We start from the raw sequence: 108,015 nt of genomic DNA, 5'->3' as shown, positions 1-108,015 counted from the left end.
ATCCTGATCGCCTCTCTGGCGCTGGTTCCGAGCACGCCGTCGCTGGTCGCGCAGTCGTCCGACAATCTCCGCTACGCCGCCATCGTGGTCGACGCCGAGAGCGGCGAGGTGCTGTTCGCCCGCCACGCCGACAGCCGGCGCTATCCGGCCTCGATCACCAAGGTGATGACCCTCTACCTCGCCTTCGAGGCCTTGGCCGAGGGTCGGGTCAAGCCGGACGACGTCATCACCGTGTCGCCCCACGCGGCGAGCCAGCCGCCGTCGAAGCTCGGCCTCGCGGCGGGCCAGACCATCACCCTCGACGACGCCATGAAGGCGACCGCCGTGCGCAGCGCCAACGACATGGCGGTGGCCATCGCCGAGCACGTCGGCGGCTCGCAGGAGCGCTTCGCCGCGCAGATGACGCTGAAGGCCCGGGAGCTGGGGATGACCCAGACCCGCTACGTCAACCCGAATGGCCTTCCCGACGCGCGACAGCTGACCTCGGCGCGCGACCTGGCCATTCTCGCGCGGGCGGTGATGCGCGACTATCCCCAGTACTACCGCTATTTCGGCATGCACGACTGGGTCTACCAGGGTCGCGAGTACCGCAACACCAACGGCCTGCTGCGCACCGGGCTCGGCTACGACGGGATGAAGACCGGCTACACCAATGCGTCCGGCTACAACCTCGCGGCCTCGGCCGTGCGCGACGGCAAGCGGCTGATCACCATCGTCCTCGGCGGCCGCACCACCGCCAGCCGCAACGCCCACGTGGCGGAACTGATGAACACCGGCTTCGAGGTCGAGCGGGCCCGCGCCAACGGCCAGCTCATCCGCGTCGCCCAGACGTATTTCGAGGAGCGCGGCTTCGGCATCGGTTCCGACAACGGCGGCCCTGTGCAGTACGCCTCGCTCGAGCGCGAAGAGTCGGACCGGAGCACCGTGACCTACGCCTCGCTGCCCTCGACTCCGGCGACGCCGGCGCCCGCTCCGGCCGAGACCCGCACCGTGGCCGCCCTGTTGCGCGCCGACGCCGCCGCCTCGGACGTCACCGCCGCGCTGAACGGCGCCCCGGCGGCCCCGACCCGGACGACGCGCCCGGCCCCGCGCCAGACCGACGACGGCTGGATGGTCCAGGTGGGCGCCTTCCGCGACGAGGCTGTGGCGCGCGACTGGCTGACCGAGGTCAACCGCCGCTTCCGCGGCCAGTTCGCCAACGCCGAGCGCACCGTGCAGAACGCCTCCGGCTGGTACCGGTCCCGTTTCACCGGCATGACCGAAGCCACCGCCCAGGCCGCCTGCGCTGCGCTCGCCGAACGTCGGGTGACCTGCATGGTGGTGCGGCCGGAGTAATCCCGCCGCCCGCCTTGCCCGCCGCCGGCTTTTCCCCTATACGCCGCCGCTTTCCAGGGCTTCGGTCCCGGCGCGGAACGCCAAAGGGTGCGGACAACCGGTCCGGCCGCCGCTTCGGGAACCATCGTGGAACGGACTGAACCCGGTCCGCCCGCGCCGACGCCCACAAGGGAGAACTGCCGCATGGCTCTTTACGAGCACACGGTCATGACGCGCCAGGACATCTCGGCGCAGCAGGCCGAAGCGCTGAACGACACCATCAAGGCTCTGATCGAGGAGAACGGCGGCGCCGTCGCCAAGATCGAGTACTGGGGTCTGCGCAACCTGACCTACCGGGTCAAGAAGAACCGCAAGGCGCACTACTCGCTCCTCGCCGTCGACTGCCCGCCGGCCGCCATGGCCGAAGTCGAGCGCCAGCTGTCGATCAACGAGGACGTGCTGCGCTGGCTGACCGTCCGCGTCGAGGAACTCGACCTCGAGCTGTCGCCGCTGCTCGCCCGCCGCGAGCGTGAACGTGAACGCGAGCGTGAGCGCGGTCCGCGCGACGACGCCGCCGAAGCCGCCTGAGGAACCGGATCATGACCGATACCACCGCCCCGACCCCGGGCGCGCCGGCCGGCTCCGGCCCGGCCCGCCGCCCGTTCTTCCGCCGCCGCAAGGTGTGCCCGTTCTCCGGCCCGAACGCGCCGAAGATCGACTACAAGGACGTCAAGCTCCTGCAGCGCTACATCTCCGAGCGCGGCAAGATCGTCCCGTCGCGCATCACGGCCGTTTCCCAGAAGAAGCAGCGCGAACTGGCCAAGGCCATCAAGCGCGCCCGCTATCTGGCCCTCCTGCCCTACGTGGTGAAGTAAGATGAAGGTCGTTCTGCTGGAACGCGTCGAGCACCTCGGCGCCATCGGCGACGTCGTCACTGTCAAGGACGGCTTCGCCCGCAACTTCCTTCTGCCGCGCGACAAGGCCCGCCGGGCCACCGCCGCGAACCTGAAGGCCTTCGAGGTCGAGCGCGCCGCCATCGAGGCGCGTAACGAGAAGAACAAGGCCGACGCGCAGAAGATCGCCGACAAGATCGACGGCCAGACCTACGTCATGATCCGCCAGGCGGGCGAGACCGGTCAGCTGTACGGTTCGGTCGCCGGTCGCGACGTCGCCGAAACGGTCCAGGCCGAGGGCGGCAAGATCGAGCGTTCGCAGGTCGTGCTGCACACGCCGATCAAGACGCTGGGCGTCCACGACGTGCTGGTTCGCCTGCACGCCGAGGTGCTGGCCACCGTCAAGGTCAACGTCGCCCGTTCGGCCGACGAGGCCGAGCGCCAGGCGCGCGGCGAGGACGTCATCCGCTCGCAGTTCGACGACGAGCGCCTGGCCGCCGAACAGGCCGCCCAGGACATGATCGCCGGCGGCGCCGGTCAGCAGGAGAACCTGGGCCAGGAAGCCTGATCGGCTTCAGGTCGAAGGATCAGGAGGCGCGGTCTTCGGACCGCGCCTCTTTTTTTGCTCGCCAACCCGCGTTCAGCGAGCGTCCGGCGGCAATTTCGGCCATAGTCCCCGACAGCGTGGCAAGGACGCAGGGGAGACTCATGATCCGCACCATCAGCCTCGGGGCGGCGATCGCCCTTTTCGCCGCCTCGGCGCCCGACCTCGCGCAGGCGCAGACGCGGACGCTCGACGCCTTTGTCGCCGAGGCCAATCGCGTCCCGAGGAACGCGACGGCCGCCTTCCGCCCGAGCGCGAGGCGGCTGTTGAACGAGGGCGGGACCGCCATGCGCGAAGTCATCGAAGAGGCCCGGGCGGCCCGCGCGGCCGGTCGCCCGACGGCAGCCTGTCCGCCCGAGCGGGTCGAGGTGGACGCAGGCCAGCTGCTCGGCTTCTTCAACGCCATCCCCCCGTCGCGCCGTGCGCGGATGAGCGTGCGCGACGGCTTCCGCGAATGGCTCGCCTCCCGCCACCCGTGTCGCTGACCCGGCCGGGCTGATCCGTCTGCGGAATTCCGGACTGCCCACAACGACCCCCCGACTGTCCCCGGCCAACCTTGCGTCCGCGCATGTCGTATCGCGCCTGTAGGGGTAAGACATGACCCCGATGAACGCTCTCGCCCCCCTGCCCTTCCCGACGTCCGCGGATCCTTCGTCGATCCCGTCGCTCCCCCACAACCTCGAGGCCGAGCAGGCGTTGCTCGGCGCGCTGATGTTCGACAACGCCGTGTTCGAGCGGCTCAGCGACCGGCTGCGCGGCAGCCACTTCTACGAGCCCTTTCACCAGCGGCTCTACGACGCCATTGAGGATCACATCCGCCAGGGCATGCTGGCCGAGCCGACCATCCTGATGGAGCGGTTCAAGCAGGATCCGGCCTTCCAGGAGTTCGGCGGCCTGCGCTACCTCGCCGACCTGGTCGACCGCGCTCCGCCGGCGGCCAACGCCCCTGACTACGCCCGCGTCGTCTACGACCTCGCCCTGCGCCGCGACCTGATCCGCATCGGCGGCGAGATCATCAAGGAGGCTCCGGCCCCCGAAACGCCGGCCATCGACCAGATCGAGAGCGCCGAGCAGCAGCTCTACACCCTGGCCGAGACCGGCAAGCCGTCCTCGGGCTTCGTCAGCTTCTCGCACGCGCTGTCGGGCGCCGTGCAGATGGCCGCCGAGGCCTACCAGCGCGACGGCAAGCTGGCGGGGCTGGCCACCCACCTCGACGATCTCGACCAGAAGCTGGGCGGGCTGCATCCGTCCGACCTGCTGATCCTCGCCGGCCGCCCGTCGATGGGCAAGACGGCGCTGGCCACCAACATCGCCTTCAACGTCGCTCGCAACTACCGCTGGGAGCCGACGCCGGAGGGCCGCAAGACCGTCAACGGCGGCGTCGTCGCCTTCTATTCGCTGGAAATGTCGGCCGAACAGCTGGCCATGCGTATCCTCGCCGACGCCTCGGGCGTCTCCTCGGACAAGCTGCGCAAGGGCGAGATCGACGCCGCCGACTTCGGACGCATCCGCGACGCCGCCGTCGAGATCGGCGAAAGCCCGCTCTACATTGACGCCACCGGCGGCCTGTCGATCTCCAAGCTGGCCGCCCGCGCCCGCCGCCTGAAGCGGATGGAGCACGGCCTCGACCTGATCATCGTCGACTACCTGCAGCTGGTCACCACCGGCGAGGGAAACAGCCAGAAGAACCGGGTGCAGGAGGTCTCCGAGATCACCGGCGGCCTGAAGGCCCTGGCCAAGGAGCTCTCGGTGCCGATCATCGCCCTGTCGCAGCTGTCGCGTCAGGTCGAGCAGCGCGAGGACAAGCGGCCCCAGCTGTCCGACCTGCGCGAATCCGGCTCGATCGAGCAGGACGCCGACTGCGTCATGTTCGTCTACCGCGAGAGCTACTACCTCGGCCGCGCCGAGCCGCGCGAGGGCACCGAGGAGCACCTCAAGTGGCAGGAGGACATGGACCGGCTGCGCAACCAGGCCGAGGTCGTCATCGGCAAGCAGCGTCACGGCCCCATCGGCATCGTCAAGCTGAGCTTCGACGCCGACACCACCAAGTTCGGCAACCTGGCCCACGGCCAGCGCTACGACAGCTACGGGGACTGAGACCCTACCAGTAGCGCGGATAGTCGCCGTAGCGGGGGACCCGCTGATAGCCGTAGCGGCCATCGGTATTGTAGCCGCCGAACCCGTAGCCGCAGGGGTCGTCCTCGGCCGACAGCTGGTGGCCGAGCAGGGCGCCGGCCGCCGCGCCGATGGCGGCTCCCTTCTCCCGGTCGTCGTCGCCGGCCACCGCGGCGCCGATGGCTCCGCCCAGCACCGCGCCGGCGGCCATGGCGCGATTGCGGTTCTCGGCATAGTCCCGTTCGCAGGCCGAGGCGTAACGGTCCGTGGTGGCGCAGCCGGCCAGCACAGCCGCGGCGGAGGCCGTGGCGGCGAGGATCAGGAAACGTGTCATCGGTCTCTCCTCCTCCCCCGCAAGCCCAACACCGTCGCCGCGGCACAGGTTCCGGCCGGTTCAGCCCTTGACGCTGCCGGCCAGCATGCCGCGGATGTAGTAGCGCTGCAGGGCGAGGAAGAGGATCAGCACCGGCGCCACCGTGATCACCGCACCGGCCATCATCATCTCGATGTCCTGCACATGCTCGCGCGACAGGGCCGCCAGCGCCACCGGCAGGGTGTAGTTCGACTGGTCGGTGAGGATGATCAGCGGCCACAGGAAGTCGTTCCAGCTGCCGAGGAAGACGAACAGGGCCAGCGTCACCACGATCGGCTTCAGGCTGGGCAGGACGATGCGCCGGAATATCTGCCCTTCCGAGGCGCCGTCCACCCGCGCCGCCTCCAGCATTTCGTCGGGGATCGACAGGGCGTACTGGCGGACGAGGAACAGACCGAAGATCGAGGCCAGCCACGGGACCAGCGCCCCGGCGTAGGTGTTCACCAGTCCCATGCCCTTCAGCATCAGGAACAGCGGCAGGGTGCCGATCTGCGCCGGCACCACCAGCGCCGCCACCAGCAGCTGGAACAGCCGTTCGCGACCGCGGAAGCGAAGCTTGGCGAAAGCGTAGCCGGCCGGGACCGTGAACAGCAGGGCGAGGATCGTGGCCAGGGTCGCGAGCACGACGCTGTTCAGCAGGTACCGTCCCATGCCCTGGGTCACGAACAGCTCGCGATAGTGCTCGAGCGTCCACGTGGACGGCAGCAAGGGCGGCGGGAAGTTGGCGGCCTCGCCCGTGGACATGAAGCTGACCGACACCATCCACGCCAGCGGGAACAGCACGACCAGCGCGATCACGGCGACGGCGAGGTTCAGCAGGAGGGCGCGGGGCTTCATTCGTAGGCCCCCACCCGCTTCGCCACCCACAGCTGCACCAGGGTGACGGCGAGGATGCACAGGAACAGGATGAAGGCCACGGCGCTGGCGGAGCCGAGGTTCCACCATTTGAAGCCCTCCTCGTACATGAAGTAGAGCACCGTCACCGTGGACTGGGCCGGCCCGCCCTGGGTCATGACGTAGGGCTCGGCGAACAGCTGGAAAAAGCTGGCCACCGAGATGATCGAGACCAGCAGCACGGTCGGCGCGATGGCCGGCAGGGTGACATGCCGGAAACGGCTCCACGGCCCGGCCCCGTCGATCCGCGCCGCCTCATACAGATCGTCCGGCACCGTCTGAAGAACCGCCAGGAAGATCAGCATGTTGTAGCCGAAGATCTTCCACACCACGAACATCAGGATGGCCGGGATCGAGGTCGAGGGGTCGCCCAGCCAGTCCACCGCCGGCAGGCCGACCGAGGTGATCGCCCAGTTGATGACGCCGTAACGGGTGTGCAGCAGGTAGTTCCACAGCACCGCGGTGGCGACCAGGGTGGTGACGAAGGGGGCGAAGAAGATCACCCGCCACACCGGCCGCCACTTCACCGTCCGGTCGTTCAGGATCACCGCCGCCAGCAGCGAGGCCGCGATCGACAGGGGCACGCCGAACAGGGCGAACAGGCCCGTGTTCCTCATCGCCCCCCAGAACAGGGGATTGGCGAACAGCCGCTCGTAGTTCTGCAGCCCGACGAAACGGAGGTTGGCGAGGTCGGCGAGCGCGTAGATGTCGAAGTCGGTCAGGCTGAGCAGCAGCGCCGCGGCCACCGGAATGCAGAAGAACAGGCCGATGGCGATCAGCGCCGGCGCGAGGAAACCCCACGCCGCCCGCTCCCGGGCGCGGAACTGCGACGGTCGCCGTGACGGCCGGCCCGCCGCCTCCGCCTCGACCTTCGCCGCGTTCAGGCGGATGTCGGTCATGCCCGCCCCCGCTCCAGCATCCAGCGGCGCTTCTCCAGCAGCCGGTCGGCCCGGCGGTCGATCTCGGCCCCGGCCTGTTCAGGCGTGAACTCGCCGCGCACCATGCGCTCGGCGACGATCTGCATCTCGGTGACGATGCGCTCCCACTCGGGCACCTTGGGCACGGCCTCGGCTCGCGCCAGCTGCCCCTCGAAGGCGGCAATGTAGGGATCGTTCGCCACCGTCGGCGTCTCCCAGGCGCTGCGCCGCGCCGGCAGGTCGCCGGTGATCTCGTTGAACCGCGCCTGCACCGCCGGATCGGACAGGAACCGCACCAGTTTCCACGCCGCCTCCTGACGGGGCGACGAGCGGAACACCACCAGCGACGAGCCGCCGGGGGCCGAGGCGCCGGGTCCGTCCGGACCGGGCACGCCCGAGGTCATCCACTGCGTCCCGGGACTCAGCCGGTTGCGGAAGTCGCCGATGGTCCAGGGGCCGGAGAAGTAGAAGCTGAACCAGCCGCGCTCGAACTCGGTCCAGACGTTGGAGATCTGCGCCGCCGAGGCCACCGGGGCCAGGTCCTCGTCGAACAGGCTCCTGTAGAAGGCCAGCGCGGCCACGAAAGACGGGCTCGAGAAGTTGCCCCGCGTCCCCTCCTCCCGCAGCAACGGCTCGTCGCCCTGCAGGCCGAAGGTCAGCAGTTGCTCGAACTCGTTGAGCGGCAGCAGCACCGCGTACTTGTCGGGACCCACCACCCGCTTCACCGCGTGCATCGCCTGTTTCCAGCCCGCCCAGGTCGGGGGCACAGCGGGGTACCCCGCTTCGGCCAACAGGTCGCTGCGATAGAAGATCAGCCGGGTGTCGACGTACCACGGCGTCGCCACCGGACGGCCGTCGATGCGGTTGGTCTCCAGCACCGCGGGGAACTGGTCGGTCAGCAGATCCGAGGCGAAGGCCGGCAAGGGGCTGATCGCGCCGATCGCCTCCATCTCCGACACCCAGGTGTTGCCCACCTGGCTGACGTCCGGCAACGAGTCGCCGGCGTAGGCGGTCAGCAGTTTCTGATGCGCTGCGGTCCACGGCAGGGCCTGGACGTCGACCCGGATGCCCGGGTTCAGCCGCTCGAACTCAGGCAGGATCTGCGGGACGTGGGTCGCCTCGTTGCCCATGGCCCAGAAACGAAGCCGCACCCCCCCGCCGTCGCCCGCCCCGCACCCGGCCAGCCCCGACGCGGCGGCCCCGGCCATCAGGCCGAGCGTCGCGCGCCGGTCCGGCCGGAACGGGATCATGCGCGATCCAGCCAGCCGCCGGTGAAGCCGGCGACCCTGAGTCCGCGGGTGATGTTCGGTTCGCCGCGCATCCGCCGCCACACGGCGTCGGTGCGATGGTTCTCGATCTGGATCACGATCGGGCCCTGGTCGATGCCCAGGTAGTCGCCGTCGACCCATCCCACACCCGGCACGATCCGGCCATGCCGCAGCTCGCGGTCGGTCGCGGCCAGGGTCGGGTTGAACGAGTCGAGGAAGCCGTACTCGGTGTAGATCGCCGCCCCGTAGCGCGTCTTCATCGCATGGAAGCAGGCGGTGACCTCGGCCGGCGCGAACGGCATGGAGCCGAGCGCCGCGGTCGGCGCCAGGGTCCCGTCGTCGCGCTCGCCGGGTCCGCGCGCGGAGTAGCTGAAGAACTGCCGTTCGCGCCCGTCGATGACCTGCCGGAAGTCCCCCGGCCCGTCACAGGCGGTCAGGCCCCAGACGTCGGCCGAATAGCCGGCCCAGCCCATCGGGTTGCGGATCGCGTAGTTCCGTTGCGCCGCCACCGCGCGGACGCTGTTCTGGAAGTAGTCGAAGCCCGGAATCTCGGCCTGCTTCGACCGCATGAATTCGTCGTGGATGCCGCGGAAGTCCACGAAGATGTGGCTGTACTGGTGGCCGAACAGCGGCGCGAAATGCAGGTGCGCCGGACCGTACTCGTCGGTCCAGCTGCGGTCGTAGACGCCGCACCATTCGTCCCACACCGCCTTCGGCAGCGGATGGGTGGGACTGCCCATGGCCAGCAGCAGCACCAGCATGCCCTCGTTGTAGACGTTCCAGTCGGCCTCGATGAAGCCGCGCTCGGGCCGCCAGCCCATGGTGATGCGGTTCGGGCGGATCTCGGTCCAGTCCCACTCGACCCGCTCGTAGATGGCCTGGGCCAGCCGCCGGATCTCGGCCTCGTCGGCATGGTCGCCGTCGAACCAGCGCGCCGCGAACAGCATGCCGCCCAGCAGCAGGGTGGTGTCGACCGTCGACAGCTCGGTGTCTCGGTAGCGGTGGCCCGTCTCCATGTCGAGGAAGTGGTAGAAGAAGCCCTTGTGGCCGGTCACGCCGGTCGCCTGCGGCCCCTGCGGCGCCTCGTGGAAGAAGCGCAGGGTGATCAGGGTCCGCTCGCGCGCCTCCTCGCGCGTCATCCAGCCCCGCTCCACGCCGATCGGCCAGCAGGTCAGGGCGAAGCCGACGGCGGCGATGGAGGCGAACGACCGTCGCGGCCACCGGTCGGGGGTCAGGCCGTTGTCGCGGTTCGTGACGTGCACGAACCAGTCGAAGGTCCGGCGCTGCAGTTCGTCGATCCCCGGGTCGACGGTCGGAGAACGCCCGGGTCCCTGGGCGAAGGGCGTGGCGCACCCGGCCGCGGCCATGGCCGCAGCCGCCATCGTGGATCCCATCAGGAAGTTGCGACGATCCATGCCGGTCACCCTACTCCAAACGCATACTGAGGAAAAAAAATCGGCCGCCCTCGCCGGAGCGAAGGCGGCCGTCAGGCTCAGGAGACGATCACCAGGCGTAGCGCATGCCCACCTGGAAGGTCCGGGTCGGGAACAGCACCGCGCTCGGCTGGCCGAAGTTCGGGTTCGGATTGGCCGCCGACCCCGTGCCGCCGTCGAAGCCGGTGTAGTTCCGGAAGTTGAAGACGTTGATGGCGTCCACGAAGAGCTCGAGCTCCGACCCGTTGCCGATCTCGAAGTTCTTGGTCAGGCGCAGGTCCAGGTTCCGGTAGGCGAAGGCGTTCGGAATGATGAAGCTGTGCTGCTCCGGACGACCGGCGTAGGGCCGGTAGTAGAACTGCGAGCCGGTGCCGTCGAAGACGTTGAACGGCGTCCCCGACCCAAGGGTCAGGATCCCCGACAGCTGGAAGTCCAGCGGCAGGTCGACGATGCCGTTGGCGACGATGCGATGCCTCTCGTCATTGGCGGACGAGCGCATCGGCGAGGTCTCGACCGAGAAGCAGTCGAAGCAGAAGTTGTCGTTGCCGCCGTTCTGCAGCGACTCCGAGAGGGTGTAGGCGAGGTTGAAGCCCCAGCCGGAGGCGGCCGTGTAGGGCTTGTCGGCCTTCAGATAGAGGGCCGTGAACTCGCGCTCCTTGTTGTGATCGGAGACGAAGTAGCCGCGATAGGGGTTCGTCCCGCTCGGCCCGCAGAAGCCGCCGTTGTCGCCGAACCCGTCGCCGTCGTTCGGACGGTTCGGCTCGCGGCAGCGGGTGAGGTACTGCCAGGTGAATTCGTTGTCGGTCTTGCCATAGGCGACCGTGAGTTCCGTCTGCCAGTCGCCGAAGCGCTGGCGAACGCCGAGGTTGAACTGGTCCGTGCGCGGCGGCTCGAAATCGTTGTCGAGGAGGAAGACCTCCCCGCGTCCGGGGAAGGTGTCGAGCACGGAGTCGAGACCCGCCACGGTGCGGTAGGATTCCTGCCACAGGATCGGGTCGCCCGCGTCACCCGGCGTATCGACGCCCGGGCCCGGATCGCGATCTTGGCCGAGCGGACGCCCGGTCGTCGAGAAGAACACCTCCTGACGGAAGTCGAACGGCTTGACGATCTCGTCGAACGAGAAGTTGAACTGGACGCGGTCATAGTACCGGCCGGCGCCGCCGAAGATCACCGTCGAGCGATCGCCGAACAGATCATAGGAGAAGCCGATCCGCGGCTGGAAAGCGCCGGCGAACGGATCGCGGTTGTCGCCCGTCGAGATGTAGTCGTCGCGATTGAACCAGCTCGGCGCATAGCCCGCGGGCTTCCCGCCGTCCGTCGAAGCGATCCACTGGTCGAGGCCGTCGATCACCGACTGCGGGGTGACGTAGTCGTTGTTGTTGGCGTTGTCCTCGTAGTCCCAACGGATGCCGAGGTTCAGCTCCAGCCTGTCGGTGATCTGCCAGTCGTCCTGGATGTACAGGCCGATGACGTTGTTGGTCAGGTCGACCGAGGGGAAGGCGTTGCCCAGTTCGACCCGGTACGGGACGGTGGTGCTGCCGCTCAGCTCAGGCCGCCCGTCGACGTCGTAGTAGAACAGCGGGTTCCGTCCGAACTCCTTGGTGACCTGGTAGTTCTGGCGCGAGAACTTGCCGCCCAGCTTGATCGTGTGGAAGCCGTTCCACTCGATGTCGTTGAAGGTCAGGTCGTTGCGGAAGGTCAGGACCTCGTCGACGATGTCCTGGCGGCTGTCGGCTCCGCCAAGATTCAGGATCGCGCTGCCGCCCCTCGGGTTCACGGGCTGCGCAGGGTCGAAGTAGCGATAGGTCTCGCCGACGTCGCTGAAGTTCACCGCCTGCGGGTTGTAGTTGTACTCGCGGTAATTGACGGCGAACTCGTTCAGGAAGGCGTCGGTCGTCCACTGGTGGCGGCCGTTGACGTTCAGGGTGGTCTGGTTCAGCTGCGAGGCGCGCTCGACCGAGTTGGCGCCGCCGATGCCGCGGGTGTCGAACTCGTCGCGCCAGGTGACGCTCAGGTCCAGCAGATGGCCGTCCATCGGCTGCCAGCTCAGCTTGCCGAAGTACAGGTCTTCCTCGAACGGCACGCCGAAGGTGCCGATGTAGTCGGCGAACTGCGTCTGGAAGCGCGGCTCCTGGCGGCCCAGGTTCACGGTCGCGGCGCGGCCCTCTTCCTTGCGCTCGTAGGTGCCGAAGAAGTGCAGCCGGTCCTGGATGATCGGCCCGCCGAGGGCGAAGCCGTACTGCTGCACCTCCAGCGGCGGCTGCTCGTCGCCGCGGCGCTCGGAGAACACGTCCTGGGTGATGAACTCCTGGTCGCGGTAGGTGCCGAACACCTCGCCGTGGAACTCGTTGGTGCCCGAGCGGGTGACGGCGGTGATGATCGCCGACGACGCCTGCTCGTACTCGGCCTTGAAGTTCTGGCTGACGACCCGGAACTCCTGGATGCCGGCCTGCGGGAAGGGGTTGCCGCGGCTGTCATCCTGGCCGGCGATGCCGCCGTCGATGATGTTCGACTTCAGGCTGGCGCCGTCGATGAAGGCGTTGACCGACTCGGCGCGCTGGCCGCCGGCGGTGATGGTCTGCTCCTGCTCGTTCACCGACACCCGGACGCCCGGCGCCAGGGCGGCGAAGTTCAGGAAGTTGCGGTTGATCTGCGGCAGGGTCTGGATCTGCTGGGTGGTGACGTTGGTCGCCACCTCCGGGGTGCGGACCTCGGCCAGACGCCGGCCGGTGACCACGACTTCGCCGAGGGTGGTGGTGTCGGTCTCCGACACGACCGTCGTTCCGCCGCCGATCGCCAGATCCAGCTCGCCCACCTGGCCGACGCCGATGGTGACGACCTCGCTGGCGGTCTCGCCGTCGGTGGTGGTCACGGTGATCTCGTAGGTGCCCGGCCGCAGGCCCGACAGCACGTAGCCGCCGCTGCTGTTGGCGGTGGTCCGGGAGGTGAAGCCGGTCGCGACGTCGCGGGCCACGACCTGGGCGCCGGCCTCGGCGACGGCGCCCTCGGTCACACTGCCGCGGATCGTGGAAGTCGCGACCTGCGCGGCGGCGCCGCCGGCGGCCGACAGCGAGATCGCCATGGCGAGGGCGGAAGCCGCCCCGAAATAGAGTCTGGATTTGCGGGTCATTACGGGTTCTCCCCCTCTGGAAGCGGAACGGCGGCCGCCGCGCTGGCGCGGCTTGCCCGGGTCGGGTTCTGGGTCGCCGGATTGGTGGAAGGCCGAACGACCAGTTGGGGTCGCACGACTTCGCAGGCGGCGTCGGCGTCGGCCGCGCCTGCGGATTGGATGAGCTTCACCAGCCGTTCGAGGGCGCTGCGGCCCATCTCGGCGATGTTGATCCTGAGCGTGGTCAGGCCGGGGTGGACCAGGCCTGCGAGCGGAACGTCGTCGAAACCGACCACGGCCAGATCCTCGGGCACGCGCACCCCCGCCTCCTGGAGCGCCAGCATGGCGCCGATCGCCATGTTGTCGTTGGCGGCGAAGACGCCGTCGGGTCGCGTCGCCATGGCGGCCAGCTGCACCCCGGCCTCATGGCCCGACGCCTTGGTGAAGGCGCCGTCGACCACCGTCGTGGGCAGGCCGGCCGCGGCCATGGCTTCCAGATAGCCCGCCAGACGCGCTTCGGCCTCGAGGTTGCCCGTCGGCCCGGCGATGTGGGCGATCCGGCGGCGTCCGGTGGCGATCAGGTGCTCGACCGCGGCGACCGCCCCGCCATGGTTGTCGACCACGATCGACGGCCGTCCGGCGTCGGCTCCGGCGTTCATCAGCAACACCGGCAGGCGTCCGGCGAGACTGCCGGCGAGGTTGGCCGCGCCGAGGTGCGGCGACAGCACGATCAGTCCGTCGACCCGCCCGCGCATCGAACGGATCGCGGCCGACGCCTCCTCGGCGTCGTCATGCGACGACGAGACGATCAGGTGATAGCCCAGCGCCCGGGCCGCGAGGTCCATGCCCCGGATCAGCTCCGAGAAGTATTCGCCGTACAGGTCGGGCAGGATCACCCCGACCGTGCTGGTCTTGCTGGTCGACAGGCTGCGCGCGCCCGAATGCGGCACGTACTGCAGCGCCTCGACCGCTTCCATCACCCGTTTCCGGGTCGCGTCGGTCACCGGCCCGGCGCCCGTCAGGACGCGCGAGACCGAGGCCACGGACACGTCCGCGCGGCGCGCGACATCGCGAATCGTGGCGGGCTTCATGCCTCGCCGCCCGCGCCGGTGGACTGCGTCCTCATCTGTGGCAAAGGATCCGCTCCCTGGAAGGTCCGGTCCCGGCCCGCTTGCCGCGGGTCCGTCCGTAAGTTTCCTTGTAACCGATTACATGACACACTGGTCATGCCCCCCGCAAGTGCCCTAGTTTGGCCACACCGCGGTTGTGGTCAGCCGGACACAGGCGTACCCACAGCCCGCGAAATCCGCTTCCGCGTTCTGCTTCCAGTTGTCGAGATTCTCATCCATGTCCTCAGAAACCACCCGCAGCTATCGCTTTCCTGAGGGTTTTCTGTGGGGAGCCGCGACGGCCGCCTATCAGATTGAAGGCTCCTCGATGGCCGACGGCGCAGGGGAGTCGATCTGGGACCGGTTCAGCCACACCCCGGGCAACATGAAGGACGGCGACACCGGAGACGTGGCCTGCGACCACTACAACCGGTGGCGCGAGGATATCGAACTGATGAAGCGCCTGAACCTCCAGGCCTACCGATTCTCGGTCAGCTGGAGCCGGGTGATTCCCGAGGGCCGCGGCGCCATCAATGCAAAGGGCCTCGACTTCTACGACCGCCTCGTCGACGGCCTGCTCGAGGCGGGCATCGAGCCGCTGGCCACCCTCTATCACTGGGATCTGCCGGCGGCGCTGGATGACCGCGGCGGCTGGCTGAACCCGGACATCGCCGACTGGTTCGCCGACTACGGCCAGGTGCTGTTCGAGACGTTCAAGGGCCGGGTGAAGACCTGGGGCACCATCAACGAGCCCTGGGTCATCGTCGACGGCGGCTACCTGCACGGCGCCCTCGCCCCGGGCCACCGCTCGGCCTTCGAGGCGGTGATCGCCGGCCACAACGTCCTCCGCGCCCACGGCGCCGCGGTGAAGCGCTTCCGTGAAGTGGGCGAGGGCCGGATCGGCATCGTCCTCAACATCGAGCCGAAGTACCCCGCTTCCGACAAGCCGGAGGACGAGGCCGCCCGCAAACGCGCCGAGGCCCAGATGAACCGCTGGTTCCTCGATCCCCTGATGGGGCGCGGCTACCCCGAGGAGCTGAAGGACGTCTACGGCGAGGCCTGGCGCGAGTTCCCGCGGGAGGACTTCGAGCTCATCGCCGAGCCGACCGACTGGATGGGGCTGAACTGGTACACCCGCGCCGTTCCCGAGAACGCCCCTGACGCCTGGCCGGTCCGCGCCCGTCCGGTGAAACAGGTCCAGCACGCCCACACCGAGACCGGCTGGGAGGTCTACCCCCCCGCTTTCACCGACACCCTCGTCTGGCTCTCCGAACAGACGGGCGGCAAGCTGCCGCTGATGGTCACCGAGAACGGCTCGGCCTGGTACGACCCCCCCCACGCCATCGAAGGCCGCATCCACGACCCGATGCGGGTCCACTATCTGCAGACCCATCTGAAGGCGATGCACGACGCCATCGGCAAGGGCGTGCCCCTGCGCGGCTACATGGCCTGGTCGCTGCTCGACAACCTCGAATGGTCGCTGGGCTACTCCAAGCGCTTCGGCATCACCCACGTCAACTTCGCCACCCAGGAGCGGACCATCAAGGACTCGGGCCTGCTCTACGCCGAGGTGATCAGGAGCCACGGCGAAGTGCTGGACACCCTCTGAGCTTCACCGCACCCGCGCGTAATAAGCCTCGATCAGGTCCAGCCGCTCCGCGAACGGCACGGCCTTCGCCACCGGCCCCTCGTTGGTGAACTCCAGCAGCCGGTCCGGCTCGGCCCCGAACTCGGGCCAGGCCTGGCGCATCCCGCCGTTGGGATCGCCGGCGCGGGCGAAGGTGGTCCAGTAGGCGGCCATCTGGTCCGCCTGCCGCTGGTCCATCTCGGCGGTCGGCCACGGCGAGGCTGTCAGGTTGTCGAAGACGTACTGCCGCTCCGAAGCGTGGGTCGCGCCCTCATGCGGCTCCGGCATGGCCGCCGACACCACGTCGAAGCGATACAGGTACGTCGGGTGGCCGTTCCGCGCATGCAGCCGGGCGAGATGGCGCGCCGGCTCGTTGAACACCAGGTCGCTGAGCACGTGGGCGTCATAGCCCGCCTGCCCGCCGTAGGCCCGCAGGAAGTCCGATCGCTCCCCGGGCGTCATGGCGTCGTCCAGCGCGCCGTAGGGACTGAGATCCGACGGCTTCATCCACCAGAACTCGGCGCTGTTGGTCCCGATGATCAAGGGTACAGGCGCTTCGCGACCGGCGGCGAATGCGGCCTCGACATCCTCCGTCACATAGGTCCCGTCGCGCACCAGCAGATCGCCGCCGTAGAAGTTCGGCGCCGGCCGCAGGAAGGCCTCCGCCGGAAGGGCGCGCAAGGCATCGGCCGTGGTCGCGCCATGCGCCGCCGCGAACGCCTGTCCCCTTGCTTGCAGGGACGGGCCGCCGTCGCGCCGCGGGCCATCCAGCGGCGTGCCCTCGTCCCGTCCCAGGCCGGACTGCACCACCGCCCGGTGGAACAGCCCTCGCGCCTCGGGCGAGATCATCAGCCGCGTCGTCAGCGCGCCGCCGGCTGATTCGCCGAAGATGGTCACATTGCCCGGGTCGCCGCCGAAGGCGGCCGCGTTGTCCCTGACCCACCGCAGGGCCGCGACCACGTCCATCATCCCGTAGTTGGCCGCCGGCTCCTCCGGCTCCCGCTCCGCCGCCAGCGCCGGATGATCGAAGAATCCCAGCCGCCCCAGCCGGTAGTTCAGGGTCACCACCACCACGCCCCGCCTCGCCAGTCGGGTTCCGTCGTACAGCGCCGCCGTGCCGGAACCGTTGTTCAGTCCGCCCCCATGGATCCAGACCATGACGGGAACCGGCTCCGCCCGCTCGACGGGCGCCCAGACGTTCACCGTCAGGCAGTCCTCGCTCATCGGCAGCGGCCCGACGCCGTTGTCGCCATTCGCCGGCGGTTGGATGCAGATGGCCCCGAGGCGCGAGGCGTCGCGCGGCCCGGTCCACGGTTGCGCCGGATGCGGCGGCCGCCAGCGCTGGTTCCCCACCGGCGGCGCCGCATAGGGAAGCCCCTTGAACGAGGCGACGCCGTCCGCCTCGCGACCCACCACCAGTCCCTCCGCGACGCGCACTTCCGCCGGTCGGACATCTGCGGCGGCGGGCGGCGTGACACTCATCAGGGCGACGATCAGACTGGTCAGAAACATGCGGCCACGATAACCACTTCTCCGCTCAAGCCAATTTGCGACAGGGGAGAACCGGACGGCGGTTTTCGCGTTAGCGTGGCTGTAGGGGCGGGGCCGCACTTGAAAGAACTGGCGATAACCGGAGCGATCGATGCGGACCTCGCGGCCGCGTTCGAAGCCTCTCCGAACCCCTACATGCTGCTGACGCCCGAGCTGCGCTACGCCGGCATGAACTCCGCCTATCTGGCCGCCGTCGGCGCGCGGCGCGAAGACCTGCTGGGGCGCCCCTTGTTCGAGGTGTTCGACGCCGGTCCGACCGATCAGGGTCGCGAGAACGCCCGCCAGTTGCGCGCCTCCTTCGAGCGGGTGCTGAGGGAGAACCGTAGGGATCATCTCGCCCTGATCCGCTACGCCCTCCCCGCCACCGGTCCGGACGGCGAGACCACCTTCGAGGAGCGCTTCTGGTCGGCGACCCACACGCCGATCCACGACGCCGACGGGCGCATCGCCTACATCCTTCAGCACACCACCGACATCACCGAGCTGGAGCAGCTCCGCCGGCGGGTCGCGGGCGCCGATCGCAAGCGCGCCATCAACGCCATTCTCAGCGGCAACGTGCTGCAGCGCGCCGAGCACGTGCAGGAGGCCAACCGTCAGCTGGAGACCGAACGGAACCGGCTGCTCGACATGTTCATGCAGGCCCCCGGGTTCGTGGCGGTGCTGTCCGGCCCCGACCATGTCTTCCAGATGCACAACGCCGCCTATGCCCAGCTGATCGGCCACCGCGACATCGCCGGCAAGCCGGTGCGCGAAGCCCTGCCGGAGGTGGTGGGTCAGGCCTACATCGAGCTGCTGGACTCGGTCTACGCCACCGGCGAACCGCACGAGGGCCGCGCCAGCCGGGTCGAGCTGCAGCGGTCCCCGGACGCTCCGCTCGAGACGGTCTGGCTGGACTTCATCTACCAGCCGATCCGCGACGATTCAGGCGGCGTGATCGGCATCTTCGTCCAGGGCCACGACGTTACCGGCACCGTCCTCGCCGCCGAACGCCAGAAGCTGATGATCGACGAGCTGAACCATCGGGTGAAGAACACCCTGGCGACGGTGCAGTCGATCGCCATGCAGACCGCCCGCTCGCACGAGGATCCCCGGAGCTTCGCCGAGAGCTTCCAGGCCCGGCTGCTCGCCCTCTCGCACACTCACGACCTGCTCACCCGCAGCCACTGGGAGGGCGCGGATCTGCGCGCCATCCTCGAGCACGAGACCGCGGCCCACGGCCCCCACCGGATCAGTCTGGTCGGGCCGCCGGTGGCCCTGGAGCCCTCGCCCGCCCTGTCGTTCGGCATGATCTTCCACGAACTGGCCACCAACGCCGCGAAGTACGGCGCCCTGTCGGCGCCGGACGGGCAGGTGTTCGTCGACTGGGCTGTTTCCGACCTGACGAAGCCGGTGCTGCACCTGACTTGGCGTGAGCGCGGCGGCCCGCCCGCGGCGACGCCGACGCGCAAGGGGTTCGGCAGCCGACTGATCGAACGCAATGTCCGCCACGATCTGGCGGGCACGGTCGAACTGGACTACGCAGACGCCGGTTTCTGTGCGGAATTTTCGGTCCCCCTGGACCGCGGGAGGGTGTCATGAGCGAGGCGTTGGCGGGTCGTCGCATTCTGGTCGTGGAGGACGAATCCCTCGTCGCCATGCTGCTGGAGACCATTCTCGAGGATATGGGCTGCACCCCGGTCGGGCCGGCCGCCACGGTCGACGACGGGCTCGCCCTCGCCACCGATGGCGAGCGCCTCGACGCCGCCCTGCTGGACGTCAACGTGGCCGGCCGGCAGGTGTTTCCAGTGGCCGAGATCCTGCAGCGCAACGGCGTGCCCTTCGTCTTCTCGACCGGCTACGGCGAAGGCGGTCTGCCCGACCAGTGGCGCGGCCATCCGACGATCCAGAAGCCCTTCACCGAGGCGGCCGTGCGGGACGCGCTGATGAAGGCGATGGGCGTGGCGGAAGTCTAGCGGCGCGAGCCCAGATCCTTCAGCACCGCCCGCGCCGCATTGTGGCCCGGGGCGCCCGTCACGCCCCCGCCCGGATGCGCGCCCGAACCGCACAGGTACAGCCCTGGAACCGGCATGCGATGGTCGGCGTGGCCCAGCACCGGCCGGGCGCTGAACAGCTGATCCAGCGTCAGCCGGCCATGGAAGATGTCGCCCCCGACCAGGCCGAAGCGCCGCTCCAGATCGCGCGGCCCCAGCGCCAGCCGACCGACCACCGAGGCCTTGAACCCCGGCGCATGGGCGTCGACCGTCTCGATCATCAGGTCCGCCACCGTCTCGCGGTGCTCGTCGCCCATGGTGGGATCGACATGCTGGCAGAACAGGCTGGCCACATGCTGTCCCGGCGGCGCCAGGCTGTCATCCAGCGTCGAGGGGATCAGCATCTCCACGATCGGCTCGTCTGACCATCCCTTCAGCCGCGCCGAGGCGTGCGCGCGGTCCATGTAGGCGAGGCTCGGCGCAACGATGATCCCGGCTGTCAGATGGTCACCCTGTCCCGGCAAGGCGGTGAAGTTCGGCAGCTCTGCCAGGGCGACGTTCATCCGGAACGTCCCCGACCCTGACTGATAGTTCCCGATCCGCTCGCGGAAGTCGGCCGGGACCACAGCGTCGTCCACCAGCCGCTCGAACAGCAGCCGCGGATGCAGGCTCGAGACCACCGCCCGCGCTCGCACCACGTCGCCGGCCTCGGTCACGGCCCCGACCGCCCGGCCCTTCTCCGTCAGCACCTCGGCGACGGGCGCCTCAAGCCGCACATCGACCCCGGCCTCGGCGCAGGCCTTGGCCATGGCCTGGGTGATCGCCCCCATGCCGCCGAGGGCGTGGCCCCAGACGCCCTTGCGGCCGTTCACCTCGCCGAACACGTGGTGCAGCAGCACATAGGCCGAGCCCGGCGTGTAGGGGCTGGCGTAGTTGCCGACCACGCTGTCGAAGCCGAACAGCGCCTTGATCGGATCGCTCTCGAACCAGCCGTCCAGCCAGTCGCCGGCCGACTTGGCGAACAGGTCCAGCAGGTCGCGCCGCCCCTCGACGTCCAGCCCCGCCGCCCGCCGGCCCAGCGATCCGGCCTTGAGCAGCTCCGGCAGCATGGCCATCCAGCCGCCCTCGACCACATTGGGCGGCGCCTTCAGGATCCAGTCGCGCAGGATCGCCGCCACGACCTCCAGCCGGCGCTCGTATTCCGGCAGCCGCTCCGCGTCCCGCGCCGAGAATTTCGCCACCTCCGCCTGGGTCCGCCCCTCCCCGGCCAGCAGATGCCGGCCGTCCGGCAGCGGGAGGAAGTTCGAGACCTTGCGCTCGACCACGGTCAGCCCGTGCCGGGCCAGCTCCATGTCGGCGATCACCTTCGGATTGAGCAGGCTGACCGTGTAGCTGGCGGTGGAGTTGCGGAAGCCCGGATGGAACTCCTCGGTCACCGCCGCCCCGCCGACCACGTGCCGCCGCTCCAGCACGGTCACCTTCAGCCCGGCCTTCGCCAGGTAGAAGGCGCAGACAAGGCCGTTGTGGCCGGCTCCGAGGATGACGACGTCGGTCATGGACATGGTTCTAGGTTCTAGGGACTAGGTGCTAGGGAAGAACGGCGACGCTGGCTCTCCCTCCCCTAGCACCTAGTCCCTAGGCCCTAGAACCTCCTCTTCGGGCCGGTGCACCAGCGACACCAGCACGACCGAGACGATCATCAGAAGGAACCAGCTGCCCAGCTTCTCGAACCCCACCATCTCCCAGCCGTCCGCCTGGCCCGGATAGGCCCAGGCCCGGCCGAAGGTCGCCAGATTCTCGGCGATCCAGATGAACAGGGCGACGAGGAGGTAGCCGAGCAGCAGCGGCATGGACCGCCGCCTTCGGTCCGCCGTGAAGTGGAACCACCCGCGCCCGAACAGCAGCGCCGTCGCCGCGAACAGCGCCAGCCGCACGTCCGGCAGCCAGTGGTGGGCGAAGAAGTTGACATAGACCGCCACCGCCAGCAGCCATGTCGTCCACAGGGGCGGATAGCGCGTCACCCGGATGTGGAAGATGCGCTGCACCCGGGCGATGTAGCTGCCGACCGCCGCATACATGAAGCCCGAGAACAGCGGCACCGCCCCGATGCGCAGGATGCTGTCCTCCGGATAGACCCACGAGCCGTGGTGGGTCTTGAACAGCTCCATCACCGTCCCGGCGAGGTGGAACAGGAAGATGACCCGCGCCTCTTCCCAACTCTCCAGCCGGAAGGCCAGCATCGCCGCCTGGATCGCCACCGCTCCGACCACCAGGAAATCGTAGCGCGAGACCGGCGCTCCTTCCGGCCACCACAGGAAGGTGGCCACGATCAGCGCCAGCATGGCCCCGCCGAACAGGCAGGCCCACCCCTGCTTCAGCCCGAACCACAGAAACTCGAAGGCATGGCCGCGCCAGCGCGAGCGGTCGGCCCACGCCTGGGCGTCGGTCAGGAGGCGGCGGCCCCAGGCTTCGACAGGCAGGCGGTGTGCGTCGGTCATGCGCCGACGCTAGCCGGAGCGGCGGGCGCTTCTCATGAGAGGATCATGAGGAATTTCCGCGCGGACGGCTCCTCACCCCCGCCCGCGATACGTCGGCACGCCCTGATCCGGCAGCCACAGCCCCTCCGGCGCCGGCCCGGTCTGCCAGAAGACGTCGATCGGTATGCCGCCGCGCGGATACCAGTAGCCGCCGATGCGCAGCCACTTCGGGTGCAGCAGATCGACCAGCCGCTTGCCAATGGCGACGGTGCAGTCCTCGTGGAAGGCGCCGTGGTTGCGGAACGAGGTGAGGTAGAGCTTCAGCGACTTGGACTCCACCAGCCAGTCGCCGGGCGCATAGTCGATGACGATGTGGGCGAAGTCCGGCTGGCCCGTCACCGGGCACAGGCTGGTGAACTCCGGGGCGGTGAACCGCGCAAGGTAAAGCGTGTCGGCGTGCGGGTTCGGGACCCGCTCCAGCACCGCGGTTTCCGGACTGGTCGGCGCGGGAGTCATCTGGCCCAGCTGGTGCAGGCCGGAAGTGTCGGTGGTCATCCGGCCGATGTAGGCCTTCGCCGCGCCGCCGTCACCGGGCTGCGACCATTTTTGACGCACGCGCGTGCCAGACTTGCTGGCTGAACGGCGGGAGGCCGTGAAAGCGAACGGAGTGCACTTTCCGGACGATAGAAAACTGCGCGATATCAAAGGTGGAACGCCGAAATGTGCACTATGTGCACTCAGAAAAATTTTGGACGAATCCCACCTTGTTGCCTTCCCCTGGGACAGGCCGCTATCCGTAGTCAAAGACAACGCGGGGGTTCGCCATGGCCATTCCGGCTTCGCTGCAATCGGGACTGACGCTGCCGGTCGTCGCAGCGCCGATGTTCCTCGTCTCCGGGCCCGACCTCGTCGTCGAGGCCTGCAACGCCGGCGTGATCGGCACCTTCCCGTCGCTGAACCAGCGCACCACCGAGGGCTATCGGGAGTGGCTGCGGGACATCAAGGCGCGCCGCAACCCCGACGCCGCCGCCTTCGGGGTCAACCACATCGTCCACCCGACCAATCCTCGCCTGCTGGCCGACATGCAGGTGACGGTCGAGGAACAGGTGCCGCTGGTCATCACCTCGCTGGGCGCGGTCCGCGACGTGGTCGAGGCGGTGCACGGCTATGGCGGCGTGGTCTTCCACGACATCGCCAACGTGCGCCATGCGAGGAAGGCCGCCCAGGCGGGAGTCGACGGCCTGATCCTCGTCGCCAACGGCGCCGGCGGCCACGCCGGGGTCGTCAATCCCTTCGCCCTCGTCGAGGAGGTGCGCGGCTTCTTCGACGGGACCATCATCCTGTCCGGCTGCCTGTCCACCGGCCGCGACGTCGCCGCCGCCCTGATGATGGGCGCCGACTTCGCCTACATGGGCACCCGCTTCATCGCCACGACCGAAAGCCAGGCCCAGCCGCACTACAAGGACATGATCGTCGAGGCCGGCTCGATGGACATCACCTACACGCCCGCCGTGTCCGGCATCCCGGCCAACTTCCTCACCCCGTCGCTGGTCGAGAACGGCATCGATCCCAAGTCCCTGCCCGAGCACAAGCTCGACATGGGCGAGGAAGCGAAGGCCTGGAAGACCGTCTGGTCGGCCGGCCAGGGCGCCGGGGCGGTCCACGACATCCTTCCCGTCCGCGACCTGGTGGGCCGTCTGCGGGACGAATATTCGCAAGCCTGTGATGAATTCGACAAGAAGCGCCTCTAGAGCGGCCTCGTCCAAGCACGAGGCCGATTCATGCTCCGCACCCTGACGACCGTCGCCGCCGCCGCGACCGCCCTCCTCGCCTTCGCGCCGGGCGCCGCCGCCCAGGATGCGGACAATTGGTCCTTCGCCTTCGGCGCGGCCACCGACAACCGCTCCAAGGACACCTCCAAGACCAATGGCGACCCGGTCGTCTGGGCCGAGGCGGAATGGGAAAGCGACAGCGGTCTGTTCTACGCCGGCCCGTCGATCGAGACGGTCGACAGCTCCGGCTCGAACGCCGAAGCCGGCCTGGTCGGCGGCGTGCGCCCCCAATTCGCCGGCTTCGATTTCGACTTCAGCGCCAAGCACAAGTGGCTGATCGACGCCAACCCGGGGACCGACGACGACGCCTGGGAGTTCACGGCCGACATGAAGCGGTCGATCGGCCCGGCCAGCGCCCGCCTGCGCGTCCAGCACTCGCCGGACAACCTCGGCTCCAGCGAAGGCTGGATGTGGTACGAGGCCCAGGTCGGCTGGGACTTCACCAACAAGCTCTCCGGCTCGGCCGCCATCGGCCGCCGCGAGCAGGAGACCAGCGTGGACTACACCGGCTACAACGTCGGCGTCGCCTACGCCCTGACCCGCGACATCGAGCTCGACCTCCGCTGGTACGGCACCGACGCCGAAGTTCCGGGCGAGACCTACGCCGACGCCCTCGTCGCCGGGATCAGCTTCGCCTTCTGACCCTCGCAATCGGCCGCGCCCCGACCTATCTTGGGGCAATGTCCAATCTACGCCCCACAACCCTTGAGCGCGCCTACGAACTGGCGCGCGAGGGCCGCTGCCGCACCGTGTCCGACATCAAGCAGGCGCTCTCCTCCGAGGGCTACGACCGGATCCAGGACGCCCTCTACGGCCCGTCCCTGACCGCCGACCTGCGCAAGCTGTGCCAGCAGCACTACATGCCGCCCACGGGGGCGCATCCCGCGGATTGAGCGACGCGCCTTGCTTCGGCCGCACGAGCCGTGCACAAGGGCCCACGTCGATCTCTCTGCGAAACGCCACCCCTCTGCTTTCGCCCGAGGTCCAGCCGCTCCCATTCAGACCCGACAGGCCGATCAGGGGCTGTTCCCTGCGGCCAACGCCAGAAGGAGGTCTCTAATGGCTACCGGCACCGTGAAATGGTTCAACTCCACCAAGGGCTACGGCTTCATCCAGCCGGACGACGGCGGCAAGGACGTCTTCGTCCACATCTCGGCCGTCGAAGGCGCGGGCCTGCGCGGCCTCGATGAAAACCAGAAGATCTCCTACGAGATCGAGCGCGACCGTCGCTCGGGCAAGGAATCGGCTGGCCAGCTCAAGGTCGAGGGCTAAGCCCCTCGCGCCCGCCCCGGCGGGCGCACCGAATGTCCGCGGCGGCGGGGGCGAAAGCCTCCGCCGCCGTTTTCGTTTCGCTCCGGGACTTGCGCAGCGCCCTCCCCGTCCCCATCTCCCCTCTGTCGATCTCACTGCGAAACGCTGCTGCCCTTTGCATCGCGCACCGAGGTCCAAAGCCGATCCCATTCAGACCCGACAGGCCGACCCGGAACCTCTTCCGGCGGTCAACTGCTAGCGGAGGTCCTGAAAATGGCTACCGGCACTGTGAAATGGTACAATTCCACCAAGGGCTATGGCTTCATCGCCCCTGACGACGGCGGCAAGGACGTGTTCGTCCACGCCTCGGCCGTCGAAACGTCCGACCTGGGCATGCTCAGCGAGAACCAGAAGATTTCCTACGAAGTCGAGCGCGACGCTCGCTCGGGCAAGGAATCGGCGGGCCGTCTGCGCAACGCCGACTGATCCGGTGACCGCCCCCGGCCCGCTTCCGTCCAGCGACTCCCGCGCCATCGCCTTCGACGGCGAGATCGTGAGCCTGCTGCCGCTCGGTCTGCGCCGGGTGCGGCTCGACAACGGCCACATGGTGACGGTCCTGCCGTCCTTCGGCCGGGCCACCGAGGTGCCCCTCGTGGGGGACCGGGTGGTCGTCGAGATCGCCTTCAATCAGCTGAAGGGCTGGCGCCTCGCGCGCCGGCCCTGAAGCCTGCCCCCTTCCCCGGAGACGACCATGACCCCCCTCGCCGAAATGGTGCCAGCCATGAGCGACGCCGACCTCAAGGCCCTGCGCGCCAACGCCGAACGCCTGTCGACGGACGCCTCGACGGTCAAGGCCGCCGCCGCCGCCGAGATCATCCCGATCATCGACGCCGAGACCACCCGCCGCGCCGCCCTCGCCCCCGTGGCCGTCCCGAAGAAGCGCGCCCCGGCGAAGAAGAAGGTGGTCCCCGTCACCGGCCACCAGACGGCCCTGCAAGCGAAGACCGCCGCCTAGCCCAGCGCCCGGTCGAGGTCGGCGATCAGGTCATCGAGGTCCTCGACCCCCACCGACAGCCGGATCAGGCTGTCGGTCACCCCGCCGGCCTCGCGCACCTCCTTCGGCACGCTGGCGTGGGTCATGATGGCCGGGTGATTGACCAGGCTCTCCACCCCGCCCAGCGACTCGGCGAGGGTGAACACCTGCACCCGTTCCAGCACCTGCCTGGTGCGCGCCAGGTCGCCGTCGATGATCGCCGTCACCATGCCGCCGAAGCGGCCGTTCATCTGCCGCGCCGCCAGCTCATGCTGCGGATGGCTGATCAGGCCGGGATAGATCACCTTCGCTATCCCCTTGCGGGTCTCCAGCCAGCGGGCGACGGCGAGGGCGTTCTCGTTGTGCGCCTTCATCCGCAGCCCCAGCGTCTTCAGCCCGCGGTTGGCGAGGAAGGCGTCGAACGGCCCCATCACGCCGCCGACCGAATTCTGAAGGAACTTCAGCTCCTTCGCCAGCTCCGGGTCGCCCGTCACCAGCGCACCGCCGATGATGTCGGAGTGGCCGTTCAGGTACTTCGTCGCCGAGTGCATGACGATGTCGGCGCCCAGCGACAGGGGCTGCTGGCTCCACGGCGTCGCGAAGGTGTTGTCGACCACCAGCTTCAGCCCCCGCGCCTTTGCGATCCGCGACAGCCCCTCGATGTCGGCCAGCTTCATCAGCGGATTGGTCGGGGTCTCGGCCCAGATCATCCGCGTCTTCGGCGTGATCGCCGCCTCGACCGCATCGAGGTCCGACAGGTCGACATAGGCGAAGTCCAGCCCCATCGAGCGCCGCCGCACGCGCTCGAACAGCCGCCAGCTGCCGCCGTACAGGTCGTCGCCGGTGACGATGTGCGAGCCGGCGTCCAGCAGCTCCAGCGCCGTCGCCGTCGCCGCCATGCCCGAGGCGAAGGCGAAGCCCTGCACCCCGCCCTCGAGATCGGCCAGGCAGGCCTCGAACGCCTCCCGCGTCGGGTTCTTGCCGCGCGCGTACTCGTAGCCCTTGTTCACGCCCGGGCTTTCCTGGGCGTAGGTCGAGGTGGCGTAGATCGGGGTCATCACCGCCCCGGTCGTCGGGTCCGGTCGCTGGCCGGCGTGGATGGCGCGGGTGGAGAAGCCCTGGCTGTTTTTCAGCGTACTCATCATCAATCCTCGGGACGGCCGATGTTGCCGGCGTAGAAGGCCGCGGAGCGGGCGAAGACCTCGGCCCATTCCGGCGGCGTGAACAGGTGTCCGGCACCGTCTATCACCTCCACGCTCGCGGGCACCTCGTGATCGCGCAGGAAATCGACCCAGGCGGCGGTGTTGCGGGGCAGCACGTGGGTGTCGCTCCCGGCCCGGATGATCAGCACCGGTATGCGGCGGCGGGGACGGCGCGGCGTATACACGTCGACGCCGCCGGCCACGCCGATCGCTGCGGCCGCCCGGCTGTCGCCCAACGCCCCGTCGACCGCCACATGGGAGCCCAGCGAATAGCCGAACACGCCCGCCCGCCGCCGGTCGACGCCCCGGGCGATGAACCAGTCGACCGCGTGCTCCCCGACGTCCCGCCAGGCCTCCATCATGCGCGGCGGACGCACCCCGTCGTCGGCGAAGGCGTCGGTGTAGAGCGGGGTCAGCACCTCGTAACCGTCCCCGGCGAAGCGCATCGCCAGCTCGTGCCACGGCCCGGCGTTGCGGATGCGCCCTCCCGAGCCGTGCATCATGACGATCGCCGCCCTCCGGCCCTCACCGACCGGTCGGTAGTGGATCGCGCGGATCGGCCTCCCGTGGCTGCTGAAGGTCAGCCCTTCGTAGGTCGGCTCCGGCTCTTGCCGCCAGGCGACGGGCGATGCCGCCAGCGCCGCGCAAGCGCCGGCGATCACCTGCCGCCGATCCGCCGGAACGTCGGCCTCCCGCACGGATCTACCGGTTCAGGCTGAGATGGTTGATCAGGTCGGTCCGGGTGATCAGGCCGATGAACCGCTCTCCATCCAGCACGATCGCCACCCGGTCCCGGTCGAACAGCGGAATCAGGGCGTCGAGCGACTCGCCGACCTGCACCGTATCCAGGTCGCGGGTCATCGCCGACGACACCGGCTTGGCGAAACGCTCCCTGCGGGTGATCTCATCGGTGTCCATGACATGAACGATGTCGCTCTCGTCGAGAATGCCGACCAGCCGGCCGTCCCGGATCACCGGCAGTTGCGACACGTCCGCGCCCTTCATCCGCTTGAAGGCTGTGTCGAGGGTATCCTCCGGCCCGATGACGACCACGTCGCCGTTCTCGTACTTGCGCGTGATCAGGTCCGACAGGTCGCCGTGCAGCTCGCGTTCGGTCAGGCCGTGGTCGGCCAGCCAGGCGTCGTTGTAGACCTTCGACAGGTACTTGGCGCCGGTGTCGCAGACGAAGGTGACCACCCGCTTCGGCTCGGTCTGCTCCCGGCACCAGCGCAGGGCCGCCGCGATCAGCGTCCCCGAAGACGAGCCCGCCAGGACCCCCTCCTTCAGCAACAGCTCCCGCACGGTCGCCACCGCCTCGGCGTCGGGAATCGAATAGGCCTTGTCGATCAGGTCCATGTCCGCCGTATCAGGCACGAAGTTCTGTCCGATGCCCTCGACCGTGTAGCTGCCCTCCGGTCCGGGCACCCCCTCGTTGACCAGTCCGGCCAGGGTGGAGCCCACGGGGTCGGCCAGGATGATTTGAGCGTTCGAGCCCTTGGACTTCAGGTACCGCGCGATGCCGGTGATGGTCCCGCCGGAGCCGATGCCGGCCACGAAGGCGTCGATGTCGCCGCCCATCTGCTCCCAGATCTCGGGTCCGGTGGAGCGGAAGTGGGCCTCGGAGTTGGCGTCGTTGGCGAACTGGTTCACGTAGAAGCCGCCGGGAATCTGCTGCGCCAGCCGCTCGGCCATGTCGGTGTAGTATTCGGGATGTCCGTGCGGCACGTCCGAACGCGTCAGGCGAACATCTGCCCCCATCGCACGGATATGCTGGATCTTTTCCTTCGACATCTTGTCCGGGATGACCAGCAGGACCTTGTAGCCCTTGGCCTGGCCGACCAGCGTCAGGGCCAGGCCCGTGTTGCCCGCCGTGGCCTCGACGATCGTCCCGCCCGCCTTCAGGAAGCCCTCCTTCTCGGCCGCCTCGATCATCGACAGCGCGATGCGGTCCTTGATCGACCCGCCGGGGTTCTGGCTCTCCAGCTTGAGAAACAGCCGGCACGGCCCCGTGTCGATCTTGGTCACCTCCACCATCGGCGTCTTCCCGATCAGATCCAGCAGGGATCCGGTCGGGCCGGTCAGGACCGGGGCGGGGGCGAGAGACATTCAGGAGACTCCTTGGTCGTGAGCGGCGGAGGCTAGGCGCGGCCCGCCCCGCGGACAACCCGAGTGGCGCCGACAGGATTTATGGCTATATTTATGGCCAGAACAGGAGGTAATCGATGGCCAACTACGGTGTCGCGGAAGCGAAGAACAAATTCACCCACCTGCTGGATCGGGTCGAGGAGGGTGAGCGCGTGGTGATCACCCGCCATGGGAAGCCCGTTGCGGAACTGCGCCCTGTGCAGTCGCTTGGCTGGGAGGAGCGCAAGGCCCGAATGCTGGAGATCTCGGCGCGCGCGGCGCAACACCCTCCCATCGGCATCACGGCCGTGGACCTGATCAACCTCGATCGTGACGGGGCCGAGTGACCGACTACTTCGATGCCAGCGCCCTGGCCGCCGTCCTGCTCGACGAACCGGCCCGACAGCAGGTGAACGATCACCTCGCTGCGGCCGACTCCGCGCCGGTGGTCAGCGATTTCGCCGTGGCCGAGGTTTCGGCGGCCATCTCGCGCCTGATCCGCATGGAGCTGAGAACGCCGGCGGAGGCCGGGATGCTGATCGAGGGCCTCGACCAATGGGTCGGCGAGACCGGGGGGCCGGTCTCCCTTGACGTCCTCGACGCGCGGGAAGCCACCCTGCTGGTGCGCCGCTTCGATCTCAAGCTTCGCGCACCCGATGCGCTTCACCTGGCCATATGCCGCCGGCTTGAGGCCCGGCTGGTGACGCTGGACAACACCCTGACGGCAGCCGCACGCGCACTGGACGTCCCCTGCATCAACCCCGCCGACGCTTCCGCGTTGTGAAAGACTGAATGACCAGATCTCCCAAGCGGCCGCCCGCCGGCCTCCCCGACCGCGAAACCCTCCTCGCCTTCCTGCGCGACGCCGGATCGGCCGAGAAGGGCGACATCGCCCGCCATTTCGGCCTCAAGGGCGGCGACCGACGGGCCCTGCGCGAGATGATCCGCGATCTCGAGGCCGAAGGCGCGCTCGGCAAGCGCGGCCGCAAGGGCTTCAGCGAGGCCGGCGGCCTGCCCCCGGTCGGCGTGGCCGACGTGGTCGAGCGCGACGTCGACGGCGAGATCTACGTCCGTCTGGTCGAGGCCTCCGATGACGCGCCGCGGGCCCTGCTCGTCCCTGACCGCGGCGGCCGCGCCGGCCCCGCGCCCGGCATGGGCGACCGCCTGCTGTGCAAGTTCCAGCGCGGCGAGGAGGGCTGGGAGGCGCGGCTGATCAAGCGGCTCGACGCCGGGACCAACCGGGTCCTCGGCGTGATCCGCAAGTCGAACCGCGAGGTCCGGGTTGAACCCGTCGACCGGCGCTCGAAGGACGTCCTGCTGGTCCCTCACGCCCAAGCCGGGGACCTGAAGGACGGCGACCTCGTGCTGGCCGCCATCGAGAAGGGCGAGCAGCGCTACGGGCCGAAGCGCGGCAAGATCCTCGAGACCATCGGCCGCGAGGACGATCCCCGCGCCGCCTCCCTGATCGCCATCCACGCCCACGGCGTCCCGACCGGCTTCTCCGAGGCGGTCGAGGCCGAGGCGCAGGACCAGGAGCTGCCCTCGCTCAAGGGCCGCGAGGACCTGCGCGACCTGCCGCTGATCACCATCGACCCGGCCGACGCCCGCGACCACGACGACGCCGTCCACGCCCACCGTGACGATGACCCGAAGAACGAGGGCGGCTGGGTGGTCTGGGTGGCCATCGCCGACGTCTCCGCCTACGTCCGCGTCGGCACGGCGCTGGACCGGGAGGCCCGCGCCAAGGGCAACTCCACCTACTTCGCCGACCGCGTCGAACCGATGCTGCCGGAGGTGCTGTCGAACGGCCTGTGCAGCCTCAAGGAGGGCGAGAACCGCGCCTGCCTGGCCGTGCGCATGGTGTTCGACAAGGACGGCCGAAAGCTGTCGCACCGCTTCGTGCGCGGCCTGATGCGTTCGCACGCCAGCCTCAGCTACGAGCAGGCCCAAGGCGCCATCGACGGCCAGCCGGACGACGTCACCGGTCCGATCATGGACCGTATCCTCTATCCGCTGTGGAACGCCTACCACGCCATGCTCAAGGGCCGGCTGAAGCGCAGCCCGCTGCTGATCGAAAGCGCGGAGCGCAAGGTGCTGATGGACCCGGGCGGCGGCATCGGCGCCATTGAGCCCCGCAAGTCGCTGGAGGCCCACCGGCTCATCGAGGAGATGATGATCCAGGCCAACGTCTGCGCCGCCGAGACCCTGGAGCAGAAGCGCACGCCCCTGATCTACCGGGTGCACGAGGCGCCCAGCCAGGAGAAGATCTTCAACCTCGCCGACTTCCTGCAGACCATCGGCAAACCCTGGGCCAAGGGCGAGCTGGCCACCACCAAACGCTTCAACCGCCTGCTCGACGAGACCCGCGACGGGCCGCACGCCGAGGTGGTCAACGAGGTCGTCCTGCGCACCCAGATGCAGGCCATCTACAGCCCCGAGAACATCGGCCACTTCGGCCTCAACCTCGACCGCTACGCCCACTTCACCTCACCGATCCGCCGCTACTCCGACCTGATCGTCCACCGCGGCCTGATCCGGGCGCTGAACCTCGGCAAGGACGGCCTCACCGACCGCGAGATCGCCGAGCTGGCGACCATCGCCGAACAAGTCACCCAGACCGAGCGCCGCTCCATGGCGGCCGAGCGCGACGCCATGGACCGCTACATCGCCGCCTTCCTCGAGGATCGCGTCGGCGCGACCTTCCCGGGCCGCATCACCGGCGTGACCCGCTTCGGCCTGTTCGTGCGGCTTGAGGAGACCGGCGCCGACGGCCTCGTGCCCGTCTCGACGCTCGGCGACGAATACTTCACCCACGACGACCGCACCCACGCCCTCGTCGGCGAGCGCACCGGCCGGCGCTGGACGCTGGGCCGGTCGGTCGAGGTGCGGCTCGTCGAGGCCACGCCGGTCACCGGCGGCCTGCTGTTCGAGATGCTCTCGGAACCCCAGCCGCGCGATCCGAACGCCCCCTCCCCTCGCCTCGGCATGCGCGCCCGCGGCCCGAAGGGCGGCCGCTACCCCAAACGCGGCGGCCCGCGCCCCCGCGACGGCGCCAAGCCCTCGGGCGGGCTGAAGGGGGTGCGGAAGGGCAAGCGGCGGTGAACCAGCCGTTTGACGCCGCACAGGATCTCGCCGACGCCCCCCGCACCGGGGAGCGCCAGCGCCCGAAGGACGCCGCCACCCTGATCCTGACCCGCTCCCGTCGCAGCCGGCCGGAGGTGCTGATGGGCCGCCGGGCTCCCGGGCACGTGTTCATGGCCTCCAAGTGGGTCTTCCCCGGCGGACGCATCGAGCGCGGCGACTTCAGCGCGGCCGCGGCCAGCGAGCTGCCCGCCGGCGACCTCGCCCGCCTCGTCCGCGAGGCGCCGGTCCGCCGCGCCCGCGCTCTCGCCCTCGCCGCCGTGCGCGAGACCTTCGAGGAGACCGGCCTGCTGCTGGCCGAGCCGGCCCCGCCGGCCTCGGTGGCCGGGCCGTGGCGCGCCTTCCGGGCCGAAGGGGCGCTGCCCGACCTCGCCGCCCTGTCCTACGTCGCCCGCGCCGTCACCCCGCCGGGCCGCACGCGGCGCTTCGACGCCCGCTTCTTCATGGCCGGGGCCGCCGCCCTGCTGCGCCCGGAGCCGACCGCCGGCTGCGGCGAGCTGGACGAGATCGCGTGGATTCCGCTGGACGAGACGACCGCCCTCGATCTGCCGGCCATTACCCGCTTCGTCCTTGGCGAGGTCCGCGCCCGGCTGGAGGAGCCGAACCGTCCCCTCCCCTTCGTGCGCATGGTCCGCGGCAGCCACCGGATCGACTACGACGACCAGCCGGCCTGACCGTCCCTGACGACCTCTCCATCGGCGGTTGTGTCGATTCTCCGCCCGGGTTCTACTGGAACCGCACTGGAGGGACACGGCATGCGCAAACTGCTCCTCGGCTTCGCGGCCCTCGCCAGCCTTCTGGCCGCCGGCCCCCCGGCCGCCGCGCAGGAGCCGCCCCCGGACCGGATCGAGGTCGTCTACCATCCGGACTCGATGTTCTGGTCGATCGAGGACGGCGGGACCGGCCGCTTCCGCACCAGCGAGCGCGAGGACTACACCTTTTCCGTCACCCGGGAAGACTACCGGCGCATCGCCCGGCTGATGCGCCCCTACCGCGAGGAGGGGCTGCGCTGCGACGATCCCGACTACCTGGGGAGCAACGGTTATCTCGTCTTTCGCGAGGACGGGGTCGAAAACCGCCGACCGCACGAGGGCCTGTGCTACACCGACGCCGCCCGCGCCGCCGGGCGGTCCCTGAGCCGCGCCTACTACGCCATGGAGGAGATGGGCGAGGCCCGTCACGTCCCGCCGCCCCTGCCGGTGCTGCCCGATCCCGACCGCCTCACCTTCACCAGCCTGTACTGGGGCCGGACCGTACAGGAATGGTCCATCCCCCGCGGCGGCGAGGGCCGCTGGTCGCAGGCTGACGGCAGGAGCGAGGTGTTCGCCGTCTCCGAGGCGGAGTTCGACCGCCTGCGCGAGCTGTTCCGCCCCTACGAAGGCGTGCCGTTCGAGTGCGAGCGGGTCATCGCCGACGGACCTTACGGCACGGTCACCTGGTCGCAGGAGGGGCACGAAGACCAGCAGCTGCGCTGGGACGCCGGCTGCGTCACCGGCGACGCCGCCGATGTCTTCCGGCGGTGGGACGAGGCCGAGGCGATGCTGAAGGAGCTGCGCGACCGCTGATTATTCGGCGACCGGCCCCGTCAGATCGAACTCGACCCGGAAGAACCGCCCCGACGGCCGGCGCAGCTCATAGGCGAACATCTCGCCCGGATGGACCTCCATGGCCCAGACGTTGGTGGTCGAGACCTCGGCCCCGCCGGCGCGGAACTGGGCGATCGATTCGGCGTCGACCGGGAACTCCTGCCGCGTCGCCGTGCCCGGTCCGGCGGTGTCGCCGCCGTACATGTGATAGCCGTGGATCTCGCCCTGCGGATCGCGGTGGTCGTGCTTGAGCCGCAGCCCCGCGCCCGTCCGCGTCACCACCCAGCGGCGCGAGCGATCCTCGCCCACCGCGAACGGGATGCCCACCTCGTCGGGCGCGCAGTCGCGAACGTGCATGACCAGCCGCTGGCCCCGGAAGTCGGCGTCGGCCTCGTCGGTGGAGACTACCCGCCCTTCGAAGCGCTGCCCGCACAGGGCCTGCAGCCGCGCCATGAAGGCGTCCGGCGGATGCACCGGCTCCGGCGCCGTGGCGCAGGCGGACAGGGTCAGGGCCAGGGCGGCCGCAGCCGCGATCGTCGGGGTTTTCATGCCGCGACAGTGGACCGCGCGGCGGCGACGCTCAAGGCGACCATCCGCCCGTTGACTTCGGGCCGCGCCTGAGTATGTTCCGCGCCTCTTATTTCAGCGGCTTTCGCCGTCGCAAAGGTAATTCCCGATGGCCAAACCGGCATCCATCAAGATCCGCCTCAACTCCACGGCGGACACCGGCTTCTTCTACGTCACCAAGAAGAACGCCCGCACCATGACCGAGAAGATGGTCGTCAAGAAGTACGACCCGGTGGTCAAGAAGCACGTCGAGTTCAAGGAAGGCAAGATCAAGTAAGCGCTTGATCGCCTGACGGCTTTTCAAACGCCCGGTCGGAAACGGCCGGGCGTTTTTCGTTGAGCTCTGCTCGCCTCGCGTTCATGCTCCTCCAATGGCGCCGGAACTACACCAACCCGGGGCAGCGAAGCCCGGCCTGGTCGAGACGAGCGTGATGCTCCTGAAATTCGCGGTGCAGTGCGCCATTGGCTTCGCCGCCTTCGCCGCGATCGTTTGGCTCGGGCTGATCATGCTGCTTGCGGCTGCGGCTCCCTGACCGACGCTTAGGCCGCCCGCGCGATCACCTGGTTTCGGCCGCGGCTCTTGGCCTCGTACACACCCTCGTCGGCCCGCTTGAGCAGGGCGTCGGGCGTGTCGCCGCCGGTCCCGTCGCTCCACGCCACCCCGATCGACACGGTGATCGACAGGCTCTCGGCCCCGCCCATGATCGGGAAGGGCGTCTCGGCCACGTCGCGGCGGATGCGCTCGGCGACCCGGTGGGCCGCCTCGAGCGGAGCCCCCGGCATGACCACGACGAACTCCTCGCCCCCCAGCCGGCACGGCAGGTCGATGGCCCGTACATTGGTCGCCAGCCGCACCGCGAACTCGCGCAGCACCTCGTCGCCGGCGTCATGGCCGAAGCCGTCGTTGACCGCCTTGAAGTGGTCGATGTCCATGACCAGCACCGCCACCTGGTCGCCGCCCTGCCCGGCCCGGCCCACCAGCGCCTGCAACTGCCCGGCCATGTAGCGGCGATTGTGCAGCCCCGTCAGCGCGTCCGTGACCGCCATCTCCAGGCTGTAGTCGAGCTTCTGGCGCAGGAAGTCGGCGTAGCGCTTGCGCCGGATCTGCGTCCGCGCTCGCGCCTCCAGCTCCTCGGTGTCCACCGGCCGGGGCAGGATGTCGTTGACGCCCAGCTCCAGCGCCTTGACCAGCCGCGGCCGGTCGGCGGGATCGACCACCCCGAGGATCGGCGTCCGCCGGGTGGCCTCGGTCGAGCGGATCTGGGCGACGAACCTCAGACCGTCGAACTCGCCGCTGGACACGTTGACGATGATCAGGTCGACCGGCCCGCGGGCGGCGACCAGCGCCGCCGTCGGATCGGGCTCGGCCACGGGCCGGTGCTCGGCCGCCAGCTGGCTGACGATCTTGTCGGCCTGTCGCGCGTTGTCGTCGACCACCAGCACCCGGCCGCCGGAGGCGCGCAGCCGCCCGGCCCCGTCGGTGTCGACGCCGAAACGGCGCCCGCTCTCCTCGCGCTCGCGCAGCTCGTCCATCACCGCCTTCAGCCGCACCAGCGACTTCACCCGGGCGAACAGGATCACGTCGTCGATCGGCTTGGTGACGAAGTCGTCGGCTCCGGCCTCGAGGCCCTTCATCTTGTCCTCGCGCCCGTCCAGCGCGGTGACCAGCACCACCGGAATGTGGCGGGTGACCGGATCGGCCTTCAGCCGGCGGCAGGTCTCGAAGCCGTCCATGCCGGGCATCATCACGTCGAGCAGGATCAGGTCGGGCCGCTCCGCGGCGGCCACCTGCAGCGCCGTCGCCCCGTCCTGGGCGGTCAGCACCTCGTAGTATTCGAGGGTCAGCTTGGCCTCGAGCAGCCGGACGTTCGGCTCCACGTCGTCGACGACGAGGATGCGCGCCGTCACGCGCCGGCTCCGAGGTGCTTTCTCACCGTCTCGAGGAAGTGGGCCACCGAGATGGGCTTGGAGATGTAGGCCTCGCAACCGCCCTGGCGGATGCGCTCCTCGTCGCCCTTCATGGCGAAGGCGGTGACCGCGACGACGGGGATTTGGTTCAGCTCCTCGTCGTCCTTCAGCCATTTGGTGACCTCCAGCCCGGAAATCTCCGGCAGCTGGATGTCCATCAGGATCAGGTCCGGTCGGTGCTGGCGCGCCAGGGCGAGCGCCTGAAGCCCCTCACGGGTCTGCAGCGTCTCGTAGCCCTGGGAATCGAGCAGATCATGAAAGAGCTTCATGTTCAGCTCGTTATCCTCGACGATGAGGACTTTCTTCGACATCGACACCCGGCCCGTCCGCCCCTCTGTGCGCGGCCGCGCGGGAGGCTTCCTTGTTCCGATGCAGTCTGGCCGACGGTCTCTTAAGTTGGCGTGAAGCCATGGAGGCCGGCGCAGGTGGCCGACATCGCTGGTTCATCACGAAGAACACGAAGGGGGCACGAAGAGCCCGAAGAGAACGAGACCGTCCCCTGCGCCCGCGGGCGCAGGCCCCCAATCAATTCGAAGGCGTCGCCCTTCGGGCGCCACAGAAGGTGTCGGCCCCTTCGTGTCCTTTGTGAATCCTTCGTGTTCTTCGCGATGAACCAGCTGCCTCGGCCGCATCGTGGCGGACGGGAACCGGCCACGATTCTGCTCCCCACCCGCCGCCCCATCGGGCACAATCCGCCCGCGATGAAATCCATCTGCCGCGACTGCCTCCGCACCGACGACCGCATCGTCGCCCGCTGCCCGGCTTGCGGCTCGCGCCGCGTCCTCGCGCACGACGAGCTCGCGGCCCTGACCATCGCCCACCTCGACTGCGACGCCTTCTACGCCTCGGTGGAGAAGCGCGACCGGCCCGAGCTGCGCGACCTCCCCGTCATCGTCGGCGGCGGCAAGCGCGGCGTGGTCACCACCGCCTGCTATATCGCCCGCCTCTACGGCGTGGGCTCGGCCCAGCCGATGTTCAAGGCGCTCAAGGCCTGTCCCGACGCCGTGGTCGTCAAGCCCGACTTCGCGAAATACAAGGCCGCCAGCGCGCAGATCTTCGGCGCCGTCCGCGAGCTGACCCCGCTGGTCCAGACCCTGTCGCTGGACGAGGCCTGGATCGACCTGTCCGGCACCGAGCGCCTCAACGGCGGCCCGCCGGTCCTGCAGCTGGTCCGGCTGCAGCAACGCATCGAGCGCGACACCGGGCTGACAGTCTCCATCGGCCTGGCCGGCAACCGCTTCCTCGCCAAGATCGCCTCCGAGCTCGACAAGCCGCGCGGCTTCTCGGTCATCGGCTCCGAGGCCCCGCCCCTGCTGGCCCCGAAGTCCGTCCGCGTCCTGCCCGGCGTCGGTCCTGTGTTCGGCAAGACCCTGCAGAGCGACGGCTACGCCACCGTCGGCGATCTTGCCGCCGCCGACGTCCGCGACCTGGTGCGGCGCTACGGCGAGCACGGCCTGCGCCTGCACGAGCTCGCCCACGGGCGCGACGCCCGCAGCGTCGATCCCGGCCACGAGCGCAAGGGGATGAGCGCCGAGACCACCTTCAACGACGACCTGACCGCCGCCGCCGATCTCGAGGCCGAGCTCTGGCCCCTGTGCGAGAAGCTGGCCGCCAAGGCGCGCCGCGACGGCGTCGCCAGCCGGGTGGTCGTGCTCAAGCTGCGCCGCGCCGACTTCCGCATCGTCACCCGGCGGATCACCCTGTCCGAGCCGGTCCAGACCGCCCGCGCCCTGTTCGCCGCCGGCCGCGACCTGCTCCGCCCCGAACTGGGCCGCCCCTACCGCCTGATCGGCATCGGCATGGCCGAGGTGGGGGAGGCGGTGGACGCCCCCTCCGCCCTGTTCGAATCCCCCGAGGCGCGCGTCCTGAAGACGGAAACCGCCATCGATGCCCTCCGCGCCAAATTCGGCGCCGCCGCCGTCGTCGCCGGCCGCGCCCTCAAGGGCGGCGGCTGAGACACGACCTCGACGACGGCGGGCTGTGGTCGAGCGATGAAGCCGGGGTGGAGGAGAGTCCCGGGGTCCTCGTGGACGTCGAGTGGATGGCGTCCCTTGCTCGCCGCGCGCCCGACCAGGCGGGGTCGATGCGGACATGATCCGGAAAGTCCCGCCTCCCGGCGACGCCGCAAGGCCGAACCGGCGAGCCTTCAAGGCCCGAACAGGGCCGCCAGTCGGCGGGGTGAACGGAAAACGACCACGCGGGGCGCAGGCTTCCGCCGAATACGGTCACTCTCAATGCACAGACCGGGCGAAGGCCCGGCGCCCCGCCCCCTTCCCAGCCTGCGACGCGACCGCGCCGGAGGACGCTCAGCCATGTCCGGAGGCGCCGATGATGAAAGTCAGGCCCGGCCTAGGCCGCGAACCGACCGCCCTTGGTGGCGTAGGCCTGGGTGCCGCGGGTGAAGACCCGGTCGGTCGGCAGGATGGCGTCGATCGGGATCGGCTCGGCGTCCTGCAGCCGCCCGTAGATCGGCCCGAAGTCCTGCAGGGTGTCGCGCTTCAGCTGGTCGAGGGACTCGATGACGAAATAGACCTGCTGGAAGTCGTCGATCCGGTAGAGGGTCTTCATCACCCGCTCGAGGTCGAAGCCCAGCCGGTTCGGCGACGGATCCTCCAGGGCGAAGACGCTTTCGGTCGCCGAGGACACGATGCCCGCGCCGTAGATGCGCAGCTCCCCGGCGTCCTGCATCAGGCCGAACTCGACCGTGTACCAGTACAGCCGGGCCAGATTCGGCAGCATGCCCAGCTTCGCCGCGCGCTGGCCGCCCTTGCCATAGGCCTCCATATAGGCGGCGAAGTCCGGATCGGTCAGCATCGGCACGTGGCCGAAGACGTCGTGGAAGATGTCCGGCTCCTGCAGGTAGTCGAGCTGGTCCGGCTTGCGGATGAACTGGCCCGACGGGAAACGGCGGTTGGCGAGGTGGTCGAAAAACACCTCGTCCGGCACCAGCCCCGGCACGCAGACCACGGTCCAGCCGGTCAGCGCCTCCAGCCTGGGATTCATCAGCGCGAAGTCGGGAATGCCGCCGGTGTTCAGGTCCAGCGCCTCCAGCCCCCGGAAGAAGACGTCGGCGGCCCGGCCGGGCAGGATCTTCATCTGCCGCGCGTACAGGGTGTCCCAGGTCCGGTGCTCGGTCTCGGTGTAGGCCCGCCAGTCCTGGGGGATGGTCCAGTCGGCGGCGGCGCCTTCCGGCGGGCTCTCGAAGACGTGCTCGAAATCGGACATGGGCGCTCCTCGTCAGGCTCTGTCGGCCTTTTCCGGCAATCTAGGCCCCCGGCGGCGGCCGCGCCACCCATGCTAATGGATGGCGTGGGTCCGCGGCGCGTGCCGGCCGCGCGCGTCGACGGTGAAGAAGCGCCTTTCATCGACCTGCGACAGGCCCTTGATCTCCGGGTCCGGCTCCAGCGCGTCCTCGGGGGCGTAGGCGATGAAGCCGCCGCCCTCGCCCAGCGCCAGCACCTGGTAGAAGGGCTGATCCGGCGAGATGTCGCCGGTCTCGCCCGGCTGTCCGGCGAAGCTCGGGTCGACGTCGACCACCACGCCGCGGAAGGCGGCGTCGCGGTGGCGGACGACATGGCCGAGGGCGAAGCGGGCGGAGGTCTGGGTCATCATGAGCCCGATCCTGCACCCCCGGGCCTGAGCGCAGCCCGTACGGCGCCGTTCATTTTCGCGTCAGGAGCGGTTGGCGCGGGCGCCGGCGCCGGTCTAGGCTGCGGGGGACGGGCGCCGTTCCGGACCGCCCACCTTGAAAGCACGGCCTATGCCGGAGACCGCCGGCGGCGCCCGCCGCCTCCGGTCCCAGCCCCGGCGGTCCGACGGTCAGCGCGCCCGGAACGGCGCGCCCGCCGGCTCCGGGGCGCCGGGTCGCGAGACGCCGCTCTACGGCGCCCTCGACCTGGGGACCAACAATTGCCGCCTGCTGATCGCCAGGCCGGCCCGCGACGGCTTCCGCGTCGTCGACTCCTTCAGCCGCATCGTCCGGCTGGGCGAAGGCCTGTCGCGCACCGGCCGCCTCGACGACGCCGCCATGCATCGCGCCTACGAGGCGCTGGCGCTGTGCGGGGAACGCCTCATTCGCCGGGGGGTCGACCCGGACCGGCTGATGGCGGTCGCCACCCAGGCCTGCCGCCAGGCCGACAACGGCCCCGCCTTCATCGAACGGGTCCGCGCCGGCACCGGCCTGCGCCTGCGGGTCATCGACCCGGTCGAGGAGGCCCGCCTGTCGGTCGAGGGCTGCCTGAACCTGTTCGACCCGGCGGCCGAGGCCGTCCTTGTCGTCGACGTCGGCGGCGGCTCCACCGAGCTCAGCTGGCTGCGCCGCTCGGCCTCGGGCTTCGTCTCCGAGGGCTGGATGTCGGCGCCGATCGGGGTCGTCACCCTCGCCGAGCGGCACCCGGAGCCCGCCGACACCGGCCCGGCGGCCCATGCGGCCTGGTACGAGGCCATGGTCGCCGACATGGCCGCCGCCCTCACGGCCGCGCCCGTGGACCCCGCGATCCGCCGCCTTTTCGCCGCCGGCCGCGCTCACCTCGTCGGCACTTCGGGCGCGATCACCAGCCTGGCCGGCATCCACCTCGGGCTGGAGCGCTACCAGCGCAATCTCGTCGACGGTCTGTGGATGACCCGCGCCGACTGCGAGGCCGCCGCCGAGCGGCTCAAGGCCCTGGGCCCGCACGGCCGGGCCGCCGAGTCCTGCATCGGCCCCGACCGCGCCGATCTGGTGCTGGCCGGCGCCGCGATCATGGCGGCGGTGCAGCGCGCCTGGCCGTCGGAGCGGGTCCGCGTCGCCGACCGTGGTCTGCGCGAAGGCCTGCTGCTGCGGCGCATGCGCGAGGATCGCCCCTCCCCGCGCCGTCGCCGACGGCGGCGCGGCGGCGGTGGTCAGCCGCCGGCCACCTGAGTGGGCAGCGCCACATCGCAGACCGAGAAGTCGGCGGCCTTCGCCGCCCGCGCCTCGTCGACCAGCGCCCGGAAGCGGGCCGAGGCCGTGGACAGCACCTGCACCGAGGGCCGCTCGGCTTCAGGCAGGTCGGCGGCGAGGCGCACGCGGGTCATGCGGTCGGGCGCCGCCTGGGCCATCATGCCGTTGTCGCCGTCGCCGACCTGCAGCGCCCGCACGACCTCGAGACCGCCCACCGTCATGCCCCAGACGGTGTAGCGCTTGTCCAGCGCCGGATAGGCCTGTCGCATGATGAAGAACTGGCTGTTGGCGGTGTCCGGGTCCTCGTCCCGCGCCATGCCCGCGACCCCGGGGCAGTAGAGGCCCCAGCCGTGCACCTTGCCGTCCCCCGTCTGGGCGAAGGCCGAGTCGGGCTGGGTCTGCACCGGCAACGACTGCAGGAAACCGACCCGCGCGCCCTGCGGCTCGGCCACGGCGGCGAAGGGCATCGACGGATCCCGGCGGAAGGTGAACTCGGCCGCCAGGTCGGGATGGAAGCTCTGGCCCTCGCCATTGCCCAGCGGATCGCCCGTCTGGGCCATGAACCAGTCGATCACCCGATGCCAGGCCAGGCCGTCGTAGAAGCCCGCCCGCGCCAGCAGCCGGATGCGCTCCACGTGCTGCGGCGCAACCTCGGGCAGCAGCTCCACCAGGATCCGGCCCTTGGTGGTGTCGATCACCAGCAGGTTCGCCGGCGGCACGGCCCGCCAGTCGGTCTCCGCGATGGTCGTCTCCGGCGTCGGCGGCGGCGGCGCCGGCGGCGCCTCCTGGGCGGCGGCGGCGCTGGCGGCGAGCAGCGTGGCGGCGATGGCGAGCAGCGATCTCATGGGTCCCTCCCCCGGGGTCTGGATCAGCCGGCGACCTCGGCCGCCGGCTGGACGTCGCAGATGTCGAACCGGGCGCCTTCGGCGGCCCGGATCCGCTCCACCTCGGCCACGAAGGCGGCGCTCGCCGGCGTCTGCACCCGCGCCGTCGGCCGCTCGGCCTCCGGCAGGGCGGCGGCGGTCCGCACCCGGGTCATGACGTCCGGATCGGTCACCCGCCCGTCCTCGGCCTCGGAGCCGCTCTTCAGCGCGCGCACGGCCTCGAACCCGGCGAGCACCCGGCCGAACGGCGTATAGGCGCCGTCGAGGTTCTCGTTGCGCCCGGTCATGATGAAGAACTGGCTGTTGGCGCTGTCGGGATCGCCGTTGCGGGCCATCCCCAGCACGCCGGGACAGAACAGCGCCGTCGCCGAGGTCTTGAAGTCGGCGGTCACCATCATCTGCGCGTCCGGCTGGGTCGTCACCGCCATGGAGCCGAGCAGCCCGCGCTGCACGCCGTTCGCGGCCGGGTCCCCGATCCGCAGGAAGGGGTCCCCTCGACCCCGACGGAATTCGAACTCGCCGGGGATGTCCGGCAGCTCGCTGCCGCCCGCGCCGGTTCCGAGGGGATCGCCGGTCTGCGCCATGAAGTCCGGAATCACCCGGTGGAACTTGAGGCCGTCATAGAAACCCTGGTCGGCCAGGGTGCGGATCCGCTCCACCGCCCGGGGCGCTGCCCGCGGATCGAGCTCGGCGACGATCCGGCCCTTCGCCGTGTCGATGACCAGCAGATTCTCCGGGGCCACCGGACGCCAGTCCTGGGCCGCCGCGGGCGCCCCCGCCATCGTCGCCGCCGCAGCAGCCGCAATCCACAATGCTCGCATGTTCAGGCCTTGACCCTGTCCAGCACCGCGGCCGCAACCGCCGGGCTGACGAAACTCCCGATATCCCCGCCCAGCCGGGCGATTTCCTTGACCAGCCGCGAGGCGATGGCCTGGTGCCGCGGGTCGGCCATCAGGAAGACCGTCTCGATGTCGGCATTGAGGCGCTGGTTCATCGCCGTCATCTGGAACTCGTATTCGAAGTCGGCGACCGCGCGCAGGCCGCGCACGATGACGGTGGCGTCCAGTTCCTCGGCGAAATGCATCAGCAGGCTGGAGAAGGCCCGCACCTCCACCTGCGGCCCGAAGCGCCGGACCTCCGCGCGCACCATTTCGACCCGCTGGTCGGTCGTGAACAACGGCCCCTTGTCGTCGTTGCGGGCGACGCCGATGACCAGCCGGTCGACCAGCTTCACGGCCCGGCCGATGATGTCCATGTGCCCATTGGTGATGGGATCGAAGGTGCCGGGATAGAGCCCGATGCGCATACAGTTCTCCCCGCCGCTGAGGCCGGGTTTAGCAGGCGGGAACGGAGCGGCCTAGATCGGCTGGGGCGCGTTCGAGGCCCAGGCGGTCCGCACGCGCTTGATCAGATCCGGCCTGAGCGCGAGCTGATGCCGTCCGACGGCGGCGACCGGGCAGGCGGGCGTGGCGCTGTTGCAGACGAAGGCGGCTTCGAACCTCGGCAGGTCGTGCAGACCCACCGGCTCGACCGCGTCGTCCAGCTCTGCCCCGGCGAGCCCCCGGCGGATCAGCGCCTGTCCGACGCCAGCGAGCATCGGCGCATCCGGCCAGACCACCCGTTCGCCCTCGATGAAGCCGATGTTCCACAGGCTGCCTTCGGAGATCCGCCCGGCCCCGTCCACGAACAGGGCGTCGTCGAAGCCCGATGCCCTGGCCAGCCGGCGGGCCCGGATCAGGTCGAAGGTGGCGGCGTGCTTCAGATGCGGAGCGCTGCGACTGTACCGCTGGACATCCAGTCGCAGCGAGTCGGCCAGCGGCGGCGGCGGCGGAGATACCGCCGTCAGGACCCTGGGCGCGCCATTCCACTCCGGGGTTCGCGGTCCGATCTCCGGCGAGAACAGGCTGATTCGGAGCCAGCACTCCGGCCGGCCGGCCACGGCCTCCCGCATCAGGCCGCGCAGGCGATCCTCGCCGACGGCGGCTCCGAACAGTTCGACGGCGGAGGCCTCCAGCCGGGCGAGATGGAGATCCAGCCCTCGCACCGCGCCGTGCTCGACCCGGAAGGAGGTGTAGGCCCCGTAGTTGACCAGGGCGAGGTGGGCGAGATCCCCGGCCGTCGCCGGCGCCCCGTCGATGCGGAGGTCGCCGGCGGGCATGGTCAGTCCTCGCCGCCCTCTTCGGCTTCGTCGGCGCCGACGTCCTCGCCGCCGCCGCTGTCGGGCAGGCGTTCGACCGAGACCACCCGTTCGCCCTCGGCGGTGCGGAAGATGGTCACGCCCTGGCTGGACCGACCCACGATGCGGACCTGGCCGACGGGGGTGCGGATCATCTGGCCGCCCGAGGTGACCAGCAACAGTTCGTCGCCCTCCTCGACCGGGAAGGCGGCGGTCAGCCGGGCCCCGGCGCGGCCGCCGAGACCATGGGCGGTCAGCCCCTGTCCGCCACGGCCGGTGCGGCGATACTCGTAGGCCGACGAGCGCTTGCCGAAGCCGGTTTCGGTGACGGTCAGGATGAACTGCTCGGCCGCGCCCAGTTCGGCGATGCGCTCCACCGACAGAACGGCGTCGCCCGCGGCCTCGTCCTCGGCTTCCGCCGAGGGCGCCTCGTCCTCGGCCTCGCCGGCGGCGCGGCGCATGGCGTTGGCGTGCTTGACGTAGGCGGCGCGTTCCTCGGGCGTGGCGTCGACCCGGCCGAGCACGGCCATCGAGATCACCTCGTCGCCCTCCTGCAGGCGCACGCCGCGGACGCCGGTGGAGTCCCGGCCCTTGAACACGCGCACGTCGTCCGCCTTGAAGCGGATGGCCCGGCCGAGGGCGGTGGTCAGCATGACGTCGTCCTCGGCGGTGCACAGGGCCACGCCCACCATGCGGTCGCCGTCCTCCAGCTTCATGGCGATCTTGCCGGCCCGGTTGACGGTGGCGAAGTCGCTGAGCTTGTTGCGGCGCACGTCGCCTGAGCGGGTGGCGAACATGATGTCGTAGTTCGCCCACTCAGCCTCGTCCTCGGGCAACGGCAGCACGTTCATAATGCTGTCGCCGGGCTCGATCGGCAGCAGGTTGACGAAGGCCTTGCCGCGCGACTGCGGGTTGCCCAGCGGCAGCCGCCAGGTCTTCAGCTTGTAGGCCTTGCCGTTGGTGGCGAAGAACAGCACCGGGGTGTGGGTCGAGGCCGAGAACACGCCGACGACGGCGTCGTCCTCCTTCATCGCCACGCCCGAGCGGCCCTTGCCGCCGCGATGCTGGGTCCGGTAGGCGTTCAGCGCCACGCGTTTGACGTAGCCGCCGTGGGTGACGGTGACGACCATGTCCTCGCGCGGGATCAGGTCCTCGTCCTCCATCTCGGCGTCGCCCTCGCCGATCAGGGTCCGGCGCGGCACGGCGAACTCGTCCTTCACCTTCAGCAGGTCCTCGCGGATCACCGCCAGGATGTTGGCCCGGTCAGACAGCAGGGTCAGGTGCGACTGGATCGTCTCGGCCAGGCTCCGCGCCTCGCTGAAGATGTCGTCGCGGCCGAGGCCCGTCAGGCGGGACAGGGTCAGGGCGAGGATGGCGCGCGCCTGCTCGTCGGTCAGGTTCAGCTTGTCGCCGTCGACGAGGGCCGAGCGCGGGTCGGCGATCAGCTCGATCAGGGCCATCATGTCGCCGACCGGCCAGGACTTGGCCTGCAGCCGCTCGCGCGCCTCGGCGGGATCGGCCGAGGAGCGGATGATGTGGATGACCTCGTCGATGTTGGCCACCGCCACGGCCAGACCGACCAGCACGTGGCCGCGGTCGCGGGCCTTGGCCAGCTCGTACTTGGTGCGGCGGACCACCACCTCCTCGCGGAACTCGAGGAAGGCCTCCAGCAGCTGGCGGAGGCCCATCTGCTCGGGCCGGCCATGGTTCAGCGCCAGCATGTTGACGCCGAACGAGCTCTGCATCGACGTGAAGCGCCACAGCTGGTTCAGCACCACGTCGCCCGAGGCGTCGCGCTTGAGCTCGACCACCATGCGCATGCCGTCGCGGTCCGACTCGTCCCGGACGTCGGCGATGCCCTCGATCTTCTTCTCGCGGACCAGTTCCACGATTCGCTCGATCAGGGTCTGCTTGTTCACCTGGTAGGGCAGTTCGGTGACGACGATCGCCTCGCGATCCTTGCGGATCGTCTCGATCGTCGCCTTGCCGCGCACGATCACCGAGCCGCGGCCGTCGCGCAGGGCGTTGCGGGCGCCGGTGCGGCCCATGATCTCGCCGCCGGTCGGGAAGTCCGGCCCCGGCACCAGCTCCAGCAGGGCGTCCTCGGGCAGGTCCGGATCGTCGAGCAGGGCCACCGCGCCGTCGATCACCTCGCCGAGGTTGTGCGGCGGGATGTTGGTGGCCATGCCCACCGCGATGCCGCCGGCGCCGTTGACCAGCAGGTTCGGAATCCGGCTGGGCAGGACGACCGGCTCCAGCTCCTTCTCGTCGTAGTTCGGCTGGAAATCGACCGTGTCCTTGTCGATGTCGGTCAGCAGGGCCGTGGCCGCCGGCGCCATCCGGCACTCGGTGTATCGCATCGACGCCGGCATATCGCCGTCGACCGAGCCGAAATTGCCCTGGCCGTCGACCAGCATCAGCCCCATCGAGAAGGGCTGCGCCATGCGCACCAGCGCCATGTAGACCGAGGAGTCGCCGTGCGGGTGGAACCGGCCCAGCACGTCGCCGACCACGCGGGCGCACTTCGAGTAGGCACGGTCCGGCGACATCTTCAGGTCGTGCATCGAATAGAGGATGCGCCGGTGCACCGGCTTCAGACCGTCGCGCGCGTCCGGCAGGGCGCGGCTGACGATGACGCTCATCGCATAGTCGAGGTACGACTTCCGGAGCTCGTCCTCGATCGTAATGGTGGAGATGTCGCCGCCTGCTCCCGACGAAGGGGGCAGGGCGTTGGTGTAGCTGTCGTCGGTCAAGGAAATCGGGCTTTAAATGGCCGGAATCGGAACGTGATCCGCTGTGCGATATCTAGCATCCGGGGGGCGGGGTGGCAAAGCGAAGCCGCCCCGATCCGCCCCCTCGAAAATGGAGCTCCCAGCATGCCCCTCGCCCGCCTGTCCACCCTCGCCGTCGCGCCACTGGCGCTGGCCCTGACCGCCTGCGCGAGCATGCCGGAAACGCCCGATCGGGGCCGCGCGGCCGTCGGCGATTTCGGCGAGGCGACCCTGGTGAACGCCGCCGGCGTGAACATCGGTCGGGCCGTCCTGACCCAGGGTCCGACCGGCCTGCTGATCCGCGTCGAGGCCGAGGGTCTGACCCCCGGCTGGCACGGGGTGCACATCCACGCCACCGGCCAGTGCGCGGCCCCCTTCACCTCGGCCGGATCGCACATCAACCATGGCGAGCCGAAGGCCCCGCACGGCCTGCTGAACGCCGAAGGGCCGGACGACGGCGACCTGCCCAACATCCACGCCGACGCCCATGGGCGGGTGCGCGCGGAGATCTTCACCACCCGCGCCCGCCTCGCCTCCGAGGGCCCCGGGCAGTGGCTGTGGGACGCCGACGGCTCCGCCCTGGTCATCCACGCCAACGCCGACGACCATCGCAGCCAGCCGATCGGCGGCGCCGGCGACCGGATCGCCTGCGGGGTGATGGCGGCGGGCTGAGGCCCGATCAGTCGTCGCGGAACTGCAGCTTCGCCAGCCGGGCGTAGAGGCCGCCGGCGGCGAGAAGCGAAGCGTGGGTTCCCTCCTCCGCCACGCCCCCGTCCTCCATGACCACGATGCGATCGGCGCGCAGGACGGTCGCCAGGCGGTGGGCGATGACCAAGGTCGTCCGCGCCTCCATCGCCTGGTCCAGCGCCGCCTGCACCAGCCGCTCGCTCTCGGCGTCCAGTGCGGAGGTAGCCTCGTCGAGCAGCAGGATCGGCGCGTCGCGCACCAGCGCCCGCGCGATGGCCAGCCGCTGCCGCTGGCCGCCGGACAGGCTCTTGCCGCGCTCGCCCAGCGGCGTATCGAAACCTTCCGGCAACGCTTCAATGAAGCCCAGCGCCTGGGCCTCGGCGGCGGCGGCGCGGAGCTCTTCCTCGGTGGCGTTCTCGCGGCCGAAGCGGATGTTTTCGGCCGAGGAACCCGAGAACAGCGGCGCTTCCTGCGAGACCCAGGCGAAACGGCTGCGCACCTCGGCCGGGTCGGCGCGGCGGACGTCCACGCCGTCGACCGCGACGACGCCCGACTGCGGATCGTAGAAGCGCAACAGCAGTCGGAACACGGTGCTCTTGCCCGCCCCCGACGGGCCGACGAGCGCAACGGTCTCGCCCGGGCGGACGGTCAGGGAGAAGCCTTTCAGGGCGGGCAGGTCGGGCCGTCCCGGGTAGCTGAAGTGCACGCCAGCCATGGACACCTCGCCGACGGGCGGTTGCGGCAGCGGCTGCGGATGCGCGGGCGAGGCGATGGCCGCCTCGCTCCGCATCAGTTCGTCGATGCGCTCCATGGCCCCGGCCGCCTTCTGGACGTCCCCCCAGCTTTCGCCCAGCGCTCCGACGGCGCCGGCGGCGAAGACGGAGAGCAGAACGAACTGCAGCAGGGCTCCCGGGCTCATCCGCCCGGCGATCACGTCCATGGCCCCCAGCCACAGCACCAGCGTCACGCCGCCGAACATCACCACGATGATCATCGCCGTCATCAGCGCCCGTGCGCGCATCCGCACCAGCGAGGCGGCGAAGGCGGTCTCTACCGCCTCTCCGAAGCGGGCGACCGCGCTACGCGCCCGACCGAAGGCCTGGACCGTCTCGATGGCGTCGACGCTTTCCCCCGCGAAGCCGATGGCCTGGGCGAAGCGGTCCTGGGTCGCCACCGTCAGCTTGCGCACCTGCCGGCCGAAGATGAACAGCGGCCCCAGCAGCAGCGGGACGACCAGCAGCACCAGACCGGTCAACTTCGGACTGACCACGAACAGCAGGATGGTCCCCCCGACGAGGGTGAGGAAGTTGCGCACCGCATAGGAGATCGAGGTGGTCATCAGCGTCTCGACCAGCGCGATGTCGGTGGTCAGTCGCGACAGCACCTCGCCGGTGCGCATGCGGGCGTAGAAGGCCGGATCCAGGGTCAGCACCCGGTCGAACAGGCCCTTGCGCAGGTCGGCCACCACCCGTTCGCCGGTCTTGGTGACGTAGAAGTAGCGCACGGCGGTGGCGACGCCGAGGAACAGGGCCACCGCGCCGAGCAGCAGGAACCACAGGTTCAGCCGCGCGCCGTCATCGGCGAAGCCATGGTCGATCGCGCCCCGCGCCGCCGCGGTCAGCCCTAGCGAGGCGCTGGTCGACATAACCAGCCAGAAGGCCGCGAAGCCCAGATGTCCCTTGTGGCGAAGCGCATAGGGCAACAACCGGGCGAGAGGCCGGATGTCGCGCCGCTTCTCGCGGCGGGCGCCGGCATCGGCCATCTGCTCCGCCAGCAGCGCGCCCGCGCCCGGGCGGCCGCGCAGGTCGGCGGGGTCGGCGGCGGAGGCGGTGGGATCGGTCATCGGCGCGCCTCTTGCCCCGGAAAGCCCCCCGGTGTAAACGCCGCCGCTCATTCCCGCCGCCCTCGGCGGGTTTCTCATTTTTCGCGCATGGACGGTCGGCATCGTCACCGCGCAGAGACGGAACGACGACAATGAAGGCGGACATCCACCCCGACTATCACTTCATCACGGTCACGATGACGGATGGCACGACGTATCAGACGCGCTCGACCTACCAGAAGGAAGGCGCGACGCTGAACCTCGACATCGATCCGCTGACCCACCCGGCGTGGACCGGCGGCAACCAGCACCTGATGGACCGCGGCGGCCGCGTGTCGCGCTTCAACAACAAGTTCGCCGGCTTCATCAAGAAGTAGGACCGCTCCGGGTCTGGCTTTCCCGCCACACCGCTGCGGCAACACGATCACGAAGGCGTCGGTCTCCGGGCCGGCGCCTTTCTGTTTGCCCGGAACGCCGATAACATTCACCGCGTTGGGTTTTCGGGGCGTGGGCGTGGTGTCCGTGCGGCGAAAGACGGACGAAGAGCGAGCGTGATGAACCGACGGCAACTGGGTCTGGGCGCGGCGACGGCGGCGCTCGCTTCCGCTGTGGGCCTGTCCGCGCAGGCGCAGACCCGCGATCCCGGCGCCGTCGCCTTCTACGACAGCTTCAATGACCGGCTGGCGCGCCTGCCCGCCACACTGCAGCCGGACGTGCGCGCCTTCTACGAGATGAACGGCTGGCGCCCGGTCTGGAACGAACCTCGGCGTCGCGCCCTGATGGCGGCCGCCGCGCGGGCCGAGCGGCATGGCCTGTCGCGCGACGACTTCTTCGGCGCCCTGGACAGAAACGCCGGCGACCCGGCCGGGCTGGAGATGGCCACGACCGCCGCCGCGCTGACCTATGCCCGCGTCCTCGCCGAAGGCCGGGTGCGGCCGGAGACGGTCGAGGACCTCTGGGAGATGCAGAAGAACCGGGTCGACCTGCCGGTCGGCCTCAACGACGCTCTCGCCGGCGACCGGCTGGTGGATTGGCTCGAGGCCCTTGCGCCCACCGACATCGGCTATTCCAACCTCTCCGCCGGCTATGTCCGCTACCGTCGCCTGATCCAGCAGAACGGCGGCTGGCCGGCCTTCCGCGTCGGGGCGAATATCGAGCCCGGCGACAGCGACCCGCGGGTGCCCATCCTGATCCAGCGCCTCGTCGCCGAGGGCGATCTCGACGCCGCCGAGGGCGCCCGGCTGGCGGCCATGGGCGACGTCTACGGGCCCGAGTTGCAGGCCGGCGTCCGGAGCTTCCAGACCCGCCACGGGCTCGCCGCCGACGCCCGCATCGGAACCGGCACCCAGCGCTCCCTGTCGGCCTCCGCGGAGGATCGGGCGCGCCAGATCGCGCTCAATCTCGAACGACGCCGCTGGCTGAAGCGCGACGTGGCGCCCGAGCGGATCGAGGTGAACACCGCCGCCGCGATCATGGTCTACTGGAAGGACGCCCGCCCGGTGCACTCGACCCGGGTCATCGTCGGCACGGCCCGAAACCAGACCCCCAGCCTCGAGAAGCAGTTCGCCTCGGTGGTCGCCAACCCGCCCTGGTACGTCCCGGCCTCCATCGCGCGAAACGAGATCCTGCCGCGCGGCCCCGGCTATCTGGCCAGCCAGAACATGTACATCTCGAACGGCCAGGTCATCCAGCGGGCCGGGCCGAACGCGGCGCTCGGCTATGTGAAGTTCGAGCTGCGCGACAGCTACGCCATCTTCCTGCACGACACGCCAGGCAAGGCCGCCTTCAACCTCGCCATGCGCCAGCGCAGTCATGGCTGCGTGCGGGTCCAGGACGCCGTCGAGTTCGCCCGGCTGCTGCTCTCGCCGAACCCCGACCTGCTGGGCCAGTTCGACGAGGCCCAGGCGACGCGCGAGACCAAGCGCATCCAGACCGGGCGCGAGATCAGTGTCCGGCTGCTCTACTGGACCGCCTTCGTGGACGGCCAGGGCCGCGTCGCCTTCCGCGAGGACGTCTACAGCCGCGACGAGAAGCTGGCCGAGGCGCTCGGCATCGCCGTCAGCCTGCCCAGACCGGTCGACGACGGCCACGGCCGCGACGCCGACGACGTCGGGCCGTAGGGATCAGAACCGGACCTCGATCGTCACGGCCGCGCAGCCGTCGGCGGAGATTTGAACCGCCTGCGGAAGGCCGTTTGTTACATAGCCGCCCCTCGTGCGATGGACGCCGCTCTCGTCGCGACAGACAACCACGAAGCTGTTGTCCGAGAACCGCGCGGTTCGCACCACGCGCCCTCCTGCAGGCAGGTCGCCCTGCCAGGAGAATTGGCCCGGGTTGGTGGTCTCGACCGCAAGGGTCAGTGTTCCGCCGCTGCGGTTATGGATCACCACCATTGAGCGCTCGCCGGCGACCGTGACAATGATCAGGCCGGCGACAACCACGGCTGCGATGGCCAATCCTGTCACCCACCGTCGTCTGCCACTCACTGCCTGAACGCCGCCGCCAGTCGGTCCAGCTGGCTCTGCACGGGATTGACCGCCTCTTCCTCCGGCGCGTCCAGATACATGCGACGGTCGAGGTGCAGCGCCCGGTCGTACAGCTTCTCGGACCGCACGAGGTACTCGATCAGGGCGATCGGCAGCTCCGGATGGGTCGGCTCGGCCTCGACCTTCCGGTCCGCCAGCCGGTAACGCGGCTCGCAGGCGGCGGCGGCGGTCATATCCCCTTCCCGCACGGCGCGCTGGACCAGCAGCCACGACGCGATCTGCATCAGGCGCGTGGTCAGTTTCATGCTCTCGCCGGCATAAGCCAGGGCGGCAGCGCGCGACAGAAGCTTGGACTCCCGGCGCCCGTCTCCGTCCAGATAGGCGGCGGTCTCCTCGACCAGCTCCATCCCCTCCCGGAAGGTGCGATCGAACAGCTCCGAGCGGGCGAAATCCTCCACCACGGCGGCGCGGCTCCGGCCCGAAGGCTCCAGGGCGGGGTCTTGGTTCGACATCAACTCAGCCAGACTCATGGGTTGCGCACATCCGTATCACGGGCGGCGGGTTAACGCGCCGCCCTCTTCCGCGTGCAACGGCCATGCCAGACGCGCGAAACGAGAAGCCGTCAGCTGCGGAAGTTGAACAGGGCGTCGGCGGCGTTCCGCTGTGAAGACTTGCCCTCGATCGCCGCGCGGGAGCGCGCGATCTCGCCCTCCAGCAGCGCGATGCGCTCCTTCAGGTCCTCCACCGACCAGGCGTCGAGATCCTCGCGAACGAGGGCGGCCAGCGACGCATCACGCGCCGGCCGGGGCTCCAGATCCTCGAACATCATCGCCTCCTTGCATGGCCAGCGGGGCCGCCGCCGCCTATCAGAACGCCCGGACACGGATGAATGCAAGAACGGGGCGACCGGATGCAGGCGATCGGAATCGAAGGCGGCGAGGGTCCGGCGGAGGCGCTGAAGGTCATCGAACGTCCCGATCCCGAGCCGGGACCGGGCCAGATTCGCATCCGCGTGCGCGCGGCCGGCGTGAATCGCCCCGACCTGCTGCAGCGGGAAGGTCGCTACCCGCCGCCTCCGGGAGCGTCGGACCTTCTCGGGCTCGAGGTCGCAGGCGAGATCGACGCGATCGGACCCGGCGTGGACCGCTGGCGGGTCGGCGACCGGGTCTGCGCCCTTCTCGGCGGCGGCGGCTATGCCGGGTACGCCGTCGTCGACGCGCGTCACGCCCTGCCGATCCCGGGAGGCCTCGACTTCGTGGAGGCGGCGGCCCTGCCTGAAACCGTCTGCACGGTGTTCGCCAATGTCTTCGAGGCCGGCGCCCTGCAGCCGGGCGAGACCCTGCTGGTGCACGGCGCGACCAGCGGCATCGGCGTCGCCGCCATCCAGATGGCACGGGCGGCGGGCGCCCGGGTCATCGCCACGTCACGCGGCGCCGAAAAGGCGGCGGCGGCGACGCGCCTTGGAGCCGACCTCAGCCTCGACGCCACCTCCGACGACATGGCGGCCGCGATCGCAGGGTTCGGCGGCGCGGACGTGGTCCTCGACATGGTCGGGGCGGACTACGCCCGGCTCAACCAGGAGGCGCTGAAACCGATGGGACGCTGGGTGGTGATCGCCACCCTCACGGGAGCCCGGACCGAGATCGACCTCGCCCGCCTGATGATGAAGCGGCTGGTCCTCACCGGTTCCACCCTGCGCGCCCGTCCCGCCGACGAGAAGGCGCGGCTGATCGCGGCGGTCGAAGCCAGGGTCTGGCCCTGGATCGAGGCCGGAATGATGCGGCCGCCGGTCGCCGCGACTTTCCCGCTGGAGCAGGCCGCCGCCGCCCACCTCCGGCTGGAGGCAGGCGGCCACGTCGGCAAGATCGTGCTGACCGTCTAGGTCTACCGGCGACCGCCCCCGCGCACCGGCCGCAGGGATGAGATGCGGTCGTTCAGCCCGTGCTGCTGCAGGTTCCAGACGTCCTCGCTGAAGGTGCGGCAGGTCCCGCGGAACCAGGCGTCGGTGCAGACTTCCCAGGTTCCGCGCAGCTGCATCGAGCTGATGACGTCGTTGAAGCCGGTCTCCCGCAGGTTGGCGACCTCGCCCCGGAAGGTGGTCGACCCGCCGCGGTAGAGCGCGTCCCGATAGACCGTCACCGAGGCGCCGCGGCCCCAGTCGCCGCCCGGCCGGTCAGGGCGGCCAGGGCGGTCCGGCCGGTTGGGGCGATCCTCGAAATCGCCCCGCCAGGGGCCGCAGACCAGCCGGCCGTCCTCGTTGCGGATCTCGTAGTCGCCGCAGCGGTTCAGCTCGATCGACGTGCCGCGCACCCGGCCGCTCCGGTCCCGGCAATCGGCGTAAAGCCGCCCGCGGTTGACGTATTCGCCGCTGCAGCTGTCGCGATAGCTGCCGCGCGGGGCGACGCGGACGCCGCCTTCCCACTCCTGCGTCGCCGCGCCCGGGCTGCCGACCACCGCCAGGGCGGCGAGACTCTCGATCAACATGGGACCCTCCGTAGATCACCTGGACGCGGGAACGCGCCGATGGGGACACTGTTCAGCTTCGCGGATGAACCTTGGCTGTACGGCGTTGTCGGGCGTCGTTTCTTTTTGCGGAGAATGCGCCTATATCGAGTGCTTCAGCGCCCGGCCGAAAGGTCGGGCGCCGTCGTATCCGGAACCCGCGAACGCGGGCACAAACAAGAAGCGAAGACGTCCATGACCGACATCCTGATGCCCAAGGCCACCGCGGTCTGGCTGGTCGACAACACCTCGCTCACCTTCGAGCAGATCGCCGCCTTCTGCGGCCTGCATCCGCTCGAGGTCCGCGGCATCGCCGACGGCGACGTGGCGCGCGACATCCGCGGCGTGGATCCGATCACCGGCGGCCAGCTGACCCGCGAGGAGCTGGACAAGGCGCAGGCCGACTCCAACTACCGCATGCAGGCGGTCGTCAGCCGCCACGCCGAGCTGCTCAAGCAGGCCAAGCCGGCGCCGAAGTACACGCCCGTGTCGCGGCGTCAGGACCGGCCCGACGCCATCGCCTGGTTCGTGCGCAACCACCCCGAGGTCACCGACGCGCAGATCTCCAAGCTGCTCGGCACCACCAAGGCGACCATCGAGAGCGTGCGCAACCGCACCCACTGGAACAGCGCCAACATCAAGCCGGTCGACCCGGTCACGCTCGGCCTCGTCGGCCAGTTGCAGCTGGATGAGATCGTCAGGAAGGCGGCCGAGAAGAAGGCGCGCGACGACGCGAAGAAGGGCGGCGCCACCCTCCAGCCCGCCGACGCCGTCGAGGAGACGCCGGCCGAACCCGAGTTCGTCCCCGAGGAGCGGGTCCGTCGCGGGGCCGAGCCGACCGCGGAGTCGGTGTTCGGCACCAAGGACTGAGATGACGACGGCCCCGGAGATCGCTCTCCGGGGCCGTTTTCAATTTCGGGAGGCCGGCTAGTGGGTCCGGGCCTCCAGACTGGTGATCTGTTCCTTCAACCGAAGCTTCTGTTGCTTCAACTCCCTGACGTGAAGCGGGTCCGCGGACGGGTGGGTCATCTCCTGCTGGATGGTCTGGTCCAGCATCCGGTGACGATTTCCCAGTTCGCGGATACGAGCTTCTATGGTCATGGCTTGCGCCTCCATGTCTAAGGGACCACTAGAGTGAGCGCCCGGCCAGACCGCCTGTGGAATCACTTTCCGGTGAGGCGGGCGGCCTTCCGGACCCGGACAGCCTGGAGCCCGAATTGGCCGAAGATGTGAACGGAGCCGTACCGGACGCCCCGCGACGGCTGGTGGTGGGAATCTCGGGCGCCTCGGGCGTGATCTACGGCGTGCGGATGCTGGACGCGCTGCGCGAACTCGGGATCGAGAGCCATCTGGTGGTCAGCCGCGCCGCCCTGCTGACCCTGTCGCAGGAGACCGATCTCTCCGCCGACGATCTGACCGGCCGTGCCGACGTGACGCACCGACTGAACGACGTCGGCGCCGCGATCGCCTCCGGCTCGTTCCGGACCATGGGCATGATCGTCGCCCCGTGCTCGGTACGGACCATGGGCGAGATCGCCACCGGCGTGACCTCGACCCTGCTGACCCGCGCCGCCGACGTCGCCCTGAAGGAGCGGCGGCCGCTGGTGCTGATGGTCCGCGAGACGCCGCTGCACCTCGGGCACCTGCGCACCATGACCGCCCTGGCCGAGATGGGCGCGGTGATCGCCCCGCCCCTGCCGGCCTTCTATGCCAAGCCCGGCACGGTCGCCGAAATGGTCGACCAGTCCGTGGGCCGGGCGCTGGACGTGTTCGGCCTCGACTGGAGCGCCGTGAAGCGCTGGAACGGCCTCCGCGCGGCGGACGAGTCGTGAACCTCTGGGACTGGTCGCTGCGCGCCTGGCGGGCGCCTGGCGTCGAGACCGCGTGCCTCGACCTGCAGGACGCGCAGGGTCAGAACATCCCGCTATTGCTGTGGGCGGCCTGGACGGCGGTCACCGGCCGGAGCCTCGCCGAGGACGACATCGAGGCCGCGTGCGACACCGCCCGGGTCTGGCACGAGACGGTGATCGTCCCCCTGCGCGGCGTGCGGCGCGCGCTGAAGACCCGCGTTCCCGACCTCGGGGACGAGGACCGCGAGGCTGTCAGGGCCCAGGTGCAGGCGGTGGAGATCGACGCCGAGCGTCGCCTGCTCGCGGCGCTCGAGGCGCTGGCGCCGCCGCCTGTCGGACCGGCGAAGCCCGCCCTGCCGGCGCTGGTGGCGGTCTCCCGCGCATGGTCGTCGGTCACCCCGAGGACCGCCCTGACCCTGCTCGCCGAGCGCCTTCCGGCGTGATCGACGGCGCGTTATAAGCCGACGCGCTCCGGGGCAGACATGAACGACGACGATCCGATTCTCAGCGAGGCTGAAAAGGCGCTGCACGCGCGGCTCAAGGAGCTGCAGCAGGAACACGCCGATCTCGAGGCCTCGATCGAGGCCCTCGGATGCATGCCGATTCCCGACCAGCTGATGATCGCGCGGCTGAAGCGGAAGAAGTTGTCGCTGCGCGACGAGATCGTGAAGATCGAGGCGATCGTCCTGCCCGACATCATCGCCTGACGGGCGCTCAGCGGCCCTTCTTGCGCACCCACATGGCGGCGTCGGCTTCGGCCAGCCAGACTTCCGGATCGGTGTGGCCGACGAAGGCGCGGACGCCGAACGAACCGCCGAGGCCGGCGGCCTCCCCCTCCCACATGAAAGGCTCGGCTTCGAGCGCGGCGGCCAGCTTGCGCGCCTTGTCGCGACCCTCGTCGAGGCCGGCGTTGAGCATCAGCAGGCCGAACTCGTCGCCGCCCAGCCGGCCCACGGCGTCGGATTCGCGCAGATTGGCCCGCATCAACTCGGCCACATGCACCAGGGCCGCGTCGCCGGCGGCGTGCCCGAGCCGGTCGTTGACGCCCTTGAAGCCGTCCAGGTCGAGGTAGAGCAGCACGGCCGGCACAGCGTGGCGCTGGCAGTAGGCCATGGCGCTCTTCATCGCCGCCACGAAGCCGCGGCGGTTCAGCGCCGGGGTCAGGACGTCGTGATCCGCCGCCGCCTCGGCGGCCTCGGCGCGCAGGCGCAGGGCCTCGACCTCGGCGCGCAGGCGCTCGATCTCGGCGAACGGGTCGATGGCGGCCGCGTGGCTCACGGTCGGAAGGCGCTCCCCGGCCGGCGACTCAGCACGCCCGGCCAAGCAAGAGCCTAACGCCGTCGGTTGCGGGCGCAACGCGAGTCCTGTATCGCGCCGCTTTCCAGGAAGGAGCCCGGACGCATGACGACCGCGACCCCGCCCGTGGCCATCATCATGGGCAGCCGCTCGGACTGGCCGACGATGAAGCACGCCGCCGACGCGCTGGACCGGCTGGGCGTGACCTGGGCGGCGAAGGTGGTCAGCGCCCACCGCACTCCCCGACGGCTGTTCGACTTCGCCACGAGTGCGAAGACCGAGGGCTATCGGGTGATCATCGCCGGGGCCGGCGGCGCCGCCCACCTACCGGGCATGGCGGCCTCCATGACCGAGCTGCCCGTGCTCGGCGTCCCCGTCGAATCGAAGGCGCTCAAGGGCATGGACAGCCTGCTGTCGATCGCCCAGATGCCGGGCGGCGTCCCCGTGGCAACCCTCGCCATCGGCGAGGCGGGGGCGAAGAACGCCGGCATCCTCGCAGCCCAGATCCTCGCCCTGTCGGACGAAGCCCTGGCCGGGCGGCTGGCGGCCTTCCGGGCGGCGCAGACCGAGTCGGTGCACGAGACGGTCGAGGACTGAGTGAGCCTCTCGCCCCTGCCCCCCGGCTCGACCATCGGCATCCTCGGCGGCGGCCAGCTGGGCCGGATGCTCAGCCAGGCGGCGGCGCGGCTGGGCTTCAACGTCGTCATCCTCGATCCCGAGGAGAACTGCCCCGCCGGGCGGGTGTCGCAGGGCCAGCTGGTCGCCGCCTATGACGACGCCACGGCCCTGACCGTGCTGGGCCGGGTGGCGCAGGCGGTGACCTTCGAGTTCGAGAACGTCCCCGCCGCCTCGGTCGAGCGGCTGGTCGAGGGCGGCGCCACCGTCTCGCCCGGCCCGAAGGCGCTCGCCGCGGCGCAGGATCGCGTGGAGGAGAAGACCTTCCTCAACGGCGTCGGCGCCACGACCGTGGACTTCGTCCCTGTCGACAGCCTCGACGACCTCGTCGCCGGCCTCGGCAAGCTGGGCCTCCCCGCCCTGCTGAAGACCCGGCGCGAGGGCTACGACGGCAAGGGCCAGGTCTGGGTGCGCGCCGCCAGCGAGGCCGCCGACGCCTGGAACGCCATCGGCGGTCGGCCGGCGGTGCTGGAGGCCAGGGCGGCCTTCGTGCGCGAGCTGTCGGTGATCGCCGCACGCGGTCGCGACGGGTCCGTCGCCGTCTACCCGCTGGGCGAGAACGTGCACGAAGGCGGCGTGCTGCGCACCACCGTGGCCCCGGCCGCGGTCGACGCCGGCACGGCGGCGCGGGCGGTGGAGATCGCCGAAGCCATTCTTAACGGCCTCGACTATGTCGGCGTGCTGGGCGTCGAGCTGTTCGACCTCGGCGGCGGCGACTTGCGGGTCAACGAGATCGCCCCGCGGGTGCACAACACCGGCCACTGGACCCAGGACGGCTGCGCCTGCGACCAGTTCGAACAGCACATCCGCGCCATCGCCGGCTGGCCGCTGGGCCCGACCACGGCGCATGCGAAGGTCGAGATGACCAACCTGCTCGGCGACGAGGTCGAGCAGTGGCGGGAGTTGGCTGCCGAACCGGACGCCCGCCTGCACCTCTACGGGAAGGCCGAGGCGCGCCCCGGCCGCAAGATGGGCCACGTGAACCGGGTGAAGCCGCTCTGATCAGGAGCAGGTTGTCGTCGTGACCTGAGAACCGTCCGGCATGGCGTTGGTGGCCGCCGTGCAGTCGTCCTTGCTGAGCTTCTGCACCGTGTAGAACGTCGCGGCTCCCAGCATCAGAGCGGCCGCCGCGGTGACGACCACCAGCGCTCCGTACTGTCCGCGTGAGCCGGCCCGTTCGTTCGGCCGTGTCATGCCCGCGCCCCGTAGCGCATCCGCGCCAGCACATCGGTCATCTTGCGGAAGGGGGCGTCGAAGTCCTTGCCGGCCTTCCACTTCTCGAAGGCCATGACGTTCTCGATCCGTCGGGCGACGAAGGCTTCGGCCGGCTCCCTTCCGTCGAACCAGCGCATGGTGAGCGCCGGAATCAGGATGCCCGAGAGGATGACCCGCTTGGAGTAGTGGTTCCAGTCGGTCGCCGTGTCACCGGCCCAGCGCCACAGCAGGTCGGCGGTCTCCCAGGCCAGCTGCAGCCCGAGTTCGGCGTTGGTGGGCAGGGCGAGGAAGGCGGCGCAGCGGCGGGTCGCCTCCAGGTCCGCCGCCCCCGCCTCCATCCGCGCCGAGACGGCGCGGGCGATTCGCTCACGGATCTTCAGGGTCGCCGGGTCGACGTCGGCGAGGGCCGCCGTGGCCCGATCGTCGTGACGGCGCGACAGCAGGGCGGCGAGATCGCGGGCGCCGTTGGGAAACAGCAGCTCCTCGTCGCCGGCGGACAGCCCCAGCTCCTCGCAGGCGGCGCGGATCATGCGGCCGTTCCAGCCGGTGCGCGGCGCGTGGCGGACCGCGGCGTCGAGAACCGCCTGCTCCATCTGGTCGACCCAGTCCGCTTCGGGCTCTGCATTGGACAGGTGTGGCGCGTCGGTCATGGCGCCAGCATAAGCCCGTCCGGCGGGCGTTTCGACCCATCACAAACGGCCGCGACGATCTGGACAGTGCGGGGAGGCTCGTGTATCAGCCCGCCTTCACTCACGGGCCCCGGCCCGGGAGAACGAGATTTATTTGTCTGCCCGTCTCCCTCACAGGACGCGGCGGGCGGCCAAAGGAGAGTTTCACCTGGTTCAGATTTTCGTCCGCGACAACAACGTCGATCAGGCGCTGAAGGCCCTGAAGAAGAAGATGCAGCGCGAAGGCAGCTTCCGTGAGATGAAGCGCCACGTGCACTACGAGAAGCCCTCGGAGAAGCGCGCCCGCCAGAAGGCCGAGGCCGTTCGCCGCGCCCGCAAGCTGGCCCGCAAGCGCGCCCAGCGCGAAGGCCTGCTGCCGGCTCCGAAGCCGCGCCCCGGCCGGTAAGACCGGGCCGACAAGGCTGAAAGATTGAGGGCCGCTCCGGAGACGGGGCGGCCCTTTTCGTTGCGGGAGTGGTCAGGACTCGACGCTCCGCTATGCTCCCGTCCGACGCAGGTGCGCGGAGGAGAGCCGATGGCCCGTTGGACGCTGACCCTTTCGTCGATCTACCTCGCCATCGTGGGGCTGGCGCTGATGTTCGCGACGCGGAAATTCGGCGTCGGGGCCGTGCCGGAGGACGCCTCGACCGAACTCCTCGCCCTGTTGAGGCTGCTCGGCGGGCCCTTCCTCGGGATCGCCGCGCTCAATTGGCTGTCACGCGGGGGCGGCGGTGACTGGCTGCGGACCGTTCTGATCGCCAACGCTGTGGGTTTCGGCGCCGTGGCGCTCAACGACGTGCAGGGCGTGCTGTCGGGCGAGGCGCGGGAGCTGGCGCGGGTGTTCCTCGTGGTCCACCTCGGGTTCGCGCTGGCTTTCGGGGCGTCGCTGTTGCGGCGACGGGTCTGAGCGCATTCGGCGAAGGCCGAAGAAGAGGACAGGCGGACCCAGGACCGCCAGAAAAGGGCGGCGCCCTCCCCTTACCTCTGCGCGGTCCGCCCCTCCATCGGCCATCGCCGAGGGAGGGGTCGGTCCGGTTCCGCCCTAGTTTCCGCCGCCTCGAATCGCCCCCGCGAAGCTCTTCCAGCTCAGCTTCACGTCCGACAGGGCGCCGGCGCGGAAGGCGCGACCGGACAGCCAGACCATGAACAGGGCGAAGGCGAACATGCCGGCCATGGCGCCGAGGAGTTCGATCATCGGCGGATCGGACGGCAGGCGCGCCATCATCAGGAAGGGCGTGAAGAACGGCACCCAGGACAGGATCTTCACCACCGGGGCGTCCGGCGTGGTCATGGCCATGCTCATGGTCATGATCGGGATGACCAGGACGAGCATGATCGGGCCCATCAGGGTCTGGGCGTCGCGCGGCGTCTCGCAGAAGGCGCCGACGGCGGCGAACAGGACGGCGTACATCAGGTAGCCGCCGACCATGAAGGCCACGAACCAGCCCAGCATCCCGCCAGTCAGCAGGATGTCGCCGATCATGCCGGCCGTTTCCGGCGCGGCCGCGACCAGGCCGACGGCGCCGATGCCGCCCCAGCCGAGCAGCACCGTGATGGTCAGCAGGGCCACGCCCAGCACCTTGCCGGCGAGGATCTCCGTCGGGGAAGCCGACGACAGCAGCACCTCGAGGATCTTGTTCGACTTCTCCTCCATCACGCTGTTCAGCAGGATCGAGGCGCCGGTGATGATCAGCGACCAGAGCAGGAATCCGCCGGCCATGCCGATCAGGGTCGGCAGCTTGTCGCGGAACGAAACCTCGCCGCCGCTCACCGACTTCGGCGAGAAGACCGAGATCGTCGGCCGGAACTTCTCGGCGTTCTCGACCACGACGGGATCGATGCCGGCGCCCTCGAACACCGCCTTGCGGTTGGCCGAGCGAAGGGCGTCGCGGACGAAGTCCTCGACCGTGTCGTCGGTGGCGCGGGCGGTCCACACGCGGGCCGCCGGGCCTTGCGCGTCGCGGGTGAGGAAGACGACGGCGTCCAGCCGGTCGGCCTTGGGCGTCTCGTCGGTGAGATAGCGGCGCACGATCTCGTCGCGCGCCTCGCCCGGGGGCGCGGCCGCAATCTCCGGCGGCGTTCCGACAATGCGCAGGCGCGGCCCGGCCAGCCGGGCGAAGGCCCCCTTGGCGGCCCCCGAACTGTTCACCGGCATGCCGGTCGCCTTTTCGGCGGCCTCGTTGGCCATGCGCTCGCGTTCCTGCTGGCGCTCGGCGTCACGGCTCAGGGCGTCCTGGATGGCGGCGGCGAGGCCGTTCGCCTGCGGCCCTTCCTCGATCACGGCGACGGCGCGAACCGGTTCGGATGACTTGATCAGGATCGGGACCGCCCCGCCCAGAACGGCGAACAGGGGGAAGGCCAGCAGCGACAGCCAGAACCCGACGGTCTTGGCGTAGGCGGCGTACTCGCGCCGGGCGATCAGGAGGGTGCGGTTCATCGGGCGGCCTCCTGGCCGGCGGGTTTCACGGACTGGTCCTGATCGGGATTGTCGCCGGTCAGATCGATGAAGGCGTCATGCAGGCTGGGCTCGCGCAGATCGAAACGGCGCACGTCCAGCCCGCCGAGGAAGGCGGCCTTGAGCGTCTCCTGCCCCCGCGCGCCGGGGGCCAGATGAGCCTTGAGCACCCTCACCCCGTCGTTCTCCGCGGCGATCTCGACGTTCGATACGCCCGGCAGGGCGGCGACCTGGCCCGCTTCGATGACGCCCTCCAGCTCGAGGAAGCGCCGTGACGTGGCCTTGGCCTCGTCCACCGTCCCTTCGAAAGCCTTCCGGCCGCGCGCCAGCAGCACGACCTTGTCGCACAGCCGCTCGGCGTGCTGCATCACGTGCGTCGAGAACAGCACCGTGGCGCCGTCGGCGGCGAGGCCGCGGATCATCTGCTCCAGCCCCTGCTGGTTGACCGGGTCGAGCCCCGAGAACGGCTCGTCGAGGATGACGAACTCGGGCCGGTGCACCACCGCGGCGATCAGTTGCACCTTCTGGGCCATGCCCTTGGACAGTTCCTTCATCTTCTTGCGGCTGGCCCCGCCGAGGCCCTGCTGCTCCAGCATCTCGCGAGCGCGCCGCCGGCCCTCGCCCAGCGGCAAGCCCTTCAGGGCGCCGAAGAAGGCGATGGCGTCGACCGGGGTCATCTTCTTGTAGAGGCCGCGCTCCTCGGGGAGGAAGCCGATGCGGTTCCGCACCCGGCGTCCGTCGTCGGCGCCGAGGATCTCGATCCGTCCCGAAGTGGCCGGTTGCAGGCCGAGGATCATCCGGATCGTCGAGGTCTTGCCCGCGCCGTTGGGGCCGAGGAAGCCGCAGATCGAACCCTTGCCGACCTCGAAGCTGAGGTCACGGACCGCGTGAAAGCCGCCGTACCGCTTGTTCACGTCCTGGAGTGTCAGTGCCGCCGTCATACGCCCTCCGTCGATCAGCCGGTCCTTGGTAGGAGTGTAAAGGACGTTTGACAACCCGGCGCCGCCGCAAACGCCGCGCCATTGTCATGAATTCCGTGTCATGTTCGCACCCGGACTCGCCCTGCCGGACGCCTGATGCCCTTCGATGCCGCTCCCTCGCCCGTCGCCCCGCCCGCCGCCTCGCGGTTATGGACGGCAGGCGCCAGCGCCGGAATCCCCATCGCCGTGCTTCTCGGCCTGGCCGCAGTCCACCCCGAACTCGCCCCGTGGCTGGTCGGCGCCGCGACGCTCGTGGCCCTCGCCGCCTGGGCGGCGAACCGGCGACGCCCGGGCGACGGAGCCCGTCCGGCGGATCCGGCGCCGCCGTCGGCGACCGGCGCCGCGGACCGGCTGCTTCTCGAGGGGGCGTTCGAGGCCCTGGTCGACCCGGTGCTGGTGGTCGCGGGCGGCGAGGCCGACGACCTGGCCGGCCGGCGGGTCGTGCTGGCCAACGCCGCGGCGCGCGATCTGCTGCGCATTCCCCGGGAAGGCGCGCTGCTGGTTCCGGCCCTGCGCGAGCCGGCCGTCCTGGAGGCGGTGGACGAGGCTCTCTACGGCGGCGTTGAGCGGACGACGGACTACACCGCGCCGGGACCGCGGCCGCGCCACTGGCGGGCGATGACGCGCCCCCTGGCCGGCGGCGAGAGTGACGGCGCGCTGGCGCTCGTCGTGCTGCGCGACGAGACCGACGTGCGGCGCATGGAGCTGATGCGGGTCGACTTCCTCGCCAACGCCAGTCACGAACTGAAGACGCCGTTGGCCTCCCTGGCCGGGTTCATCGAGACGCTGAAGGGCCATGCCCGGGACGACGCCCGCGCCCGCGACAAGTTCCTCGACATCATGGCGGTCCAGGCCGAACGGATGAGCCGGCTGGTCGCCGACCTGCTGTCGCTGAGCCGCATCGAGCTGAACGAGCACATTCCGCCGGCCGGGCGCGTCGACCTGGTCCCGGCGGCGCGCGACGTGGTCGACGCTGTGGGGCTGCTGGCGGCCGAGCGCGGCGTGACGCTGAAGCTCGAGGCGCGCGGCGGCCGCGCGCCGGTATCGGGGGATCGGGACGAGGTCGTGCAGGTCATCCAGAACCTGGTCGACAACGCCATCAAATACTCCGGTCCCGGCCAGACGGTGGAGATCTTGGTCAAGGCCGACGTGCCGCTTCAGGAGGCGGCGGCGGCCTGGTCTGGGGGCGCCCGCGAGGGCGGCGTCACCCGCCTGCCGCTGCTCACCCCGGACCGCGAGCCGGGTCAGCGCTATGCGGCGGTGATGGTGCGCGACCACGGCCCGGGCATGGCGCGGGAGACCCTGCCGCGCCTGACCGAACGCTTCTACAGGGTCGAGGGCCAGAAGAGTGGCGAGCGACCCGGCACCGGGCTGGGACTGGCGATCGTCAAGCACATCGTCAACCGCCACCGGGGCGGTCTGACGGTGGAGAGCGCCCCCGGCGAGGGCGCCACCTTCACGGCCTACTTCCCCGTGGCCGCCCCCCGGCCTTCGCGTGACGACACGACGACGGACCGGCCGTCGCCGTAACAGAACTGTCACGGCGGCGTCTTATTCCGCTGACCATTCGTGGGCAGGTTCCGGCCGGACCGGACCGGGCGACCGGACCGTCGCGATTCTCACCCCGGACGCCGATGACCTGGCTCTTCCTGCCGATCCTGATCGCCGCCGCCGTCGCCGCCTTCCTCGGCGGACGGGCGCTGGCGCGTCGCCGTTCGTCCGGGCTGCGGGCGCACTCGCGTCCGGGCCAGCACGGCGCGTTGGCGCTGATCTGGACCGCGGCCCCCGCGCTGGCGGTGCTGCTGGCGGCCGCGGTGTTCGCACCCGGCCTCGAGCAGCAATTGATGGCCTCCGGCGCGCCCGAGGCGGTGCAGGAGCTGGAGCCGTTCCGCCGCCAGGCCTTCTACGCCGACGCCGGGGCCGTCGGCGCCGGACGCCCGGCCGCGCAGATCTGGCCGGCCCCCTACGCGGAGCTGTTGCCCGCCGAAGGCCGCCGCGCGGCGCGCATCGACCTCATGCTGTCGCTGGGCGGCTGGGTCGCGGCCCTGCTGGCGGCGGCGCTTGGCGCGCTCTACGTGTTCAGCCGCATCCGTCCCGACCTGCGCGCCCGCAATCGGGTCGAGGGCTGGATCGTCGGCGCCCTGTTCGCCTGCTCGGCCGTAGCGGTGCTGACCACCATCGGGATCGTCGCCTCGCTGGTGTTCGATTCGACCCGCTTCTTCGCCTCGGTGCCGATCACCGAGTTCCTGTTCGGGACGCAGTGGAGCCCCCAGACGGCGATCCGCGCCGACCAGGTCGGCTCGACCGGGGCCTTCGGCGCCCTGCCGCTGTTCGCCGGCACCTTCCTGATCATGCTGATCGCCATGACGGTGGCGGCGCCGGTCGGCCTGTTCTCGGCCATCTACCTGTCGGAGTACGCCGGGCCGGCGTTCCGCGCCACGGTCAAGCCGGTGCTCGAGATCCTCGCCGGCGTGCCCACGGTGGTCTACGGCTTCTTCGCCGCCCTGACAGTGGGACCGGCGATGCGCGGCTTCTTCAACGGCGTCGGCGCCCTGCTCGCCGGCGGGCCGCTCGACCCGGTGGGGCAGTACCTGATGCTGGTGCAGAACCAGATGGCGCTCGTGGCCGGCGGGGTGATGGGCATCATGCTGATCCCCTTCGTCAGCTCGCTGTCGGACGACATCATCAACGCCGTGCCCCAGTCGCTGCGCGACGGCTCCTACGCCATGGGCGCCACGAAGTCGGAGACGGTCAGCCGGGTGCTGCTTCCGGCCGCCCTGCCCGGCGTGGCCGGGGCCATGCTGCTGGCCATGTCGCGCGCCATCGGCGAGACCATGATCGTGACCATGGCCGCCGGCCTGGCGGCGCGTCTGACCCTCAATCCGCTGGACACGGTGACGACCGTGACGGTGCAGATCGTCACCCTGCTGACCGGCGACCAGGAGTTCGACAGCCCCAAGACGCTGGCGGCCTTCGGTCTCGGCCTGACCCTGTTCGTCGTCACCCTGCTGCTGAACATCATCGCCCAGCGCATCGTCATCACCTACCGGCAGCAATATGACTGAGGCGACGCAGACCGACGGCGCGCGGGTGAACCGGCTGCGGGCCGGGCTGAAGCGGCGCTACGCGCGCGAGCAGCGTTTCCGCGCCTACGGCCTGCTGGCCATCGCCGTGGCCGTGGGCTTCCTGCTGCTCCTGCTCGGCCGCATCGTCGAACAGGGCCACACCGCCTTCTACAGCCACGCGATGACCGCGCCCGTGTATATGGATCCGCCGCGGATCGACCGCGCCTACCCGCAGGGCACCAACTTCGAGCAACTGGTGGCCGAGCAGCAGCTTCGCCGGCTGGGGATCGTCGACGATGCGCAAGGCACGAAGGCGAGCGCCATGCGCGGCCTGTTCTCGTCCGAACTCAAGTTCATCGCCGCCGAGCGGATCGCGCGGCAGCCGGGCCTCGTCGGCCAGACCGTCACCCTCTCCGCCCCCCTGTCGGACGACGCCGACCTGTACCTGAAGGGCGAGATCTCGAAGGACACCCCGGCCGAACAGCGCCGCCTCTCCGACGAACAGATCGCGTGGATCGACCGCATGGACGCCGGGGGCCAGATCGCCGCCCGCTTCAACACCGGCCTGTTCACCCGGGGCGACTCCACCGAGCCGGAGCTGGCGGGCGTGCTGGGCGCGGTGATCGGCTCGGCCCTGATGCTGCTGGTGACGGCGCTGATCGCCATCCCGCTGGGCGTCGGGGCGGCCGTCTATCTGGAGGAGTTCGCGCCCCGCAACCGGCTGACCGACCTGATTGAGGTCAACATCAACAACCTCGCCGCCGTGCCGTCGATCATCTACGGCCTGCTCGGCCTCGCCCTGTTCATCAACTGGATGCACCTGCCGCGGGCCAGCCCGCTGGTCGGGGGCCTGGTGCTGGCCCTGATGGCGCTGCCGACCATCATCATCGCCACGCGCTCGTCGCTGAAGGCGGTGCCGCCGTCGATCCGCGAGGCGGCGCTGGCCATGGGCGCCTCGAAGACCCAGACGGTGTTCCAGCACACCCTGCCGCTGGCCATGCCGGGCGTGATGACGGGCGCCATCATCTCCATGGCCCACGCCCTCGGCGAGACCGCCCCGCTGCTGCTGATCGGCATGGTCAGCTTCGTGCCCGGCCTGCCGCACAGCCTGGTCGAACCGACCGGGGCGCTGCCTTCCCTCGTCTACATCTGGGAAAACGCCTCGGAGCGCGCCTTCCACGAGCGGACCGCGGCCGCCATCCTGGTCCTGCTCGCCTTCATGATCGTCATGAACGCCGCCGCCATCGTGCTGCGCCGGCGCTTCGAACGCCGGTGGTAAGACAATGAAGTTCAAGCTTTTCCGCGCCCCGGAAGGCCGCAACGGCGGCCCCGCCGACCCCACCGACGCGCCGCGCATGGGCGGCCAGGTCCTGCCCGCCGCCGACGCCGCTGCGGAGCGGCAGCGCGACGCCGCCGCCACGCCTCTCGCGCCTGCCCCCAAGCCGGCCGTCGGCGCCGGCGGCCCCGTCGGCGCGACCAAGATCTGCGCCCGCGACGTCTCGGTCTTCTATGGCGACAAGCAGGCGCTCTACGACGTCTCGCTGGACATCCCGGACAAGACCGTGACCGCCCTGATCGGCCCGTCCGGCTGCGGCAAGTCCACCTTCCTGCGGACCATGAACCGCATGAACGACACCATCCCGCACGCGCGCGTAACCGGCCGTATCGAGATGGACGGCGAGGACATCAATGCGAAGTCGGTCGACCCGGTGCTGCTGCGGGCGCGCGTCGGCATGGTCTTCCAGAAGCCGAACCCCTTCCCCAAGTCGATCTACGAGAACGTCGCCTACGGCCCGCGCATCCACGGCCTGGCGACCTCGAAGGGCGAGCTGGACGACATCGTCCAGGCCTCGCTGAAGCGGGCCGGCCTGTGGGAGGAGGTCGCCGACCGCCTGCATTCGCCCGGAACGGGCCTGTCGGGCGGCCAGCAGCAGCGCCTCGTCATCGCCCGCGCCATCGCGGTCGAGCCGGAGGTCATCCTGATGGACGAGCCCTGCTCGGCGCTCGATCCGATCGCCACCGCCAAGATCGAGGAACTGATCGACGAGCTGCGCGAGCGCTACTGCATCGTCATCGTCACCCACTCCATGGCCCAGGCCGCCCGTGTCAGCCAGCGCACGGCCTTCTTCCACCTCGGTCGCCTCGTCGAGACCGGCGACACGGAAGACATCTTCACCAACCCGCGCGAGCGCCGCACGCTCGACTACATCACCGGCCGCTTCGGCTAGGACCGCCGCCATGACCCAGCACACCGTCAAGGCCTACGGGGACGAGCTGAACCAGCTCACCGCCGAAGTGGCGCGCATGGGCGGCCTGGCCGAGGCCCAGGTCGCCGACGCCGTCGAGTCGGTCGCCCGCCGCGACGTCGCCCTCGCCCGGGCGGTCGTCGAGCGCGACGCGCGGCTGGACGGGCTGCACCGCGAGATCGAAAAGAAGGCCATCCGCCTGATCGCCCTGCGCCAGCCTGTCGCCTCGGACCTGCGCAGGACCCTGGCCTCGATGAAGCTGGCCACCGACCTGGAGCGCACCGGCGATCTGGCCAAGAACATCGCCAAGCGGGCGCTGATCCTCGCCGAGGGCGAGCCGATGCAGCCCCTGACCCGCTCCATCGAGCGCATGGGCAAGCTGGTCTCGACCCGCCTGCGCGACGTGCTGGACGCCTACGCCGCCGCCGAGGTCGAGCGCGCCATCTCGGTGTGGAACACCGACGACGAGGTCGACGAACACTACAACGCCCTGTTCCGCGAACTGCTGACCTACATGATGGGCGACCCCCGCACGATCGGGGCCTGCACCCACCTGCTGTTCATGGCTAAGAACCTCGAGCGGATCGGCGACCACGCCACCAACATCGCCGAGACCATCCACTACGAGATCACCGGACTGGAGTTCACCGGCGAACGGCCGCGCTGGACGCCCGATCCGGCCGAACCCGCCTCGCCCGAAACCACGTCCGCCTGAAGCCCGGAGAGTTCGACGTGCAGCCCTATGTTCTGGTGATGGAAGACGAGGACGCGCTGGCGACGCTGCTGTCCTACAATCTGGAGAAGGAGGGCTACCACGTGGTGGTGGCTTCGGACGGCGAGGAGGGCATGCTGCAGATCGACGAGCGCCTGCCGGATCTCGTGCTGCTCGACTGGATGCTGCCCAAGCTGTCGGGCATCGAGGTCTGCCGCCGCGTCCGCGGCAAGGCCGAGACCCGCAACCTGCCGATCATCATGCTGACCGCCCGCGGCGAGGAGAGCGACCGCGTGCGCGGGCTCGACACCGGGGCCGACGACTACCTGACCAAGCCCTTCTCGATGACCGAGCTGACCGCGCGCATCCGCGCGGTCCTGCGCCGCATCCGCCCGGGCCTGGCCGACGACCGCATCAGCCATGGCGACATCGTCATCGACCGCGTCGCCCACCGGGTCCGCCGCGCCGGGCTGGAGATCCACCTCGGACCGACCGAGTTCCGCCTGCTGGACCACTTCATGCAGCATCCCGGCCGGGTGTTCAGCCGCGAACAGCTGCTCGACGCCGTCTGGGGATCGGACGTCTACGTCGAGGCCCGCACGGTCGACGTGCACGTCGGCCGCCTGCGCAAGGCCCTGAACGTCGAGGGCACGGTCAACCCGATCCGGACGGTGCGCTCGGCGGGGTATTCGCTCGACCTCGGGGGCTAACCTCACGCCTCAGCCGCGGAGCGGGGCCGGCGCCTCGGGCCCGGTTCGCATCGCATCGGTTCGGGGGATCCGGCGCAAGCAGCGCCTGTGACCACCGCAGCGCAGCTTCCCCGGCGCTTCACACGCGGCCGCAACCGGTTAGGGTCGGCTCCGCCGTCCAGAGGAGACCGTCCATGCGCCGTCGCACCTTCCTGTCGACCCTGCCCGCCGGGGCGCTGATCGCCGGCGCGTCATCGGCATCGGCCCAGGTCACGCCGCCCTCGCCTGGCCGGCCCACCGAGGCCGCGCCGGCCCCGGCGCGACAGCCGGAGCCTTTCGCCAGCGTCGGCCCCGGCGACCGGATCACCGGCGCGCCCTTCGCCGGGCGCTCGACGGTCTGGGGCGCCAACGGGGCTGCGGCGACGGCGCATCCGGCCGCGACCCTGATCGGCATCGACACCCTGCGGCGCGGCGGCTCGGCCGTCGACGCCGCCATCGCCATCAACGCCGCGCTGGGCTTCCTCGAGCCGGTCGCCAACGGCATCGGCGGCGACGCCTTCTGCATGCTGTGGGACCCGGCGCAGCGGAAGGTCGTCGGCCTCAACGGCTCCGGGAACAGCCCGCGCGGCCTGTCGCTGGAGACGGCCCGGTCGCGCGCCAACGACGAGGGATACCTGCCCTCCTACGGCGCCGTCACCGTCAACGTGCCCGGCACGGTCGACGCCTGGTGGAGCGCCCACCAGCGCTACGGCAAGCTGCCGTGGCGCGACGTTCTGCTGCCGGTGGCCGAGCTGTGCGAGCAGGGCGTGCCGGTGCCGCAGGTGATCGCCTACTACCTCGAGCGCAACATGACGATCTTCGACCGGTCGTCCCGGCTGATCGAGGAGAACGACAACCGCAAGACCGTCTATGCTCCCGGCGGCCGCGTGCCGGGCGTGGGCGAGATGTTCGCCAATCCCTTCCTCGGCCGCACCCTGCGCCTGATCGCCGAGGGCGGGCGCGACGCCTTCTACGACGGCCCCGTCGCCGAGGCGATCGAGCGCTACTTCCGCCGCATCGGCGGCTGGATGACCCGCGCCGACCTCGCCGCGCATCGCTCCGAGTGGGTCGAGCCGATCCGCACCACCTATCGCGGGGTCGAGGTCTACGGCCTGGGGCCGAACACCCAGGGCCTGTCGACCAACCAGATCCTCAACGTCTGCGAACAGTTCGACCTCGCCGGCATGGGCTTCCAGTCGGCCGCCTCGATCCACCACCAGGCCGAGGCCAAGCGGCTGGCCTTCGAGGACCGCGCCCGCTTCTTCGCCGACCAGAGGTTCGCCGCCGCCCCGGTCGAATGGCTGAACTCCAAGGAATACGCCGCCCAACGTGCGCGCCTGATCCGCCCGGACCGGGTGATGGACCGCGTCTTCCCCGGCGACGCCCCGACGCAGGGCGACACCACCTACTTCTCCGTCGCCGACAGCGACGGGATGATGGTCAGCTGGATCCAGTCCAACTACCGCGGCATGGGGTCGGGGCTGGCGCCGGACGACGGCGAGCGGCCGCTGGGCTTCATGTTCCAGGACCGCGGCGAGCTGTTCAGTCTGAAGGACGGCAGCCCAAACCTCTACGCCCCCGGCAAGCGGCCCTTCCACACCATCATCCCCGGCTTCGCCTGCAGGGACGGAGAGCCGTGGATGGCCTTCGGCGTCATGGGCGGCGGCATGCAGCCGCAGGGCCAGGCCCAGATCATCATCAACATGGTCGACTACGGCCTGGAGCCGCAGGCGGCCGGCGACGCGCCGCGCTGGCAGCATGAGGGCTCGTCGGAACCCACCGGCCAGCCGGCCGAGGGAACCGGCGTCCTCCACCTCGAGACCGGCGTCCCCGAAGCCACGAAGGCGCAGCTGGCGGCGATGGGATGGACGCTCGGCCCGCCCAACGGCGGCTTCGGCGGCTACCAGAATGTGGTTCGCCAGCCGAACCCGGGCGGGCGCTGGACCTGGGGCGCGGCGACCGAGATGCGCAAGGACGGGATCGCGCTGGCGTACTGACCGTCCGCGGCTCCTTAAATCGCCGTAAGGCGCATCCGCCGCCTCCCCGCCCGGCCTCTGACCGGCGACACGCGGGAGGAACGAGGGATGCCGGACGCGATCTGGGTGCTGCTGGGGTGGGTCGGCGCCACGGCGGCGGCGGGGCTGGTCTGCGCGGCGCTGGCGCGCGGGCGGGTGCGCTGGCTGTGGCTCACCGCCGCCTTGCTGCTGATGGTCGCCTATGACGCCCTGCTGACGCGCGGCTACGGTCGCCTCCCCGTAGATTTCGGCCCGTCGGGCTGGAACTGGGAGGGCAAGGCGCTGGCGGTGGCCCTGTCGCTCGGCGTCGCCGCCCTGCTCGGCCTCCGGCGCAGCGGCGTGACCCTCCGCCAGCACCGGAGCGGACTGCGCGGCGCGCTGGCCCTCTCCGCCCTCCTCGTCGCCCTGTTCCTCGGCCTCGCCCTTTACTTCCCCGGCGAGCCGGCGGACGTCGACACGCTCGCCTTCCAGCTGACCATGCCAGGCCTCGACGAGGAGCTGTTCTACCGGGGCGTGCTGCTGGTGATGCTCAACGAAGCGTTCGGCCGACCGCTGTCGGTGCTCGGCGCCCCGATGGGCTGGGGGGCGCTGGTCTCGTCCTTCGCCTTCGGCCTCACCCACGCCCTGGGCTACGCCGACGGCGCTTTCAGCGTCGACGCCACGGCCATGGCCCTGACCGGCCTGCCGGCCCTGCTGCTGGTGTGGATCCGCGAGAAGACGGGCAGCGTGGTGCTGCCGATCCTGCTGCACAACTTCGCGAACAGCATCTTCCACCTCGTATGAGGTTCAGCCCTCGCCGATCTCCGCCGGCTCCAGCTCGTAGACCGAGGCGCAGTATTCGCAGGTCACCCGGATCTTGCCGTCGTCCTCGACCATGCCGGCGCGGTCCTCCTCGCTGAACGAGGTGAGCACCGCGGCGATGCGGTCTTTCGAGCAGCGGCACTGGGCCTTCAGCGGGCGAGCGTCCTCCAGCCGCACACCGTCCTCGTGGAACAGGCGGAACAGCAGGGTCTCCGGCGAGATGGTCGGATCGACCAGCTCGTCGTCGCCAAGCGTCTGGAACAGGGCGCGGGAGCGGTCCCAGACGTCCTCGGTCGAACCGCGGGCCGCATCGCCCGCGATCAGCTGGATCAGCGCCCCGCCGGCCCGCCAGCTGGGGCCGTAACCGCTGCTCACGGTTCCGACCGCCAGACGCACCTTGGTCGGCACCTGTTCCGACTGCTCGAAATAGTGCTCGGCGGCAAGCGACAGGCTCTCGCCCTCGATGGGCGTGATGCCCTGGGTGCGCTCGAAGTCGGGGCCGCGGTCCAGGGTCATGACGAACACGCCCTTCCCCAGCAGGGTCTTCGCCCCCGGCCGGGCGAAGCCTTGCGACACGGCCTCCACCTCGTCCGGATCGTACCGGCAATAGCCGCGCAGATGGCCGGCGGTGTCGTAGTCGGCCACCACGTAGCGGACCGGTCCGTCGCCCTGGGCCTGCACGATCAGCCGCCCGTCGAACTTGAGGCTGGAGCCGACGAGGGCCGCCAGGGCGCAGGCTTCGCCGAGCAGGCCGGCGACCGGCTCAGGATAGGCGTGGGCCGAGAGGATGGCGTCGATGGCCTCGCCCAGCCGCACCAGGCGGCCGCGCACCGGCCAGCCCTCGATCTGGAAGGCGGCGGCGAGGTTGTCGATGGGTGCGGCGGCGGGCGCGTGATCGGTCACGAGCGATCCTTCAGGGGGCGATATCGGAGAGCGAGGCTAGATAGGCGCGCCGCTCGCGAATGGTAAGGCCTGCGTGCTAGAGCAGGAACCGGCGGGGTCGCGACCCCGTTCCGGACGTCTCGGATTCCAGCCTGTCCAATCGGCGATTTGATGACCAAAGCGAACCTCAAGCCCCTGAATCAACAGGCCATCGTGGTGACGGGGGCGACGTCGGGAATCGGCCTGGCGGTGGCCCGTCGCGCCGCGAGGGCCGGAGCGTGCGTGTTCCTCATCGCGCGCGGCGAGGGCGACCTGAAAACCCTGTGCGAGGAGTTGCAGGGGACCGGCGCGCGCGTGGCCTGGGCGGTCGCCGACGTGGCCGACTACGACGCCCTCGCGGAGGCGGCGGAAAAGTGCCGCCGGCTGTTCGGCGGCTTCGACACCTGGGTGAACAACGCCGGCGTCTCCATCTTCGGACCTATCCGCGAGACCACGCTCGAGGACCAGCGCCGCCTGTTCGAGACCAACTACTGGGGCGTGGTCAACGGCTCGCTGGTGGCCGCCGAGCACCTGCGCGAGCGACCGGACGGCGGCGCGATCATCAATGTCGGCTCGATCCTGTCGGACGCCCCGATTCCCGTTCAGGGGGTGTATTCGGCCTCCAAGCACGCGGTGAAGGGCTTCACCAACGCCCTGCGCATGGAGCTGATGCGCGAGCAGGCCCCGATCACCGTCAGCCTGGTCAAGCCGGCGGCCATCGACACGCCCTACAACCGGCACGCCCGCAACCTGACCGGCCAGGCGATGCAGAACCCGCAGCCGGTCTACGCCACCCACGTGGTCGCCGACACCATCCTGTACTGCGCCAGCCATCCGATCCGGGAAATCACCGTGGGCGGCGGCGGACGGCTGATCGCCAGCTTCTATGCGGCCCTGCCCGGCGTCGCGGAACCACTTTTCGCCCGGTTCGCTCCTAGCCTGATGCGGGACCGCCGTTCCGCTTACGAGCCGTACGACGACGGGCTGTACGACCCGACCGAGGACGGCCTGGACGAAGAGGTTCATTATCCGATGGTCAGACAGTTCTCCGCCCTTGCCGAAGTGCGCAAGCATCCGGGCATCACGGCCGGGGTGGTGGCCGTGCTGGCCGGCGTCGGCCTCGCCACCCTGCTGCTGAACCAGCGTACCGGGCCGACGCGGCTCGAAACCCTGCGCGGGCGGATGAACCCGCGCGGCTGGGTGGACACCGCGGCGCTGCGCGACCGCATCGAGGATCTCGCCGAGACGGTCCGCCACGGCCTCCACGAGGCCGGCGAGCGCGCCGGTGAGATCGGCGACGAGGCACGTCACCGTTCGGAGCGAATCCTCCACGACGCCCGTCATTCGTCGCGCAAGGCGATGCGGAAGCACGGCCGCAAGGCGCGACTCTACGCCCGTGACGCCGGCGACTACGCCCGCACCCATGCCCGGGAGGGCGGCGCCCTGCTCGCTCTCGCGACGATCGCCGCCGCTGTCGGCGCGGCCGCGCTCGACGCCCGCCGGCCGGACAGCAAGCTGCGCGGTCTGACCCGCCACTAAGCCCCCGGCGCCATTGCTGCGCCTGCGAAGGTCGGCCAAGGTCGCTCCATGGCTGACGCGGCGAGCTTCGTTTTCGATTTCGATTCGACCCTTGTGCGGATCGAGAGTCTGGAGGCGTTGGCCGATCTGGCCCTCGACGGGGCCGACGATGGCGCGGCCATCCGCGAAGAGGTGGGCCGGCTCACCGACGCGGCCATGGCCGGGGAGATCGGCTTCGGCGAGGCCCTTGGCCGCCGCCTCGCCCTGCTGCCCCTGCACCGTCGACACGTCGAGGCCCTCGCGGCGCGCGTCGCTGACGATCTGGCCCTGTCGGTGCAGCGCAACCTCGCCTTCTTCCGCGAACACGCCGACCGGATCGTCATCGTTTCGGGCGGTTTCCGGGAGATCATCGCGCCCGTGGCGGCCCGGCTGGGGGTGGCGGCCGACCGGGTGCTGGCCAATGACCTGGTCTACGACGCGGCCGGGCGGGTGACCGGGGTCGATCCCGCCAATCCGTTGGCCGAGGCCGGCGGCAAGGCGCGCGCCATCGAGAGCCTCGACCTGCCGCGTCCCCTGATCATGGTCGGCGACGGCTGGACCGATGCGGAGGTCCGGCAGGCCGGCGCCGCCGACCGCTTCTACGCCTTCACCGAGATCGTGCGCCGCCCGCCGGTGATCGAAGCCGCGGACGCCGAGGTCGCCTCGATCGATGAACTGCTCCACGCCGAAGGCCTCGCCGGCCGCTGGTCCTATCCCCGCAGCCGGATGCGCATCCTCCTGCTGGAGAACGTCCACCCGGCGGCGGTCGCCCGGCTGGAGGCGGAAGGCTATTCGGTCGAGACGGCGTCCGGCGCGCTGGGCGAGGACGAGTTGATCGCCCGCATCGGCGGCGTGCACGTGCTGGGCGTGCGGTCAAAGACCCTGGTCACCGATCGCGTCCTCGCCGCCGCGGACCGTCTGCTCGCCGTCGGCGCCTTCTGCATCGGCACCAACCAGATCGACCTCGAGGCGGCGGCGGATCGCGGCGTGGCGGTGTTCAACGCCCCCTATTCGAACACCCGGTCGGTGGTGGAGCTGGCGGTCGGCCTGACCATCGCCCTGCTCCGCGACGTGACCGACAAGTCCGCGGCCATGCACCGGGGCGTCTGGAACAAGTCGGCGTCGGGCGCTCGCGAACTGCGCGGCAAGACCCTCGGCATCGTCGGCTACGGCGCTATCGGCTCCCAGCTGTCGGTGCTGGCCGAAGCGCTGGGCTTGCGGGTCGTCTTCCACGACCTCACCGAGAGGCTGGCGCTCGGCAACGCCCGTCGCCTGCCTTCGCTCGACGATCTTCTGGCCGAAGCCGACGTGGTCAGCCTGCACGTCGACGGCCGCCGCGAGAACACGGCCCTGCTCGGCCCCGCCGAACTGGCGCGCATGAAGCCCGGGGCCCTGCTGCTCAACCTGTCGCGCGGCCATGTGCTCGATGTCGAGGCCCTGGCCGCGGCGCTGCGGTCCGGCCGCCTCGGCGGCGCGGCCGTCGACGTCTTCCCGGAGGAGCCGGCGACCAACGCCGATCCGTTCGACAGCCCGCTGCGCGGTCTGCCTAACGTCATCCTCACCCCGCACATCGGCGGCTCGACCGAGGAGGCGCAGGAAGCCATCGGAGCCTTCGCCGCCGAGCGGCTGCTGGCCTACCTCAACCGCGGCGACACCAGCTTCTGCGTCAATCTGCCCAACGTGCAGCTGGCCGAGGTCGCCGGCGCGCACCGGCTGCTGCACATCCACCGCAACCAGCCCGGCGTGCTGGCCGACCTGAACCGGACCATGGCCGAGGCGGGGCTGAACATCCTCGGCCAGCACCTCAAGACCGACGAGCGCACCGGCTACGTCATCGTCGATGTCGACCGTGACTACGATCCCGCCGCCCTGCAGGCGCTCAGGGGTGTGGCCGGAACGCTTCGCTTCCGGACGTTGTACTGAAAAGCTTCCCCGGCGGCATCTTGCGTGCGGCGCGAACCGGCGCAGACTACGCTTAACGGTCGCGAACCGACGGCCGAGGGAGGTTCTTCATGTCTCGTTTCCTGCGCAACGCGGCCGCCGCCGCGCTGGCCGTCGCCGCCATGGGCGCGGTCGCCTCGGCCGCGAACGCCCAGACCTACAACCGTCTCGTCGTCTTCGGCGACAGCCTGAGCGACAACGGCAACCTCTACGCCGTGACCGGCGGGGCCCAGCCCCTCTCTCCGCCCTACTACCAGGGCCGGTTCTCAAACGGGCCGGTGTTCACCGAACTGCTCGGCTTCAACGCCGGCCGCTATACCGCCGGGGCGCCGGTCACCGGCAGCGTCAACTACGCTTTCGGCGGCGCGCGCACCGACGCCGCCGCCATGCCGCCGGGCATGCGCAACCAGCTGGCCGCCTATGTCGCCGGCGGCGGAACCTTCGGCTCCGGCGATCTGGTCAGCATCCTCGGAGGCGCCAACAACATCTTCCAGGCCATTCCCGCGGCGGGCGCCTCTCCCAGCCCCACGGGAGCCATGAGCCCGGTCGTGCTGGGCGCGGTCAGCGACATCAACTTCCTCGTCAACCAGGTCGCGACGGCCGGGGCGGGGACCATTCTCGTGACCAACCTGCCGCGCCTCGGCATCACGCCGCAATTCAACCAGGGCCCGGGCGCCCCCGCGGCGCCGCTGGCCGATTTCGCGGGCCAGAGCTTCAACGGCGCCCTGCTGACCAGCATGACGGCCACCGCGGCGGCCCAGCCGAACACCAACATCATCCTGATGGATCTCTACAAGATCAGTGATCCGCTGGCGGCGAACCCCGGGGCCTTCGGCCTGACCAACGTCAAGGACGCCTGTTTCAACGGCGTCACCGTCTGCGCCAATCCCGACGGCTACCTGTACTGGGACGGCGTCCACCCGACCGCCGCGGGCCACCGGCTGATCGCCGCCCTCGCCAACGACTATCTGTACTATGGCGACCTCGGGGCCCAGTCGACGGTCCAGGCTGAAACGGGCTACCGCCAGCGCGAGGACCTGCTGGATCTGGCCTCGGAAGGCCTGTCCGGCCGCGCCGCCTGGACGCCGGGCATGCAGATGACCTTCGGCCTGCTCGCCGACAGCGTCGAAACCGACGCGCGCGGGCCGGTTGCCGCGGCCGACGCCACCGGCTGGGGCGGACGGGTCGGCTTCGACTACGTCACCTCCGACACCAAGCGGTTCGGCATCGCCGCCAGCTTCCGCACGACGGAGGTCGAGGCGGGGCCGATGGCCTTTGACGTCCAGAGCTTCGGCGTCGACTTCGCAGGCGGCTGGCGGTCGGGCGACATGTTCGTCAGCGGCGTGGTCGGCGGCTCGATCGACAACTACGACGGCATCACCCGGGTCACGTCCCTGGCGCCCATCGTCCACTCCGGCCAGAGCTCGGGCGCCAGCTTCGGCGCGCGCCTCCAGGCGGGGACCTGGTTCGACATGGGCGGCATCGCCCTGTCGCCGCGCGCCGCGATCAGCTTCGTTTCGGCCGACGTGAACAGCTACATCGAGCAGGGCATCGCCGCCCAGTACAGCTATGAGGACCGCACCCTCAGCGGAACCTCGGCCGAGATCGGCCTTCGCGCCGAAGGCGGCGGCGACGGCATGCGCTTCTGGGTGGAGGGCGGCTATCGCGACACGCTCAGCGACGGCGGCGACCCGGTGCGGGTCGGCATCGCCTCCAACCCGGCCCAAGTGCTGGAGCGCGACTTCGAAGAGCCGTTCGGCGGGTCGCTGCTGGCCTCGGCCGGAGTCGACGCCGACATCGGTCCCGTGATCATGACCGTCGGCTACCGTGGCCGCTTCGGTGACGCCGCGGACAGCCATGTTGGCGCCATATCCTTCACCCTGCCGTTGCAGTAAGCTCCGGAAGATTCTGGCGAAAGGGCGCGCGGCCGCAGGCTTCGCGCCCTTTTTGCATTCGGTTCCAGGGTGCGACGACCTGCCACCCCCGACTGCCCCAAAGTCGCCCCGGCCCGCCATCAGGTTCCTGGCTCCAGGGACGCACACCTCCCCTTCGCATGGTTTCGCCGAACGGGCGGGACCGGGCGTCCCTTCCCTGCTCTGCCCGAGCCGAACACGGAGCCGACGCCGCCCATGCGACGCCTGTTGCCGACCGCCCGGTCGTTTCTGATTCACTCCGGCCAGGTGGCCGGTTTCACCGCCGCCGCCGTCATGGCCATGGCCTTCGCCCCCGTCCCCGCCTCCGAGGGACCGATCCCCTATGAGTCCGTCGCCGCGCCGGAGGCGCCGCCCCTGACCGCCGTGGCCGAGCCCGCCGGGCCGGTGACCCGCAAGATCGCCTTTATCCAGCCGGTGAAGGGCTACTCCATCAACTCGCGCTTCGGCTTGCGCACGCTGAACGGCCGCACCCGGGCCCACCAGGGCGTCGACATCGCCGCGCCGCGCGGCACCGGCGTCTATTCGGCGGCCGAAGGCGAGGTCCTGCGCACCGGCTATGACGCCGGCGGCTACGGCCGGTTCATCGAGATCCGCCACCCGAACGGTATGAGCACCCTTTACGGTCACCTCAGCCGCGTGGACGTCGCCAGCGGCGACCGCATCGAAGGCGAGGAGCGCATCGGCCTGGTCGGCTCGACCGGCCGCTCCACCGGCCCCCACCTGCACTTCGAGGTACGCCGCGGAGATCGCCAGATCGATCCGGTGCGGGTCATGGGCGAGGAATTCGCGGTTGTCGTGGTCTCCGCCAGCGCCTGACGACGTACGCCCACGCTTTGTTCACCCCTTCGCCGGATACTCTCCGGTTGAAGGGGGCTGCCGTTGGACCGCATACTCTACTGCATCGCCTTCCAGCATGACTGGCGCTGGACCGCGACCGCGGTCGTCGTCGGTCTGTTCGGCATGTGCACCGCCACCCACCTGATAGCGCGAGCCGTGGGCCCGCAAGGCCGGATCAACCGCGGCCGCGCCGCGCTCGGCGTCCTCCTCAGCGGCCTGGCGGTCTTTTCCGCCCACTTCATCGCCATGCAGGGCTACCAAGTGGACGGCGTCCGCTACGACATCGGGCTGACGCTCGCCTCGGTGGCCATGGTGTTCGTCAGCATCGCGGCCGCGACCATGGTGGGGCTGACCCGCGAGGGACCGGTGTTCCGCGGTCTGGCCGCAGCGCTCTGCCTGTCGGGCGTCGCCGCGATGCACTTCCTGGGCGTCGCCGGCATGCAGCTGCCGGGGCAGATCATCTGGGACCTTCCGCTGGCCGGCCTCGGCGTCGGCGGCGGAGCTGCGATCGCCATCCTCGGGACCGTCTTCCTCCCGGGCCGCGGCCGTCACGGGGTGATCGCTGCCGCGGCCGCGGCCGCGGCGGGCGTCTTCATTCTTCACTTCGTGTCGATGGCGGCCATGACCATCGAACCGGCGCCGGTGAGCAACGGCGGCTGGACCGTGTCCAGCCACGTCATGTCGCTGGTGCTGGCCCTGGTCAGCCTCGGCATCCTCGCCACCGCAGGCGTGGCCGCCTGGACCGGCTGGCGGACGCGGATCGGGGCCCTGGCGCACATCCGCGAGGCGGTCGACGCCATGCCGGACGGCATGGCCTTCTTCGACGCCGACGACCGCCTGGTCCTGTGGAACAGCCGTTACGCCGAGGTGAACCCGGAGCTGTCCTCCAACCTGCAGCCCGGCATGACCTTCCGCGAAATCATCCAGATCGGCCTGTCCGAAGGCCTGTACGCCGACGCCAAGGGACGCGAGGAGGCTTGGGTGGCGGAGCGCATGGCCACCCGGGCGGCCCTCGCCAGCACCATGGAGCAGCATATCGCCGGCGACCGCTGGCTGCGCGTCTCGGACCGGCGCACGGCGGCTGGCGGCATCGTGACGGTGTGCACCGACATCACCGAACTCAAGCACCACGCCCGCGCCCTCGCCGAGGCCCGCGACGCGGCTGAGGCGGCGAACAGCGCCAAGAGCCAGTTTCTCGCCAACATGAGCCACGAGATCCGCACGCCGCTGAACGGGGTGATCGGGGTGGCCCAAGCGCTCATCAACACCGACCTCAATCCGATGCAGAAGGAGATGCTCGGGCTGATCCAGTCATCGGGGCAGACCCTCCAGGTGCTGCTGAGCGATATCCTCGACCTGGCGCGGGTCGAGTCCGGACGGCTGGAGCTGGCCGAGGAGCCCTTCGACCTGGGACGCGCGGTGCGGGAGGCCGCGCGGCTCTACGAGGCCTCGGCCCGCGACAAGGGTCTGCAGTTCTTCGTTGAGATCGATCCGGCGGTGGACCGTTGGATCGCAGGCGATGTGGTCCGTCTGAAGCAGATCCTGACCAACCTCGTCTCCAACGCCGTGAAGTTCACCTCCGAGGGCTTCGTCTGTCTCACCGTCGCCCCCGGGCCCGATCTCGAGGGCCGACCGACGCTGCGGTTCTCGATCGAGGACACCGGCATCGGCTTCGACGCCGACACCCGCAGCCGCCTGTTCAGCCGGTTCGAACAGGCCGACGGCGCCATCACCCGCAAGTTCGGAGGCTCCGGCCTCGGCCTCGCCATCTCGCGCCAGCTGGCCGAGATGATGGGCGGCGATCTCGACTGCGAGAGCGAGCCCGGCGGCGGCTCGGCCTTCATGCTGACCATCCCGCTGCGGCCTGCCGCTGCACCGTCCGCGCCCGTTCATGCCGACGCCTCCGCGGCGATCATCGACCGGCCGGTTCGCGTTCTGATGGCGGACGATCACCCGGTGAACCGCAAGGTGGTCGAGATGATCCTCGCCCAGGCGGAGGTCGATCTCACCTCCGTCGAGGATGGCGCCCAGGCGCTGGAGGCGATGCGGGCCGGAGACTACGATGTCATCCTGATGGACATGCAGATGCCCGTCATGGACGGCCTGACCGCGACCCGCGAGATTCGCCTGCACGAGGCCGCCATGGGTCAGCCGCGCACGCCGGTGGTCATGCTCACCGCCAACGCCCTCGCCGAGCACATCGCCGCCGCGGAAGCGGCCGGGGCGGACCGCCATCTGGCCAAGCCGTTCGAAGCGGCGGAACTGCTCGAACTGGTGCTGACCCTGCCCGGCGCCGCGGCGGCCTCCATCGCCGCCTGAGGCGTCACTCGTAGCCGTGCGCCGCCTCGTTGATGACCTGCGAGGGCATCTGCGAGAAGTCGACGCTGACCGGCTGCGCCAGCCGGGTGCGGAAGGTCTTGATCACGTGCTCCAGCCGGCGGCGCACCTCACGCTCGGCCTCGGTCGACATGTCGACCTTCAGGGGCTCGAGGCAGAAGTCGATGATGGCCTGGCTGCTGGTCATCGGTTCCATGGGGCTTCTCCTTACTCCGCCGCCACGAACTGGGCGGCCTCGGTGGAATCCTTCAGGGCGGTGGTCGACGACCGGCCGCTCGAGATGACGGTGGCGACCTGGTCGAAATAGCCGGTGCCGACCTCGCGCTGGTGGCGGGTGGCCGTGTAGCCGCGCGCCTCGTTGGCGAACTCGCGCTGCTGCAGCTCGGAGTAGGCGGCCATGCCGCGGTCCCGATAGCCGTCGGCCAGCTCGAACATCGAGTTGTTCAGGGCATGGAAGCCCGCCAGCGTCACGAACTGGAACTTGTAGCCCATGGCCCCCAGCTCGCGCTGGAAGCGGGCGATGGTGTCCTTGTCGAGCTTGGCTTCCCAGTTGAACGACGGCGAGCAATTGTAGGCCATCAGCTTGCCCGGGTGCGCCTTCTGGATCGCCTCCGCGAACCGGCGCGCATCGTCGAGGTCCGGATGGGAGGTCTCCCACCACAGCAGATCGGCGTACTTCGCATAGGCCAGGCCGCGGGCGATGCAGTGATCCAGCCCGGTCCCCTTCCTCAGCCGGAAGAAGCCCTCCGGCGTGCGGTCCTCGCGGTCGATGAACGGGTGGTCCCGCTCGTCGACGTCGGAGGTGATCAGCTGGGCGCTCTCGGCGTCGGTCCGCGCCACCGTCAGGGTGGCCACGCCGCAGACGTCGGCCGCCAGACGCGCCGCGATCAGGTTGCGCTCGTGCGCCTGGGTGGGGATCAGTACCTTTCCGCCCAGGTGGCCGCACTTCTTCTCCGAGGCCAGCTGATCCTCGAAGTGGACGCCCGCGGCGCCCGCCTCGATGAAAGCCTTCATGATCTCGAAGCTGTTCAGCGGTCCGCCGAAGCCGGCCTCGGCGTCGGCCACGATAGGGGCGAACCAGTCCCGCTTCGCCCCGCCCTCCGCATGCTCGATCTGGTCGGCGCGCTGCAGGGTGCGGTTGATGCGTCGGCACAGCTCGGGCGCCGCATTCGCCGGATACAGCGACTGGTCGGGATACATGGCCCCGGCGGTGTTGGCGTCGGCGGCGACCTGCCAGCCCGACAGATAGATCGCCTTCAGTCCCGCCTTGACCATCTGCATGGCTTGGTTGCCGGTCACCGCACCGAGCGCGTTGACGTAGGGCTCGCTGTGCAGCAGCTCCCACAGGCGGTTTGCGCCGCGTTCCGCCAGGGTGTGGGTGATCGGAACCGAACCCCGAAGACGCAACACATCTTGCGGCGTATACGGGCGCTCGACGCCGTCGAAGCGGCCGGCGGGCGACGGGACGAGATCTGCGAAGCTGGTCATGGGCGTTCTCCGGTGCCGATGCGCGGCGGTGTCAGGGAGAAGAACACCCCGAAGTCAAAGTCGATACAGACAAGACTGTTCTGATGAGGTCGTTTGGTCACATCATGACATTTGCAGTTGAGTCATTTTATGACATGCTCCGGGCATGGAGACCGCGGATCGCAAACTGTTCTTGGGCGGCCGCCTCAAGCGGTTGCGGCGGGATCTCGGTCTGACCCAGACGGCGATGGCGGGCGACCTCGGCTGCTCGCCCAGCTATCTCAACCACATCGAGCGCAACCAGCGGCCCGTCTCGGCCCAGCTGCTGCTGCGCCTGGCCGAGACCTACGATGTCGACCTCCGGAGCTTCGGCCCCTCCGGCGGCCCGGCCACCGAGGCGACCCTGTCCGAGGCCTTCGCCGATCCGGTGTTCCACGGCCTGACCGTGCCGCGCCACGAGATCGTCCAGCTAGCCGAGGACCAGCCCGCCGCCGCCGACGCCGTCCTGCGCCTGTACCGCGCCTTCGCCGACCGCCGCGCCCGCGACCGGGCCGAGGCGGACGCCGCCGGCGGGTCAGGCGACGAGACCCCGGCCGACTGGGTTCGGGAGTATGTGCAGTCGAAGCGCAACCACTTCCCCGAGCTCGACGCCGCCGGCGAGATCCTCGCCGCGGAGCTGGAGGCCGGGACGCCCGGCGAGCCGTTCGAGACCCGCGCCCGGGCCCGGTTGCAGACGCGCCACGGCCTGACGGTCCGCACCCTGCCCGACGACGTCATGGTCGAATGGACCCGCCGATTCGACCCGCACCGCCGCCGCCTGCTGCTGTCGGAGACGCTGGGCCCCTCCTCCCGCGCCTTCGCCGTCGCCTTCCAACTGGCCCTGGCCGAGCACGACGCCGAACTGACCGCCCTTGCCGACGCCGCCAACGCCCCCGACGAGCCCACCCGCCGCCTGCTCAAGGTGTCGCTGGCCAACACCCTCGCCGCCGCGATCCTGATGCCCTACGCCGCCTTCCAGGCTGCGGCCGAGGCCGCCGGTTACGACCTCGCCCGGCTGCAAGCCCGCTTCGGCGTCTCCTTCGAACAGGCGGCGCACCGACTGACCACCCTGTCGCGGCCCACGGCCCGGGGCGTGCCCTTCTTCCTGATGCGGGTCGATCAGGCCGGCAACGTGTCCAAGCGCTTCGCCGCAGGCGCCTTCCCCTTCTCCCGCTTCGGCGGCGCCTGCCCGCGCTGGCGGCTGCATTCGGCCTTCCGCACCCCCGGCCGCATCGTCACCCAGATCGTCGAGACGCCGGACGGCCAGCGCTGGTTCACCCTCGCCCGCACCGTCGACCGGCAGGGCCGCGACGCCTTCACCGAGACCCACGACCTCGCCGTCGGCCTCGGCTGCGAGCTGAAGCACGCCCACCGTCTGGTCTACGCCCGCGGCCTCGATCTCGCTGCGCCTGAGGTCACCCCCATCGGCCCCGCCTGCCGGCTCTGCCACCGTCACCCCTGCGCTGAACGCGCCGCCCCGCCGGTCGACCGTCCGTTGACCGTGGACGACTGGTCGAAGTCGGTCAGTCCGTATCCGTTCGCGGCAGGGTGAGGCTTCCTACCTGCGGTTGGTGGAGCCGGTTGGGCGCCTCTGATAATCTGATCTTATGGCGGATCAGATGCTGACTCTTGAGCTGGACGATGAACTCCATTCTCGCATGACGGCTGCGGCCGCCGAGAAGGGCCTGTCGCTTGAGGCGTGGGCGCGACACCAGCTCGAGGCCGCCGTCGGTGTTGCCGGAGTGCGGGAGGAGGCGGGAGCCTTTGTCGCAGGCGTCGACTGGACGGAGGCCGACCGCCGCCTTGCCGAATATGACCGCACGGGCGACCACGTCGACGCCGAAGCCTGGCTGACGGAGCTTGAAGCCGAGGTCCGTGCCCGTCGGCCCGGGTGACCAACCCGCTACCGGTCCGGGTCTTGCCCGCCGCCCGGGTCGATCAGGCGCGGCTGGCCGCCTACCTCGCCGGGCGCAGCCCCGAAGCCGCTGCCCGGGCGATCGACGTGCTGCGCGAGGCCTTCCGTCGCCTGTCCCGCCACCCTGCGCTGGGCCGCCCGGTCGGAAACGCGCGTCATGAACTCTCCGTACGCTTCGGCGGCGGCGGCTACGTGATCCAGTATCGCGTCGACCCGGACGCCGTGATCGTCGTCCGCGTCTTCCATAGCCGGGAGCGACGCCCACGCTTCTAGGCCAGCCGAACCTCGTCCTCTTCGAACAGGACAGCCACCCCGCTCCGCCCGAGCAGCCGCGCCACCACCCCCGCCGCATCCTCCGCCCCCCGGTCCAGCAGCGTCTCCATGTCCGCCCGGAGCGACGGATCGCCGGACACCGCGTCGAGCCGGTCCAGCCACTCCGCCCGGGTCAGCACCTCGTCCTCGCGGTTCGCGTCGATCAGTGGTCGCAGGAAGTCGAACCAGTCGCCCCCCGTGGCCCGCTTCTGCGCCGCCTCGGCGACCAGGGCGAACACCGCCCCGCAGGCGTAGTGGGCCTTGAACTCGCCCCGGTCGACCGAAGTCGACACCGGCTGGTCGGCGAAGTCGACGCACGCGTCCACCGCCGCCTGCAGCCGTTCCCGCGCCTCGAAAGCGGGGTCGATGGCCTGCATGGCGCGGATCGCCATCAGATCCGCCCCGCCCTCGGTGATCCACGAATCCTCCGGCGTGGCGTAGCGCACCGTCTGGCCGAGCCAGAAATGGGCGCTCTCGTGCCCGATGAACCACCGCGCCATGTCGCGCACCCCGGCGGAGGGCTGGAGCACGCCCTCCCCCTCGAAGGCCATCACCACCAGGCCGGGCAGGACGCTGCCGGCCATGCTGGTCTTTCCGGGCGTCGGCCCGGTCCAGCTCATCATGACCGTCGGCGCGGTGGACTCGCCGGGCCCCAGCCGGGCGGCGTACTGCTCCCCCACGCGCGGCGCCCAGTCCGCCAGCTCGTCCGCGATCCATCCCGGCAGGCCCGGATCGACCACCGTCGACAGCCCGTCGCCGGCGACTAGCTCGGCCGGTCCGAACAGGATGTAGGTCCCGACGCGGCTCGACTCCGGCGCCTCGAGCCGCTGGCCCTGCACGAGGACCGGCCCGTCCGCGTCGCTCCAGGTCACCCGGGCGGGGCCGGACTGGTCGACCAGCGGGCCCAGATCCCGGGGCAGCGCCTCCAGCTCGTCGGCGGAGGCCAGGGGGATCAGGTGGAAGACCTCGCTATACCAGGCGGCCGCGCCGTTGGAGAACATCAGCACCGGATCGTAACTGGCCTGCAGGTCGATGAAGCGCGGCTCCATCCGCAGGCGCACCCGTCGCGGCACGGGCGCCCCGTTCACACCGCGCAGCACGTCGCGGCCCCCTACCGTCTCCAGCCGGGCTCCCGGGGTCTCCACCGTCCACTGATGCAGCCGCCACCCTCGACCGTCGCCCAGCGGTTCGGAGTCGCCAAACACCCACAGCGGCGCGTCGCGATCGAGGGTCAGGTCGAGCGTCCAGACGCCCGCCTCGTGGTGCACCACGGCGGCGACCGGCGCTTCCGGCGTCTCCGCCGCGGCAGGTGCGGCCGCCAGCGTCATGGCGGCCAGCGTCAGGACGGCCAGCGCGGCGCCCGGGATGCGGATCATGGGGAGTTCTCCTCGACCCCGCCGCCGTAGCCGTCCCGCCGAACGTCGTCAGCTTAAGCTTTGGTCAGGCTTGCGCCGCTTCGAGGGCGCGGCTGGCCGCCGCCAGTTCGCCGGCCATGACGGCCTTGAGCCGCGGCGGCTGCAGGATCGTCACCTCCTCGCCCCAGGTGAACAGGTGCCAGGCCAGCTCGCGCATGCCCGAGGCGCGGAAGCGCACCAGCACCGAGCCGTCAGCCTGGTCCTCCACCGTCTGCGTCGGGTGCCAGCGCCACGCCCGCGCCTCCTCCGCCCCCTCGCGCGAGACCCGCAGCACCACGTCCGCGATCTCGTCCTGATAGATGCCGAAGGACTGGCTGGCGAAGACCGACAGGTCGAAGTCCGCGGGCGGCGACGCCACGCCCGGCTCGGCGCGCACCGCGCTCATCCGGTCGAGACGGAAGGTGCGGATGCTCCCCGTCTCTCCCTCGGCGGCGACCAGGTAGTTGGCGCGGCCGAACATCACCCCGCACGGCGCCACGCTGCGCCGCCGCGCCTCGGCGCCCGGGCGGCTGTAGATGAACCCCAGCGGCTGGCCGGCGAGAATGGCTTGGCGGATCTCGGTCAGCACCGCCTCGTCGGCCGAGGGCCGCGGCCCGGCCTGGACGGCGATGGTCTCGGCCCGCACCAGCGCCTCGAGATCGGGGGCCAGCCGGTTCAGCGTCGTCGAGCGCATCGCCGATTTCAGCTTCCTCTCGAGGCCCTCCAGCGCCGCCGCCCGCGCCGGCTCGCCCGCCGCGCGCAGGGCCTGCGCCGCCTTGGCCAGTTCGACCAGCTCCTCCGTGGTCGGCGCCTGTTCGAACGCCGACAGGCCGCCGCGAATGCGCCAGCGCTTGAAGGGCGGGTCCGACACCTCCTCGGCCTGCGGAAACAGGTCCAGCACGGCGTCGCGCATGCGCTCGACGGTGCGACGGCCGACGCCCATCTCGCGGCCCATGTCGTCCAGCGTCAGGCCCTCGGCGCTGGCCGCCATGCGCCGCGCAAGCTCGATCACCTGTCCCGCCTTCTCGAGTCTCATGCCTGGGAAGGAAGCATACGACCGATTCTGACGCAACGCTGCTTCATAGTCGAACCATCGACAGACACACCCCTCCCCGGAGCAGTTCCATGGCCCGCGCCTTCGCCCCCCACGCCGAGATCGCCGCCCACCGCTACCTGATCGTCCCCTGCGAGGCCGAGCCCGGCCTGGCGGTGATCTGGGACCGGCTGGAGGAACAGGTGATCGACGTCATCGACGCCCGCCAGTCGGCCCGCTACGCCGACGAGGACGCCCTGTGGGACGAGGCCCGCCCGGCCTTCGACCCGGCCGAAGACTTCCGCATGGCCGCCTGATGGTCTTCGCTGCGTGGCTGGTCGCCGCCGTCATCCTGCTCGTCTTCTTCGGGACATGGGCGCTCCAGATCGCCTTGTGGCTGCTGATGTTGGCGTTGCGGCTCGCCGCATGGACCGGAATGGTCCTCTTCGGCCTGGTCTCCCTGCTCGCCCTCGCCCTGATCGATCGGCGGCAGCTGGCGCGGATCTGGCGCAACGAATGCGCTCACGCCGCGGCCGAAGCGGTCGTCCGGCGCGAGCGGTGGAGCTGATCAGCCGGGGTAGCGGGCCCTGAGCGAGGCCGCCGACGCCGCCGCCATCTCCTTCAGCACCGCCGCGTCCACGTCCGCCAGCCGGTTGACGTAGACGCAGCCCTTGCCCGCCTTGTGCTTGCCCAGCCGGCCCAGCAGCTCATCCCGTCGTTCCTCGCAGCCCGACAGGTAGAAGACCAGATTGGCCTTGCGCGGGGAAAACCCGACCAGCGGCGCGTCGCCCTCGTGCCCGCTGTCATACCGGTAGTGGTACGCCCCGAAGCCCACGATCGACGGCCCCCACATCGTCGCCGGCTCGCCCGTCGCCTCGGCCAGCAGGGCGCAGGCCGCCTCGGCGTCGGCGCGCCGGTTCGGGTCCTCCACCGCCGCGATGAAATCGGCGACGGAGAGGGCGGTGGGTTTGGTCTTCTGTTCGGCGGCCATGTCAGGCGGCCTCTGGCGCGGACGCCCTGAGCAGACCGGCCACACTGATATCCTCGTCGATTTCGGACCAGTGGATGCCGAGACCGGCAGCCGCCTCTTCCCAGTTCGCCCGCTGGGCCGGCGTGGCGGCCTTCAGGCGCGGGAACCAGTCCAGCGGCGCCGCCAGCCGGCGCCCATCGGGCAGACGCACAATCAGCTCGTCGTCGGCAACCTCGACGCCGACGACCCGCTCATCGATCCTGACGGCCGAAATAGCCATTCCGAGCCTCCAGAAAGCCGATCCGCTCCTCGCTGACCTTGCCAAGGATCTCGGCCATCTCCTTTGGCAGAATAGCCGAAATTACGAGCGGCCGCGACCGGGCTCAGCCAGACCCTGGCCATTCACGATCCAACTGACCGCCAGGCGCCGTCACGAAAGATGACCCGCGCTCCCGGCCCTCCACCATACCAGGGAATGTTGGGCATTCCCCGTGTCCAGCCGCCCCCCGAGAACTCGTACCGGGTGTTCGGCTTCAAGGGAGCCGGCCCCTCGCGTGTCACCAGCCCGTCGGGAGCCCGACCGTAGGTCACGGACTCGACCGTGACGCACCCGGCTTCCGCATTCCCGATCCGCCAGATCGGGCTGCGCGGAGCGGGTGCGCCGGCTTCGTAGACGGTGACGCTATCGAGACAAACCCGTTCCGCTCTCCCGCCGGGGCCGGAGAATGTGATGACAGGGCTTCCGAGCGGGCCGGTGATGGCGATCTCCATCGTGGTCGAGCAGGCTCCGACACCGAGGCACAGAACGGCGACGCCGCTGCCGACGACGATGCGGTGCGCCCCCGTCACAGCCCCTTCACGATCCCCTCGACCATCTTCTTGGCGTCGGCGAACAGCATCATGGTGTTGTCGCGGAAAAACAGTTCGTTCTCGACCCCGGCGTAGCCCGAGCCCATCGAGCGTTTCACGAACAGCACCGTGCCGGCCTTCTCCACGTCCAGCACCGGCATGCCGTAGATCGGGCTCTGCGGGTCGGTCTTGGCGGCGGGGTTGGTGACGTCGTTGGCGCCGATGACGAAGGCGACGTCGCAGCTGGCGAACTCGGCGTTGATGTCCTCCAGCTCGAACACCTCGTCATAGGGCACGTTGGCCTCGGCCAGCAGCACGTTCATGTGCCCCGGCATGCGGCCGGCGACGGGGTGGATGGCGTACTTCACCTCGACCCCCTCCTCCTTCAGCTTGTCGGCCATTTCGCGCAGCGCGTGCTGGGCCTGGGCCACGGCCATGCCGTAGCCGGGGACGATGATGACCTTCGAAGCGTTCTTGAGGATGAAGGCGGCGTCGTCGGCCGAGCCCTGCTTGACCGGCCGGGTCTCCACCGCCCCGCCGCCCGCGGCCGCCGTCTCGCCGCCGAAACCGCCGAGGATCACCGAGATGAAGCTGCGGTTCATGCCCTTGCACATGATGTAGCTCAGGATCGCGCCCGAGCTTCCGACCAGCGCCCCGGTGATGATCAGGGCGATGTTCTCGAGGGTGAAGCCCAGCGCCGCCGCGGCCCAGCCCGAGTAGGAGTTGAGCATCGACACCACCACCGGCATGTCGGCCCCGCCGATGGGGATGATCAGGGTCGCCCCGAGGATCAGCGCCAGTCCGAACACGCCCCAGAAGGCCCAGGTCGCCGTCCCGCCGGTGCCGATCAGGATGCCGATCAGCAGCACCAGCGCCAGGCCCAGGCCGATGTTGATCAGGTGCCGCGCCGGCAGCAGGATCGGCGCGCCTGACATGTTGCCGTTCAGCTTGGCGAAGGCGATCACCGAGCCGGTGAAGGTCACCGCCCCGATGGCCACGCCGAGGCTCAGCTCGATGATCGACAGGGTCTTGATGCCGCCGGCCGCCGTGGCGATGCCGAAGCTCTCGGGCGCATAGACCGCCCCCACCGCCACGAGGCAGGCGGCCATGCCGACCAGCGAGTGGAAGGCGGCGACCAGCTGCGGCATCTGGGTCATCTGCACCCGTCCGGCGATCAGCGCCCCCGCCCCGCCGCCGACCACCACCCCGCCGAGGATCAGCCCGGCGGTCAGCAGGTCCAGCGCGCCCGACGACCACAGCGTCAGCAGGGTCACCCCGACGGCCAGCGCCATGCCGACCATGCCGAAGGTGTTGCCCCGGCGGCTGGTCTCGGGGCTCGACAGCCCGCGCAGGCTGAGGATGAACAGGACGCCGGCGACCAGATAGGCCAGGGCTGCGATGGATGCGTTCATTCGGTCAGCTCCCCCTCATCCTCTTCGCTCACCGGCCTCCGGGCCGCGGCCCCGCCGTCCGGGCCAGCCGCCACAGGGCGGCGGCGATGAACAGCGGCCCGAGGAAGACCATGGCCCAGTCGACCACGCCCATCGACTTCTCCTGGGCCACGATGCGCAGCAGGATCGACGAGAACAGCAGCACCACCCCGCAGTCGAGGAAGCGCAGCTTTCGGATGGCGTCCTTCTCGCCGAACCAGCTCCACAGCCACAGGCCGAAGCCGATCGCGGTGGCGACCCACGACGCCGCGACGGCGATCTGGACGACGTCGAGGGTCATGCGGCGTCGGCTTTCGGCCGTTCCTTCTTGCGGTACATGGCCAGCATCCTGCGCGTGACCATGAAGCCGCCGAAGATGTTGACGCTGGCCAGCGTCACCGCCGCCACGCCGGCACCCCTGGCGATCCAGCCGTCGCCGCCGGTCAGCGCCGCCGCCGCGATCAGCCCGCCGACCACGATCACCGAGGAGATGGCGTTGGTCACCGCCATCAGCGGCGTGTGCAGCGCCGGCGTGACCGACCAGACGACGTAGTAGCCGACGAAGATGGCCAGCACGAAGATGGCCAGGCGGAAGACGGTGGGGTCGACGTGTTCCATCAGTTCTGTCCTCTAGCCGCGGCGCGCTCGTCGGAAATTGTCCAGATCCAGAGGACCACACCGATGGCGAAAGGCGGCAGGCCGCTCTGCAGTCCGCCGGCCGGGTCTGCCCATCTCGCGCCGGTCGGCGACAGAAGGAAGTTCCAGACGGGCGTCATCAGAACTCCGAAGCCCCACACGCCGAGCAACGTGCCGACAACCCGCATGGCGAGGCGTACGAAGGTGCGCATCACCCCTTCCCTCCAGACCGCTCCAGGCGCGCGTCGATGCTCACCAGCAGACGGAGAACACCACCGAGGAAGGCGCTGCCGGCGACCACCCTCAGAAAGGAACCGATGGCCGCACCGACGGTCGCCTCATCGAGCGCCATCTGGAGGATCACCAGAACGAGCGCAGAGGCCGGACCTCCGATCAGGATCACCATCGCGATAAGGCTCAGGATTTTCCGAAGTCGGTCGGAGATCATCCCCTCACCCCCTCGTGCACCACGGCCCCGCCGTGCGTCACCGCCGCCGCCCTGAGGATATCGTCCTCAAGATCCACCGCCAGCGCCCCGTCCTTCACCAGCAGCCCGGTGAAGGCGACGAGGTTGCGCGCATAGAGGGCCGAGGCGTCCGCCGCGATCCGCCCGGCCATGTTGGTCCAGCCGACGATCTTCACCCCGTTCGGGGTCGTCGCGACCTCGCCCGCCTTCGCCCCCTCGACGTTGCCGCCGTTGTCGATGGCCAGGTCGACGATCACCGAGCCCGGCTTCATCGAGGCCACGTGGGCCGCCGTCACCAGGCGCGGCGCGGGACGGCCCGGGATGAGGGCGGTGGTGACGACCACGTCCTGCTTGACGATGTGGCTTGCCGTCAGCTCGGCCTGTTTCGCCTGATACTCCGGCGACATCGGCTTGGCGTAGCCGCCCGCCGTCTCCGCCGCCCGGAACTCCTCGTCCTCGACCGCGACGAACTTGGCGCCCAGGCTCTCGACCTGCTCCTTCGACGCCGGCCGGACGTCGGTGGCGGTGACCACCGCGCCCAGCCGTCGCGCCGTGGCGACGGCCTGCAAGCCCGCCACGCCGGCGCCCATGACGAACACCTTGGCGGCGGCGACCGTGCCGGCCGCGGTCATCATCATCGGAAAGCCCTTGCCGTAGGCGTACGCCGCCTCGATCACCGCCCGGTAGCCGGCCAGGTTGGCCTGGGACGACAGGGCGTCCATCACCTGGGCCCGGGTGATGCGCGGCACGAACTCCATGGCGAAGGCGGTCACGCCCGCCCCGGCCAGCGCCGCCACCGTCTCCTTTTCGCGATACGCATCGAGCAGGGCCACGACCACCGCCCCGGGCCTCAGGGCGCTCGTCTCCTGCGCCGTCGGCCCGCGCACTTTCAGCAGGACGTCGGCCCCGGCCAGCGCAGCCTTGGTGTCGGGCGCCACCGTCGCGCCGGCGGCGGCGTAGTCGGCGTCGGGGATCGACGAGCCCAGCCCGGTCCCGGCCTCCACCGTCACCGTCGCGCCCAGCGCCGTCAGTTTCTTCACGGTTTCGGGCGTCAGCGCGCAGCGGGTTTCCCCGTCGCGGCGTTCGCGGGTCACGGCGATGGCGACAGCCAAGCGAATCCCTCCGTCCGATCCAGACGAAGGAACGTTAGGCGCAAGCGGAAGGGTGCGTAAAGCGCCGCCCGCGGGCGGTCAGGCTCAATGCGCGGCGGTCTTCGGCTTCTTCAGCAGGAACCAGCCGGCGACCATGATCACCACGAAGGCGATGGCCCCGCCGATGAAGCTGCCGTTGGGCATGAACCAGATGGTCAGGAAGGCCACCACCGCCGCCGTCAGCAGCGAGCCCCACTTGGCCAGACCCATGAACAGCCGGAAGGTCGACTCCTGCTCGGAGATCTCCTGGCTGCCGTGCACGTAGTCGTCGTGCGCGTCGTGGGCGGTGTGCGGCTCGGCCATGTCGGTGTCCGGAATCTCGAAAGACGGTTGCCGCCCTTATAGCGGCGCGCGCCGTCCGCTCAAGCCTCAGTCCAGCGCCGCCAGCACGTCGCGAGTGAAGGCGATGTGGTCGAACCGCTTGCCCGCCGGGTCCTCGCCGCGTCGTACGATGACGATGTCGCGGCTGGGGACGATGATCACGTACTGGCCGCGGTTGCCGTTGGCCGAAATGGCGTCCGCAGGGATGCCCTCGCTCTTGTCGAACAGCCAGAAGGTCGCACCATAGCCCTGCTCGCCTGACGGCTGCGGCCCGGAGGGGCGCGAGACGTACGCCAGCCATCCTTCGGGCAGGATGCGCTCGCCGCCCATCATGCCGTCGTCCAGATACAGCTGCCCGAAGCGGGCCAGATCCCGCGCCGTCGACCACACCTGGCTGGACAGGATGTAGTTCCCCCGCCAGTCGGTCTCGGCCCAGGTGTCGTGCATGCCCAGCCGGGCGAACAGCTCCGCCGGCGGATGCGCCTCAAAGGTCCCGGCCACGCCCAGCACCGCCAGCAGGGTGTCGTTGTTGGCGTAGCGGTAACGCGTCCCCGGCGGCGCGATCAGCGGCCAGGTCGGCGCCTGCTCGTCCACGCCCACCCCGCCGAAATAGAGGGCGTCTGTCCGGTTGCCGGCCGTGTCGCTGGTCAGGCCCGAGGCCATGCGCAGCAGGTTGTCGAGCGTGATCGCCTGCCGCGGATCGCCCGGCCGGCTCCAGTCGGCGATCGCCGCCGGGGCGTTCACATCGACCTCGCCACGCTGAACGGCGGCCCCGATGAGCGTCCCCGCCAGCGACTTGGCGACCGACCAGGTGCGCTGGGGCGTGTCCACCCCGAAACCGTCGGCGTACGCCTCCGCCACCAGCCGCCCGTCCTGCAGCACCACCACCGCCGTGCTGTTGGCGCCGTCGCCATAGCGGCCGGCGAACGCCCCTTCGACCGCCGCGTTCAGAAGCGCGGCGTTCCCGCGCGGAGCGCCGGCCTCGAACGGCCGGTTGGCGCGAGGCTCCCCCCGGCCCGCTGCCGCCACCGTCCCGGTCCAGCCCACCGGCATGATGCTGCAGCCCCGCTCCGGCGACCACACCGCCGTCCGCGGCGGCATGGCGTCATCCCATGGCACCGTCACGGCCCGTTCGCCGACCTCCGCCGCCATCTCCCGCACCAGCGGCTCCAGCTCCGGGTAGATCCCGACCAGCTCGTGGGCCTCGACGCTCTCCAGCGTCCGCTCGCCGCCCGCCGCCTCGGCGTTCTTCAGCGCGCCGCAGACCATCAGCGCCTTGTACCCGGCGGCCATGGCCCGGATTGGGGCGGGCGCCTCGGCCACGGCAGTCGGCAGCGGCGTCTGGGAAGCCGCGGTCAGCGGGGCGGCGGCCAGCGCCGCGGCGAGGATCAGGGTGCGCATGCGCCGACGCTCGCCGCCCGCGCCGCCCCAGTCAATCAGAACGTCGCCTCGAACTGGTCCACCAGCCGCTCCAGCCGCTTCGTGCCGATGGTCCAGAAGGCCGGGTCGCGGGGATTCAGCCCGAACGGGGCCAGGGCCTCGACGTAGCTCTTCGATCCTCCGCCCGCGAGCAGTTCCCGGTACAACGGCGTGAACCCGGCCGGGTCCTTGGCCCGGGTCTCCATCAGCGCCGCCACCAGCAGATCGCCGAAGGCGTAGGCGTAGACGTAGAACGGCGCGTGCACGAAGTGGCTGACATAGGCCCACCAGTGCTCATAGCCGTCGTTCAGCGTCACCGCCGGGCCCAGCGAGCCGCCCATCTCCTCCAGCCAGATCTGGTTGATGCGCTCGACCGGCAGCTCGCCCGCCGCGCGCTCGTCGTGGAAGCGCGTCTCGAAGCGATGGAAGGCGATCTGGCGGACCACGGTGTTCAGCCCGTCCTCGATCCGCCCGGCCAGCAGGCCGCGCCTCTCGGCCGCCGGCGCCGTCTTCAGCAGCCGGTCGAAGGTCAGTCCCTCGGCGAAGATTGAGGCCGTCTCGGCGAGGGTCAGCGGCGTGTCGGCCAGCAGGCTCCCCTGCCCCGCCGCCAGGGTCTGGTGCACCCCGTGGCCCAGCTCGTGCGCCAGGGTCAACACGTCGCGCCGCTCGCCCATCCAGTTCAGGAACACATACGGGTGGCGGTCCGCCGTCACCGGATGGGCGTAGGCCCCGGACTGCTTGCCCGGCCGCGCCTTGCCGTCGATCCACGGCCGGTCGAAAAAGCCCCGCGCCCGCTCGGCGAATTCGTCGCCGAGGTCGGCGAAGCTCTCCAGCACCAGCTCCCGCCCCTGGCCCCAGTCGAAGCCGCGCGGCGCGGTGGTCTCCAGCGGCGCGTTGCGGTCCCACTGCTCCAGCTTCGCCTTGCCGAGCGCGCGGGCCTTGAGCGCATAATAGCGGTGCGACAGGCGCGGATAGGCCTCGGCGACCGCCTCCGCCATGGCGTCCACCGCCTCGCCGTCGACCTCGTTGGCCAGATGGCGGCTGTCGGCCGGGCGATTGAAGCCGCGCCAGCGGTCCTCCAGCGCCTTGTCGGCCGCGACCGTGTTCAGCACCAGGGCCATGGTCCCGGCGCGGGCGCCCAGCGCCTCGTTCAGCCCCTCGGCCGCCGCCTGCCGCCGCGCCGACTTGGGGTCCGATAGCCGGTTCAGCGCCTCCGACAGGGTCAGCTCGTCGTTGCCGGCCTTCACCTTCATCGCCGCCAGCGTCTCGTCGAACAGTCGCGGCCACTGCGCGCTGATCGGTCCCCGCTCGGCGAGGAAGGTCTCCAGCTCGTGCGACAGCTCGTGCGGCTTCATCGCCCGCACCCGCCGCAGCCACGGCCGCCAGCGCCCCGGCGCGGGCGCGGCCTTTAGGGCGGCGTCGATCTCCGCCTCCTCCAGTTGGTTGATCTCCAGCGTGACCCAGATGGTCGAGGCGGCGATGGTCGTGCCCTTCTCCCGGATCGTCGCCTCGAAGCCCTGGGCCGCGGCGTCGTTGCGGTTGGTGGAGGCGGCGAGGAAGGCGTAGGCGCCAAGGCCGCCCAGCACGTCCGAGGCCTGCTCGTACAGCGTCACGGCCCGGTCCAGCCGCTCCCCCAGCAGTCCGGGCTCGGCGCGGGCGGCTGCCAGCCGCCCCTGCAGGGCGTTGAGCTCCGCCACGAGCGCGCGGGCGCGCTCAAGATCGGCCTCGATGCGCGGATCCTCGCGCGAGGCGTAGAGGTCGGTCAGGTCCCACAGCGGGGCGTCGTGTGGATCGGCGGGGGTCTGGAAGGGTGCGTTCATGCCCTTCCTTTTGGGGAGCCGCGCCGTGCGGCGCAACGGCCGAAAGCCGCCAGACGCACCGCCGGCGGCGCGTCACCTTGCCCGCGAAGGAGACCTGACCCCCATGCACTTCCGCCTCCACGCCCTCCCCCTGGCCCCGTTCCGGCCGCTGTTCGAGCTCGACGACGCCGGCCTCGCCGCGCTCGGCGCCCGGCGCATGACCGTCGACGCCCCGCACAGCGCCCCGTGCCGGGTCAGCCTCGCCGACGCCGCCCCCGGCGAGCGGCTGATCCTGCTCAACCACCGCCACCTCGACGCCCCGTCCAGTCCCTATCGCTCGGAGGGCCCCGTCTTCGTCCGGGAGGCCGCGGTGGAGGCGTCGCCCGCCGCGGGGGAGATCCCGGACATGGTCGCCCGCCGGCTGCTGTCGGTCCGGCTTTACGACGCCGACTGGATGATGCTGGACGCCGATGTCGTCGACGGGGCGGGCCTGGCGGATCGTCTGGCGGACTGGCTGGCGACGCCGTCGGCGGCCGCGGCCCACATCCACACCGCCCGCCGCGGCTGCTTCCTGGCGGCGGCGACCCGGGCCTGAGTTTCAGGCGGCGAAGGCGGCGATCAGGGCCTTCAGCTCCGGCTCGTCGACGCGCCGCTCCGCCTCCGCCCCCGACACCCACTCCCGCGTCCGCTCCGCCTTCTCCTTCCAGTCCTCGTGCTCGCACGTGACCTCGAGCGGGAAGACCGCGACCACGCACCAGCGCGGCGCCCGGCGCTTCAGGACCTTGAGGTAGCGGAAGGTGCCGAACGGTTGGTCGACCACGTCGCCCTCGACGCCGGCCTCCTCCAGCGCCTCCTGGGCCGCCGCCTCCGCGTCGGTCTTGCCCGCCATGCGGCCGCCCTTGGGGGTGACCCAGCGCCGGGTCTCGCGCGAGGTGACCAGCAGGATCTCGACGCCGTCGGGTCCGCGCCGCCACGGCAGGGCCGCCACCTGGCGGCGCTCGCTGCGTTCGGTGCGGGTCGGATCCTCGGCCATCAGCTCAGGAACAACCCGCCGAGCCAGAAGAAGATCGCCCCGATCGCCGCCGCCGCCGGCATGGTGATGAACCAGGCGGTGACGATGCTGCGCGCCACGCCCCAGCGCACCGCGCTGGCCCGCCGCGCCGCGCCGACGCCGATGATCGAGCCGGTGATGGTGTGGGTCGTCGACACAGGGATGCCCATGCCCGTGGCCATGAACAGGGTGATGGCCCCGCCGGTCTCGGCGCAGAAGCCCTGCTGCGGGCTCAGCCGGGTGATCCGCGACCCCATGGTGTGGACGATGCGCCAGCCGCCGAACAGGGTGCCCAGGGCGATCGCCGCCTGACACGTGATCACCACCCAGAACGGCACGTGGAACTCGTCACCCAGCATGCCGCGCGAGAACAGCAGCACGGCGATGATGCCCATGGTCTTCTGCGCGTCGTTGCCGCCATGGCCCAGCGAATAGGCCGAGGCCGAGACGAACTGCAGCCGCCGGAAGATGCGGTCGGCGAACGACGGATTGGCCCGGGCGAACAGCCATGACACGACCAGCACCAGCAGCAGCGCCAGCGAGAAGCCGACGGCCGGCGACAGGAAGATGGCCATGACCGTCTTGGTCACCCCGCCGACCACTACCGCGCCGGTCCCGGCCTTGGCGATTCCCGCCCCCAGAAGGCCGCCGATCAGGGCGTGCGAGCTGGACGACGGAATGCCGGCCAGCCAGGTGATGACGTTCCAGCTGATCGCCCCCATCAGGGCGCCGAAGATCACCTGGTCCGAGATGATGTCCGGCGAGACGATGCCCCGCCCGATGGTGTCGGCCACGTGCAGGCCGAAGAAGAGGAAGGCGATGAAGTTGAAGAAGGCGGCCCAGCCCACCGCATAGATCGGCGGCAGCACCCGGGTCGCCACGATGGTGGCGATCGAGTTGGCGGCGTCGTGCAGGCCGTTCAGGAAGTCGAACAGCAGGGCGACGGCGATCAGGAAGATCAGGATCAGCAGGGCGCCGTCCATGGAGCGGCTCCCCTACAGGTGCTCGACGAGCACGCCGTTGATCCGGTTGGCCACGTCCTCGAAGCGGTCGACCACCTTTTCCAGATGATCGTAGACCTCGGCGCAGGTCAGGAAGGCCATGGCGTCGCCGTGGCGATGCTCCAGGAACAGCGCCCTCATGCCGAGGTCGTAGAGGTCGTCGGATCGGCTCTCCAGGCGGGCGATCTTCTCGGTCAGCTCGTTCAGCCGTCCATGGTTCTTGCGCATCGCCGGCAGCAGCGACACCGCCTCGACCGTCAGGGCCGCCGCCTCCACCGCCACGTCGCCCAGTTCGCGCATGTGCGGCGCGAACTCGCGGATCTCGTAGAGGGTGATGACCTTGGCGGTCTTCTGCATCTGGTCGACGGAGTCGTCGAGCGAGTTGGTCAGGCCGCGGATGTCCGACCGATCGAAGGGCGTGATGAAGCTGCGTCGCACCGCGAACAGCACCTCGCGGGCCACCGCGTCGGCCTCGTGCTCATGATCGACGATCTTCTGGCACCAGTGCGGAACCTCGTCGCCGCCCTCGAGCACCTTGCGCAGCGCCTCGGCCCCCTTGATCAGGGTCCCGGCGTGGGCGTCGAACAGACGGAAGAAGTTGTCTTCCTTGGGCAGCAGCGCCTGGAACCAGCCCAGCATCGGCGAATCTCCCGGGAATCGCGATCAGCGACCGCGCGTCAGTCCCGCACGGCGGCGATTGCGTCAACCCGTCAGCGCCCGGAGGGTTCGTCATATAATTGAACTAGCGCGACGCCTTCGCCTCGGCCTCCGCCAGGGCCTCGCAGTCGAACCGCTGGCAGAACTTCTCCATCAGCCCGACCATTCGCGGCATCAGCATCGGCGTCATCACCCGCTGCATCTCGAAATTCAGCTCGACCTGCTTGCGGACCAGGGATCGCCCCAGCGGCGAGGTGTAGAAGTCGATGGCGGCCTGCAGCTCGGCGACGGTGAAGGAGTCCGCCACGTCGTCGCGAAGCTCACGGATGGTGTCGTTCATCACCTCCCGGACCATGTTGGTGACCTCGTCCGCCACCCACGTCTGCTGCTCCGCGGGCAAGCCGCTCCCGACGTAGTCGGCCTCGATCTGTTCGCGCAGCTGCTTGAACAGTTCGCCGCCCTGGGTCAGCTCCAGGTACTGGCCGGCCAGCGCGAGATGGCGTTCGCGTCCCCCGTCCGGAGTGCCTGTCGACTGGGCCGCCGCGGGGGCCGCGAGGGCCAGCCAGATCGCCGCGATGATGACGGATGCGCGCATTGGTTCTCCCCCCGGTCGCCAGCGGGCATCCTCCGGCGCCGGACGCGCGACCGCAAACGAAAACGACCCCGGAGATCGCTCTCCGGGGCCGTCCTCATTCAGTCGCGATCCGGAAGGATCAGGCGCCCAGCGAAGCCGGGTCGACCTTGAAGCCCGGGCCCATCGTCGAGGACAGGCTGATGCGCTTCACATAGGTGCCCTTGGCGCCCGACGGCTTGGCGCGGACGAGGGCGTCCACCATCGCCTTGACGTTGGCTTCCAGGGCGGCCTGGTCGAACGAGGCCTTGCCGATGCCGGCGTGGACGATGCCCGCCTTCTCGACGCGGAACTCGACGGCGCCGCCCTTGGCGTCCTTGACGGCCTGGGCCACGTTCGGGGTCACGGTGCCGACCTTGGGGTTCGGCATCAGGCCGCGGGGGCCCAGCACCTTACCCAGACGGCCGACGAGGGCCATCATGTCCGGCGAGGCGATCACCCGGTCGAACTCCATGAAGCCGCCGTTGATCTTCTCGTACAGGTCTTCGGCGCCGACGTGCTCGGCCCCGGCCGCGCGGGCCTCGTCGGCCTTGGCGTCCTTGGCGAAGACGGCGACGCGGACGTCGCGGCCCGTGCCCGACGGCAGGTTGACCACGCCGCGGACCTGCTGGTCGGCGTGACGCGGGTCGACGCCCAGGTTGACGGCGATCTCGATCGACTCGTCGAACTTGGCCTTGGCGTTTTCCTTGACCGCCTTGATGGCGTCGGCGAACGGCATCAGCGCCTCGCGGTCGCCGGTCCAGGCCTGGATGCGCTTGGGTTGCTTGGCCATGAGCTTAGCCCTCCACCACGTTCAGGCCCATGGCCTTGGCCGAGCCTTCGATGATCTTGGCCGCGGCCTCGATGTCGTTGGCGTTCAGATCCTTCATCTTCTTTTCGGCGATCTCGCGCAGTTGCGTCTGCGTGATCTTGCCGACCGTCTCGCGGCCGGTCAGCTTCGCGCCCGACTTCAGACCGGCGGCCTGCTTCAGGTAGAAGGTCGCCGGCGGCGTCTTGGTGACGAAGGTGAACGACTTGTCCTGGTAGACGGTGATCACGGTCGGAAGCGGGGTGCCCTTGGCTTCCTTCTCGGTGCGCGCGTTGAACTCCTTGCAGAAGCCCATGATGTTGACGCCGCGTTGACCGAGGGCCGGGCCGATCGGCGGCGACGGGGTCGCGGAGCCGGCGGGCACCTGCAGCTTGATGTAGCCGAGAATCTTCTTGGCCATTGGTCTCTCCTAAGGAATAGCCCCGGGCGGGCCCGGGGCCGGTGAGCCGTGGTGCGGCATGGCGGCCTCCCACGGATTTGCCGCACGGCCGGCGCAGGGCCGGGCGAGCGAAGGCGCGCCTGTATCAGAGCGCCCCCGCAAAAGCAAACGGCGGCCCGGAAAGGACCGCCGTCGCCGGGTGTATCAGTTGTCGACCGTGTCCCGCCTGTCCCGGCGGGATGTCGCGGATGTCCACCGTCGGATGTCCACCTTGTCCGCCGGCTCAGGCCGCCGTCTTTTCCACCTGGTTGTACTCCAGGTCGACCGGGGTCGGGCGGCCGAAGATCGACACCGCCACGCGCAGGCGGGCGTTGTCCTCGTCGACGCTCTCCACCTGGCCGTCGAAGCTGGCGAACGGACCGTCGATGACCTTGACCGTCTCGCCGATGTCGAAGCGGATGGTCGGCTTCGGACGCTCCACGCCCTCCTCGACCGCGCCGATGATGTTCTGGACCTCGCGCTCGGAGACCGGCAGCGGCTTGGTGCCGCCGGCGGCGCCGAGGAAGCCGGTCACCTTCGGCGTGTTCTTGACCAGGTGATAGGCGTCGTCGGTCATCTCCATCTTCACCAGCACGTAGCCGGGGAAGAATTTGCGCTCCGAGTTCACCTTGCGGCCGCGGCGGATCTCCACGACCTCCTCGGTCGGCACCAGGATCTCCGAGAAGGCATCCTCCAGCCCCTGCTGCCGCGCCTGCTCGCGCAGCTGCTCGGCGACCTTCTTCTCGAAGTTCGAATAGGCGTGGACGATGTACCACTTGTGCCGGGGATTGGCGGGCTTGGGCGCGACGTCGGTCATGAATTGCGTCTCTCTTACTGGCCGATCGCGAGCACGAAGCGCGACAGGAAGGCCAGGGCGGTGTCGACCACGAAGAAGAAGACCGCCGCGATCGCCACCATGATGAACACCATCACCGAGGTGATCCACGTCTCCTTGCGGCTCGGCCACACGATCTTGCGCCCTTCGGCGCGCACCTGGCTGATGAATTGCGGGATCGAGGTCCGCTTCTTCGGCGCGGGCGCGTCGGCCGCGACGGCGGCGCCGGCGATGGCCGGCTGGGCGGTCTGGGGGCGGCGGCCCGGGGTCTTGGCCTTGGCCATGCGGGTCTCTTCAAACAGTGAATCCTGACGCCGTCAGATAGGAAGTCCCATCCGACGGCGACAGGGAGAAAATGGCAGGAGTTGGGGGACTCGAACCCACGACCCCCGGTTTTGGAGACCGGTGCTCTACCAGCTGAGCTAAACTCCTGGACGAGGCGCGAAGCACCGCGAGTGACCCCGCTGCGCATCCGTTTCGCCAGAGCCGGGGTGATTACCAGCGCGGCCCGGCCATATCAAGGCCGAGCCGGCGAGATCGGCCCCTGCTCTCCTTGCGCCCCCGGCGTAAGGAAGACGGGCCGGAACGCGTCAGCCAGCGCCCGGCGCGCCTCGGCTCCGTCGCTGCTCTGGCAACTGCGCGTGACGGCCAGCAGGTCCGGCCCCTCGCGCCAGACCCAGAAGCTGTGGTCGGTGTGGATCGTGGCGTGCAGGCTGAAGCTGGCGGTGACGTAGCGCCGTTCCGGCCGTCCGGGAGCGGCGGGCTCGATCCCCGCGTCCGCATCCGTGATTCCCGCGCTCCTCGCCGAGTCCAGTTCGCCCTCGACCAGCCGCGCCGCCAGCGCCGCCGGATCGACGTCGACGGCGGGGCGCGTGACCCGGAAGGTGCACAGGTCGCCGGTGCTCCGGCCGAGCCTGTAGCGCCGGAATCGCCACCCCTCTCCGGGCCCGACCATCTCCAGCCGGAAGCCGGGCGGGGCCTGGACCTCGATGGCCTCGCCGATCGCCACCGGCTCGCCGCCCCCGCCCACCGAGGCGCAACCCGCAGCCGTCGCCGCCAGGACCGTGATCACGACCGCCTCCGCCCGTCGCGCCGCCATTGCCCTCACGTGCTCTCCCCCCGTCGACGTCAGCCCTGTTCGTCCTGGTGCGCCTGCACCGCCGCCCTCTCGTCCGACTTCTCGACCACCTGCCGGAACAGTAGCTTGTCGATGCGGCGGTCGTCCATGTCGATGACCTCGACCTCGAAACGGCCCAGCTGCAGCACCTCGCCCTCGTCCGGCACGCGGGACAGCTGGTGCAGCACCAGGCCGGCGACGGTGTGGAAGCCCTCCTGGTCGCCGAAATCCTCGCCCAGCAGATCGCACAGGTCCTCGAGGTCGGTCTGGCCGTCGACCAGCCAGCTGCCGTCCTCGCGCTGGCGCACCATGGCCTCGCCCTCGTCGTGGCCCTCGTCGAAGTCGCCGGCGATCATCTCCAGCAGGTCGGTGGCCGTGACCACCCCCTCGAAGGCCCCGAACTCGTCGACGAGGAAGGCCATATGCACCTTGGAGGCCTTCAGGATCTCCAGCGCCTTCAACACCGAGGTCGACTGCGGGATGAAGGCGGGCGTCTGCACCAGCCGCTCGACGTTGAACTCGCCGTTGTCCAGCAGGCTGTCGAGCAGATCCTTCTTGTGGACCACCCCCAGCGGATTATCGACGTCGTTCTCGCGCGCCACCACGATGCGCGAATAGGGGCAGGTGCGGATCTCCTGGCGGAGCTGTTCCTCGCTGTCGTCCAGCGCGATCCAGAACACCTCGTGGCGCGGGGTCATGGCCACCCGGATCGGACGGTCGCCGAGGGTCAGGATCTCCTCGATCATCTCTTGTTCTTCGGGTTCGATCAGCCCCGCGGAGGTGCCCTCGGCGAGGATGGTCTCGACCTCCTCCTGGGTGACGTCGGTGCCGTCGCGGTCCTTCACCCCCATCAGCTTGAGGATGCCCGAGGTGGAGGCGGTCAGCAGCAGCACGAACGGCTTCAGCACGATCGCCAGCGTCGAGATCGGCGCCGCCATCTTGGCGGCGATGGCTTCCGGGAAGATCAGCGCCAGCCGCTTGGGCACCAGCTCGCCGACGATCAGCGACACATAGGTGATGAACACGACCACGATCGCCGTGGCGATGAACTGGGAATAGGGCGCCATCGCCGGGACCGAGGTCTCGAGGATGCGGTCCAGTTCGCCGGCGATGGTGGCCTGCCCGTAGGCGCCCGCGAGGATGCCGATCAGGGTGATGCCGACCTGCACCGCCGACAGGAAGTGGGTCGGCTCCTCGGCGAGGTGGAGGGCGGCGCGGGCGCCGCGGTCGCCGCGCTCGGCGCGGCTCTGCAGGCGGGACTTGCGGGAGGAAACGACCGCGAGCTCGGTCATGGCGAACAGGCCGTTCAGCACCACGAGGAGCAGGACGACGGCGATGGCTATGGCTAACATCTAGGAGGGTGCGGAACCGGCGCGGCGCGACAGTCGGCGTCCGCCCGCCGATGATAGGGGCCTTTCCGGCCGTTCGCCACGATTTCGTGCGATCAGTCGGACCGGCCGCCCTCGACGGCGCCGTAGGGGCCGCGGGCGCCGCCGTCGTCGGGCAGGGCCGCACAGGCCGACATGCCGATCAGGGTGCCGATGAACAGGCCGATGTGAAGCGCACGCCGCATGTGGTTACCGATTTCCTAACGCCGGAACCGAACGTAGCGCCGGCGGTGGGGTTCCGCGCAAGCGCGGTCGCCTCGGGGGCGAAAGAAAGGGGCGCCGCCGGCGGCGACGCCCCTGTCCGGCGAGCCGGCCGGTCTCAGGCCAGCGGGTCGGCGCCCCGGCCGCCGCGGCGCGTCAGCCGGTCGGCCCAGGTCTGCGCCACCTGTCCGGCCGCCGGGCGACCGCCCAGGCCGAAGGCCAGCGCCGCCGCCACCGCCGCGGCGCCGAGGATCAGGCCGAAGGCGAGCAGCACGATGTCGTCGGCGATGCCCATGAAGCGCAGGCCCATGGCCGTGGCCAGGGCGATGGTCGCCCAGCGCACCAGGGTCGAGGCGAAACGATCGGCCCCGGCCGTGCCGCGGTCGATCAGCCGCGCCAGCAGGTCGGCGATCAGCACGCCGGCGGTGATGATCACCCCGCCGACGATGACCCGGCCGGCGAGGCCGAGGATCTCCTCGACCATGGCGGCGAAGGTGGCGAACTCCAGCAGCCGCGCCGCCTCGATGGCGGTGAAGGCGACGATGGCGACCATGACCAGCTTGCCGACCACCCGTGACGGCGTCATCGGCTTCGGCGCCTCGGCGCCGCCCAGCACCGCCGCCGTCGCCGGGGTGACGTCGCCGGCGTAGGGGGCCGTGGCCGGGGCGGGCTCGGCGGCGCGGTCGCGGCCGGCCAGGCTCATGAAGCCCGACACGCTGCGGTCGAAGCCGGTCGCCGGCAGCACCCGCTCGACCACCTGGGCCACCCAGCGGCCGATGAACCAGCCCAGCGCCAGCACGATGGCCGCGGCCAGCACCCGCGGAATGGCGTCGAACACCGTCGACAGCACCGCCACCGCCGGCACGGTCAGCGACTCGATGCCCAGCTGCTCCAGCGCCGCGATGGTGATGGGGATCAGCACCAGCACGAACACCAGGGTGCCCAGCGCCGTGCTCACCCCGGTCGAGCCGGTGGCGCGCGACAGGCCGGCCTTGTCCAGCCAGCGGTCGGCGTTGGCCGCCTGCAGCGCCGCCTCCACCACCCGCCGGGCCAGGGTCGCCACCACGAAGCCGATGAAGAAGATCAGCGCCGCGCCGAGCAGGTTGGGCAGGAAGGCCGCGATCTGGCCCAGAAGGGTGTTCAGCGGCGCCGCCACCTGTCCGAGGTTCAGCACGCCGAGGGCGGCGATGACGCCGAACAGCAGGATCAGCCAGAAGGCCACGTCGCCGAGGCTGTGGCCGATGGTGTGCCTCGGATTGTCGCTGAGGTTGGCCTTCGCCGCCCCGGGGATGCGGTTGATGCCCTTGGCCAGGGCCCATTTCACCGCCTTGCCGATGAACCAGGCGGCGATGAGGATCAGCGCCGCGCCGAGCAGCCGCGGCAGCCACTCCTCGATCAGCCGCTCCCAGCCGATGAACTCGTATCCGGTGTCGTACATGAACCCCTGCCCGTCTGCGCCACGGGCCATCCGCGGCGTTCTCGGCGGGTTCAACCACCACAGGGCGAACCGGGTTCCGGCCGATCCGTTCCCGATGGCGAAACGGCCCCCGGATCGCTCCGGGGGCCGCTCTGTCTTCAGTCTCGCGTCACGCGCTCAAGCAGCGAGCGACCGCGTCGCGAGCGATAGCGCCCTTGGCGTTACTCGGTGATCTTGGAGACCACGCCGGCTCCGACCGTGCGGCCGCCTTCGCGGATGGCGAAGCGGAGCTTCTCTTCCATGGCGATCGGGGTGATCAGCTCGACGTTCAGCTCGGCGTTGTCGCCGGGCATGATCATCTCGACGCCTTCCTTCAGGTGCACGATGCCGGTCACGTCGGTGGTGCGGAAGTAGAACTGCGGACGGTAGTTGGTGAAGAACGGGGTGTGA

At 70.2% G+C, this 108,015-nt stretch carries 119 protein-coding genes and 1 tRNA gene (1 of these 120 only partly in view); 55 read left to right on the top strand and 65 right to left on the bottom strand.

The window, feature by feature from the left end; translation table 11 throughout:
• From BM333_RS12125 to BM333_RS12100, 6 genes are all read left to right on the top strand, one after another.
• A protein-coding gene (locus BM333_RS12125; RefSeq protein ID WP_092311924.1) for a D-alanyl-D-alanine carboxypeptidase family protein crosses the window boundary here: on the top strand, positions 1 to 1,335 show its 3' portion. 36 nt of this gene lie to the left of the window's left edge; 1,335 of the gene's 1,371 nt are visible here — the last part of the coding sequence; the start codon falls outside the window, past its left edge; its stop codon occupies positions 1,333 to 1,335.
• A gap of 183 nt (positions 1,336 to 1,518) precedes the next feature.
• Positions 1,519 to 1,902, top strand: a complete 384-nt coding sequence (gene rpsF / locus BM333_RS12120) for a 30S ribosomal protein S6 (protein ID WP_092311921.1) — start codon at positions 1,519 to 1,521, stop codon at positions 1,900 to 1,902.
• 11 nt (positions 1,903 to 1,913) lie between these two features.
• Complete coding sequence (rpsR, locus tag BM333_RS12115; protein ID WP_092311918.1) at positions 1,914 to 2,189, top strand: 30S ribosomal protein S18; 276 nt, start codon at positions 1,914 to 1,916, stop codon at positions 2,187 to 2,189.
• 1 nt (position 2,190) lies between these two features.
• Positions 2,191 to 2,775 (top strand): 50S ribosomal protein L9, encoded by a 585-nt coding sequence (rplI, locus tag BM333_RS12110; RefSeq protein WP_092311915.1) that lies wholly within the window; start codon positions 2,191 to 2,193, stop codon positions 2,773 to 2,775.
• Between the two features lie 140 nt (positions 2,776 to 2,915).
• On the top strand, positions 2,916 to 3,296 hold the full coding sequence (locus BM333_RS12105; RefSeq protein WP_092311912.1) for a hypothetical protein: 381 nt from the start codon (positions 2,916 to 2,918) through the stop codon (positions 3,294 to 3,296).
• Positions 3,297 to 3,417: 121 nt separating this feature from the next.
• A complete protein-coding gene (locus BM333_RS12100; RefSeq protein ID WP_092311910.1) occupies positions 3,418 to 4,908 on the top strand; it encodes a replicative DNA helicase in 1,491 nt (496 codons plus the stop codon).
• Between the two features lie 4 nt (positions 4,909 to 4,912).
• Here the strand turns inward: BM333_RS12100 and BM333_RS16175 are convergent, their stop codons facing one another.
• The 7 genes from BM333_RS16175 to BM333_RS12065 form a co-directional block, all read right to left on the bottom strand.
• On the bottom strand, positions 4,913 to 5,260 hold the full coding sequence (locus BM333_RS16175) for a glycine zipper 2TM domain-containing protein (protein ID WP_092311907.1): 348 nt from the start codon (positions 5,258 to 5,260) through the stop codon (positions 4,913 to 4,915).
• A gap of 60 nt (positions 5,261 to 5,320) precedes the next feature.
• Positions 5,321 to 6,136 (bottom strand): carbohydrate ABC transporter permease, encoded by an 816-nt coding sequence (locus BM333_RS12090; RefSeq protein ID WP_092311904.1) that lies wholly within the window; start codon positions 6,134 to 6,136, stop codon positions 5,321 to 5,323.
• The gene (locus tag BM333_RS12085; RefSeq protein ID WP_092311901.1) at positions 6,133 to 7,092 is read right to left on the bottom strand and encodes a carbohydrate ABC transporter permease; all 960 of its coding nucleotides are present in this window, start codon (positions 7,090 to 7,092) and stop codon (positions 6,133 to 6,135) included. The genes BM333_RS12090 and BM333_RS12085 overlap by 4 nt, the downstream gene beginning before the upstream one ends.
• Positions 7,089 to 8,360 carry an extracellular solute-binding protein gene (locus BM333_RS12080; protein ID WP_092311898.1) on the bottom strand — a complete coding sequence of 424 codons (1,272 nt, stop codon included), beginning with the start codon at positions 8,358 to 8,360 and terminating at the stop codon, positions 7,089 to 7,091. The genes BM333_RS12085 and BM333_RS12080 overlap by 4 nt, the downstream gene beginning before the upstream one ends.
• Positions 8,357 to 9,793, bottom strand: a complete 1,437-nt coding sequence (locus BM333_RS12075) for a glucoamylase family protein (protein WP_092311895.1) — start codon at positions 9,791 to 9,793, stop codon at positions 8,357 to 8,359. Before BM333_RS12075 ends, BM333_RS12080 begins: the two co-directional genes overlap by 4 nt.
• An 88-nt stretch (positions 9,794 to 9,881) precedes the next feature.
• Positions 9,882 to 12,941, bottom strand: coding sequence for a TonB-dependent receptor (locus BM333_RS12070; RefSeq protein WP_092311892.1), 3,060 nt, complete (start codon positions 12,939 to 12,941; stop codon positions 9,882 to 9,884).
• Positions 12,941 to 14,011, bottom strand: coding sequence for a LacI family DNA-binding transcriptional regulator (locus BM333_RS12065; RefSeq protein ID WP_092311889.1), 1,071 nt, complete (start codon positions 14,009 to 14,011; stop codon positions 12,941 to 12,943). The genes BM333_RS12070 and BM333_RS12065 overlap by 1 nt, the downstream gene beginning before the upstream one ends.
• A gap of 256 nt (positions 14,012 to 14,267) precedes the next feature.
• Here BM333_RS12065 and BM333_RS12060 point away from each other — a divergent pair, with 256 nt between their 5' ends.
• Positions 14,268 to 15,638 (top strand): GH1 family beta-glucosidase, encoded by a 1,371-nt coding sequence (locus tag BM333_RS12060; protein WP_092311885.1) that lies wholly within the window; start codon positions 14,268 to 14,270, stop codon positions 15,636 to 15,638.
• Positions 15,639 to 15,641: 3 nt separating this feature from the next.
• On the opposite strand, the gene BM333_RS12055 is transcribed toward BM333_RS12060, so the two are convergent.
• The gene (locus BM333_RS12055; RefSeq protein WP_092311881.1) at positions 15,642 to 17,168 is read right to left on the bottom strand and encodes a carboxylesterase/lipase family protein; all 1,527 of its coding nucleotides are present in this window, start codon (positions 17,166 to 17,168) and stop codon (positions 15,642 to 15,644) included.
• A 75-nt stretch (positions 17,169 to 17,243) separates the two neighbouring features.
• On the opposite strand from BM333_RS12055, the gene BM333_RS12050 reads away from it, so the two are divergent.
• On the top strand, positions 17,244 to 18,785 hold the full coding sequence (locus BM333_RS12050) for a sensor histidine kinase (RefSeq protein WP_281246054.1): 1,542 nt from the start codon (positions 17,244 to 17,246) through the stop codon (positions 18,783 to 18,785).
• The gene (locus tag BM333_RS12045) at positions 18,782 to 19,159 is read left to right on the top strand and encodes a response regulator (RefSeq protein ID WP_092311878.1); all 378 of its coding nucleotides are present in this window, start codon (positions 18,782 to 18,784) and stop codon (positions 19,157 to 19,159) included. Before BM333_RS12050 ends, BM333_RS12045 begins: the two co-directional genes overlap by 4 nt.
• Here BM333_RS12045 and BM333_RS12040 read toward each other — a convergent pair.
• The 3 genes from BM333_RS12040 to queF form a co-directional block, all read right to left on the bottom strand.
• Positions 19,156 to 20,739, bottom strand: coding sequence for a phytoene desaturase family protein (locus tag BM333_RS12040; protein WP_218151459.1), 1,584 nt, complete (start codon positions 20,737 to 20,739; stop codon positions 19,156 to 19,158). The two genes, BM333_RS12045 and BM333_RS12040, sit on opposite strands and share 4 nt — an antisense overlap.
• 66 nt (positions 20,740 to 20,805) lie before the next feature.
• The gene (locus tag BM333_RS12035) at positions 20,806 to 21,675 is read right to left on the bottom strand and encodes a DUF817 domain-containing protein (RefSeq protein ID WP_092311874.1); all 870 of its coding nucleotides are present in this window, start codon (positions 21,673 to 21,675) and stop codon (positions 20,806 to 20,808) included.
• Positions 21,676 to 21,747: 72 nt separating this feature from the next.
• Positions 21,748 to 22,209, bottom strand: coding sequence for a preQ(1) synthase (queF, locus tag BM333_RS12030; RefSeq protein ID WP_092311870.1), 462 nt, complete (start codon positions 22,207 to 22,209; stop codon positions 21,748 to 21,750).
• Positions 22,210 to 22,478: 269 nt separating this feature from the next.
• On the opposite strand from queF, the gene BM333_RS12025 reads away from it, so the two are divergent.
• From BM333_RS12025 to BM333_RS11995, 7 genes are all read left to right on the top strand, one after another.
• Positions 22,479 to 23,405 carry an NAD(P)H-dependent flavin oxidoreductase gene (locus tag BM333_RS12025; RefSeq protein ID WP_092311867.1) on the top strand — a complete coding sequence of 309 codons (927 nt, stop codon included), beginning with the start codon at positions 22,479 to 22,481 and terminating at the stop codon, positions 23,403 to 23,405.
• A 30-nt stretch (positions 23,406 to 23,435) separates the two neighbouring features.
• On the top strand, positions 23,436 to 24,128 hold the full coding sequence (locus BM333_RS12020) for a TorF family putative porin (protein WP_092311864.1): 693 nt from the start codon (positions 23,436 to 23,438) through the stop codon (positions 24,126 to 24,128).
• Between the two features lie 38 nt (positions 24,129 to 24,166).
• Entirely contained in the window at positions 24,167 to 24,379 is a 213-nt protein-coding gene (locus tag BM333_RS12015; protein ID WP_092311861.1) for a hypothetical protein, read from the top strand.
• Between the two features lie 166 nt (positions 24,380 to 24,545).
• Positions 24,546 to 24,758 carry a cold-shock protein gene (locus tag BM333_RS12010; protein ID WP_092311858.1) on the top strand — a complete coding sequence of 71 codons (213 nt, stop codon included), beginning with the start codon at positions 24,546 to 24,548 and terminating at the stop codon, positions 24,756 to 24,758.
• A gap of 252 nt (positions 24,759 to 25,010) precedes the next feature.
• Entirely contained in the window at positions 25,011 to 25,223 is a 213-nt protein-coding gene (locus tag BM333_RS12005) for a cold-shock protein (protein ID WP_092311855.1), read from the top strand.
• A gap of 4 nt (positions 25,224 to 25,227) precedes the next feature.
• The gene (locus BM333_RS12000) at positions 25,228 to 25,461 is read left to right on the top strand and encodes a S1 domain-containing protein (RefSeq protein ID WP_092311852.1); all 234 of its coding nucleotides are present in this window, start codon (positions 25,228 to 25,230) and stop codon (positions 25,459 to 25,461) included.
• 27 nt (positions 25,462 to 25,488) lie between these two features.
• On the top strand, positions 25,489 to 25,752 hold the full coding sequence (locus BM333_RS11995; protein ID WP_092311848.1) for a hypothetical protein: 264 nt from the start codon (positions 25,489 to 25,491) through the stop codon (positions 25,750 to 25,752).
• Here the strand turns inward: BM333_RS11995 and BM333_RS11990 are convergent.
• From BM333_RS11990 to BM333_RS11980, 3 genes are read right to left on the bottom strand one after another with little or no spacing between them, the layout of a single operon-like run.
• Complete coding sequence (locus tag BM333_RS11990; protein ID WP_092311845.1) at positions 25,749 to 26,912, bottom strand: cystathionine gamma-synthase; 1,164 nt, start codon at positions 26,910 to 26,912, stop codon at positions 25,749 to 25,751. The two genes, BM333_RS11995 and BM333_RS11990, sit on opposite strands and share 4 nt — an antisense overlap.
• 2 nt (positions 26,913 to 26,914) lie before the next feature.
• Positions 26,915 to 27,634, bottom strand: a complete 720-nt coding sequence (locus BM333_RS11985; RefSeq protein ID WP_177221886.1) for a dienelactone hydrolase family protein — start codon at positions 27,632 to 27,634, stop codon at positions 26,915 to 26,917.
• 40 nt (positions 27,635 to 27,674) lie between these two features.
• Complete coding sequence (locus BM333_RS11980) at positions 27,675 to 29,078, bottom strand: pyridoxal-phosphate dependent enzyme (protein WP_092311839.1); 1,404 nt, start codon at positions 29,076 to 29,078, stop codon at positions 27,675 to 27,677.
• A gap of 116 nt (positions 29,079 to 29,194) precedes the next feature.
• On the opposite strand from BM333_RS11980, the gene BM333_RS11975 reads away from it, so the two are divergent.
• The 5 genes from BM333_RS11975 (at position 29,195) to BM333_RS11955 (ending at position 33,802) form a co-directional block, all read left to right on the top strand.
• Positions 29,195 to 29,443 (top strand): type II toxin-antitoxin system Phd/YefM family antitoxin, encoded by a 249-nt coding sequence (locus BM333_RS11975; RefSeq protein ID WP_092311836.1) that lies wholly within the window; start codon positions 29,195 to 29,197, stop codon positions 29,441 to 29,443.
• Positions 29,440 to 29,880, top strand: coding sequence for a type II toxin-antitoxin system VapC family toxin (locus BM333_RS11970; protein ID WP_092311833.1), 441 nt, complete (start codon positions 29,440 to 29,442; stop codon positions 29,878 to 29,880). Before BM333_RS11975 ends, BM333_RS11970 begins: the two co-directional genes overlap by 4 nt.
• A gap of 8 nt (positions 29,881 to 29,888) precedes the next feature.
• Positions 29,889 to 32,198 (top strand): ribonuclease R, encoded by a 2,310-nt coding sequence (gene rnr, locus BM333_RS11965; protein WP_092311829.1) that lies wholly within the window; start codon positions 29,889 to 29,891, stop codon positions 32,196 to 32,198.
• A complete protein-coding gene (locus BM333_RS11960; RefSeq protein WP_092311826.1) occupies positions 32,195 to 32,911 on the top strand; it encodes an NUDIX hydrolase in 717 nt (238 codons plus the stop codon). Before rnr ends, BM333_RS11960 begins: the two co-directional genes overlap by 4 nt.
• An 81-nt stretch (positions 32,912 to 32,992) precedes the next feature.
• Positions 32,993 to 33,802 (top strand): hypothetical protein, encoded by an 810-nt coding sequence (locus BM333_RS11955; RefSeq protein WP_092311823.1) that lies wholly within the window; start codon positions 32,993 to 32,995, stop codon positions 33,800 to 33,802.
• Here BM333_RS11955 and BM333_RS11950 read toward each other — a convergent pair whose 3' ends face one another.
• Positions 33,803 to 34,372, bottom strand: a complete 570-nt coding sequence (locus BM333_RS11950; protein WP_092311820.1) for a hypothetical protein — start codon at positions 34,370 to 34,372, stop codon at positions 33,803 to 33,805.
• 127 nt (positions 34,373 to 34,499) lie between these two features.
• On the opposite strand from BM333_RS11950, the gene rpmG reads away from it, so the two are divergent.
• Entirely contained in the window at positions 34,500 to 34,667 is a 168-nt protein-coding gene (rpmG, locus tag BM333_RS11945; protein WP_029417689.1) for a 50S ribosomal protein L33, read from the top strand.
• A gap of 263 nt (positions 34,668 to 34,930) precedes the next feature.
• On the opposite strand, the gene BM333_RS11940 is transcribed toward rpmG, so the two are convergent.
• Positions 34,931 to 36,298 (bottom strand): PleD family two-component system response regulator, encoded by a 1,368-nt coding sequence (locus BM333_RS11940; RefSeq protein WP_092311817.1) that lies wholly within the window; start codon positions 36,296 to 36,298, stop codon positions 34,931 to 34,933.
• Complete coding sequence (locus BM333_RS11935) at positions 36,295 to 36,669, bottom strand: response regulator (protein ID WP_092312127.1); 375 nt, start codon at positions 36,667 to 36,669, stop codon at positions 36,295 to 36,297. Before BM333_RS11935 ends, BM333_RS11940 begins: the two co-directional genes overlap by 4 nt.
• A 390-nt stretch (positions 36,670 to 37,059) precedes the next feature.
• On the opposite strand from BM333_RS11935, the gene BM333_RS11930 reads away from it, so the two are divergent.
• Positions 37,060 to 38,313 carry a DNA polymerase IV gene (locus BM333_RS11930; protein ID WP_092312124.1) on the top strand — a complete coding sequence of 418 codons (1,254 nt, stop codon included), beginning with the start codon at positions 37,060 to 37,062 and terminating at the stop codon, positions 38,311 to 38,313.
• A gap of 394 nt (positions 38,314 to 38,707) precedes the next feature.
• Here the strand turns inward: BM333_RS11930 and phhA are convergent, their stop codons facing one another.
• Together phhA and hspQ are read right to left on the bottom strand one after the other, a co-directional pair.
• Positions 38,708 to 39,583, bottom strand: a complete 876-nt coding sequence (gene phhA / locus BM333_RS11925) for a phenylalanine 4-monooxygenase (RefSeq protein ID WP_092311814.1) — start codon at positions 39,581 to 39,583, stop codon at positions 38,708 to 38,710.
• A 72-nt stretch (positions 39,584 to 39,655) separates the two neighbouring features.
• Positions 39,656 to 39,967, bottom strand: coding sequence for a heat shock protein HspQ (hspQ, locus tag BM333_RS11920; protein ID WP_092312121.1), 312 nt, complete (start codon positions 39,965 to 39,967; stop codon positions 39,656 to 39,658).
• Between the two features lie 151 nt (positions 39,968 to 40,118).
• Between hspQ and BM333_RS11915 the strand changes: the two genes are divergently transcribed.
• Entirely contained in the window at positions 40,119 to 41,258 is a 1,140-nt protein-coding gene (locus tag BM333_RS11915) for a Ppx/GppA phosphatase family protein (protein WP_092311811.1), read from the top strand.
• On the opposite strand, the gene BM333_RS11910 is transcribed toward BM333_RS11915, so the two are convergent.
• From BM333_RS11910 to gyrA, 5 genes are read right to left on the bottom strand one after another with little or no spacing between them, the layout of a single operon-like run.
• A complete protein-coding gene (locus BM333_RS11910; RefSeq protein WP_092311808.1) occupies positions 41,240 to 42,124 on the bottom strand; it encodes a peptidylprolyl isomerase in 885 nt (294 codons plus the stop codon). The two genes, BM333_RS11915 and BM333_RS11910, sit on opposite strands and share 19 nt — an antisense overlap.
• Before the next feature lie 23 nt (positions 42,125 to 42,147).
• Positions 42,148 to 42,945, bottom strand: coding sequence for a peptidylprolyl isomerase (locus tag BM333_RS11905; RefSeq protein ID WP_245777256.1), 798 nt, complete (start codon positions 42,943 to 42,945; stop codon positions 42,148 to 42,150).
• 41 nt (positions 42,946 to 42,986) lie between these two features.
• Positions 42,987 to 43,469: a pantetheine-phosphate adenylyltransferase gene (gene coaD / locus BM333_RS11900; RefSeq protein ID WP_092311802.1), complete on the bottom strand. Its 483-nt coding sequence runs from the start codon at positions 43,467 to 43,469 to the stop codon at positions 42,987 to 42,989.
• A 51-nt stretch (positions 43,470 to 43,520) separates the two neighbouring features.
• Positions 43,521 to 44,321 carry an aminotransferase class IV gene (locus tag BM333_RS11895; RefSeq protein ID WP_092311798.1) on the bottom strand — a complete coding sequence of 267 codons (801 nt, stop codon included), beginning with the start codon at positions 44,319 to 44,321 and terminating at the stop codon, positions 43,521 to 43,523.
• A 2-nt stretch (positions 44,322 to 44,323) separates the two neighbouring features.
• Positions 44,324 to 47,092, bottom strand: a complete 2,769-nt coding sequence (gene gyrA / locus BM333_RS11890; protein WP_092311795.1) for a DNA gyrase subunit A — start codon at positions 47,090 to 47,092, stop codon at positions 44,324 to 44,326.
• 123 nt (positions 47,093 to 47,215) lie between these two features.
• Here gyrA and BM333_RS11885 point away from each other — a divergent pair, with 123 nt between their 5' ends.
• Positions 47,216 to 47,782 (top strand): superoxide dismutase family protein, encoded by a 567-nt coding sequence (locus tag BM333_RS11885; RefSeq protein ID WP_092311792.1) that lies wholly within the window; start codon positions 47,216 to 47,218, stop codon positions 47,780 to 47,782.
• 7 nt (positions 47,783 to 47,789) lie between these two features.
• On the opposite strand, the gene BM333_RS11880 is transcribed toward BM333_RS11885, so the two are convergent.
• Positions 47,790 to 49,640: an ABC transporter transmembrane domain-containing protein gene (locus BM333_RS11880; protein ID WP_092311789.1), complete on the bottom strand. Its 1,851-nt coding sequence runs from the start codon at positions 49,638 to 49,640 to the stop codon at positions 47,790 to 47,792.
• 131 nt (positions 49,641 to 49,771) lie between these two features.
• On the opposite strand from BM333_RS11880, the gene rpmE reads away from it, so the two are divergent.
• Together rpmE and BM333_RS11870 are read left to right on the top strand one after the other, a co-directional pair.
• Positions 49,772 to 49,996, top strand: a complete 225-nt coding sequence (gene rpmE, locus BM333_RS11875) for a 50S ribosomal protein L31 (protein WP_092311786.1) — start codon at positions 49,772 to 49,774, stop codon at positions 49,994 to 49,996.
• 177 nt (positions 49,997 to 50,173) lie between these two features.
• Positions 50,174 to 51,739, top strand: coding sequence for a L,D-transpeptidase family protein (locus tag BM333_RS11870; protein ID WP_092311783.1), 1,566 nt, complete (start codon positions 50,174 to 50,176; stop codon positions 51,737 to 51,739).
• 3 nt (positions 51,740 to 51,742) lie between these two features.
• Here the strand turns inward: BM333_RS11870 and BM333_RS11865 are convergent, their stop codons facing one another.
• The 3 genes from BM333_RS11865 to BM333_RS11855 all read right to left on the bottom strand — a co-directional run bounded on the left by BM333_RS11865 (position 51,743) and on the right by BM333_RS11855 (position 52,931).
• Positions 51,743 to 52,075, bottom strand: a complete 333-nt coding sequence (locus BM333_RS11865) for a hypothetical protein (protein ID WP_092311780.1) — start codon at positions 52,073 to 52,075, stop codon at positions 51,743 to 51,745.
• A 26-nt stretch (positions 52,076 to 52,101) separates the two neighbouring features.
• Entirely contained in the window at positions 52,102 to 52,617 is a 516-nt protein-coding gene (gene rcdA / locus BM333_RS11860) for a protease adaptor protein RcdA (RefSeq protein WP_245777255.1), read from the bottom strand.
• A 110-nt stretch (positions 52,618 to 52,727) separates the two neighbouring features.
• Positions 52,728 to 52,931, bottom strand: coding sequence for a DUF1192 domain-containing protein (locus BM333_RS11855; protein WP_092312118.1), 204 nt, complete (start codon positions 52,929 to 52,931; stop codon positions 52,728 to 52,730).
• An 84-nt stretch (positions 52,932 to 53,015) separates the two neighbouring features.
• On the opposite strand from BM333_RS11855, the gene BM333_RS11850 reads away from it, so the two are divergent.
• Entirely contained in the window at positions 53,016 to 53,987 is a 972-nt protein-coding gene (locus BM333_RS11850; RefSeq protein ID WP_092312115.1) for an NAD(P)H-quinone oxidoreductase, read from the top strand.
• 2 nt (positions 53,988 to 53,989) lie between these two features.
• Here the strand turns inward: BM333_RS11850 and BM333_RS11845 are convergent, their stop codons facing one another.
• On the bottom strand, positions 53,990 to 54,589 hold the full coding sequence (locus BM333_RS11845) for a beta/gamma crystallin-related protein (RefSeq protein ID WP_092311774.1): 600 nt from the start codon (positions 54,587 to 54,589) through the stop codon (positions 53,990 to 53,992).
• A gap of 213 nt (positions 54,590 to 54,802) precedes the next feature.
• Here BM333_RS11845 and BM333_RS11840 point away from each other — a divergent pair, with 213 nt between their 5' ends.
• Positions 54,803 to 55,477, top strand: a complete 675-nt coding sequence (locus tag BM333_RS11840; protein ID WP_092311771.1) for a DUF1013 domain-containing protein — start codon at positions 54,803 to 54,805, stop codon at positions 55,475 to 55,477.
• A 57-nt stretch (positions 55,478 to 55,534) separates the two neighbouring features.
• Here BM333_RS11840 and BM333_RS11835 read toward each other — a convergent pair whose 3' ends face one another.
• Positions 55,535 to 55,708 carry a YdcH family protein gene (locus BM333_RS11835; protein ID WP_092311768.1) on the bottom strand — a complete coding sequence of 58 codons (174 nt, stop codon included), beginning with the start codon at positions 55,706 to 55,708 and terminating at the stop codon, positions 55,535 to 55,537.
• A gap of 128 nt (positions 55,709 to 55,836) precedes the next feature.
• Here BM333_RS11835 and BM333_RS11830 point away from each other — a divergent pair, with 128 nt between their 5' ends.
• From BM333_RS11830 to BM333_RS11820, 3 genes are read left to right on the top strand one after another with little or no spacing between them, the layout of a single operon-like run.
• Complete coding sequence (locus BM333_RS11830) at positions 55,837 to 56,439, top strand: UbiX family flavin prenyltransferase (protein WP_092312113.1); 603 nt, start codon at positions 55,837 to 55,839, stop codon at positions 56,437 to 56,439.
• The gene (locus BM333_RS11825; protein ID WP_092311765.1) at positions 56,436 to 56,900 is read left to right on the top strand and encodes a TIGR02444 family protein; all 465 of its coding nucleotides are present in this window, start codon (positions 56,436 to 56,438) and stop codon (positions 56,898 to 56,900) included. Before BM333_RS11830 ends, BM333_RS11825 begins: the two co-directional genes overlap by 4 nt.
• Before the next feature lie 39 nt (positions 56,901 to 56,939).
• Complete coding sequence (locus tag BM333_RS11820) at positions 56,940 to 57,164, top strand: YdcH family protein (RefSeq protein WP_092311762.1); 225 nt, start codon at positions 56,940 to 56,942, stop codon at positions 57,162 to 57,164.
• Between the two features lie 7 nt (positions 57,165 to 57,171).
• Here the strand turns inward: BM333_RS11820 and BM333_RS11815 are convergent, their stop codons facing one another.
• The gene (locus tag BM333_RS11815) at positions 57,172 to 57,735 is read right to left on the bottom strand and encodes a GGDEF domain-containing protein (protein WP_092311759.1); all 564 of its coding nucleotides are present in this window, start codon (positions 57,733 to 57,735) and stop codon (positions 57,172 to 57,174) included.
• A 123-nt stretch (positions 57,736 to 57,858) separates the two neighbouring features.
• On the opposite strand from BM333_RS11815, the gene purE reads away from it, so the two are divergent.
• Together purE and BM333_RS11805 are read left to right on the top strand one after the other, a co-directional pair.
• Positions 57,859 to 58,350, top strand: a complete 492-nt coding sequence (gene purE, locus BM333_RS11810; protein WP_092311756.1) for a 5-(carboxyamino)imidazole ribonucleotide mutase — start codon at positions 57,859 to 57,861, stop codon at positions 58,348 to 58,350.
• On the top strand, positions 58,351 to 59,430 hold the full coding sequence (locus BM333_RS11805; protein WP_092311753.1) for a 5-(carboxyamino)imidazole ribonucleotide synthase: 1,080 nt from the start codon (positions 58,351 to 58,353) through the stop codon (positions 59,428 to 59,430). It begins immediately after the preceding gene.
• On the opposite strand, the gene BM333_RS15700 is transcribed toward BM333_RS11805, so the two are convergent.
• Complete coding sequence (locus BM333_RS15700) at positions 59,431 to 59,622, bottom strand: hypothetical protein (protein WP_143105822.1); 192 nt, start codon at positions 59,620 to 59,622, stop codon at positions 59,431 to 59,433.
• Entirely contained in the window at positions 59,619 to 60,293 is a 675-nt protein-coding gene (locus BM333_RS11800) for a COQ9 family protein (RefSeq protein ID WP_092311750.1), read from the bottom strand. The genes BM333_RS15700 and BM333_RS11800 overlap by 4 nt, the downstream gene beginning before the upstream one ends.
• Before the next feature lie 187 nt (positions 60,294 to 60,480).
• On the opposite strand from BM333_RS11800, the gene rpsU reads away from it, so the two are divergent.
• Both rpsU and BM333_RS11790 read left to right on the top strand, forming a co-directional pair.
• Complete coding sequence (rpsU, locus tag BM333_RS11795) at positions 60,481 to 60,717, top strand: 30S ribosomal protein S21 (RefSeq protein WP_092312110.1); 237 nt, start codon at positions 60,481 to 60,483, stop codon at positions 60,715 to 60,717.
• Between the two features lie 129 nt (positions 60,718 to 60,846).
• The gene (locus BM333_RS11790) at positions 60,847 to 61,218 is read left to right on the top strand and encodes a hypothetical protein (RefSeq protein ID WP_092311747.1); all 372 of its coding nucleotides are present in this window, start codon (positions 60,847 to 60,849) and stop codon (positions 61,216 to 61,218) included.
• Between the two features lie 135 nt (positions 61,219 to 61,353).
• On the opposite strand, the gene BM333_RS11785 is transcribed toward BM333_RS11790, so the two are convergent.
• Both BM333_RS11785 and BM333_RS11780 read right to left on the bottom strand, forming a co-directional pair.
• Complete coding sequence (locus tag BM333_RS11785; protein ID WP_092311744.1) at positions 61,354 to 62,748, bottom strand: ABC transporter permease; 1,395 nt, start codon at positions 62,746 to 62,748, stop codon at positions 61,354 to 61,356.
• Positions 62,745 to 63,707, bottom strand: a complete 963-nt coding sequence (locus BM333_RS11780) for an ABC transporter ATP-binding protein (RefSeq protein ID WP_092311741.1) — start codon at positions 63,705 to 63,707, stop codon at positions 62,745 to 62,747. The genes BM333_RS11785 and BM333_RS11780 overlap by 4 nt, the downstream gene beginning before the upstream one ends.
• 135 nt (positions 63,708 to 63,842) lie before the next feature.
• Between BM333_RS11780 and BM333_RS11775 the strand changes: the two genes are divergently transcribed.
• From BM333_RS11775 to BM333_RS11740, 8 genes are all read left to right on the top strand, one after another.
• The gene (locus BM333_RS11775; protein WP_092311738.1) at positions 63,843 to 65,276 is read left to right on the top strand and encodes a sensor histidine kinase; all 1,434 of its coding nucleotides are present in this window, start codon (positions 63,843 to 63,845) and stop codon (positions 65,274 to 65,276) included.
• A gap of 104 nt (positions 65,277 to 65,380) precedes the next feature.
• Entirely contained in the window at positions 65,381 to 66,811 is a 1,431-nt protein-coding gene (gene pstC / locus BM333_RS11770; protein ID WP_092311735.1) for a phosphate ABC transporter permease subunit PstC, read from the top strand.
• Entirely contained in the window at positions 66,804 to 68,090 is a 1,287-nt protein-coding gene (pstA, locus tag BM333_RS11765) for a phosphate ABC transporter permease PstA (protein WP_092311732.1), read from the top strand. Before pstC ends, pstA begins: the two co-directional genes overlap by 8 nt.
• A 4-nt stretch (positions 68,091 to 68,094) precedes the next feature.
• The gene (gene pstB / locus BM333_RS11760) at positions 68,095 to 69,039 is read left to right on the top strand and encodes a phosphate ABC transporter ATP-binding protein PstB (protein WP_092311729.1); all 945 of its coding nucleotides are present in this window, start codon (positions 68,095 to 68,097) and stop codon (positions 69,037 to 69,039) included.
• Between the two features lie 10 nt (positions 69,040 to 69,049).
• Positions 69,050 to 69,772, top strand: a complete 723-nt coding sequence (gene phoU / locus BM333_RS11755) for a phosphate signaling complex protein PhoU (protein WP_092311725.1) — start codon at positions 69,050 to 69,052, stop codon at positions 69,770 to 69,772.
• Between the two features lie 17 nt (positions 69,773 to 69,789).
• Positions 69,790 to 70,479: a phosphate regulon transcriptional regulator PhoB gene (gene phoB / locus BM333_RS11750; protein ID WP_092311721.1), complete on the top strand. Its 690-nt coding sequence runs from the start codon at positions 69,790 to 69,792 to the stop codon at positions 70,477 to 70,479.
• A gap of 173 nt (positions 70,480 to 70,652) precedes the next feature.
• Positions 70,653 to 72,494 (top strand): gamma-glutamyltransferase family protein, encoded by a 1,842-nt coding sequence (locus BM333_RS11745; RefSeq protein WP_092311718.1) that lies wholly within the window; start codon positions 70,653 to 70,655, stop codon positions 72,492 to 72,494.
• A gap of 87 nt (positions 72,495 to 72,581) precedes the next feature.
• Positions 72,582 to 73,295, top strand: coding sequence for a CPBP family intramembrane glutamic endopeptidase, BDIM_20840 family (locus tag BM333_RS11740; RefSeq protein ID WP_092311715.1), 714 nt, complete (start codon positions 72,582 to 72,584; stop codon positions 73,293 to 73,295).
• Between the two features lie 3 nt (positions 73,296 to 73,298).
• Here BM333_RS11740 and BM333_RS11735 read toward each other — a convergent pair whose 3' ends face one another.
• Positions 73,299 to 74,216, bottom strand: coding sequence for an Hsp33 family molecular chaperone (locus tag BM333_RS11735; RefSeq protein ID WP_092311712.1), 918 nt, complete (start codon positions 74,214 to 74,216; stop codon positions 73,299 to 73,301).
• A 150-nt stretch (positions 74,217 to 74,366) separates the two neighbouring features.
• On the opposite strand from BM333_RS11735, the gene BM333_RS11730 reads away from it, so the two are divergent.
• The 5 genes from BM333_RS11730 (at position 74,367) to BM333_RS11710 (ending at position 82,822) form a co-directional block, all read left to right on the top strand.
• Entirely contained in the window at positions 74,367 to 75,773 is a 1,407-nt protein-coding gene (locus tag BM333_RS11730; RefSeq protein WP_092311708.1) for an SDR family oxidoreductase, read from the top strand.
• 48 nt (positions 75,774 to 75,821) lie between these two features.
• Positions 75,822 to 77,714, top strand: a complete 1,893-nt coding sequence (gene serA / locus BM333_RS11725) for a phosphoglycerate dehydrogenase (protein ID WP_092311705.1) — start codon at positions 75,822 to 75,824, stop codon at positions 77,712 to 77,714.
• Between the two features lie 89 nt (positions 77,715 to 77,803).
• Positions 77,804 to 79,627, top strand: coding sequence for an autotransporter domain-containing protein (locus tag BM333_RS11720; protein ID WP_092311701.1), 1,824 nt, complete (start codon positions 77,804 to 77,806; stop codon positions 79,625 to 79,627).
• A 234-nt stretch (positions 79,628 to 79,861) separates the two neighbouring features.
• Complete coding sequence (locus BM333_RS11715; protein ID WP_092311698.1) at positions 79,862 to 80,482, top strand: M23 family metallopeptidase; 621 nt, start codon at positions 79,862 to 79,864, stop codon at positions 80,480 to 80,482.
• Positions 80,483 to 80,545: 63 nt separating this feature from the next.
• On the top strand, positions 80,546 to 82,822 hold the full coding sequence (locus BM333_RS11710; RefSeq protein WP_245777254.1) for an ATP-binding protein: 2,277 nt from the start codon (positions 80,546 to 80,548) through the stop codon (positions 82,820 to 82,822).
• 4 nt (positions 82,823 to 82,826) lie between these two features.
• Here BM333_RS11710 and BM333_RS11705 read toward each other — a convergent pair whose 3' ends face one another.
• Together BM333_RS11705 and aceA are read right to left on the bottom strand one after the other, a co-directional pair.
• Positions 82,827 to 83,036, bottom strand: coding sequence for a hypothetical protein (locus BM333_RS11705; protein ID WP_092311695.1), 210 nt, complete (start codon positions 83,034 to 83,036; stop codon positions 82,827 to 82,829).
• An 11-nt stretch (positions 83,037 to 83,047) separates the two neighbouring features.
• Positions 83,048 to 84,328 carry an isocitrate lyase gene (gene aceA, locus BM333_RS11700; protein ID WP_092311692.1) on the bottom strand — a complete coding sequence of 427 codons (1,281 nt, stop codon included), beginning with the start codon at positions 84,326 to 84,328 and terminating at the stop codon, positions 83,048 to 83,050.
• 145 nt (positions 84,329 to 84,473) lie between these two features.
• On the opposite strand from aceA, the gene BM333_RS11695 reads away from it, so the two are divergent.
• The 3 genes from BM333_RS11695 to BM333_RS11685 all read left to right on the top strand — a co-directional run bounded on the left by BM333_RS11695 (position 84,474) and on the right by BM333_RS11685 (position 86,534).
• Positions 84,474 to 85,898 (top strand): helix-turn-helix domain-containing protein, encoded by a 1,425-nt coding sequence (locus tag BM333_RS11695; RefSeq protein ID WP_092311689.1) that lies wholly within the window; start codon positions 84,474 to 84,476, stop codon positions 85,896 to 85,898.
• Between the two features lie 67 nt (positions 85,899 to 85,965).
• Positions 85,966 to 86,241 (top strand): type II toxin-antitoxin system HicB family antitoxin, encoded by a 276-nt coding sequence (locus tag BM333_RS11690; protein WP_177221885.1) that lies wholly within the window; start codon positions 85,966 to 85,968, stop codon positions 86,239 to 86,241.
• Positions 86,242 to 86,264: 23 nt separating this feature from the next.
• Positions 86,265 to 86,534, top strand: coding sequence for a type II toxin-antitoxin system RelE/ParE family toxin (locus BM333_RS11685; RefSeq protein WP_177221884.1), 270 nt, complete (start codon positions 86,265 to 86,267; stop codon positions 86,532 to 86,534).
• On the opposite strand, the gene BM333_RS11680 is transcribed toward BM333_RS11685, so the two are convergent.
• Positions 86,531 to 87,949, bottom strand: coding sequence for a gluzincin family metallopeptidase (locus BM333_RS11680; RefSeq protein ID WP_092311679.1), 1,419 nt, complete (start codon positions 87,947 to 87,949; stop codon positions 86,531 to 86,533). The genes BM333_RS11685 and BM333_RS11680 overlap by 4 nt on opposite strands.
• A 64-nt stretch (positions 87,950 to 88,013) precedes the next feature.
• A complete protein-coding gene (locus BM333_RS11675) occupies positions 88,014 to 89,003 on the bottom strand; it encodes a helix-turn-helix transcriptional regulator (protein ID WP_092311676.1) in 990 nt (329 codons plus the stop codon).
• Positions 89,004 to 89,092: 89 nt separating this feature from the next.
• Here BM333_RS11675 and BM333_RS11670 point away from each other — a divergent pair, with 89 nt between their 5' ends.
• The gene (locus tag BM333_RS11670; protein ID WP_092311673.1) at positions 89,093 to 89,317 is read left to right on the top strand and encodes a hypothetical protein; all 225 of its coding nucleotides are present in this window, start codon (positions 89,093 to 89,095) and stop codon (positions 89,315 to 89,317) included.
• Complete coding sequence (locus tag BM333_RS11665; RefSeq protein WP_092311670.1) at positions 89,317 to 89,568, top strand: hypothetical protein; 252 nt, start codon at positions 89,317 to 89,319, stop codon at positions 89,566 to 89,568. Before BM333_RS11670 ends, BM333_RS11665 begins: the two co-directional genes overlap by 1 nt.
• Here the strand turns inward: BM333_RS11665 and BM333_RS11660 are convergent, their stop codons facing one another.
• From BM333_RS11660 to BM333_RS11610, 11 genes are all read right to left on the bottom strand, one after another.
• Positions 89,569 to 89,991 (bottom strand): DUF1801 domain-containing protein, encoded by a 423-nt coding sequence (locus BM333_RS11660; protein ID WP_092311667.1) that lies wholly within the window; start codon positions 89,989 to 89,991, stop codon positions 89,569 to 89,571.
• Position 89,992: 1 nt separating this feature from the next.
• Entirely contained in the window at positions 89,993 to 90,250 is a 258-nt protein-coding gene (locus BM333_RS11655; protein ID WP_092311664.1) for a DUF2442 domain-containing protein, read from the bottom strand.
• Between the two features lie 565 nt (positions 90,251 to 90,815).
• Positions 90,816 to 92,231 carry an NAD(P)(+) transhydrogenase (Re/Si-specific) subunit beta gene (locus tag BM333_RS11650; protein WP_092311661.1) on the bottom strand — a complete coding sequence of 472 codons (1,416 nt, stop codon included), beginning with the start codon at positions 92,229 to 92,231 and terminating at the stop codon, positions 90,816 to 90,818.
• A gap of 28 nt (positions 92,232 to 92,259) precedes the next feature.
• Complete coding sequence (locus BM333_RS11645; protein WP_092311658.1) at positions 92,260 to 92,550, bottom strand: hypothetical protein; 291 nt, start codon at positions 92,548 to 92,550, stop codon at positions 92,260 to 92,262.
• Positions 92,547 to 92,867 carry an NAD(P) transhydrogenase subunit alpha part 2 gene (locus BM333_RS11640; RefSeq protein WP_092311655.1) on the bottom strand — a complete coding sequence of 107 codons (321 nt, stop codon included), beginning with the start codon at positions 92,865 to 92,867 and terminating at the stop codon, positions 92,547 to 92,549. Before BM333_RS11640 ends, BM333_RS11645 begins: the two co-directional genes overlap by 4 nt.
• Positions 92,867 to 93,100: a hypothetical protein gene (locus BM333_RS11635; protein WP_143105821.1), complete on the bottom strand. Its 234-nt coding sequence runs from the start codon at positions 93,098 to 93,100 to the stop codon at positions 92,867 to 92,869. The genes BM333_RS11640 and BM333_RS11635 overlap by 1 nt, the downstream gene beginning before the upstream one ends.
• A complete protein-coding gene (locus BM333_RS11630) occupies positions 93,097 to 93,333 on the bottom strand; it encodes a hypothetical protein (protein ID WP_092311649.1) in 237 nt (78 codons plus the stop codon). Before BM333_RS11630 ends, BM333_RS11635 begins: the two co-directional genes overlap by 4 nt.
• Positions 93,330 to 94,463, bottom strand: a complete 1,134-nt coding sequence (locus BM333_RS11625; RefSeq protein WP_092311646.1) for a Re/Si-specific NAD(P)(+) transhydrogenase subunit alpha — start codon at positions 94,461 to 94,463, stop codon at positions 93,330 to 93,332. The genes BM333_RS11630 and BM333_RS11625 overlap by 4 nt, the downstream gene beginning before the upstream one ends.
• An 84-nt stretch (positions 94,464 to 94,547) precedes the next feature.
• Entirely contained in the window at positions 94,548 to 94,805 is a 258-nt protein-coding gene (locus BM333_RS11620; RefSeq protein ID WP_092311643.1) for an aa3-type cytochrome c oxidase subunit IV, read from the bottom strand.
• A gap of 66 nt (positions 94,806 to 94,871) precedes the next feature.
• Positions 94,872 to 96,224 carry a serine hydrolase domain-containing protein gene (locus BM333_RS11615; RefSeq protein WP_092311640.1) on the bottom strand — a complete coding sequence of 451 codons (1,353 nt, stop codon included), beginning with the start codon at positions 96,222 to 96,224 and terminating at the stop codon, positions 94,872 to 94,874.
• A gap of 35 nt (positions 96,225 to 96,259) precedes the next feature.
• Entirely contained in the window at positions 96,260 to 98,062 is a 1,803-nt protein-coding gene (locus BM333_RS11610) for a M3 family oligoendopeptidase (RefSeq protein ID WP_092311637.1), read from the bottom strand.
• Between the two features lie 103 nt (positions 98,063 to 98,165).
• On the opposite strand from BM333_RS11610, the gene BM333_RS11605 reads away from it, so the two are divergent.
• Positions 98,166 to 98,636: a DUF1203 domain-containing protein gene (locus BM333_RS11605; protein WP_092311634.1), complete on the top strand. Its 471-nt coding sequence runs from the start codon at positions 98,166 to 98,168 to the stop codon at positions 98,634 to 98,636.
• Positions 98,637 to 98,639: 3 nt separating this feature from the next.
• Here BM333_RS11605 and BM333_RS11600 read toward each other — a convergent pair whose 3' ends face one another.
• The 14 genes from BM333_RS11600 to BM333_RS11540 form a co-directional block, all read right to left on the bottom strand.
• The gene (locus BM333_RS11600; RefSeq protein WP_092311631.1) at positions 98,640 to 99,074 is read right to left on the bottom strand and encodes an NUDIX hydrolase; all 435 of its coding nucleotides are present in this window, start codon (positions 99,072 to 99,074) and stop codon (positions 98,640 to 98,642) included.
• Positions 99,074 to 100,075, bottom strand: a complete 1,002-nt coding sequence (locus BM333_RS11595) for an inorganic phosphate transporter (protein ID WP_092311628.1) — start codon at positions 100,073 to 100,075, stop codon at positions 99,074 to 99,076. The genes BM333_RS11600 and BM333_RS11595 overlap by 1 nt, the downstream gene beginning before the upstream one ends.
• Positions 100,076 to 100,087: 12 nt before the next feature.
• Positions 100,088 to 100,732 carry a DUF47 domain-containing protein gene (locus BM333_RS11590; protein WP_092311625.1) on the bottom strand — a complete coding sequence of 215 codons (645 nt, stop codon included), beginning with the start codon at positions 100,730 to 100,732 and terminating at the stop codon, positions 100,088 to 100,090.
• Positions 100,733 to 100,835: 103 nt separating this feature from the next.
• Positions 100,836 to 101,345, bottom strand: coding sequence for a DUF2059 domain-containing protein (locus BM333_RS11585; protein WP_092311622.1), 510 nt, complete (start codon positions 101,343 to 101,345; stop codon positions 100,836 to 100,838).
• A gap of 118 nt (positions 101,346 to 101,463) precedes the next feature.
• On the bottom strand, positions 101,464 to 102,153 hold the full coding sequence (gene rplA, locus BM333_RS11580) for a 50S ribosomal protein L1 (protein ID WP_092311619.1): 690 nt from the start codon (positions 102,151 to 102,153) through the stop codon (positions 101,464 to 101,466).
• 4 nt (positions 102,154 to 102,157) lie between these two features.
• The gene (gene rplK / locus BM333_RS11575; protein WP_092311616.1) at positions 102,158 to 102,589 is read right to left on the bottom strand and encodes a 50S ribosomal protein L11; all 432 of its coding nucleotides are present in this window, start codon (positions 102,587 to 102,589) and stop codon (positions 102,158 to 102,160) included.
• 262 nt (positions 102,590 to 102,851) lie between these two features.
• Positions 102,852 to 103,424 (bottom strand): transcription termination/antitermination protein NusG, encoded by a 573-nt coding sequence (nusG, locus tag BM333_RS11570; protein WP_092311613.1) that lies wholly within the window; start codon positions 103,422 to 103,424, stop codon positions 102,852 to 102,854.
• 14 nt (positions 103,425 to 103,438) lie between these two features.
• Complete coding sequence (gene secE, locus BM333_RS11565) at positions 103,439 to 103,726, bottom strand: preprotein translocase subunit SecE (protein WP_092311609.1); 288 nt, start codon at positions 103,724 to 103,726, stop codon at positions 103,439 to 103,441.
• A 72-nt stretch (positions 103,727 to 103,798) separates the two neighbouring features.
• Positions 103,799 to 103,874, bottom strand: a tRNA-Trp gene (locus BM333_RS11560).
• A gap of 85 nt (positions 103,875 to 103,959) precedes the next feature.
• Positions 103,960 to 104,514 (bottom strand): hypothetical protein, encoded by a 555-nt coding sequence (locus BM333_RS11555; protein WP_143105820.1) that lies wholly within the window; start codon positions 104,512 to 104,514, stop codon positions 103,960 to 103,962.
• A gap of 56 nt (positions 104,515 to 104,570) precedes the next feature.
• Entirely contained in the window at positions 104,571 to 105,911 is a 1,341-nt protein-coding gene (locus tag BM333_RS11550) for a hemolysin family protein (protein ID WP_177221883.1), read from the bottom strand.
• Positions 105,912 to 106,003: 92 nt separating this feature from the next.
• Positions 106,004 to 106,132 carry a hypothetical protein gene (locus BM333_RS16275; RefSeq protein WP_281246053.1) on the bottom strand — a complete coding sequence of 43 codons (129 nt, stop codon included), beginning with the start codon at positions 106,130 to 106,132 and terminating at the stop codon, positions 106,004 to 106,006.
• A 134-nt stretch (positions 106,133 to 106,266) separates the two neighbouring features.
• On the bottom strand, positions 106,267 to 107,616 hold the full coding sequence (locus BM333_RS11545; RefSeq protein ID WP_245777253.1) for a mechanosensitive ion channel: 1,350 nt from the start codon (positions 107,614 to 107,616) through the stop codon (positions 106,267 to 106,269).
• A gap of 170 nt (positions 107,617 to 107,786) precedes the next feature.
• A partial coding sequence (locus tag BM333_RS11540; protein WP_483861818.1) for an EF-Tu C-terminal domain-related protein occupies positions 107,787 to 108,015 on the bottom strand: 229 nt, incomplete at its 5' end.

The sequence above is a fragment of the Brevundimonas viscosa genome (assembly GCF_900116065.1).
In the GTDB taxonomy this organism is placed as follows: Bacteria; Pseudomonadota; Alphaproteobacteria; order Caulobacterales; family Caulobacteraceae; genus Brevundimonas; species Brevundimonas viscosa.
This window is presented reverse-complemented; position numbering and strand designations above follow the sequence as displayed.

Excerpts from the sequence above, each read along its gene's own strand:
- BM333_RS11905 (WP_245777256.1), bottom strand. The coding sequence starts at position 42,945 with ATGGCGGGGGCGCCCGCGGCGGCCCAGGACTGGCGTCCGGTGGCCCCG.
- BM333_RS11630 (WP_092311649.1), bottom strand. The coding sequence starts at position 93,333 with ATGATCTCCGACCGACTTCGGAAAATCCTGAGCCTTATCGCGATGGTG.
- rnr (WP_092311829.1), top strand. The coding sequence starts at position 29,889 with ATGACCAGATCTCCCAAGCGGCCGCCCGCCGGCCTCCCCGACCGCGAA.
- BM333_RS11780 (WP_092311741.1), bottom strand. The coding sequence starts at position 63,707 with ATGACGGCGGCACTGACACTCCAGGACGTGAACAAGCGGTACGGCGGC.
- BM333_RS12040 (WP_218151459.1), bottom strand. The coding sequence starts at position 20,739 with ATGTCCATGACCGACGTCGTCATCCTCGGAGCCGGCCACAACGGCCTT.
- BM333_RS11720 (WP_092311701.1), top strand. The coding sequence starts at position 77,804 with ATGTCTCGTTTCCTGCGCAACGCGGCCGCCGCCGCGCTGGCCGTCGCC.
- secE (WP_092311609.1), bottom strand. The coding sequence starts at position 103,726 with ATGGCCAAGGCCAAGACCCCGGGCCGCCGCCCCCAGACCGCCCAGCCG.
- BM333_RS11585 (WP_092311622.1), bottom strand. The coding sequence starts at position 101,345 with ATGCGCGCATCCGTCATCATCGCGGCGATCTGGCTGGCCCTCGCGGCC.
- pstC (WP_092311735.1), top strand. The coding sequence starts at position 65,381 with ATGACCTGGCTCTTCCTGCCGATCCTGATCGCCGCCGCCGTCGCCGCC.
- BM333_RS12100 (WP_092311910.1), top strand. The coding sequence starts at position 3,418 with ATGAACGCTCTCGCCCCCCTGCCCTTCCCGACGTCCGCGGATCCTTCG.
- BM333_RS11800 (WP_092311750.1), bottom strand. The coding sequence starts at position 60,293 with ATGACCGACGCGCCACACCTGTCCAATGCAGAGCCCGAAGCGGACTGG.
- BM333_RS11680 (WP_092311679.1), bottom strand. The coding sequence starts at position 87,949 with ATGATCCGCATCCCGGGCGCCGCGCTGGCCGTCCTGACGCTGGCCGCC.
- phhA (WP_092311814.1), bottom strand. The coding sequence starts at position 39,583 with ATGTCCGATTTCGAGCACGTCTTCGAGAGCCCGCCGGAAGGCGCCGCC.
- coaD (WP_092311802.1), bottom strand. The coding sequence starts at position 43,469 with ATGCGCATCGGGCTCTATCCCGGCACCTTCGATCCCATCACCAATGGG.
- BM333_RS11550 (WP_177221883.1), bottom strand. The coding sequence starts at position 105,911 with ATGTTAGCCATAGCCATCGCCGTCGTCCTGCTCCTCGTGGTGCTGAAC.
- BM333_RS11670 (WP_092311673.1), top strand. The coding sequence starts at position 89,093 with ATGGCCCGCGCCTTCGCCCCCCACGCCGAGATCGCCGCCCACCGCTAC.
- BM333_RS11645 (WP_092311658.1), bottom strand. The coding sequence starts at position 92,550 with ATGACCCTCGACGTCGTCCAGATCGCCGTCGCGGCGTCGTGGGTCGCC.
- BM333_RS11745 (WP_092311718.1), top strand. The coding sequence starts at position 70,653 with ATGCGCCGTCGCACCTTCCTGTCGACCCTGCCCGCCGGGGCGCTGATC.
- BM333_RS11850 (WP_092312115.1), top strand. The coding sequence starts at position 53,016 with ATGCAGGCGATCGGAATCGAAGGCGGCGAGGGTCCGGCGGAGGCGCTG.
- BM333_RS11990 (WP_092311845.1), bottom strand. The coding sequence starts at position 26,912 with ATGAGTACGCTGAAAAACAGCCAGGGCTTCTCCACCCGCGCCATCCAC.
- BM333_RS12005 (WP_092311855.1), top strand. The coding sequence starts at position 25,011 with ATGGCTACCGGCACTGTGAAATGGTACAATTCCACCAAGGGCTATGGC.
- BM333_RS11640 (WP_092311655.1), bottom strand. The coding sequence starts at position 92,867 with ATGGAACACGTCGACCCCACCGTCTTCCGCCTGGCCATCTTCGTGCTG.
- serA (WP_092311705.1), top strand. The coding sequence starts at position 75,822 with ATGGCTGACGCGGCGAGCTTCGTTTTCGATTTCGATTCGACCCTTGTG.
- BM333_RS11675 (WP_092311676.1), bottom strand. The coding sequence starts at position 89,003 with ATGAGACTCGAGAAGGCGGGACAGGTGATCGAGCTTGCGCGGCGCATG.
- BM333_RS11610 (WP_092311637.1), bottom strand. The coding sequence starts at position 98,062 with ATGAACGCACCCTTCCAGACCCCCGCCGATCCACACGACGCCCCGCTG.
- BM333_RS16275 (WP_281246053.1), bottom strand. The coding sequence starts at position 106,132 with ATGCGGCGTGCGCTTCACATCGGCCTGTTCATCGGCACCCTGATCGGC.
- queF (WP_092311870.1), bottom strand. The coding sequence starts at position 22,209 with ATGACCACCGACACTTCCGGCCTGCACCAGCTGGGCCAGATGACTCCC.
- BM333_RS11930 (WP_092312124.1), top strand. The coding sequence starts at position 37,060 with ATGAAATCCATCTGCCGCGACTGCCTCCGCACCGACGACCGCATCGTC.
- nusG (WP_092311613.1), bottom strand. The coding sequence starts at position 103,424 with ATGACCGACGTCGCGCCCAAGCCCGCCAATCCCCGGCACAAGTGGTAC.
- BM333_RS11950 (WP_092311820.1), bottom strand. The coding sequence starts at position 34,372 with ATGAAAACCCCGACGATCGCGGCTGCGGCCGCCCTGGCCCTGACCCTG.
- BM333_RS11855 (WP_092312118.1), bottom strand. The coding sequence starts at position 52,931 with ATGTTCGAGGATCTGGAGCCCCGGCCGGCGCGTGATGCGTCGCTGGCC.
- purE (WP_092311756.1), top strand. The coding sequence starts at position 57,859 with ATGACGACCGCGACCCCGCCCGTGGCCATCATCATGGGCAGCCGCTCG.
- BM333_RS11650 (WP_092311661.1), bottom strand. The coding sequence starts at position 92,231 with ATGAACGCATCCATCGCAGCCCTGGCCTATCTGGTCGCCGGCGTCCTG.
- BM333_RS16175 (WP_092311907.1), bottom strand. The coding sequence starts at position 5,260 with ATGACACGTTTCCTGATCCTCGCCGCCACGGCCTCCGCCGCGGCTGTG.
- BM333_RS11690 (WP_177221885.1), top strand. The coding sequence starts at position 85,966 with ATGCTGACTCTTGAGCTGGACGATGAACTCCATTCTCGCATGACGGCT.
- BM333_RS11620 (WP_092311643.1), bottom strand. The coding sequence starts at position 94,805 with ATGGCCGAGCCGCACACCGCCCACGACGCGCACGACGACTACGTGCAC.
- rplK (WP_092311616.1), bottom strand. The coding sequence starts at position 102,589 with ATGGCCAAGAAGATTCTCGGCTACATCAAGCTGCAGGTGCCCGCCGGC.
- BM333_RS11955 (WP_092311823.1), top strand. The coding sequence starts at position 32,993 with ATGCGCAAACTGCTCCTCGGCTTCGCGGCCCTCGCCAGCCTTCTGGCC.
- BM333_RS11705 (WP_092311695.1), bottom strand. The coding sequence starts at position 83,036 with ATGGAACCGATGACCAGCAGCCAGGCCATCATCGACTTCTGCCTCGAG.
- BM333_RS12045 (WP_092311878.1), top strand. The coding sequence starts at position 18,782 with ATGAGCGAGGCGTTGGCGGGTCGTCGCATTCTGGTCGTGGAGGACGAA.
- BM333_RS11740 (WP_092311715.1), top strand. The coding sequence starts at position 72,582 with ATGCCGGACGCGATCTGGGTGCTGCTGGGGTGGGTCGGCGCCACGGCG.
- BM333_RS12080 (WP_092311898.1), bottom strand. The coding sequence starts at position 8,360 with ATGATCCCGTTCCGGCCGGACCGGCGCGCGACGCTCGGCCTGATGGCC.
- BM333_RS11605 (WP_092311634.1), top strand. The coding sequence starts at position 98,166 with ATGCACTTCCGCCTCCACGCCCTCCCCCTGGCCCCGTTCCGGCCGCTG.
- pstA (WP_092311732.1), top strand. The coding sequence starts at position 66,804 with ATGACTGAGGCGACGCAGACCGACGGCGCGCGGGTGAACCGGCTGCGG.
- rplA (WP_092311619.1), bottom strand. The coding sequence starts at position 102,153 with ATGGCCAAGCAACCCAAGCGCATCCAGGCCTGGACCGGCGACCGCGAG.
- rpmE (WP_092311786.1), top strand. The coding sequence starts at position 49,772 with ATGAAGGCGGACATCCACCCCGACTATCACTTCATCACGGTCACGATG.
- BM333_RS11590 (WP_092311625.1), bottom strand. The coding sequence starts at position 100,732 with ATGCTGGGCTGGTTCCAGGCGCTGCTGCCCAAGGAAGACAACTTCTTC.
- BM333_RS11695 (WP_092311689.1), top strand. The coding sequence starts at position 84,474 with ATGGAGACCGCGGATCGCAAACTGTTCTTGGGCGGCCGCCTCAAGCGG.
- BM333_RS12055 (WP_092311881.1), bottom strand. The coding sequence starts at position 17,168 with ATGTTTCTGACCAGTCTGATCGTCGCCCTGATGAGTGTCACGCCGCCC.
- BM333_RS11820 (WP_092311762.1), top strand. The coding sequence starts at position 56,940 with ATGAACGACGACGATCCGATTCTCAGCGAGGCTGAAAAGGCGCTGCAC.
- BM333_RS12060 (WP_092311885.1), top strand. The coding sequence starts at position 14,268 with ATGTCCTCAGAAACCACCCGCAGCTATCGCTTTCCTGAGGGTTTTCTG.
- BM333_RS11595 (WP_092311628.1), bottom strand. The coding sequence starts at position 100,075 with ATGGACGGCGCCCTGCTGATCCTGATCTTCCTGATCGCCGTCGCCCTG.
- BM333_RS12105 (WP_092311912.1), top strand. The coding sequence starts at position 2,916 with ATGATCCGCACCATCAGCCTCGGGGCGGCGATCGCCCTTTTCGCCGCC.
- BM333_RS11995 (WP_092311848.1), top strand. The coding sequence starts at position 25,489 with ATGACCCCCCTCGCCGAAATGGTGCCAGCCATGAGCGACGCCGACCTC.
- phoU (WP_092311725.1), top strand. The coding sequence starts at position 69,050 with ATGACCCAGCACACCGTCAAGGCCTACGGGGACGAGCTGAACCAGCTC.
- BM333_RS11785 (WP_092311744.1), bottom strand. The coding sequence starts at position 62,748 with ATGAACCGCACCCTCCTGATCGCCCGGCGCGAGTACGCCGCCTACGCC.
- BM333_RS12020 (WP_092311864.1), top strand. The coding sequence starts at position 23,436 with ATGCTCCGCACCCTGACGACCGTCGCCGCCGCCGCGACCGCCCTCCTC.
- BM333_RS11790 (WP_092311747.1), top strand. The coding sequence starts at position 60,847 with ATGGCCCGTTGGACGCTGACCCTTTCGTCGATCTACCTCGCCATCGTG.
- BM333_RS12085 (WP_092311901.1), bottom strand. The coding sequence starts at position 7,092 with ATGACCGACATCCGCCTGAACGCGGCGAAGGTCGAGGCGGAGGCGGCG.
- rcdA (WP_245777255.1), bottom strand. The coding sequence starts at position 52,617 with ATGTCGAACCAAGACCCCGCCCTGGAGCCTTCGGGCCGGAGCCGCGCC.
- BM333_RS12090 (WP_092311904.1), bottom strand. The coding sequence starts at position 6,136 with ATGAAGCCCCGCGCCCTCCTGCTGAACCTCGCCGTCGCCGTGATCGCG.
- BM333_RS11660 (WP_092311667.1), bottom strand. The coding sequence starts at position 89,991 with ATGGCCGCCGAACAGAAGACCAAACCCACCGCCCTCTCCGTCGCCGAT.
- BM333_RS11845 (WP_092311774.1), bottom strand. The coding sequence starts at position 54,589 with ATGTTGATCGAGAGTCTCGCCGCCCTGGCGGTGGTCGGCAGCCCGGGC.
- BM333_RS12070 (WP_092311892.1), bottom strand. The coding sequence starts at position 12,941 with ATGACCCGCAAATCCAGACTCTATTTCGGGGCGGCTTCCGCCCTCGCC.
- BM333_RS11835 (WP_092311768.1), bottom strand. The coding sequence starts at position 55,708 with ATGACCATAGAAGCTCGTATCCGCGAACTGGGAAATCGTCACCGGATG.
- aceA (WP_092311692.1), bottom strand. The coding sequence starts at position 84,328 with ATGACCAGCTTCGCAGATCTCGTCCCGTCGCCCGCCGGCCGCTTCGAC.
- BM333_RS12015 (WP_092311861.1), top strand. The coding sequence starts at position 24,167 with ATGTCCAATCTACGCCCCACAACCCTTGAGCGCGCCTACGAACTGGCG.
- BM333_RS11980 (WP_092311839.1), bottom strand. The coding sequence starts at position 29,078 with ATGTCTCTCGCCCCCGCCCCGGTCCTGACCGGCCCGACCGGATCCCTG.
- BM333_RS12025 (WP_092311867.1), top strand. The coding sequence starts at position 22,479 with ATGGCCATTCCGGCTTCGCTGCAATCGGGACTGACGCTGCCGGTCGTC.
- BM333_RS11615 (WP_092311640.1), bottom strand. The coding sequence starts at position 96,224 with ATGCGCACCCTGATCCTCGCCGCGGCGCTGGCCGCCGCCCCGCTGACC.
- hspQ (WP_092312121.1), bottom strand. The coding sequence starts at position 39,967 with ATGACCCAGACCTCCGCCCGCTTCGCCCTCGGCCATGTCGTCCGCCAC.
- BM333_RS11915 (WP_092311811.1), top strand. The coding sequence starts at position 40,119 with ATGCCGGAGACCGCCGGCGGCGCCCGCCGCCTCCGGTCCCAGCCCCGG.
- BM333_RS11715 (WP_092311698.1), top strand. The coding sequence starts at position 79,862 with ATGCGACGCCTGTTGCCGACCGCCCGGTCGTTTCTGATTCACTCCGGC.
- BM333_RS12065 (WP_092311889.1), bottom strand. The coding sequence starts at position 14,011 with ATGAAGCCCGCCACGATTCGCGATGTCGCGCGCCGCGCGGACGTGTCC.
- BM333_RS11545 (WP_245777253.1), bottom strand. The coding sequence starts at position 107,616 with ATGGCCCGTGGCGCAGACGGGCAGGGGTTCATGTACGACACCGGATAC.
- rpmG (WP_029417689.1), top strand. The coding sequence starts at position 34,500 with ATGGCCAAACCGGCATCCATCAAGATCCGCCTCAACTCCACGGCGGAC.
- BM333_RS11870 (WP_092311783.1), top strand. The coding sequence starts at position 50,174 with ATGAACCGACGGCAACTGGGTCTGGGCGCGGCGACGGCGGCGCTCGCT.
- BM333_RS11910 (WP_092311808.1), bottom strand. The coding sequence starts at position 42,124 with ATGAGATCGCTGCTCGCCATCGCCGCCACGCTGCTCGCCGCCAGCGCC.
- BM333_RS11665 (WP_092311670.1), top strand. The coding sequence starts at position 89,317 with ATGGTCTTCGCTGCGTGGCTGGTCGCCGCCGTCATCCTGCTCGTCTTC.
- BM333_RS11775 (WP_092311738.1), top strand. The coding sequence starts at position 63,843 with ATGCCCTTCGATGCCGCTCCCTCGCCCGTCGCCCCGCCCGCCGCCTCG.
- BM333_RS11975 (WP_092311836.1), top strand. The coding sequence starts at position 29,195 with ATGGCCAACTACGGTGTCGCGGAAGCGAAGAACAAATTCACCCACCTG.
- BM333_RS12075 (WP_092311895.1), bottom strand. The coding sequence starts at position 9,793 with ATGGATCGTCGCAACTTCCTGATGGGATCCACGATGGCGGCTGCGGCC.
- rpsF (WP_092311921.1), top strand. The coding sequence starts at position 1,519 with ATGGCTCTTTACGAGCACACGGTCATGACGCGCCAGGACATCTCGGCG.
- BM333_RS11880 (WP_092311789.1), bottom strand. The coding sequence starts at position 49,640 with ATGACCGATCCCACCGCCTCCGCCGCCGACCCCGCCGACCTGCGCGGC.
- BM333_RS11840 (WP_092311771.1), top strand. The coding sequence starts at position 54,803 with ATGACCGACATCCTGATGCCCAAGGCCACCGCGGTCTGGCTGGTCGAC.
- BM333_RS11895 (WP_092311798.1), bottom strand. The coding sequence starts at position 44,321 with ATGCCCGCCGGCGACCTCCGCATCGACGGGGCGCCGGCGACGGCCGGG.
- pstB (WP_092311729.1), top strand. The coding sequence starts at position 68,095 with ATGAAGTTCAAGCTTTTCCGCGCCCCGGAAGGCCGCAACGGCGGCCCC.
- BM333_RS12035 (WP_092311874.1), bottom strand. The coding sequence starts at position 21,675 with ATGACCGACGCACACCGCCTGCCTGTCGAAGCCTGGGGCCGCCGCCTC.
- BM333_RS11885 (WP_092311792.1), top strand. The coding sequence starts at position 47,216 with ATGCCCCTCGCCCGCCTGTCCACCCTCGCCGTCGCGCCACTGGCGCTG.
- BM333_RS11655 (WP_092311664.1), bottom strand. The coding sequence starts at position 90,250 with ATGGCTATTTCGGCCGTCAGGATCGATGAGCGGGTCGTCGGCGTCGAG.
- BM333_RS11935 (WP_092312127.1), bottom strand. The coding sequence starts at position 36,669 with ATGTCGAAGAAAGTCCTCATCGTCGAGGATAACGAGCTGAACATGAAG.
- BM333_RS12010 (WP_092311858.1), top strand. The coding sequence starts at position 24,546 with ATGGCTACCGGCACCGTGAAATGGTTCAACTCCACCAAGGGCTACGGC.
- rplI (WP_092311915.1), top strand. The coding sequence starts at position 2,191 with ATGAAGGTCGTTCTGCTGGAACGCGTCGAGCACCTCGGCGCCATCGGC.
- BM333_RS15700 (WP_143105822.1), bottom strand. The coding sequence starts at position 59,622 with ATGACACGGCCGAACGAACGGGCCGGCTCACGCGGACAGTACGGAGCG.
- BM333_RS11600 (WP_092311631.1), bottom strand. The coding sequence starts at position 99,074 with ATGGCCGAGGATCCGACCCGCACCGAACGCAGCGAGCGCCGCCAGGTG.
- rpsR (WP_092311918.1), top strand. The coding sequence starts at position 1,914 with ATGACCGATACCACCGCCCCGACCCCGGGCGCGCCGGCCGGCTCCGGC.
- BM333_RS11730 (WP_092311708.1), top strand. The coding sequence starts at position 74,367 with ATGACCAAAGCGAACCTCAAGCCCCTGAATCAACAGGCCATCGTGGTG.